General features: G+C 48.0%; 92 protein-coding genes, 1 pseudogene and 2 riboswitches. Of the genes and pseudogenes, 69 read left to right on the top strand and 24 right to left on the bottom strand.

Going from position 1 to position 90,712, the window contains the following annotated elements; genetic code table 11:
- From PMI05_RS11050 to PMI05_RS11030, 5 genes and pseudogenes are all read left to right on the top strand, one after another.
- Positions 1-328, top strand: a pseudogene (locus PMI05_RS11050) (NADPH dehydrogenase); the annotation flags it as partial.
- A 148-nt stretch (positions 329-476) separates the two neighbouring features.
- Positions 477-1,067 carry a TetR/AcrR family transcriptional regulator gene (locus PMI05_RS11045; RefSeq protein WP_007721207.1) on the top strand — a complete coding sequence of 197 codons (591 nt, stop codon included), beginning with the start codon at positions 477-479 and terminating at the stop codon, positions 1,065-1,067.
- Positions 1,068-1,141: 74 nt separating this feature from the next.
- Complete coding sequence (locus tag PMI05_RS11040) at positions 1,142-2,521, top strand: MFS transporter (RefSeq protein WP_007721205.1); 1,380 nt, start codon at positions 1,142-1,144, stop codon at positions 2,519-2,521.
- 70 nt (positions 2,522-2,591) lie between these two features.
- Positions 2,592-3,977, top strand: coding sequence for a PLP-dependent aminotransferase family protein (locus tag PMI05_RS11035; RefSeq protein WP_007721203.1), 1,386 nt, complete (start codon positions 2,592-2,594; stop codon positions 3,975-3,977).
- 103 nt (positions 3,978-4,080) lie between these two features.
- The gene (locus PMI05_RS11030) at positions 4,081-4,854 is read left to right on the top strand and encodes an HAD-IIB family hydrolase (RefSeq protein ID WP_007721200.1); all 774 of its coding nucleotides are present in this window, start codon (positions 4,081-4,083) and stop codon (positions 4,852-4,854) included.
- Between the two features lie 572 nt (positions 4,855-5,426).
- On the opposite strand, the gene PMI05_RS11025 is transcribed toward PMI05_RS11030, so the two are convergent.
- The 10 genes from PMI05_RS11025 to PMI05_RS10980 all read right to left on the bottom strand — a co-directional run bounded on the left by PMI05_RS11025 (position 5,427) and on the right by PMI05_RS10980 (position 16,547).
- Positions 5,427-6,242 carry an ABC transporter permease gene (locus PMI05_RS11025; protein WP_007721198.1) on the bottom strand — a complete coding sequence of 272 codons (816 nt, stop codon included), beginning with the start codon at positions 6,240-6,242 and terminating at the stop codon, positions 5,427-5,429.
- Entirely contained in the window at positions 6,239-7,225 is a 987-nt protein-coding gene (locus PMI05_RS11020) for an ABC transporter ATP-binding protein (protein ID WP_007721197.1), read from the bottom strand. Before PMI05_RS11020 ends, PMI05_RS11025 begins: the two co-directional genes overlap by 4 nt.
- Before the next feature lie 17 nt (positions 7,226-7,242).
- Positions 7,243-8,052, bottom strand: coding sequence for an ABC transporter permease (locus tag PMI05_RS11015; protein ID WP_007721195.1), 810 nt, complete (start codon positions 8,050-8,052; stop codon positions 7,243-7,245).
- A gap of 1 nt (position 8,053) precedes the next feature.
- A complete protein-coding gene (locus PMI05_RS11010) occupies positions 8,054-9,151 on the bottom strand; it encodes a helix-turn-helix transcriptional regulator (protein ID WP_007721193.1) in 1,098 nt (365 codons plus the stop codon).
- 152 nt (positions 9,152-9,303) lie between these two features.
- Entirely contained in the window at positions 9,304-10,632 is a 1,329-nt protein-coding gene (locus tag PMI05_RS11005; protein ID WP_007721191.1) for a DUF4129 domain-containing protein, read from the bottom strand.
- Positions 10,629-11,819, bottom strand: a complete 1,191-nt coding sequence (locus PMI05_RS11000; protein ID WP_039960602.1) for a DUF58 domain-containing protein — start codon at positions 11,817-11,819, stop codon at positions 10,629-10,631. Before PMI05_RS11000 ends, PMI05_RS11005 begins: the two co-directional genes overlap by 4 nt.
- Positions 11,820-11,823: 4 nt before the next feature.
- Positions 11,824-12,762 (bottom strand): MoxR family ATPase, encoded by a 939-nt coding sequence (locus PMI05_RS10995; protein ID WP_007721181.1) that lies wholly within the window; start codon positions 12,760-12,762, stop codon positions 11,824-11,826.
- Between the two features lie 48 nt (positions 12,763-12,810).
- Positions 12,811-14,037 carry an MFS transporter gene (locus tag PMI05_RS10990; protein ID WP_007721179.1) on the bottom strand — a complete coding sequence of 409 codons (1,227 nt, stop codon included), beginning with the start codon at positions 14,035-14,037 and terminating at the stop codon, positions 12,811-12,813.
- Entirely contained in the window at positions 14,034-15,083 is a 1,050-nt protein-coding gene (locus tag PMI05_RS10985) for a helix-turn-helix transcriptional regulator (RefSeq protein ID WP_007721177.1), read from the bottom strand. Before PMI05_RS10985 ends, PMI05_RS10990 begins: the two co-directional genes overlap by 4 nt.
- A 159-nt stretch (positions 15,084-15,242) precedes the next feature.
- Positions 15,243-16,547 carry a homocysteine synthase gene (locus PMI05_RS10980; protein WP_007721175.1) on the bottom strand — a complete coding sequence of 435 codons (1,305 nt, stop codon included), beginning with the start codon at positions 16,545-16,547 and terminating at the stop codon, positions 15,243-15,245.
- A gap of 90 nt (positions 16,548-16,637) precedes the next feature.
- Positions 16,638-16,744, bottom strand: a riboswitch (SAM riboswitch).
- A gap of 311 nt (positions 16,745-17,055) precedes the next feature.
- Between PMI05_RS10980 and PMI05_RS10975 the strand changes: the two genes are divergently transcribed.
- Positions 17,056-17,367 (top strand): rhodanese-like domain-containing protein, encoded by a 312-nt coding sequence (locus PMI05_RS10975; protein ID WP_007721173.1) that lies wholly within the window; start codon positions 17,056-17,058, stop codon positions 17,365-17,367.
- Positions 17,368-17,448: 81 nt separating this feature from the next.
- Positions 17,449-18,075 carry an SCO family protein gene (locus PMI05_RS10970; RefSeq protein ID WP_238543282.1) on the top strand — a complete coding sequence of 209 codons (627 nt, stop codon included), beginning with the start codon at positions 17,449-17,451 and terminating at the stop codon, positions 18,073-18,075.
- Here PMI05_RS10970 and PMI05_RS10965 read toward each other — a convergent pair.
- Complete coding sequence (locus PMI05_RS10965) at positions 18,072-18,410, bottom strand: YqzG/YhdC family protein (RefSeq protein WP_007721170.1); 339 nt, start codon at positions 18,408-18,410, stop codon at positions 18,072-18,074. The two genes, PMI05_RS10970 and PMI05_RS10965, sit on opposite strands and share 4 nt — an antisense overlap.
- 103 nt (positions 18,411-18,513) lie before the next feature.
- On the opposite strand from PMI05_RS10965, the gene PMI05_RS10960 reads away from it, so the two are divergent.
- The 4 genes from PMI05_RS10960 (at position 18,514) to PMI05_RS10940 (ending at position 22,847) form a co-directional block, all read left to right on the top strand.
- Positions 18,514-19,284: a hypothetical protein gene (locus PMI05_RS10960; RefSeq protein ID WP_007721167.1), complete on the top strand. Its 771-nt coding sequence runs from the start codon at positions 18,514-18,516 to the stop codon at positions 19,282-19,284.
- A gap of 98 nt (positions 19,285-19,382) precedes the next feature.
- Positions 19,383-21,053: a ribonuclease J1 gene (rnjA, locus tag PMI05_RS10955; RefSeq protein WP_039960600.1), complete on the top strand. Its 1,671-nt coding sequence runs from the start codon at positions 19,383-19,385 to the stop codon at positions 21,051-21,053.
- 79 nt (positions 21,054-21,132) lie between these two features.
- Positions 21,133-21,561, top strand: coding sequence for a BrxA/BrxB family bacilliredoxin (locus tag PMI05_RS10950; RefSeq protein WP_007721164.1), 429 nt, complete (start codon positions 21,133-21,135; stop codon positions 21,559-21,561).
- 584 nt (positions 21,562-22,145) lie between these two features.
- A complete protein-coding gene (locus PMI05_RS10940; protein WP_007721163.1) occupies positions 22,146-22,847 on the top strand; it encodes an SDR family oxidoreductase in 702 nt (233 codons plus the stop codon).
- An 89-nt stretch (positions 22,848-22,936) separates the two neighbouring features.
- Here PMI05_RS10940 and PMI05_RS10935 read toward each other — a convergent pair whose 3' ends face one another.
- Positions 22,937-24,187, bottom strand: a complete 1,251-nt coding sequence (locus PMI05_RS10935; protein WP_039960598.1) for an MFS transporter — start codon at positions 24,185-24,187, stop codon at positions 22,937-22,939.
- Positions 24,188-24,447: 260 nt separating this feature from the next.
- On the bottom strand, positions 24,448-25,677 hold the full coding sequence (locus PMI05_RS10930) for an MFS transporter (protein WP_039960596.1): 1,230 nt from the start codon (positions 25,675-25,677) through the stop codon (positions 24,448-24,450).
- Positions 25,678-25,863: 186 nt separating this feature from the next.
- Between PMI05_RS10930 and PMI05_RS10925 the strand changes: the two genes are divergently transcribed.
- From PMI05_RS10925 to PMI05_RS10890, 8 genes are all read left to right on the top strand, one after another.
- Positions 25,864-26,850, top strand: coding sequence for an LCP family protein (locus tag PMI05_RS10925; RefSeq protein ID WP_007721160.1), 987 nt, complete (start codon positions 25,864-25,866; stop codon positions 26,848-26,850).
- Positions 26,851-26,921: 71 nt separating this feature from the next.
- The gene (locus PMI05_RS10920; protein WP_039960595.1) at positions 26,922-28,373 is read left to right on the top strand and encodes a spore germination protein; all 1,452 of its coding nucleotides are present in this window, start codon (positions 26,922-26,924) and stop codon (positions 28,371-28,373) included.
- An 11-nt stretch (positions 28,374-28,384) separates the two neighbouring features.
- Positions 28,385-29,509 (top strand): GerAB/ArcD/ProY family transporter, encoded by a 1,125-nt coding sequence (locus tag PMI05_RS10915; RefSeq protein ID WP_007721157.1) that lies wholly within the window; start codon positions 28,385-28,387, stop codon positions 29,507-29,509.
- Entirely contained in the window at positions 29,509-30,669 is a 1,161-nt protein-coding gene (locus PMI05_RS10910) for a Ger(x)C family spore germination protein (protein ID WP_007721155.1), read from the top strand. The genes PMI05_RS10915 and PMI05_RS10910 overlap by 1 nt, the downstream gene beginning before the upstream one ends.
- Positions 30,670-30,775: 106 nt before the next feature.
- A riboswitch (SAM riboswitch) is annotated at positions 30,776-30,892 on the top strand.
- Positions 30,893-30,992: 100 nt separating this feature from the next.
- On the top strand, positions 30,993-32,006 hold the full coding sequence (locus PMI05_RS10905; protein ID WP_007721154.1) for a methionine ABC transporter ATP-binding protein: 1,014 nt from the start codon (positions 30,993-30,995) through the stop codon (positions 32,004-32,006).
- Positions 32,007-32,672 (top strand): methionine ABC transporter permease, encoded by a 666-nt coding sequence (locus PMI05_RS10900; protein ID WP_007721152.1) that lies wholly within the window; start codon positions 32,007-32,009, stop codon positions 32,670-32,672.
- 59 nt (positions 32,673-32,731) lie between these two features.
- The gene (locus tag PMI05_RS10895) at positions 32,732-33,571 is read left to right on the top strand and encodes a MetQ/NlpA family ABC transporter substrate-binding protein (RefSeq protein ID WP_007721150.1); all 840 of its coding nucleotides are present in this window, start codon (positions 32,732-32,734) and stop codon (positions 33,569-33,571) included.
- A 188-nt stretch (positions 33,572-33,759) separates the two neighbouring features.
- Positions 33,760-35,406, top strand: coding sequence for a peptide ABC transporter substrate-binding protein (locus PMI05_RS10890; RefSeq protein ID WP_007721149.1), 1,647 nt, complete (start codon positions 33,760-33,762; stop codon positions 35,404-35,406).
- Positions 35,407-35,463: 57 nt separating this feature from the next.
- Here PMI05_RS10890 and PMI05_RS10885 read toward each other — a convergent pair whose 3' ends face one another.
- Complete coding sequence (locus tag PMI05_RS10885) at positions 35,464-35,913, bottom strand: SRPBCC family protein (RefSeq protein WP_007721146.1); 450 nt, start codon at positions 35,911-35,913, stop codon at positions 35,464-35,466.
- Between the two features lie 115 nt (positions 35,914-36,028).
- On the opposite strand from PMI05_RS10885, the gene PMI05_RS10880 reads away from it, so the two are divergent.
- The 8 genes from PMI05_RS10880 to PMI05_RS10845 all read left to right on the top strand — a co-directional run bounded on the left by PMI05_RS10880 (position 36,029) and on the right by PMI05_RS10845 (position 45,800).
- On the top strand, positions 36,029-36,832 hold the full coding sequence (locus PMI05_RS10880; protein WP_007721143.1) for a helix-turn-helix domain-containing protein: 804 nt from the start codon (positions 36,029-36,031) through the stop codon (positions 36,830-36,832).
- A gap of 242 nt (positions 36,833-37,074) precedes the next feature.
- A complete protein-coding gene (locus PMI05_RS10875) occupies positions 37,075-38,697 on the top strand; it encodes a peptide ABC transporter substrate-binding protein (RefSeq protein WP_007721142.1) in 1,623 nt (540 codons plus the stop codon).
- 423 nt (positions 38,698-39,120) lie between these two features.
- Positions 39,121-40,773 carry a peptide ABC transporter substrate-binding protein gene (locus PMI05_RS10870; protein WP_007721139.1) on the top strand — a complete coding sequence of 551 codons (1,653 nt, stop codon included), beginning with the start codon at positions 39,121-39,123 and terminating at the stop codon, positions 40,771-40,773.
- 134 nt (positions 40,774-40,907) lie between these two features.
- Positions 40,908-42,503, top strand: coding sequence for a peptide ABC transporter substrate-binding protein (locus PMI05_RS10865; protein ID WP_039960608.1), 1,596 nt, complete (start codon positions 40,908-40,910; stop codon positions 42,501-42,503).
- Positions 42,504-42,632: 129 nt separating this feature from the next.
- Positions 42,633-42,890 (top strand): hypothetical protein, encoded by a 258-nt coding sequence (locus tag PMI05_RS10860; protein WP_007721136.1) that lies wholly within the window; start codon positions 42,633-42,635, stop codon positions 42,888-42,890.
- A gap of 41 nt (positions 42,891-42,931) precedes the next feature.
- On the top strand, positions 42,932-43,411 hold the full coding sequence (locus PMI05_RS10855; RefSeq protein ID WP_007721135.1) for a hypothetical protein: 480 nt from the start codon (positions 42,932-42,934) through the stop codon (positions 43,409-43,411).
- Between the two features lie 170 nt (positions 43,412-43,581).
- A complete protein-coding gene (locus PMI05_RS10850; RefSeq protein ID WP_007721134.1) occupies positions 43,582-45,237 on the top strand; it encodes an N-acetylmuramoyl-L-alanine amidase family protein in 1,656 nt (551 codons plus the stop codon).
- Positions 45,238-45,251: 14 nt separating this feature from the next.
- Complete coding sequence (locus PMI05_RS10845; protein WP_007721133.1) at positions 45,252-45,800, top strand: GerMN domain-containing protein; 549 nt, start codon at positions 45,252-45,254, stop codon at positions 45,798-45,800.
- 544 nt (positions 45,801-46,344) lie between these two features.
- On the opposite strand, the gene PMI05_RS10835 is transcribed toward PMI05_RS10845, so the two are convergent.
- Positions 46,345-46,545: a DUF378 domain-containing protein gene (locus tag PMI05_RS10835; protein WP_007721132.1), complete on the bottom strand. Its 201-nt coding sequence runs from the start codon at positions 46,543-46,545 to the stop codon at positions 46,345-46,347.
- A gap of 182 nt (positions 46,546-46,727) precedes the next feature.
- On the opposite strand from PMI05_RS10835, the gene PMI05_RS10830 reads away from it, so the two are divergent.
- The 4 genes from PMI05_RS10830 to pstB (PMI05_RS10815) all read left to right on the top strand — a co-directional run bounded on the left by PMI05_RS10830 (position 46,728) and on the right by pstB (PMI05_RS10815) (position 50,378).
- Positions 46,728-47,657, top strand: a complete 930-nt coding sequence (locus PMI05_RS10830) for a phosphate ABC transporter substrate-binding protein PstS family protein (RefSeq protein ID WP_007721131.1) — start codon at positions 46,728-46,730, stop codon at positions 47,655-47,657.
- A gap of 89 nt (positions 47,658-47,746) precedes the next feature.
- Positions 47,747-48,694 (top strand): phosphate ABC transporter permease subunit PstC, encoded by a 948-nt coding sequence (gene pstC / locus PMI05_RS10825; protein ID WP_007721130.1) that lies wholly within the window; start codon positions 47,747-47,749, stop codon positions 48,692-48,694.
- The gene (pstA, locus tag PMI05_RS10820; protein ID WP_007721129.1) at positions 48,695-49,585 is read left to right on the top strand and encodes a phosphate ABC transporter permease PstA; all 891 of its coding nucleotides are present in this window, start codon (positions 48,695-48,697) and stop codon (positions 49,583-49,585) included.
- 19 nt (positions 49,586-49,604) lie between these two features.
- Entirely contained in the window at positions 49,605-50,378 is a 774-nt protein-coding gene (gene pstB, locus PMI05_RS10815; RefSeq protein WP_007721128.1) for a phosphate ABC transporter ATP-binding protein PstB, read from the top strand.
- Between the two features lie 56 nt (positions 50,379-50,434).
- Here the strand turns inward: pstB (PMI05_RS10815) and PMI05_RS10810 are convergent, their stop codons facing one another.
- Positions 50,435-52,384, bottom strand: a complete 1,950-nt coding sequence (locus tag PMI05_RS10810; RefSeq protein WP_238543281.1) for a methyl-accepting chemotaxis protein — start codon at positions 52,382-52,384, stop codon at positions 50,435-50,437.
- Between the two features lie 330 nt (positions 52,385-52,714).
- On the opposite strand from PMI05_RS10810, the gene pstB (PMI05_RS10805) reads away from it, so the two are divergent.
- Entirely contained in the window at positions 52,715-53,467 is a 753-nt protein-coding gene (gene pstB / locus PMI05_RS10805) for a phosphate ABC transporter ATP-binding protein PstB (RefSeq protein WP_007721123.1), read from the top strand.
- 63 nt (positions 53,468-53,530) lie between these two features.
- Here pstB (PMI05_RS10805) and PMI05_RS10800 read toward each other — a convergent pair whose 3' ends face one another.
- Complete coding sequence (locus PMI05_RS10800; RefSeq protein ID WP_007721121.1) at positions 53,531-53,869, bottom strand: helix-turn-helix domain-containing protein; 339 nt, start codon at positions 53,867-53,869, stop codon at positions 53,531-53,533.
- A 172-nt stretch (positions 53,870-54,041) separates the two neighbouring features.
- Between PMI05_RS10800 and PMI05_RS10795 the strand changes: the two genes are divergently transcribed.
- From PMI05_RS10795 to PMI05_RS10760, 8 genes are all read left to right on the top strand, one after another.
- Positions 54,042-54,665 carry an ester cyclase gene (locus PMI05_RS10795; RefSeq protein ID WP_007721119.1) on the top strand — a complete coding sequence of 208 codons (624 nt, stop codon included), beginning with the start codon at positions 54,042-54,044 and terminating at the stop codon, positions 54,663-54,665.
- Between the two features lie 28 nt (positions 54,666-54,693).
- The gene (locus PMI05_RS10790; protein ID WP_007721117.1) at positions 54,694-55,245 is read left to right on the top strand and encodes an NAD(P)H-dependent oxidoreductase; all 552 of its coding nucleotides are present in this window, start codon (positions 54,694-54,696) and stop codon (positions 55,243-55,245) included.
- Positions 55,246-55,280: 35 nt separating this feature from the next.
- Positions 55,281-55,994: an SDR family oxidoreductase gene (locus PMI05_RS10785; protein ID WP_007721114.1), complete on the top strand. Its 714-nt coding sequence runs from the start codon at positions 55,281-55,283 to the stop codon at positions 55,992-55,994.
- Between the two features lie 106 nt (positions 55,995-56,100).
- Positions 56,101-57,393, top strand: coding sequence for an arsenic transporter (locus PMI05_RS10780; RefSeq protein WP_007721112.1), 1,293 nt, complete (start codon positions 56,101-56,103; stop codon positions 57,391-57,393).
- 134 nt (positions 57,394-57,527) lie between these two features.
- On the top strand, positions 57,528-57,917 hold the full coding sequence (locus PMI05_RS10775) for a hypothetical protein (protein ID WP_007721110.1): 390 nt from the start codon (positions 57,528-57,530) through the stop codon (positions 57,915-57,917).
- Between the two features lie 27 nt (positions 57,918-57,944).
- Positions 57,945-58,547: a gluconate 2-dehydrogenase subunit 3 family protein gene (locus PMI05_RS10770; protein WP_007721107.1), complete on the top strand. Its 603-nt coding sequence runs from the start codon at positions 57,945-57,947 to the stop codon at positions 58,545-58,547.
- Entirely contained in the window at positions 58,534-60,153 is a 1,620-nt protein-coding gene (locus PMI05_RS10765) for a GMC family oxidoreductase (protein ID WP_007721105.1), read from the top strand. Before PMI05_RS10770 ends, PMI05_RS10765 begins: the two co-directional genes overlap by 14 nt.
- Before the next feature lie 96 nt (positions 60,154-60,249).
- A complete protein-coding gene (locus PMI05_RS10760) occupies positions 60,250-60,585 on the top strand; it encodes a metalloregulator ArsR/SmtB family transcription factor (RefSeq protein ID WP_007721103.1) in 336 nt (111 codons plus the stop codon).
- 21 nt (positions 60,586-60,606) lie between these two features.
- Here the strand turns inward: PMI05_RS10760 and PMI05_RS10755 are convergent, their stop codons facing one another.
- A complete protein-coding gene (locus tag PMI05_RS10755; RefSeq protein WP_007721101.1) occupies positions 60,607-60,858 on the bottom strand; it encodes a glutaredoxin family protein in 252 nt (83 codons plus the stop codon).
- A 170-nt stretch (positions 60,859-61,028) separates the two neighbouring features.
- Here PMI05_RS10755 and PMI05_RS10750 point away from each other — a divergent pair, with 170 nt between their 5' ends.
- The 14 genes from PMI05_RS10750 (at position 61,029) to PMI05_RS10685 (ending at position 73,146) form a co-directional block, all read left to right on the top strand.
- Positions 61,029-61,271, top strand: a complete 243-nt coding sequence (locus tag PMI05_RS10750; RefSeq protein WP_007721099.1) for a gamma-type small acid-soluble spore protein — start codon at positions 61,029-61,031, stop codon at positions 61,269-61,271.
- A gap of 154 nt (positions 61,272-61,425) precedes the next feature.
- Positions 61,426-61,812 (top strand): holo-ACP synthase, encoded by a 387-nt coding sequence (gene acpS, locus PMI05_RS10745; RefSeq protein WP_007721097.1) that lies wholly within the window; start codon positions 61,426-61,428, stop codon positions 61,810-61,812.
- Between the two features lie 265 nt (positions 61,813-62,077).
- Positions 62,078-63,115 carry an outer membrane lipoprotein-sorting protein gene (locus PMI05_RS10740; protein ID WP_007721096.1) on the top strand — a complete coding sequence of 346 codons (1,038 nt, stop codon included), beginning with the start codon at positions 62,078-62,080 and terminating at the stop codon, positions 63,113-63,115.
- A gap of 729 nt (positions 63,116-63,844) precedes the next feature.
- Positions 63,845-64,927: a hypothetical protein gene (locus PMI05_RS10735; protein ID WP_007721094.1), complete on the top strand. Its 1,083-nt coding sequence runs from the start codon at positions 63,845-63,847 to the stop codon at positions 64,925-64,927.
- A 184-nt stretch (positions 64,928-65,111) separates the two neighbouring features.
- On the top strand, positions 65,112-65,552 hold the full coding sequence (locus PMI05_RS10730; protein ID WP_007721092.1) for a hypothetical protein: 441 nt from the start codon (positions 65,112-65,114) through the stop codon (positions 65,550-65,552).
- A gap of 2 nt (positions 65,553-65,554) precedes the next feature.
- Entirely contained in the window at positions 65,555-66,757 is a 1,203-nt protein-coding gene (gene alr / locus PMI05_RS10725; RefSeq protein ID WP_007721090.1) for an alanine racemase, read from the top strand.
- 229 nt (positions 66,758-66,986) lie between these two features.
- Positions 66,987-67,286, top strand: coding sequence for a CopG family ribbon-helix-helix protein (locus tag PMI05_RS10720; RefSeq protein WP_007721089.1), 300 nt, complete (start codon positions 66,987-66,989; stop codon positions 67,284-67,286).
- A gap of 3 nt (positions 67,287-67,289) precedes the next feature.
- Positions 67,290-67,640: a type II toxin-antitoxin system PemK/MazF family toxin gene (locus tag PMI05_RS10715; RefSeq protein WP_005830205.1), complete on the top strand. Its 351-nt coding sequence runs from the start codon at positions 67,290-67,292 to the stop codon at positions 67,638-67,640.
- A gap of 292 nt (positions 67,641-67,932) precedes the next feature.
- Positions 67,933-68,277, top strand: coding sequence for an anti-sigma regulatory factor (locus PMI05_RS10710; RefSeq protein WP_228088576.1), 345 nt, complete (start codon positions 67,933-67,935; stop codon positions 68,275-68,277).
- 5 nt (positions 68,278-68,282) lie between these two features.
- Positions 68,283-69,284 carry a PP2C family protein-serine/threonine phosphatase gene (locus PMI05_RS10705; RefSeq protein WP_007721069.1) on the top strand — a complete coding sequence of 334 codons (1,002 nt, stop codon included), beginning with the start codon at positions 68,283-68,285 and terminating at the stop codon, positions 69,282-69,284.
- A gap of 24 nt (positions 69,285-69,308) precedes the next feature.
- Positions 69,309-69,635, top strand: a complete 327-nt coding sequence (locus tag PMI05_RS10700; protein ID WP_007721068.1) for an anti-sigma factor antagonist — start codon at positions 69,309-69,311, stop codon at positions 69,633-69,635.
- Entirely contained in the window at positions 69,635-70,129 is a 495-nt protein-coding gene (gene rsbW, locus PMI05_RS10695) for an anti-sigma B factor RsbW (protein WP_007721067.1), read from the top strand. Before PMI05_RS10700 ends, rsbW begins: the two co-directional genes overlap by 1 nt.
- On the top strand, positions 70,098-70,886 hold the full coding sequence (gene sigB, locus PMI05_RS10690) for an RNA polymerase sigma factor SigB (protein ID WP_007721066.1): 789 nt from the start codon (positions 70,098-70,100) through the stop codon (positions 70,884-70,886). Before rsbW ends, sigB begins: the two co-directional genes overlap by 32 nt.
- A gap of 97 nt (positions 70,887-70,983) precedes the next feature.
- Complete coding sequence (locus tag PMI05_RS10685; RefSeq protein ID WP_007721064.1) at positions 70,984-73,146, top strand: Tex family protein; 2,163 nt, start codon at positions 70,984-70,986, stop codon at positions 73,144-73,146.
- 84 nt (positions 73,147-73,230) lie between these two features.
- On the opposite strand, the gene cmpA is transcribed toward PMI05_RS10685, so the two are convergent.
- Together cmpA and PMI05_RS10680 are read right to left on the bottom strand one after the other, a co-directional pair.
- Positions 73,231-73,353 (bottom strand): cortex morphogenetic protein CmpA, encoded by a 123-nt coding sequence (cmpA, locus tag PMI05_RS30540; protein WP_012684250.1) that lies wholly within the window; start codon positions 73,351-73,353, stop codon positions 73,231-73,233.
- A gap of 76 nt (positions 73,354-73,429) precedes the next feature.
- Positions 73,430-73,768, bottom strand: coding sequence for a hypothetical protein (locus PMI05_RS10680; protein WP_007721062.1), 339 nt, complete (start codon positions 73,766-73,768; stop codon positions 73,430-73,432).
- A gap of 156 nt (positions 73,769-73,924) precedes the next feature.
- Here PMI05_RS10680 and PMI05_RS10675 point away from each other — a divergent pair, with 156 nt between their 5' ends.
- The 6 genes from PMI05_RS10675 to tsaD all read left to right on the top strand — a co-directional run bounded on the left by PMI05_RS10675 (position 73,925) and on the right by tsaD (position 78,222).
- Complete coding sequence (locus PMI05_RS10675) at positions 73,925-74,386, top strand: SprT family protein (RefSeq protein ID WP_007721059.1); 462 nt, start codon at positions 73,925-73,927, stop codon at positions 74,384-74,386.
- A 98-nt stretch (positions 74,387-74,484) separates the two neighbouring features.
- Positions 74,485-75,501, top strand: a complete 1,017-nt coding sequence (thiL, locus tag PMI05_RS10670) for a thiamine-phosphate kinase (protein WP_007721057.1) — start codon at positions 74,485-74,487, stop codon at positions 75,499-75,501.
- Positions 75,502-75,506: 5 nt separating this feature from the next.
- Entirely contained in the window at positions 75,507-75,977 is a 471-nt protein-coding gene (gene tsaE, locus PMI05_RS10665; protein WP_007721055.1) for a tRNA (adenosine(37)-N6)-threonylcarbamoyltransferase complex ATPase subunit type 1 TsaE, read from the top strand.
- Positions 75,958-76,680 carry a tRNA (adenosine(37)-N6)-threonylcarbamoyltransferase complex dimerization subunit type 1 TsaB gene (gene tsaB, locus PMI05_RS10660; RefSeq protein ID WP_007721050.1) on the top strand — a complete coding sequence of 241 codons (723 nt, stop codon included), beginning with the start codon at positions 75,958-75,960 and terminating at the stop codon, positions 76,678-76,680. Before tsaE ends, tsaB begins: the two co-directional genes overlap by 20 nt.
- A gap of 4 nt (positions 76,681-76,684) precedes the next feature.
- Entirely contained in the window at positions 76,685-77,140 is a 456-nt protein-coding gene (gene rimI / locus PMI05_RS10655; protein WP_007721048.1) for a ribosomal protein S18-alanine N-acetyltransferase, read from the top strand.
- Positions 77,140-78,222 carry a tRNA (adenosine(37)-N6)-threonylcarbamoyltransferase complex transferase subunit TsaD gene (gene tsaD, locus PMI05_RS10650; protein ID WP_039960588.1) on the top strand — a complete coding sequence of 361 codons (1,083 nt, stop codon included), beginning with the start codon at positions 77,140-77,142 and terminating at the stop codon, positions 78,220-78,222. The genes rimI and tsaD overlap by 1 nt, the downstream gene beginning before the upstream one ends.
- 49 nt (positions 78,223-78,271) lie before the next feature.
- On the opposite strand, the gene PMI05_RS10645 is transcribed toward tsaD, so the two are convergent.
- Positions 78,272-78,772 carry a DUF3600 domain-containing protein gene (locus PMI05_RS10645; RefSeq protein WP_007721044.1) on the bottom strand — a complete coding sequence of 167 codons (501 nt, stop codon included), beginning with the start codon at positions 78,770-78,772 and terminating at the stop codon, positions 78,272-78,274.
- Complete coding sequence (locus tag PMI05_RS10640) at positions 78,744-79,325, bottom strand: sigma-70 family RNA polymerase sigma factor (protein ID WP_007721042.1); 582 nt, start codon at positions 79,323-79,325, stop codon at positions 78,744-78,746. Before PMI05_RS10640 ends, PMI05_RS10645 begins: the two co-directional genes overlap by 29 nt.
- 243 nt (positions 79,326-79,568) lie before the next feature.
- Here PMI05_RS10640 and PMI05_RS10635 point away from each other — a divergent pair, with 243 nt between their 5' ends.
- On the top strand, positions 79,569-81,806 hold the full coding sequence (locus PMI05_RS10635) for a hypothetical protein (RefSeq protein ID WP_007721040.1): 2,238 nt from the start codon (positions 79,569-79,571) through the stop codon (positions 81,804-81,806).
- An 8-nt stretch (positions 81,807-81,814) separates the two neighbouring features.
- Here PMI05_RS10635 and PMI05_RS10630 read toward each other — a convergent pair whose 3' ends face one another.
- A complete protein-coding gene (locus PMI05_RS10630) occupies positions 81,815-83,749 on the bottom strand; it encodes an ABC-F family ATP-binding cassette domain-containing protein (protein ID WP_007721038.1) in 1,935 nt (644 codons plus the stop codon).
- 108 nt (positions 83,750-83,857) lie between these two features.
- On the opposite strand from PMI05_RS10630, the gene PMI05_RS10625 reads away from it, so the two are divergent.
- The 6 genes from PMI05_RS10625 to PMI05_RS10600 all read left to right on the top strand — a co-directional run bounded on the left by PMI05_RS10625 (position 83,858) and on the right by PMI05_RS10600 (position 87,828).
- Positions 83,858-84,436 carry a 5-formyltetrahydrofolate cyclo-ligase gene (locus PMI05_RS10625; RefSeq protein WP_007721036.1) on the top strand — a complete coding sequence of 193 codons (579 nt, stop codon included), beginning with the start codon at positions 83,858-83,860 and terminating at the stop codon, positions 84,434-84,436.
- A gap of 131 nt (positions 84,437-84,567) precedes the next feature.
- Complete coding sequence (locus tag PMI05_RS10620) at positions 84,568-85,083, top strand: molybdenum cofactor biosynthesis protein B (protein WP_007721035.1); 516 nt, start codon at positions 84,568-84,570, stop codon at positions 85,081-85,083.
- On the top strand, positions 85,077-86,078 hold the full coding sequence (locus PMI05_RS10615) for a molybdopterin-binding protein (RefSeq protein WP_007721033.1): 1,002 nt from the start codon (positions 85,077-85,079) through the stop codon (positions 86,076-86,078). The genes PMI05_RS10620 and PMI05_RS10615 overlap by 7 nt, the downstream gene beginning before the upstream one ends.
- A 61-nt stretch (positions 86,079-86,139) precedes the next feature.
- A complete protein-coding gene (tatA, locus tag PMI05_RS10610; protein WP_007721032.1) occupies positions 86,140-86,505 on the top strand; it encodes a twin-arginine translocase TatA/TatE family subunit in 366 nt (121 codons plus the stop codon).
- Positions 86,506-86,526: 21 nt separating this feature from the next.
- Positions 86,527-87,303 (top strand): twin-arginine translocase subunit TatC, encoded by a 777-nt coding sequence (gene tatC / locus PMI05_RS10605; protein WP_007721030.1) that lies wholly within the window; start codon positions 86,527-86,529, stop codon positions 87,301-87,303.
- Between the two features lie 105 nt (positions 87,304-87,408).
- On the top strand, positions 87,409-87,828 hold the full coding sequence (locus PMI05_RS10600) for a hypothetical protein (RefSeq protein ID WP_007721027.1): 420 nt from the start codon (positions 87,409-87,411) through the stop codon (positions 87,826-87,828).
- A gap of 67 nt (positions 87,829-87,895) precedes the next feature.
- On the opposite strand, the gene PMI05_RS10595 is transcribed toward PMI05_RS10600, so the two are convergent.
- Positions 87,896-89,215 carry a CAP-associated domain-containing protein gene (locus PMI05_RS10595; RefSeq protein WP_007721025.1) on the bottom strand — a complete coding sequence of 440 codons (1,320 nt, stop codon included), beginning with the start codon at positions 89,213-89,215 and terminating at the stop codon, positions 87,896-87,898.
- 265 nt (positions 89,216-89,480) lie between these two features.
- On the opposite strand from PMI05_RS10595, the gene groES reads away from it, so the two are divergent.
- A complete protein-coding gene (gene groES, locus PMI05_RS10590) occupies positions 89,481-89,765 on the top strand; it encodes a co-chaperone GroES (protein WP_007721023.1) in 285 nt (94 codons plus the stop codon).
- A gap of 55 nt (positions 89,766-89,820) precedes the next feature.
- A partial coding sequence (gene groEL / locus PMI05_RS10585) for a chaperonin GroEL (RefSeq protein WP_007721021.1) occupies positions 89,821-90,712 on the top strand: 892 nt, incomplete at its 3' end.

Raw genomic sequence — 90,712 nt, 5'->3', positions numbered from 1 at the left:
CCGCCGTTACAAGGAAGCAGGCGTGGATATTTTCCATATATCCAGCGGCGGGGAAGGACCGATTGGTTCAGCAGGCCGTCCAGGTGTTCATCCTGGTTATCAAGTACCATTGGCACGCGCAATTAAGCAGGCACTGGATGTACCAGTCATTGCAGTCGGCAACCTCGATGATCCAAAAGTGGCGGAAGCATCGATTGGCAATGGCGATACGGATTTGGTAGCAGTCGGCCGCGGCATGCTGCGTGATGCTTATTGGGCACTGCATGCGATTCATGAGCTGTCGGCGGATGAGTTGCAGCCACCGAAGCAATATTCAAGAGCGTTTTAATCGGGTAAAAGAGCGATGGGCTTTCCTTTCGACTGCATGAGTCGGAGGAGAGCCCTTTTTTACGGGGAGTCCCTTGACACTTTTTTACAGTCGGTTTAAGATAAATGTCAGTCAGTACTGACAATCAATTTCGGGAATGAGGATAGCAATGAGCAGCAGCAAAAGTCTTACAAGCAGCGAAAAACTGATGATAGCCGCAATCGATCTCATCGCGGAAAGAGGCTACAACGGCGTAACCACGCAAGAAATTGCCACTGCGGCAGGATTGAGCGAGAAGACGTTGTTTCGTCACTTCGGCAGCAAGCGGAATTTGCTCGAAAGCGCCTTTGACCGTTATCATTACACGGAAGGACTGACAAAGCTTTTCACGGAGAAGCTTGTGTGGGATTTGCGCGAGGATTTGTTTTTAATCAGCCGAACGTATCACGAAATGATGAACCGCAATCGGAAAATGATTTTGATTAGCATTAAGGATGAGGCCCATTTGCCCGGTTTCCGCGAGCGGACCCAAAAGCACCCGCGACAGTTGATGGTACTGTTTACAGATTACTTCAAAGAGATGGGCAAAAAGGGCAAGATGATCCAAACGAATCCGGAAGCACAGGCGACTGCCTTCATGGTCATGAATTTCGGGGCGTTTTTGAACGATCTGGATGGCACTAGCAATTTTTCAGGGGTATCCCTAGATGCATTTATCGAAGAGAGTGTAGAGGTTTTCGCTAGGGGTTTGACTCCCTAGTTTTTTTACCACTCGAATGTCAGTCAGTACTGACAGTCAATCTATGAATAACAAAGTGAAGGGGAAGATGCGGCATGGAAGCGACAAAAACGCAGCAAAACAGGGACATATTAATCCGGATATTGATGTTTACCTTGGTCATTTCCTCCATGAGTGCTTTGGTGTTTAACATTGCACTCCCCGAAATTAGCAAGGAGTTTGGTTTGAGCATAGCGCAGGTGAGCTGGCTATCGACCGCATATGGATTGTTATACGCGATCGGAACCGTGACGTATGGTAAACTGGCGGATCGATACAAGCTCAAGAATTTGTTGACGTTTGGACTCTTGGTGTTTACGGCGGGTTCGTTTTTCGGTTTGATCTCCGATTCCTTTGCGATGGCCCTCTTCGGAAGATGCTTGCAGGCAGTAGGCGCGGCTGTCATACCGGCTACTGCGATGCTTATTCCTTTGCGATACTTCCCGCCTGAGCGCAGGGGTTCTGTTTTAGGAAGAACGGCAGTAGGATTGGCTCTTGGCGGTGCACTCGGTCCTGTGATCGCGGCGTTAATCGTCAGCTTTGCCCATTGGCGCTGGCTGTTTTCCATACCGCTCCTGATCTTGCTTACGCTGCCGTTCTACCGCAAATATTTGGAGGATGAGGAGATCGCGTCTAGTGGGAAGTTTGATTGGGTGGGTGGCTCCTTACTTGCGATCAGCGTGACGTCATTGCTCTTGGGAGTAACAAATGGATCGTGGTGGTTTACATTGGCGAGTTTGGTTACTTTGCTCCTGTTCGTTGTACGAATTCGTTCGGTAGCTGATCCGTTTGTACAGCCGAAGGTTTTTGCCAACAAGCAGTATACAATCGGGATTCTAATGGCATTTCTTATAAGTGGAATGGGGATATCGCTTTATTATCTCAGTCCGCTGCTCTTGGCTCAGGTGCAGCAGCTATCGACGAGCTGGATCGGCTTTGTGATGGTTCCAGCGGCTATCGCTTCGGCATTGCTTGGTCGCGTGGGAGGAAAGCTCGCGGACAGGCGGGGGAATGCTTTTCTGTATTTCGTTGCGTCTAGTTTACTGATTGGCTGCTTTGGCTTGCTGTCTACTTTCACAAGCGCCTCGGTTACAGGCATTGCGCTCTTCTTGATCCTAGGCAATGTGGGGCAGTCTTTTATGCAAATCTCGATGGCGAACTCTATCTCGAGGACGTTGACGAAGGAGCAGGCGGGAGTAGGCATGGGAATCTTTTCGATGCTGAGCTTCATTTCTATGGGGATCGCGTCTGCGGTATACAGCAAGGTTATCGATCTTGGCGCGACAACCAATTGGAACCCGGTGAATCCTTATACGAGCGGCTTCATTTACAGCAATATTTATTTGATGATGGCCCTGATGCACGTGTGTCTTATCGTCTTCTACTACTTTCAGTTCGATAGGGCCAAGAGACAAAGCCTTCTGGCGGATAGCTGACCTGTTGTTCACTCAGGCTTAATGCAATATGTGGTAGACTAAAACAAAAAAGGAAGGCGGTTCCTGTCCGTTGCGAGAGCTATCTGCCATTCGTTTTATAGAGGGAGAGCCACTGTTCATCCAAATCTATCACTTTATGAAAGACGAAATATTGCGTAACCAAATCACGTATGAAGAGTTTCTACCCTCGATCAGAAGCTGTGCGCAATCGCTTGCTGTCAGCAAAAACACGGTGGAAGTCGCCTATCAGCTACTGGTATCGGAAGGGTACATCAGCAGCATTCCGAAAAAAGGGTATCAGGTGACGTACAAAGCAGGACCTCTTTCCGGGCAGCACGCAGCGGAACGAGAAGATTCTCGTATACCGTCGATTCGCTATGACTTTCGCTACGGCAATATCGAGCTGGGGGCATTCCCTTTTCATCCGTGGAATAAGCTACGAAACAAGCTCATTTCCAACCATCAGTGCACGTATATGGTGGAGGGGCTGGCTCAAGGCGAATACGTCTTGCGAAAGGAACTCTCAAAATTGCTGCATGAAACGAGAGGAGTCCTCGCCACGCCGGAGCAGATCATTATTGGAGCCACCCCGCAACAGTTGGTGTCGATTGTCGTCCAGCTTTTGGACAGAGAGAAGCATGTGATTGGCGTAGAAAATCCGGGCTATGATGGTGCGAGAAATACGTTTCTCAACGGTGGCTACCGCGTACACGGCATTTCCTTGGAGGCAGACGGTGTATCCATAGAAGAGCTGAAGAGAAGCGGGGCTAGCATCATGTACGTGAGTCCTTCGCAGCAATTCATCAACAAAATGACGATGCCTTTGGAGAAAAGAAACCAATTGACCCTGTGGGCGCAATCCTTATCGCATTCTTATTTGGTGGAGGATGACTACGAATGGGAGTTCAAATATCAAGAGAGCTACATCCCTTCTATCCAGAGTCTGTCTCCCCAAAAGGTTGTTTACATTGGGCGACTCTCCAAAGCATTGCTGCCGCTCGTAAACGTCAGCTACGTCGCCCTTCCTTACGAGCTGTTATCGCGTTTTCACCAGCGCATGCCTGAATACGATCAGCCTGTTTCCCGCTTGGACCAGTTGACGCTAGCGGCGTATTTGTCCGATGGTTATTGGCATAGACACTTGCAGCACATGCGAAAAGACTACGTGGAAAAGCGAGAGGTGTTTCTTCAGGCGGTTGCTCGTTACATGGACGGACGTGTGGAAATAGAAGGGAAGGATACGGGGCTGCATGTATTTTTGACCGTAAAAAGTCAGCGTACGGAAGCAGAACTCATGGAGCGTGCCTATCAAAAGGGCGTAAAAGTCTACGGAACTGCCCGATACTGGCTGCATGATACAAGGGAGCATCCGACGGTATTGCTAGGGTACGGAGCATTGACCCCCGACGATATTCAAGAGGGAATTCGCTTGTTGGCTAGTGCCTGGTTCGAGTAACAGATCAGCTTTCTGTCCCACTCATCTTGAACGATCTGTCCCTTTGGCCTCAGACGGCTATCCATTACGATGGACAGGACAGCGATTAGAAAGGGTGGGAAAAATGAAGTTCATTTTTGATCTGGACGGGACGATCTGCTTCAAAGGTCAACCGATCTCAACAAACATTTTGGATAGCCTGCTTGCACTCGAACAAGCGGGACATACCGTAGGCTTCGCCTCCGCAAGACCGTGTCGTGACATGCTGCCTGTCCTCGATGAGCGGTTTGCCAACCATCTCCTCATTGGTGCGAATGGAGCGATGACTCATCACCAAGGGAGCTTGCAGGGCTGCGTACCGATCCCGGATCGTTTGGCACATGAAATCATCAGCATTCTCGATGATTATCACGCGCAGTATTTCATCGATGACTCGTGGAATTACGCACATAATTGTGTGTCGACACATCCTTTTTTGAGCTATATCGATCCCAATCGGACAGCTAGCCGCGTGGATGTGGATCAACTGAATGCCGTGCTGAAAATCCTGATTTTATCGTGTGACCGTTATGAAGAATTGATGACGAGAATCAAGGAACTCGATGTTACGCTGCATTATCATTCGGCAGAAGGCATTCTCGACCTTACTTATCGGGGAGTGAATAAATGGGCTGCCCTGAATCGGTTCGATGTGGCAGGGGAGCCGTTCATTTGCTTTGGCAATGACATGAATGATTTGCCACTGTTTGAAAAAGCGCATCATTCCGTATTGATTGGCGAGTATGAACCGTTGCTAGCATTGGCAAAGGAAAAAATCGCCGTGGATGATCAAGTGGAGCAATCTATTATCGCAAAATTGCGAGAGCTGGGCGCGGCGTACGAGCTCGCTCATCCCTAGAAAAGGGATATCTCTGATTGGCAACTTATCCATGCAAAAGCGTCCGAATAGGGGAGATCCGGACGCTTGTTTCCATCAACTTTTATTGGATCATCTCAGCGCAACACCAGCCGCATACACTTTGCAGCCGATCTGGATCTTCCCAGCAACAGGCTCTACATCTCATGCTTCTTTCTCGAGGAGGATTGTTTCTAGAATAAGGATCCCGATCAGGAGTAGCAGAATATTGCACCAAACGACCATTTACTTTCTTGTATCCTTTATTGCGGGATTTTTTCCTTTTCAATGATGATCACTCCTTTTGATAATATGCGATAGGGTATGCTCAAAAATTTTCAGTGAATAGACTTGCACCTGCAATTGCAAAAATTGGATAATGACGAGAAGTCCCTACTTATCAGACTTAGAAAGCTTGTATTCACCCTGACAATCACAAGGCAATGAGTGAGCCGGATCATAACGGACACCCTGGGGGATTTGTAGAGAATCTGTTGACGGTGGAGTAAGAGGAATAAGAAAACGCCTTTTCCAATCAGGAAAGGGCGTTCTTTATGTAACGATTCTTTGTCAAACTAATACATCACCATGTTCCCGGTCTTTTTCATATGCTTCTCCGCTTGCTTCAACAGCACGACGGTTGCTGTCACGAGCACCAACAGAACAGCGGCTAGAAGTCCCATACTCGGCAGCATTGTTTGCAACGACGCTCCCTCCATCAGCAGCTCGCGAATTAACTGAAGCGCGTAGGTCAGGGGAAAGCAAAAGGAAATGACCTTGGCCCAAACCGGAAAGGCCATCGGGGGCAGACGGACACCGGAAAAGATCAGCATCGGCTCATCCAGGATGGTGTAGAGAAAGCTCGAATCGCGTGAAAACAGAAAGAGCACACAGAGAAAGCCGCCCCAGACGATGGCCGATACCAGCAAAATGAGGAAGGCAAGTGGAGGCGCCCACCAGCCGCTCAGCTGAATGCCATCAACAAAAAACAAGGCTAACAGGACAAAGCAAAAGAACAGCCAGACCCCCTCGATCAGCGAGGAAAGCGAACGCCCATACAGAAAAGCGAGCCGGTTGACCGGGCTGATGAAGACCATTTCCATGGTTCCTGCTTGCCGTTCAAAGCTCATTTGCCATGACGACTGCACCAGGCACCAATAAAAGATATAGCCTAAATAGCCAGTCAACAGGAACAGCGGCAACTGCTCGTAACTAATGAACCGGGCAAGAGGGGAATCAGCTCCCATCCGAAACGGGGCAAACGAATAATACGCGGTCACGAAATTGATAACAGGCCAGACCAAGAGCGAAAAGTAGATCATTTTGCTGTGAAACGAATGGCGATGCTCCTTAATGATTTCGGCCAAAAGTAGGCTGCCTAGCTGTTTCATGCCCCCCTCCGATCTGCCATGTGCAAGATGACGTCCTCCAGTGATGGCTGTTGGGTGGAGAGACGCAAGACAGGGGATTGGTGAGCAGCCAAGAGGGAAAGCAGCGGAGTCGTCATATCCGTTTTTCCCCGTAACGTCACTTCCCAGGTCTGCTCGTCTGTTTCTGCGATTTCACGCGAGCCGCCGTAATCCAGTACCAGCTGGCGCAGATCGTAATCGAGCGAGTCGGAAAGAGAGGGGATCACTACCTGCAAGGCGGTATCCAGGTCGAGCGATTTGGTCAGGTGCTCCGGTGTATCATGCGCCACGAGCCTTCCTTTATTGATGATGTATACCTCATCGCAAAGCTCTTCTACCTCATGAATGTAGTGGCTGGTCAACAGAATGGCTTTTCCATGCTGAGAAGCGAGTTCACTCACATGCTTGCGAAGCTGCCGGGCGATGGGGGCGTCCAAGCCGAGAGTCGGTTCGTCAAGGAACAGGTAGCGCGGATCATTGATCAGGCCGCGGGCGATTTGCAGTCGTTGCTTCATGCCTTTGGAATAACGCTCGACCGGGGTGTTGGCGGCCTCATACAGGCCAACCTGCAAGAGCAATGAATCGATCCGATTGCGCAGTTCCTGCCCTTGCAAACCGTACAGACTGCCGAAATATTGCAGATTTTCCCGCCCTGTCAGCCGCCAATACAGCATGCGCTCGCCCCCTGCGATCATGTTGACCTTGGCTTTGACGAACCGATCGTCCTTTACCGCGTCATACCCGTCTACCGTGATTGTGCCGCTAGTCGGGGTGAGTAGTGTGGAGCACATCTTGATTGTTGTTGTTTTCCCTGCGCCATTAATGCCTAACAATCCAATGATTTTGCCGGGTACCATGCGAAAAGACAGATCAGCAACTGCCTCGACCTCTGCCCATTGCTGGCGAAACCAGCCTTTTTTCTCTTTCACTCGGTATACCTTCCGTACATTTTCTGCAATCAACATGATTGTTGTCCTCCTCGTTATCCAAAAATCGATTCCATGACGCGTTTTTCCATCCTACGAATGCCCCACATCCCGATGACGAGATAGACGAGGGACAGGGCTGCCATATGTAACAGCTGTGGGGAAACAGCATGCAGCGGCGCTCCTTGAATCACGCATTGCCGAAAAGCATCCAGCGCAGGCGCGAGCGGCATGATGAGACCGAGCGGTTGCAGCCATTCAGGCAAATACGGAATCGGAAACGTCACCCCACTGACAAAGGCCATCACGGCAAACAGCGTGTTTTGTGTGATGTACGTATCGCGGAACCAAAGCATGAGACTGCCCAATACGAGCGCCTGGCAAAAGAAAGCCCCTGTAGACAATATCCAGACAAGGACGGCGCTCCATACGTTCGTATGAGAGAGCGTGAGTCCAAACAAAGCCCCTACAAGCACAATCACCGAAAATTCGAACAAAGTACGCATGAGTTGTTGGGTGACATTCCCCAAAAAGTACCCCCTGCGCAAGGAAGGAGTGAGCAAAACCGCCTCCAAGGTCCCTTCCCGTAGCTCCGTAATGAGTGAGCGGCTGACATTCATCAAGGTCGAGACGGCAAACGCATAAAAAGCTCCGCCGAGGATGGCGTACGACAAGTAATCGGACGAGCCGGTGAGATGTGCAAAATTCTCGTCCAACTGCCCGGCAAATACATAGTGATAGGCGAAGAAGGCGAACAGCACCGTATATACCCCGGAAAAAATGTGGCCGATGACAAACGACCACGGATAGGCACGAATCATTACGCGGGTATTGCGAATAAAGGTAGCTTTGGCGACATGAAACACGTTATTTCCTCCGTTCTGGGGGATGTGATGAAGCAGGTGGAGAGACAAGTCCGGGAACAGGCATGTCGATGAACTCATGCAGATCGACGGCGAGTTGTTCCAGCCGTGATGCAATCGCGCGGTAAAACACATACCGTCCCCGTCGTTCACTCCAGATAAAGCCTGTGTCTACCAACAGATTCAAGTGCTTGTTGACGGCAGGCTCACTGATGTTATGCAGGTCAGCCAACTGCTGCGTGCAGTAAGGATGAGCCAATAACGATTTGAGAATCGCCGTTCGCATCGGATCACTGAACACCTTCATTTTGTTGATGAAGTCAGCGGGAATCACCGAGGTGGATCTGGTGCCGGGAACGTCAACAGATAAGCCCACCGAGATGTGGTCATCGTAAATGCCGAGCAACAAATGCGGCGAGACAAAAGTAGAGACACGCAAATGGATACGAGCCAGCTCCGAATAGCCAAATGTGTACGTTTTTGCTTTATGAAATTGCAAGAAGTCTTCATGCACCTTCAAGCGCGGGTGTACCTGCGACAAAAATGGAATCGGATCAAGCTTGATCTGCTCTTGTGCTTCATGTACAGCGCGGACGAGCCACGGTTCAATCCGCCGTTCTTCTGTTTGAAAAAATGGCAGGTAGTCGTAGCAAAACTCCAGAAAACTGCGCTTGGTCGAGAGTGGATGGCGCAAAAGCTCCCGATGCTCCGGTTTCAGCTCATCAAAAATCTCGTCTGTACGTCCTTGCATCCAAGCTTGAAGTTGTCTGGGATGATAGACAGGACCGATCATGAGCTGGGCAAACTCGCCAGCATCCATGGCCTGTACACGCTCCAATGCAGTCTCAACAGAATGCTCAAAGCACTCCTCCCAAGGCGCCAGAAAGTCCATGGCATCGAGAAACTGATTGGACATGGAACTAAAATAGTGAAGCTTTTTCAAGAGCGGGGCAGGTAAAGCAGTGAGCAACTCCTCCGCCCAATGCAAGCGGGAGGTATGATGCTCCGGCATGGCAAGCACGTGGAGACTCAAGAAAAACTCATAGCCGGGTATGTATGCGACATGAAGGTGCTTACGCAGCCAGTCAGGTAAATCTTGCACCGAGCATCCTCCTTTCTTGTTCAATTAACCATTTGGTGAATTTAATTTGGGAGTGGGCAAAATTGAAGAAATTATGCCGGAGGGGCATCTCGATGTCAAGAGAAAAAGAAAACAACCACGGCTAACGGGTAGCACGTGGTTGTGGAACGGTATTACGTCTCAGGGAAACGAGAGCCGAGTGTCTGCACGGATTGCTGCATCGCTGTCAAATCCGCTTCGGGAAGCGACTGCTCCTGATAACGATATTGCTGATAGTAACGGGTGATGCGAGCGACTGCATCTAGCTGGCCTGCATCTAGCAAGGACATTTCACGCAGGCGATTGAAAAACTCTTGGGGTGTCTCATGCAACTCGATTGGCATCCCTTGCTTCTCCATGAGGACGAGGAATTGATAGTAGGCGTACCTGGTGGGATCATCCTCTGGGCCAACGGGCTGTTTGAACCATGTAGCAGAGTCTTCCTCAGCACTTTCTTTACTGGAAGAGGGGGGAACAGTGGTTAACACAGTGTTTTGTGCAGCCGCCACTTCTTTTTCCCGCGTAATCGTCCCCTTGAAGCGCTTTTTCCACATGTATCGGCCGAGCAGGATCACACAGGTGAGGATGAAGGCAATGATTAAGTATGGCTGCAGAACAGAAAAGAGTGATTCTCCGAGCTGTATCTGTTCCGCGGGATTATCTGCTTTTTGCCCTGTACTTTCCATGAGTACCTTCATACCTGCCTGTTTTTGGTTCGCCCTCTCGTACAAACGTTCAAACAATTCCACAATGAAAATAAGCACAGGCTCAAAGAGCGTATACAGTCCAGCGCTGACAGGTCCTTTTATCCAACTCCAGATCCAATAGATGAGGCCAAGTACGATAGAACCGATAGCCAAATAACCTGCGATCAAAAGAAAACGAGTGCCTAGCACTTGACTGCCTAGTAGCAAGCTAATGCGAGCAGGCAGCCTCGTAGAAAGTGATCCTTCCCGCAGCACGAACGACACAATCGCCACTAAAATATAGCTGAGAGTAATGAGGACGAGTATGGAAAAAGAGGCTGCGAGCGAATAGGAACCCGGGTCAACGATGGAGGTGTAAAGTACTGCTATCACGAGCTGTATCAGACCCGCCATCAGCGCCAGAACAAATCTGCGTTGCAGACTGTCATGTCGATAGCCTTCCGATGCAGCACTTTGTACTCTCCAAAAATAAACAGCAGCCAATACTAGCGCGATGAGCCAGGAATCGTAGAGATAGAAGCTGCCCATTCCTATGACAAACACAAAGGGATACAGCAACAGATGGAGCATAAAGCGACCGCCACCACTATGGTACAGCCAGCTCCCTGCCATGAGCAGGATCGCTGCGACTAGGCAAAACGAGAGCAGCTGACCAAATCCTGCTGTCATATACCCAAACAAGATCAGGAAAACGCCCGTCAACATGGCCTCCAGCCAAAATGCGAGAGTCCAGCGGCCCATCAAGGAGAGTGTCATCCCATCATCACGCTCCTTTTTTTCAAGCGAGCATGCTCAAAACGCTGGATGGTGACAGGGTCAGAAGAAACATCCAGCACCGCAACCTGATGACCGCGTTGAACAAGGCGCTCCGCCGAGGCTTGTACAGATGGGTCCATTCGTGGTGTCACAATGAGAATGGCTTCCTTCCCATGAGCTCCCTCTAACCGGCGAAGAATAGTCGTCAGTGGCGTTGTCACAAAATGATGGATTTGCGCCAGTTGAGTCATGACGTGCAGGTGGTGCGCCTTGCCACTTCCCGCAGGCAAATGAAAATGTTCACGTCCTCGTTGCTTCACGGTAAGGTACAGCTCGTATCCGACCGATTTTCTCCTGCACAGGCCAGCCAAAGCCGCAAGACAGGAAATCGTCCGTTCATTGGTGGTATCGTTATACTTTTGCATCATCGGTTCATAGGAGGGCAGGATATGCCCGACGATTCGCCAGTTCGGATGGGCTGTATACTCGAAAAGACGCGTCTCCAGTGAACCTGTTTTGGCGGTTGCCTTCCAATGGATGTGCTTGAAACGGTCGCCTGGCATGTACGACCGAACGCCACGCTGAAAAGTGACATCGTCCTGTTGGCGCTGACGAGAAAGCCGATTCCCGTCCGGTTCCGTTTCAGCGAGCACGACGGGAGAAAGAGCAAGAGGCAGCGGATAGACCAGCAAGGAAAAGGAAATCGACAATGTCATAGCGGTAGGCTCCTCGCCCAATAACGGCAATGTCTCGGATTGAACATCCGTCAACCAGACCGTGCCTCGCTTGTTTGGGATGAGAATCAAGGTGCGTGTGGCACTTTGTCGCATCGGCAGATCAAACCGCAGGCGAACGCTCGTCCGATGATTGAGGATTCGCACCTCGTCTGCGCCTTCCACCGAAACATGCTCCGGCAGTGTGAAGCGAAGCCAGGTAGCAGGCAAAGGCAGCCACGAACGATTGTGCAAGCGAACTGTAATGTGCACGGGTGTCCCTGACAGGACGCGCGTTTGATCACTAGACCATTCGAGCGACACCCATTTGGACATGGACTTAACCCACCAGTCTTGTGCAGCTGGGAGAAAGAAGAAAAAGCCCCCAAACATAAAGAAAAACCAGTGGCCGGAAAAAACGGCGAAGAGCAGTAAGACAAAACCGATTACGTGAAAGGTTTGCTTGGTGATCATAGCGTTACACGCTTTCTTCGACGGGAGCGGGAACGCTAGTCAAGATTTGCTCCACGACTTCCTGCTCCGTCACATGCAGCTCTGCTTCCATGGAGAGGCGAATGCGGTGAGCTGCCAGACTTGGAAACACCACTTTTACATCATCTGGCAAGACATAAGTACGACCAGAAACGAACGCGTAAGCCTGGGCGGATCGCAACAGGGCGAGCATGGCGCGCGGACTAATGCCCACCTCAACAGAACGATGCTGGCGAGTCGCTTCCGTCAGATCGATGACATAGTCTTCCACCGGTTGGCTGACGTGAACGGTCGTGACCTCGCGTTGCAGTGCCGCAATTTGCTCGACAGTGATGACCGGCTCGACGGCCTCTAATGGGGAGGCACTGCGGAATCTCCGCAAAATTTCTTTGGCATCCTCACGCGTACCGTAGCCAAGAGACAGCTTGAAAAGGAAGCGGTCCAATTGTGCTTCTGGTAGCGGATAGGTTCCTTCCGATTCAATCGGGTTTTGGGTAGCAATGACCAGCATAGTCGATGGAAGTGGCAGGGTCACGCCTTCGATCGTGACCTGGCGTTCCTCCATGCATTCCAGCAAGCCGGATTGAGTCCTGGGAGTGGCCCGGTTTATTTCATCTGCGAGCAAGACATCCGCAAAAACAGGTCCCTTGCGCAGTTCGAATTCACTTGTTCGTTGATTGAATACGTGTAGACCGACGACATCAGATGGCAGTAGATCCGCAGTAAATTGCAGGCGGTTGTAAGAGCCGCCAATCGCTTGCGCCAAGGTTTTGGCAAGCACGGTTTTTCCCATTCCGGGCAAATCCTCCAGTAATACGTGACCACGGGCGAGCAAGGCCGTTACCAATAGGCGGATCTGGCTTTCCTTGCCCACGATGACGCTGCTGATAGCATGCTGAAGGCTATCCAATGTCGGATGTGTCATGAAAATTCTCCTTTTTACATTCAAAATTTAGCAGTCATACGGTTTTTATTATATATGGAATATCCTGTTAGTTACAAATTTTCGAAATAGTATTCCCGTAAGCGCTGCGAGCACGATGACGGCACCTACAGAGATGTAAAGCGGGCGAATCCCAACCTGATCGCTCAGCTGTCCGCCAAGCCAAATACCGACGGGCATCGTCGCACGCACGATGAGTAGGCGGACAGACAGTACACGCCCCATTAGCTCGGAAGGAACGTGTAGCTGATACAGGCTTGTGCTATGTACTTGGAAAAAGGGAGCAAACAGACCAGCCAGTAGTTCGATGGTGATGGCGAGCCAGAGGTCATGGGTAAAGCCTATTGCAACAAAGCTTAAGCCACCTAATACCAGTGATCCCAACATGATCAGGGGCTGTCCAAGGCTGCTGCGGAAGCGAGGCATGAGCAAGGAGCCGAAGAAATATCCCAAAGGATAACCAGCTAAAAACAAGCCTACATGAAACGAGGTGCCTTGCAGCTCGCCAGCTACAAAAGGCAGGTTTAGTACGAGTGTGACGCCGACAGCAAATTGGACGAGAGCCGAGTACAGGCCAAGCCAGAGCAGAAGGGGTTTCTCCCAAAAAATCACAAGACCAGCTTTAAACATGACAAACCACGATTGCTTCTTGTTGGCGGTATCCACTGGGGCGAATGGACAAAGAACCAGAAAGAATCCGCTGAGTGCATAGCTGATCGCGACTAATGCGAGTACGGACTCACCGCCGATACTCGCCACGAGAATCCCGCCCAAAGGAGGTCCTGTAATCAAGGCAATTCGCAGGACACTATCCAAATAGGCATTGGCTTGGAGGAGCTGCTCTCTTTTGACCAGAGCAGGGAGGAGCGATTGGCTTGCTGGTACATACAGCGGTTGAACGAGACCGTTGATCAAGGCAGTGAAATACAACGGCCAGAGCGATTCTGTCCCGGAAGTAATGACCGCAAAGGACAAACAAAACGCAGCAGCTCGCATCCATTGAGAAAAAATCATGACACGCTTCTTGTCGAACCGGTCGATGTACGGTCCGGCTACCAACTGAATAGCGAGCGACGGCAAGAAATACAGCAGCCACATCTGTCCGACCGCACCTTGTGAGCCTGTTGCCTGATAGATTAGCCAGCTATTGGCCAGGGTACCAAGTGAGGAGCCGAGTTCTGAAATGAGCTGACCGAAAAGAATCCAACGATAAGAGCGCTGCTGCCAGACAGAGGCTTGTACCGCGGTTTGGTTCATGGGGTGCTCCTGTCCAGGAATTCATCCCACATCAGGGGGAGCTTGTCCAGCGTATGGCGGCGGAGTCTGTAACGGGAGCCTGCTGTTTCAACGAGATGGGCAGACCGCAGCATGGACAGATGATGGTGCACTGTCGATTTCGCCATGGAGAGTTGATCTGTTATCTCTTGCAGGCTCAGATCCTTTTCCGCCAGCATTTTGACCATGCGCAGCCTGTGCTCATCACCGAGTGCTTTTAAGGCTTGTACCAGTGAAGGAGGTGGTTGATTAGGATCTACAGCATCGTGCAAATTTTCGTCGGCAACAGGGTAATAAAAAATTTTCGTCCCGACAGCATCGGCCTGTACGGTCCACGGGCGATAGATCGCTTGTGGAATCAGCAGTACGCGTGTCACGGCAGGCTCTGGGAGGTAGCTCGATCCCGTTGCATACTCCACCAAGGCTTCCGGGTTGAGCTTTCCTAGCTTGCTTTGCTTTTGCGACCAATCCCGTTCTAGCATGCGAACGATTTCTTCCTCATGCGGCTTGATATGAGTGGTGTACCAGCCTTCCATCAATCGGAGAATATGACTCCGCAGCTCTTCTGCATCAACGGAAGTAATATGTTCGATATACGATTCAAAAAAGAGGTGCGCGCGGCACGCTTCCTGCAAAGAAGAGCAATCATCCTTGTTTCCTTGTGCAGCCTTCCGCCGTGCTTCCTGCATATTTTCACCTAGATAAGGGAGGGCCTCGTATCGGAGCTGTTCTGTTGAGAGTTCTCTGACATACGAGAGAAAGGAATCCAGATCAGCGAAAGGGCAAAGATCGAGCAGTTGCAAAAGCGTCTTCCACGTGTTGTGCTCCTTCGCATAGTCGACCTCTTGCCGTACAGAGGGTGACAGCTCGTCCAACAGTTGACGCCAGTAGGCAGGAGGGTGTTCCATCGTGTGATGCAATTGATCGTAGGTAGCGGCAGCGATTCCCAAGGCAGCTTCGAATAAAGGAGAATACGAGATCTCCACGCGATACGTTGTCCGTTCACTTCCGATGTTCAAAACTTTCACGTATATCCACTCTCCTAAAATTTTCTTGAATGATAATATTATAAAAATATCGAATTTGAAATTCAATGTTTTTCGAACAAAAATAAAAAAGTAAAAAGAAGAATCACAAACCTCTATCCAAAGAGATCACGTGATTCTTCTTTCCTTGTATAGGTATGGTTAACCGACCGTGGATAATTGCAACGCACGCTGCAGGGCTTGCTCCAGATCAGAGAGGATATCGTCGATCGATTCTGTGCCGACGGAGAGGCGAATAAGTCCCGGAGTCACTCCGGCTGCTGCCTGCTCTTCTTCTGTCATCTGCTGATGTGTTGTGCTAGCTGGATGAATGATGAGTGACTTGGAGTCCCCGACATTTGCGAGATGGGAGAACAGCTTCACTGACTCGATCAATGTTTTTCCTGCCTCAACGCCACCGCGAATTCCAAAGGTCAGGATCGCGCCAGTACCTTTTGGCAAATATTTTTGTGCCAATTCATGCTGGGAGTCTGACTCCAGCCCCGGATAACTCACCCACTCTACGGCAGAGTGGTTGGCGAGGAATTTGGCTACTGCCAAGGCGTTTTGGCTATGCCGCTCGATGCGCAGATGCAGTGTTTCTAATCCTTGTAGGAACAAGAAGGAGTTGATTGGGGCAACAGCCGCTCCGATATCGCGCTGGAGCTGGACGCGCGCTTTGATAATATAAGCGAGTGGACCGACTGCCTCTGTATAGACGACGCCATGGTAGCTTGGATCTGGTGTAGTCAGACCTGGGAATTTTCCGTTACTCCAGTCGAATTTTCCAGAGTCTACGATGATACCGCCAATTGCTGTTCCGTGGCCGCCGATGAATTTGGTGGTGGAGTGCACGACAATATCGGCCCCGTGCTCAAAAGGACGGCACAAAATCGGGGTCGCGAAGGTGTTGTCCACGATCAAAGGCACGCCATTTTCGTGGGCAATATTGGCGATCGCCTCGATATCAGCGATATCAATGCGCGGATTGCCGATCGTCTCGCAGAACACGGCTTTTGTCTTTTCATTGATATAGGTACGGAAATTTTCCGGATTGGATTGATCAGCAAAATGAACCTTGATACCGAGGCGGGGAAGAGTGTGGGCGAACAGGTTGTAGGTACCGCCGTAGAGGCTGCTGGAAGCGACGATCTCGTCTCCTGCATGCGCAATATTTAAGATGGCGAATGTAATGGCAGCTTGCCCGGATGCGGTCGCGAGTGCACCAACACCACCTTCGAGCAGGGCAACACGCTTTTCAAATACATCCTGCGTCGGATTCATGATGCGCGTATAGATGTTCCCAAACTCTTTTAAGCCAAACAGGTTGGCTGCATGCTCCGTATCACGGAAAACGTAGGAGGTCGTCTGATAGATCGGAACAGCACGTGAGCCTGTTACAGGGTCAACCTCCTGTCCACCGTGTACCGCAAGTGTTTCTGGCTTCCATTGTTGTTGATCGGACATGTCCATCTCTCCTTTTACTATGGGAAATCGGCTAATAAAAAACGGAGCATTCTCCTGAGAAGAAGAAGGCTCCGATCATGCACGGGCTTGTGTTCATCTCTCAGAATCACTGGATTCTGCAGGAATTGGCACCATGCAGCTAGTCTGCTGGTTGCCGGGTTTCGTAGGGCCTGTCCCTCCACCGCTCTTGATGAGAAAAGTTGTTGTCGTAATTGTATGAAAATATCCCCTCGCTGTCAACGCATAATAGTAAGTTATCAGGGAGGTTTTTATGTATATATAGATGGAAGGTGTTCACTCATGCCATTAATTTGTAACGCTTTTGCCTCAAGCTGTTCACATCCCGTGTGGCTACTGTCGCAGCGAAATAGGAGATAATGGTAGAAAATAGGGAGCATGGATGTATGGTGAAGCCAAGTGCTCTTCGCGTTAGAAAAGTAAAAAAGCGTATGATATCATGGAGGTGGTTACAACTGATCTGATCGTACATATAGGAGGATAAATAGCGATGAGCCATGGAGTAAAGGAAATGACACCACAAGAGCTGTTGGAAAAGCTGGAAGCCAAAGAGGAGCTGCAAGTCATTGATGTTCGTGAAGTCGATGAGTGGAATGCAGGTCATATCAAAGAGGCAAAGCTGATCCCACTCGGCTTTTTGCCGCACCGTATCGATGAACTGGATAAGAACATTCCGATTGTGATGGTTTGCCGTAGTGGTGCCAGAAGCAATACAGCTACAGAGTATTTGAGTGCACAAGGGTATGACGTGGCGAATATGGTTGGCGGCATGCTCGCATGGCCAGGTGAAGTGGAACAGTAAGAAGTGATAGAAACAGTGTGAATGCCTCCCGTGTGTAATCAGGAGGCATCTCGCATGGGACAAGCAGGGAGGAAGCAACCCGTGAGTGAAGGAACACAATTGCAGCATGAATCTGCGATGAAAAAACATTGGTTTCCTGTGTTAGCTGGCATTATCCTTTTGGCTATCGTCGGAGTATTTGGTTATAAGTATATGACAGAAGAGAAGATCGAAGTGTTGAAGCCCATCGCGGATTTCACCTTGGACAACAGTGCCGGAACAACCTATACATTTAATGAAAGTGCTGGCAAAGTACGACTGGTGGAGTTTATGTTTACCAAGTGTCCGGATATTTGTCCAGCGACTACGTACAACATGGCCAAGCTGCAAGATCAGTTGAAGGAAAAGGGACTGTTCGGAGACAAAGTAGAGTTTATCTCCATTTCCTTTGACCCTGATAACGATACGCCGGAAGTCTTGCAGGAGTACGCAGCCAAGTTCAAGGCAGATCAGAGCGGCTGGAAGTTCCTGCGCGGGGACGCTCAGGCTGTAGAGAAAGTGACGAAGGATTTTGGTCTGATGGTCATGAAGCAGCCAGATGGTTCTTATGCCCATACGGCTCGCATGTTCCTTGTGGATGGAGATGGAAACATGCGCCGCGCGTACGGGATGGCAGCTGACATGGACATGGAAATCATGATGAAAGAGATGGAACAGCTCGCTGACTAGTGAGTCTCCTCATAGGAGATGTTTACGACTTCTTCTGTCTGATTCACGAATTCAATATAAACGAGTAACGCCCACCTGCGATTGCCTTCTTGAAGCAAGAGCTTAAACGTCTCTTCCGACGTGGTGGGCGTTTTTTGTTTTCGTCCGACATGTAGGTAGTCCACAATTTGAGCGTTTGGATATCGCTTCATCGTTTCCTGCATCGCGAGCCTGCCCCATTTTGCATAGGGAGGCTGGGCATAGGTAGGGAACGGCTGAAAGAGGAACAGGAAAAGTACAGTGGAGAGAAGGGGCATCATATTCCGATAACGAAATAGGCGACGAGCGGCTTGCACTTACTTATCCCTCTCCTTTTCGAAATGGTTTGCCATGTATTTTGAAGACTTTTCGGCATATCATTCGTAGAAAATAATGACAATGAAGTGCGGGAGGTTTTCGATGCATTACTTGCTCATTCCCTTATTTGGCCTTCCTATTTTGGTGGGGGTTCTTGCGGCCATTTTTCAAAAGCCTCCTTTCTGGAAAAAATGGGGGCTCACGATTGCTTCTGCCGTATTGATTTACGGAGGCTGCTTCGCTGCGAATGTACATTGGCAAATGAAGTATGGCATTCCGGTGTTACCCACGGAGTCAGACTTGGAGGTATTTTTATACTTTTGTATCCTGTTGGTGTTTGTTTGTATCCTCATGTATATTGTCTTTTTGATCATGATGAGAAAACAGTTTTGGAAAATGAACCTCGTTTTTCTATGCACAGCCTTTGGCTTGTTTAGCTTTTTTGCTGCTGCCTTTTTAGGCATGGGGCCTTTTTTGAAAAAAGCGGAGTACGTCACCGTCGTACAAAAAGCAAAAGACCAATGGAAAGCGGCGAAGATGGATAATGAGAAGCCTATTGATCTCGCCATCGTATACAGCAAACAAGACTGTACCAAAAATTGTGCCGGGTATCCGTATTCAAGTCTGATCCTGATACGGAATCAATCGGATCAGCCGTTGGAGATTGATTTGAAACTGCGATTGCAAAACAAAAGTGGCGCCGTATTAAAAGAAGTCGAAGCCGTACCACTAAAGCTCTCTTCAGGAGAAATTACGGAGGTATGGACGGGCGATTCCTATGCAAAGCACGACTTTTGGGCGAGAGCCAGTGTCGTTACCGATGAAAGAGTTACTGATTTGAAGTATCAGTATTCGATTATTGACCGAAGATGAATGTGTGGAATAGACAAGACTGTGTGAAACGAACGTCTTACGTTGTGATATAATAAGAATGGCATGCTTGGTTCGGATTCCCATAATCATGCACGACGATGTTAGGAGGAAAGAGATTGAGCGACGTTAAGATTTTCGCGATGGGCGGCCTCGGCGAGATCGGAAAAAATATGTACTGCGTCGAGTATGAGGACGAAATCATCATTATTGACTGCGGGGTAAAGTTCCCCGAGAATGAAATGTTTGGTATTGATCTGGTTATCCCAGATATTTCTTATCTGAAGGACAACCAGCATAAGATAAAAGCACTTTTGTTGACGCACGGACATGAGGATCACATCGGAGCGATTCCTTATATTTTACGGCAAATCAAGGTGCCGATTTACGGTGGTCGTCTGACCCTGGGCTTGGTCAAGGCGAAGCTGGAAGAGCACCGTTTGCAAAACGAAGTGAAGCTGATTCCAATTTCGGAAGATACGGAAATTCCTTTTGCCAAGCTGAAGGCGACATTCTTCCGTACGAACCACAGTATTCCGGATTCCCTGGGAGTTGTGCTCTATACACCTGAGGGAATGGTCATTCACACGGGTGACTTCAAGTTTGACATGACACCAGTCGGACAAACAACGGAGTACGGAAAAATTGCACGCATTGGTGCGAGTGGAGACGTCTTGGCGCTTTTGTCCGACAGTACGAACAGTGAGCGTCCTGGATTTACGATGTCGGAGAGAACGGTAGGGGAAGGGATTCTCGATGTGGTACGCAAAGCGCGTGGACGCATCATCCTGGCTACCTTTGCTTCCAACGTGCATCGCCTGCAACAGGTGGTAGACGCTGCCGAGCAATGCAATCGCAAAGTGGCGGTTATTGGTCGCAGTATGGAAAAGGTTTTCTTGATTGGACAAGAGCTGGGTTACATCCAAATGCCAGAGGGCATGTTGATTGATATTAAGCACATCGACAACTACGCGGACAACCAAGTGCTTATTATTTGCACGGGTAGTCAAGGTGAGCCGATGGCAGCGTTGACCCGGATTGCTTCCGGATCGCACCGTACTGTTTCCATTTATCCAGAAGATACGGTTATCATTTCCGCATCCCCGATTCCTGGGAACACAATCAACGTCAGTCGCACGATAGACAAGCTGTACCGTGCAGGTGCCAACGTGGTATTGAGTCATGCATTTGACATCCACGCATCTGGACATGGCAGCAGTGAAGAATTAAAGCTCATGCTCAACTTCATTCGTCCAAAATATTTCATCCCGATTCACGGGGAATACCGGATGCTCAAGACTCACTCCAAGCTGGCCCAACAGGTTGGGATCGAGGAGAGCAACATCTTTATTATGGACAACGGCGAAGTACTGAATTGCAACCGCGAAAAAGCGTGGCTCAGCAAAGTACAAGCAGGGATTGTCCTCATTGATGGCAGTGGTATTGGCGACGTCGGCAATATCGTTCTGCGCGATCGCAAGCATTTGGCAGAGGATGGCTTGATGGTTGTAGTTGTCAGCCTGGATATGAAGAACTTCAAAATTTTGACGGGCCCAGATATCGTGAGCCGCGGGTTCGTATACGTACGCGGTTCGGAATCCTTGATTCAGGAAGCGACACAGCTCGTTCGTGGGCGTTTGCAGGAAGCATTGGATAAGAAAATCAAGGAATGGTCTGAGCTGAAGTCACAGATTAATGAAGTGATCAAGCCGTTCATTTACGAAAAGACAGGCCGTAATCCAATGATTCTTACCATTTTGATGGAAGTGTAGCTCCTGCTTTCTCGGGTAGGCGTAGTCGGGGTATAATAATAAGTAAGTTGAACACGTGATATAAAGGAGAGGTTGCCCAATGATGTCTTATGAAGCATATATGAGCCAAGTAATTCAACCGATGCGCGATGAGTTGACTCGCAACGGTTTTCAAGAGCTTCGCACTGCTGAAGAAGTAGAGCAAGCACTGCCAAATGCAAAAGGCCTGACACTTGTTGTTGTGAACTCGGTTTGTGGCTGCGCAGCAGGACTCGCTCGTCCAGCAGTTGTACATTCCTTGAATCACGCTACAAAGCCGGATAACATCTTCACTGTATTCGCAGGTCAAGACAAGGAAGCGACTGCAAAAGCACGTGAGTATTTCGAAGGCTATGCACCGTCTTCCCCATCCTTCGCGATCATGAAAGATGGCAAAATCATGACTATGGTCGAGCGTCATCAGATCGAGAACAACGAACTGGCGACAATCGCTGGCCTGTTGACCAACGCTTACGACACTTACAAATAAGAAGTATGCAACATCACGAGGCGCTCGGTAACCGGGCGTCTTTTTTTACAGACTTGGTGTTAGTAATCGTTTGAAATGGGGCTGTAGTGAAGAGAAGAATATTTCCAGTCTAGGCTCCAGGCTCCGTCCATCTGAGGGTTAAGACTGTCCGCTCCGAAGGGATTCGCGGGGAAACGCAAAAGTGGTAGCCGCTACGCCGGGAAATATTCTTCTCTGTCGTTACTGAGGACATTTCTTCATTCTTTTAAATCTTTAAAAGCCGGTTTAAACAGGGAAAGCTCGTAGAGGAAACAGGAGAAAACAGCGAAGATCTTAGGGACACCGACCGAGACTCCATACAAAAAGCGAAACACGCCCTTAAGCGTCCACCTCTGAAACACATCCTGAAAGGACCACTTTGGACGCGGTTTCGCTTTTTGCATGGAGTCGTGCAGTCAATCCCCCAGGGGGTGGCCCTAGAAGCTGAGCGTTTTCTCCTGTTTCCTCCCCAACACTACAGCCCAAACTCAAATTTATTGGGATTGATTCCTTTTTGTTATTATACTAAAATGTTTAATAAGTATAATAATAGAGGAGGAGAGAAAATGAACAAGCTGGTAGTGATTACAGGTGTGACACGTGGTTTGGGTAGGGCGATGGTCGAGCGTTTTCACGAAGCAGGCTGGACGGTTGCAGGCTGCGGTCGTTCGGAAAAAGAGGTGCAAGGACTGCGTCAGCAATTCGGAGATCAGCATCATTTTTCTGTCGTCGACGTTTCGGTAATGGAGCAGGTGGAAAAGTGGGCAGAGGAAATCAAAGCCAAGGTGGGCGTTCCCGATTTGTTGATTAACAATGCCTCCATTATAAACCGGAACAGCCCAGTCATTGGGCTTGCGGCAAGCGAGTTTTCGAGAGTGATGGACATCAATGTGAATGGTGTTTTCTATGTAATTCGCGCCTTTTTACCGTTTATGGTTCAGCACGCAAATGGCGGAGTCGTCGTAAATATCAGCTCATACTGGGGAAGATACGGGGAAGCATTTTTATCGCCGTACTGCGCATCGAAGTTCGCCATCGAAGGATTGACGCAATCATTGGCAGCCGAACTACCTGAGGGAATGGCAGCAGTGGCGCTTGATCCAGGAGGCAGTATCGATACTTCCATGCTCCAATCATGCTCACCAGAAGATGTGGACACGGCACCGAATCCGGTAGAGTGGAGCCGTGTGGCGGTACCGTACATCATGGGACTTGGTCCGCAAGACAACGGGAAGTCGCTTACCTGCCCACCAGTGAGAAATAACTGAATATCGTTGCCATTGTTTTACCACGCTGCCGAGAATCCCTCGGCAGCTTTTTTGGTATGAAAAAATCCCCCGTCGATGGGAGACTTTATTCATGGAGACTCATTCAATGTAGGCTTTCCAGCTTGTATTAATACCTTATTTTTCCCTAACAACATAGCCAGTATTAAAATGAATAGCCCCGTTGCAACCAGAAGCCACTCAATTTTAACAACGTCTGCAATCGGTCCAAAAATAAGCATACCCATTGGCATCATCGAAGTGGAAATCATACCGAACACACCAAATATTCTTCCCAAATAGTTTTCATCCACTTTCTCTTGAACCAAGACCATTGTCGGGGTATTGAAAATGGGCATAGCTACGCCAAATAGCGCCATGAAGACTAGATAAATCCAAAAGTTCGGAATGATACCGAGGGCTAATGTGCAGGCACCCATGATTAAGCTCGCGAATGTCATGGTGTGCACTCTGTTTGTAAAGCCTCCCCAAGAGGCGATAATTCCTCCGCCAGCCATCATTCCGACTGAAAAAGCAATTTCGATTGCCGTTAACCGCCAAACCTCGTCGCCGAAGCTGCGAGTTACCTGTAGTGGGGTCAAAAATGCAGCAGGCGCCATCAAGATAAAGAAGAAGGCGAAGAATAAAAAGAATTTCTTCAGAAAATCATTATTTTTAATGTAAACTAATCCTTCTTTAAAATCACTGAAGTAGCTCGTTTTTTGTATTTCCGATGCCTTCTCGTGTAAAGGAATCTTTAGGAAAATGAGCAACGTACCAATGGCAAGCATTGCGGTAATGACATCGATAAAGAAAATCATTTCAATGGTAGACATAGTAAGTAATGCAGCGCTCACCATAGGGGATACAAACATAATAACAGCCTGCAAGCTTCCGTTTATGCCATTAATTCTCGTCAGTTGGTCGCTTGGTACGATTTGCGGCAAAATAGCTCCGACAGCCGGGGTTTGAATACCGGCTCCGACTGCACGAATAGCAGCCATGAGAAAGAGAAGCCAGGTCGCATTGTATCCCATTAGAAAGACGACTGCGAGTATAAGCGTTGCAAAGGCAATCATAGCATCCGCATAGATGATCAACAGTTTGCGATTGTAGCGGTCTGCCCAAACTCCAGCAATGGGGGATAAAAGAAAAGTGGGGATGAAGCCGCAAATGATATATAACGTCATCATGATACCGGATTGCGTATTCAGCGTGATATACCACATCATCGCATATTGAACTAAAGATGATCCAAAAAGCGAAATCGCCTGACTGCTTAGAAAGAGAATAATGTTCTTTTTCCAATGTGGATTTGGCGCTACATGATCATTTGCTTCCATCAATTATGTTTACCCTCTCTTTCTCTCATTCTCTCCTTTATTTCCCAGTTGTGATAGTTACGAAAGACATACCTATGATAGCATATGACCGTCTACAGTGATTTCTTCTGGATTGCTATTTAGGCTACCCGGCTGCCGCAAATAACTCTCAGGTAATACAAACCTCCACTGTTTCGCTCGACTTTTAAACTTACATAAAATTTTTTAACCAAAAAGCCGCTCGTCCTGTAAAAAGGCGGGCGGCTTCTTTGTAGTTGATATCAGTATTTAGCTTCAACCTCAGTTCGTTTTTCCCGATGAAAATAGGCATGTAACAGACAGAGCAGAACTGAACCCGCAGAGACAAGCGTTGCCAAGAACAGGGTTGGATGAATGCCACCATTGTCGTACATGAACCCCATAGCCAAAGGCCCAAGCAGTCTCCCACCAGTTGTAATCGCCCCTACGACCCCCAAATAAAACGGTGCATTTTCTCCGGTTTTTTCCGATATAAAAGTAGGAATAGTGGGCGAGATTAGCATTTCTCCAAATGTAGTGATAACCATTCCGACAACAAATGCGTAATAACTACCGTGGTAGGCCAGCATACACCCAAAACCGACAGCATACGCGATGGCACTGACGACGAGTTGAGCAGACAAGCTCTGATTCAATAGCCGCTTGATCCAGGATGTGATGGGTTGGCCGGCAAAAATGATAATCCCGTTGATGGTCCACAGCCAGCTATACGAAGACAGAGGCATACCTTGTTCGGTAATGTAAGGTGCAACGCCTGTGTTCCACACCGTATTGGAAAAGAAAATAAGTGCTGCGCCTAATGCCATAAACAAGTACAATTGGTAGCGCAATAGCAGGGTAAAGTTTTTCTCGCGGTCTTTTTGCTGTTCCTCCTGTTGCTCTCCGACCAGCTCCTGATGGGATATGTTCTTCATAAAAAGGAAGAAGAACAAGGCAAACAATAAGGTGCTCGTGCTGTTGAACCAAAAAGTAAGCTGGAAGGATAAAGTGGCAATGACGCCTGCCAATGCAGTTCCGATTGCCATCCCCAAATTATTACCGACGTAGACGATGTTAAATAATTCGCGACGCTGTTCCTTCCAGCGGAAACCAATAAATGCTTGAATAGCTGGGAACGACAGGTTGAACGTAAAGCCAAGTCCCATCATGAGAAGCAGGTAGACAGGCCAGCTCTGAACGAAAGGAATGGAGAATTGAATAAGTCCTTGAAAAATCAATGCACCGACAATGAGACGCTTGGCACCTAGTCGATGAAACAACGATCCGCCGATGAATTGGCCGAAGATTCCAGCCAGAGATTGGATCATCAGGACGAATCCAGCTTCTGTCATCGAGCGTTGCAAAATGGTATGTACGTATAAGGTAGTAAGTGGCCACATAAAAGCGCTCCCGGAGGAGTTAATAAAGCTGGCGATGAGGAAGAAAATGGCCTCACGTGGATAGCGATTGAGGAAAGATGACGGTGAAATCACGCGAATGCACCCCTTATCATTAAGGATAAGAATAGTATAACGAATATTCTAAACTTTGTAAATTAAAATGTATATAATGTCACAGGTACCCAAATAAAGGCTGCTCCACTTTCCGCAAATTCGAGTATACTAATCAAAGTGGAGAGATGACATCAACTGAGGATAGAGAGAATAAAGGTGGACTTTATGAAAATATGGAAACGAGTGTTGCTTCTTTTGCTTGTCGTGATGGCTGCGACAGCTGGATATTACGGATACTCTTTTTATCAATTTGCTCAAAATATTCAAGAGCCTAACATCGCACCGCCTAGTGGTGGGAATGCCACCAAAGCAGCAGAAATACCAGAGTGGGATGGCAAGGAACGTGTCAATATCCTGCTGATGGGAGTAGACCGCAGAGGAATGAAAAATAATGGGCTTCCTCGTTCTGACTCCATGATGCTGGTCAGCATCGATCCTACGGGGAAACGTTATGACATGTTTTCAATCCTGCGTGATACGTATGTAGATATTCCCGGTAGAGGTAGCTCGCGGATCAACTCTGCGATTGTAGAAGGTGGACCTGAGCTGGCAATGGAAACGGTTAGTCAGTTCACTGGACTTCCAGTAGATCGTTACGTGATTACTGACTTTGAAGGCTTCAAGGCTCTGATCGATGCAGTGGGCGGAGTCGAGATCGATGTCGAAAAAAACATGTATTATCATGACCCGACTGACAAAGGCGCTTACGATATTAATTTGAAAAAAGGACTGCAAAAGCTGGATGGAGACAAAGCCTTGCAATATGTTCGTTTCCGCCATGATGCGACCTCTGATTATACGCGGACGGAGCGTCAGCGGAAATTAATGACGGCAGTCGTGGATCAGATGAAGAATGGTACGACGCTGATGCAGCTTCCTACGATTTTGAAGGAAGTAACACCGTATGTTCAAACCAATATTAGTTCGGTGGACATGCTGAAGCTGTCTGCACTCGGATTAAAATTGAATACCTTAGAGCCAGGTAACTATCAATTGCCGCCAATGGGGATGTTCCGTGAATCGCACCGCGCAGGCTCCGTTCTGGTTCCAGATGTCGATCAGGTTCAGTCTTTTATCCAAGAAAAAATCGCACCTCCTACAGAAGCAGCAGATCAACCCGTGGGAGAAAAGAAAAGCAGCACGCAAAACTAAGCGTGCTGTTTTTTTTGTGTTTTTTAGGAAAGACTAACCATGATTTTCTAAGTGCTGAGGTGACAATGTCGATGAATCGGGAGAGTGCACGCAATTGGTTTACACATACAAGCGACTTGGTCACTGAACACATAGATGAGCCTGAAGGCCGCGTGCGACTTTTCTATTTATCGACCATGGCGGATGCCAAGGTTGTTTACAGTGAGCTCATCCCGAAGCTGCGCGAGATTTGTTTGGAAGAAAGCGGGATTGAAGTGATAGCTCAGCACGTAGGGGCGTCAAGCAGCAACCGAGTTTTCGATGAAGGGGAAGCCATTGAACGTTTACTCAGCGGTCATATTGTCATTCAAGTGGAGGACTCGTCCTACGGCTTGGCGTTCCCTAGTGATGGCACAGTTGGCAGAAGCATTCAAGCGCCCGAAATCGAAACAGTTGTACTCGGCCCACAGATCGCTTTTGTAGAAGAACTGAATGTGAACATCTGCATCGTCCGCAAATATATGTCTACCCCAAGATTGTTCCATGAACGATTGAACGTGGGGAAAACGATACCGATGAATGTATCGATGCTGTATTTGAGTGGGACGGCCGATGAGGAAAATGTGAATACGGTACGTCAACGGATTAATGATCTGGAATTGGACACCAGTCTGGATTCTACCATACTTGCTCAGCATATCGCGGACAATGAGAAATCATTATTTCCTACTCTTCAGCAAACGGAGCGTCCAGACCGTGCTATACACGGTTTGCGCCAAGGACAGATTGCCATACTCGTGGAGGGGAGCCCATTCGCTCTGCTCGGGCCTACCACCCTGTTGCAATTTTTTCAGTCGCCAGATGACTATTACTTGCGTTGGAGTCTTGCTACCTTCAACAGGCTCATGCGCATCTTTGCCATGATTTTGTCCCTGATCCTGACGCCGATCTATGTGGCAGCCCTGACCTATCATTATGAGATGATTCCAGCTGACCTCTTGCTTTCGCTCGCGCAATCACGCTCTCGGGTACCGTTCCCGCCGTTGTGGGAGGCCCTCTTGATGGAGCTGATCATTGAGCTTTTGCGGGAAGCGGGAGCGAGGCTGCCGACCAAGGTCGGTCAGACGATTGGTATCGTGGGCGGTATTGTTATCGGACAAGCTATCGTTCAGGCTGGATTTACCAGCAATATTTTAATTATTATCGTTGCCCTCGGGGCTTTGTCATCCTTTATCGCGCCTAGCTATATGATCGGTTCTACGATCCGGGTGGTTCGTTTTCCAATGATTTTTCTGGCGGGTGTGCTGGGTGCATTAGGCATTGTGGTCGGATTTAGTTATTTAGCCAGTCACTTGCTTCGCCAGACCAGCTTAGGGCGTCCGTATATGTACCCGATTTACCCCGTGCGATTTTCAGATTGGAAGGACGGATTTATACGCGCTCCCTTATCCTCCCTTTCGGAACGCCTCAAGTTTTTTAACCCAAAACGAATATCGCGCTTTGACAGGGATAGAGCCAAAGAGAAGAAAGACATTGATGAGTAAGCGAGGCGGCTATGAAGATCAACATCGATGTAAGTAAGGGCAATACCATATCGGCATATCTTGCAGGGGTTCTTGTACATGGCACGCAGGTTGGGATGGGCATTCTGGGCTTCCAACGAATCATTGCCAAGGAAGCGGGGCACGATGCTTGGATATCTGTCATACTCGCAGCCTTGTTTACTCATCTTACGGTGATGACCATTAACAAGACCTTGCAAAGATACCCCTCAGCCGATATTTACGGAATTCAGGAAGATGTGTTCGGAAAGTGGCTGGGAACAGGCATTAGCATCATTTATTTGACCTATTTTTTTGTGTCGGCTGGAGTCATTTTACGTACCTACATCGAAGTTGTCCAAACATGGGTCTTTCCGAATTTGCCTACGTGGATTCTGTCTGGCATCATCCTTTTTCTAGCGTTTTACACAGTCGTAGGGGGGATAAGAGTCATAGCAGGCTATTCGTTTTTTTCTATTATGGTCACGATATGGCTGATACTTGATTTATATTTTCCCTTGCAATTTGCGCGTTGGGAATATTTGCTTCCCATCATGGACACTAGCCTAGAGGACCTTTTCAATGGAATGATCGCCATGTCTCTGACCAGTGCCGGCTTTGAGATTCTCTACGTTGTCTATCCTTATGTACAAAATAAAGATAGAGTACATAAAAGTGTGCAGTTGGGAGTGCTAGTGACGTATCTGATTTATTTGTTTGTCATGATTGTGGCGCTGGTCTTTTTTAGTCAGGGTCAGCTCATGAGAACGATCTGGGCGACACTCAATATGCAAAAGATGGTGTACCTCCCTATTTTGGAAAGGTTTGAGCTGGTTGTCATTTCGTTGTGGCTTCTCGTGATCTTACCGAATATCATGTTGTATTTGTGGTCTTCTGCCCGGGGGCTCAAGCGCTTGTTCGGATTCAACCTGCGTCATTCGTTGTATTGGATTATGCCCGTGATTTATGTAGCTTCCTTGTCGCTGCTATCCAGGCAGGAGATGAGCAGGATGACGAATATATTCTCGCAAATAACCGTGTACATGATTTACGTGTACCCCTATTTTTTGTACTTCATGGTCTTGCTGAAACAGCGAAAGCAACGGGCGAAACCAACCAGCAAAGGAGAGAGTGCCTGATGCTGTCTGATCGAAAACATTGGATGCGATTATCCAATCGGCTTCTTGCGGTGTGGTGTTCAGGTTTCCTCATCTTAGCAGGCTGTACAGATCGGCAAATTTTTGATGAGACAGGACTTGCCACGGCTGTCGGCTATGATCTGTTAAAGGATGGAAATATTCGTGGGACAGCGATCATGCCCTCCATTAATCCAGAGGCGAAAGAAAAGATACAGCTTTTCTCAGCTACCGGTGAAACCAGCAAAGGTATTCGGGATCGGATTAATTTACAATCAGATAAAAAAGTATTGGGTGGGCAAATTCGTGTCACACTCTACAGTGAAAACTTGGCAAAACGTGGACTTGGCAGTATCGTTGACACGTTGTATCGGGATTCCTCTATTTCCAGCAGGGTTTATCTTTGCCTATTTGAAGGCGAAACATATGATATGTTAACGTATCCCTACTCGGAAGAAGGAAATATCGGAATCTATTTATACCGTATGATTGAGCAAAATATTGAAGGGGAAAAAATTCCTTCTTCCACCATGCATGAGTTTTTTCGAGCTTATTATGACAAAGGAATCGACCCGATCATGCCGTACATTGCAAGAAAGGGAAATGAGCTGCAAATCAAGGGTATCGCATTATTTCGAGGGGATCGTTATGTAGGGTGGATCACACCAAAGGAAGCCTTTTTAATCAAGCTCATGCATGGGAAATTCAGCATTGGCAGCTACGATACTTCTGTTCCTGCTCATATTTTTGGTGAGGAGCCAAAGAGCCACGGAAGTAAAAAAGACCGCGTGCAGCTTGTCTTTGACACCATTTCCAGCACATCTAAAATTGACCTGACCCAAGTGTCCCCCCCGGTATTTGATATTCATATCCGATTCCATGCGCGGATTTTGGAATTAACCCTTCCGCTGAAGCTAGAGAATGCAAAGCTGATGAAAATCATGGAGAATGCACTGGAAAAAGAGATCGAAAAAGAATTGCAGAAAGTTGTCAGTAAATTGCAGGGCTTCGATGTCGATCCCGCTGGATTCGGGATGGTGTATCGTGCAAATAGAAGAGGAATGGTAAACATGACGCAGGCCGAGTTGAGAAAAGTCTTCAAGGAAGCAAGGTTTCGCTTTCATGTAAAATCAACCATCATCCGCAACGGCGTCATGGATTAAAAAACTTTTCCTGCTATTACTATTGACGTTATATTTTCAAAAAGGATATAATCCGTTTTGTATCATCAAGAAATAGAAAAAACGAACATAATATACGTAGATATCTTTCTTATCAAGAGAGGCGGAGGGACAGGCCCTATGAAGCCCGGCAGCCGGTTCATTTTCGAATGAACGTCGCGGTGCCAATTCCTACAAGGTTGTATTGATCTTGTATAGATGAGAAGGGTGGATGCGAACGTATACATTGCGTTGCAGCCCCTTTTTCGTTTATTGAAAAAGGGGTTTTCTGATTTTATTTAGATTGTGGTCGGGAGGTGGATGCGTTGATCCAACTGCGTCATTTGCATAAAAGCTATCAAGTACAAGGTAAAACCATCCCAGCATTAACGGGGATCGACCTTTCCATAGAGCAAGGAGAAATATACGGGATTATCGGACACTCTGGTGCAGGGAAAAGTACGTTGATCCGGTGCATCAATTTGCTGGAGCGCCCAACTTCAGGGGAAGTTATTGTGGACGGTGTCGATTTGACAAAGCTGGCTGAAGGGAAGCTGCAAGAAAAGCGCCGCTCAATCGGCATGATTTTTCAGCACTTCAACTTGCTGTCTTCTTCGACAGTCGGCGAAAATGTCGCTTTTCCACTCAAGCTGGCCAAGCGTCCGAAGGCAGAGATTGATAAGAAAGTAAACGAGCTGCTGAAGCTGGTTGGCTTGGAGGCACATAAGGACAAATATCCGTCTCAGCTGTCTGGCGGACAGAAGCAGCGTGTCGGAATCGCCCGGGCGCTCGCGAATGATCCAAAAGTGCTGCTCTGTGACGAAGCTACATCGGCTCTCGATCCGCAGACGACGAACTCCATTCTGGCACTGCTTTTGGATATCAACCGCAAGCTGGGCTTGACCATTGTGCTGATTACCCACGAGATGCACGTCATTCGCTCCATTTGTGATCGTGTCGGCGTGATTGATGGAGGAAAGATCGTCGAGTCGGGTAACGTACTGGACGTATTCCTTCGTCCGAAGCATCCAACGACACAAGAATTCGTGGAACAAGTGGCGGATTCTACAGAACTGCGCGAAGCAGTTGAGCACGAAAAGGCTTCGGGGATCCGTACCATTGCTCGTGTCACCTTCCTCGGAGAAAAAACGTACCAGCCGATCCTGTTCCAAACGATGCAAGAGACCGGCACGGTGTTCAGCATTTTACAGGGAACGATCTCTCGCATGAAGGATACGCCGTATGGTCAGTTGGTGATTGAGCTGGAAGGCGATGTTGCACAGAATCAAAAGACCATTGAGACGCTGCGCCAACGTGGCTTGGAAGTAGAGGTGATATAAATGGACTGGACATTCGAGAATGTGGATTGGGCTGAAATCGGCGTAGGTACGATGGACACGCTCACGATGCTCGGCTTTTCCACCCTGTTTACCGTCCTGATTGGTTTGCCGTTGGGAATCATTCTGTTTTTGACTTCACGCGGACAGCTTCTGCAAAACCGCACTTTTTATACGATCGCATCATTCGTTGTCAACGTATTACGTTCGGTACCGTTTATCATTTTGATGATCTTGCTGATTCCTGTGACGAAAATGATCGTAGGAACTTCACTCGGCGTACTTGGTGCCATTCCGCCGCTCGTATTTGGTGCCGCTCCGTTTTTCGCGCGTTTGGTGGAAACCTCTCTGCGTGAGATTGATAAAGGCGTGATTGAGGCTGCACAATCTATGGGGGCTTCCAATTGGCAGATCGTCTGGAATGTCCTTTTGCCAGAGTCTAGATCTGGCCTGATCGCGGGTATTACGATCACGACGGTTACGCTGGTCTCCTACACCGCAATGTCTGGGGTAATTGGCGGTGGTGGTTTGGGTGACTTGGCGATCCGATACGGATACCAACGCTTCCAAACCGATGTCATGATTGTGACTGTTGTTATTTTGCTGGTGATGGTACAGATCTTACAATCGCTGGGGGACCGTCTGGTTCTTAAGTTCAGCCGTAAGTAGGATTTTTCCATATAAGTTATCAAAGAATAAGACAAATACATGCAAGGGGGAAATCATTCATGAAAAAGCTAGTCGTATCTGTACTTTCTACTGTATTGGCATTTTCTTTGGCAGCTTGCGGAGGCAAAACCGAAACAGCACCTGCTCCAGCTGAAGGCGGCGCACAAGGCGGACAACAGGAAGTAACATTGAAGGTAGGCGCTTCTCCCGTTCCACACGCAGCAATCTTGAAATTCGTTCAACCAAAACTGAAAGAACAAGGCGTGAACCTGGAAATTAAAGAGTTCACCGATTATGTACAACCTAACGTTCAAGTGAACGAGAAACAACTCGACGCAAACTTCTTCCAGCACAAGCCTTACCTGGAAGACTTCAATAAAGGACAAAACATGAACCTGGAGCCAGTAGTGGCTGTTCATATCGAGCCATTCGGCGCTTACAGCAAAAAAGTAAAATCTGTAGATGAATTAGCTGATGGCGCAACAGTCGCACTGCCAAACGATCCAACAAACAGCGGTCGTGCACTCGCACTCTTGGAGAAAAATGGCGTGATCAAGCTGAAAGAAGGCGCTGGCATCAGCGGTACAGTGAAAGACGTTGTTGAGAACAAGAAAAACCTGAAATTCAAAGAAGTAGAAGCAGCAATGCTGCCACGCGTTCTGGAAGAAGTAGATTTGGCATTGATCAACACCAACTATGCGCTGGAAGCAAAGCTTGTTCCAACCAAAGACGCCCTGTTTATTGAAGATAAAGATACTCCATACGCAAACTTCTTGGTAGCTCGTCCTGACAACAAGGATTCCGAAGCGATTCAAAAGCTGGCAAAAGCACTGAACTCACCTGAAGTGAAAAAGTTCATTGAAGATGAATACAAAGGCGCGATTATTCCAGCGTTCTAAAGTAGAAATAATTGATCGATCAACAAAAGCCCAACTGGCCGAAAAGCTGGTTGGGCTTTACTTTTGTTTATAATATAATGAATTTTCATAAAATTTAATTAAATCTATAACAACTCCGTTTTCAACCCAATTCCGGTTGAGTATATTGTGTTTGAAATGTGAAAATATAAATAAGGGGGAATTTTCAGATGAAAAGAAATCTCAAGTTGTTTCTTGGCGCGATGCTGGTCGCCGGAAGCGTGTTAGCTGGATGCTCCACGAGTCAGCCATCAACGACAGCCCCTCCAGCTGAGGGAACCGCAGCACCCGCTGAAAAGCCTGCAAATGCAAAGCCGCAGCTATTTCGGGCGAACATTACGAGCGAGCCATCGACAGCGGACCCTGGTCTTGCGAAGGATGCCACTTCGGGAGCGGTTGTTCGTGCTACTTTTGATGGCTTGACTCGCTTCGATGCTAACGCAAAGCCAGTGAATTCAGTAGCATCCGATATAAAGCTCTCAGATGACAAACTGGTGTATACGTTCACGCTCCGCGACTCGAAATGGAGCAATGGCGATCCAGTAACTGCCCATGACTTCGTGTATGCATGGAAGCGTGCACTCGGCAAGACTTTTGGGGCTGAGTATGCATATCAGTTGTACTATATTAAAAATGCGAAGCTGATTCACGAAGGCAAGGTAAAGCCCGACGAACTCGGTGCAAAGGCTCTCGATGACAAAACACTGGAAGTCACGCTGGAGAATCCTACGCCTTACTTCCTGGAGCTGACGTCTTTCTACACATACTACCCGGTTAATCAAAAAGTAGTGGAAGCCAATCCGAAATGGGCAAACGAAGCGGCAACGCACGTAAGCAACGGTCCATTTAAGATGAAAGCGTGGGAGCACAAGAGCAAGATCGTGCTTGAAAAGAACGACCACTACTGGGATAAAGACGTAGTGAAGCTCGATCACATTGAGTTTACGATGATCGAGGACGATAATACAGCCCTGTCCATGTTCGAGAACGGAGAGCTGGATTGGGCAGGTCAGCCACTCGGTGGGCTTCCGACCGATGCTATTCCGACATTGAAAGAAACAGGCAAGCTCGTGGTGCATCCAAAAGCGACGATGTACTGGTACAAGTTGAACACGACAAAAGGGCCGCTCAGCAATGTGAAAATTCGTAAAGCCTTGGCATACTCGCTAGATCGTCAAACCATCGTAGATAACATCACACAAGTCGGCCAGGTGCCAACGATGGGGATGCTGCCGCAATCCATGATTATCAATAAAGATGGTTACTTCAAGGATAATGATGTAGAAACAGCCAAAAAGCTGTTGGAAGAAGGCATGAAGGAGCTTAACGTAACAAAGCTGCCACCGATCACTTTGTCTTACAATCCAAGCGACAGACATAAGAAAATTGCTGAAGCAATTCAGGACCAATGGAAACAAAAGCTTGGCATTGAAGTAAAACTCATGGTTAAGGAGGCCACTGTTCACTTGCAGGATATGCATGAACTCAATTACGAAATAGGCCGTATCGGCTGGAATGCAGACTTTAATGATCCAATGAACTACCTGGAAATGTTCCGAGATGGTAAAACAGGCAACAACGACACGGGCTGGGAAGATCCGCGCTATCAGGAGCTGCTGAAGCAGGCATCGGTAGAAACTGACCCAGAGAAGCGCAAGCAGCTGTTTGGCGAGGCTGAGCAAATCTTCATGGATGCCATGCCTTTGATCCCAATGTTCACGGATGTGGATGTCTGGGTGCAAAGTGACAAAGTGAAAGGTGTTCAAGTGGATGGACTCGGATTTATCGATCTGAAGTGGGCAGAAATGACGGAGTAACGAATATAACAAAAATCCCGAGGCCAACGAAATTGCTGGTCTCGGGATTCTTTTGTATTAGTAGCCAAAATCAAGTGTCTTGCCTGTCTCCGCATACGTCTTGATCGACGAGAGCATCATCGGCCAATTGTTGCTGGCACTTACGTGGGAGGGGTGGTCTTCTGTCCATTGATCATGGATCAGTGTCAGCTTGGTGCAGCCGCCAACCGGTTCTAAGGTAATGGTGACGCGAGTCTGCAATTCCGCATGATTTTCGTAATAGGCAGGACCAGGATGTTCAGTGAAACTGAAAATGTGATGAGGTTCGAACTGCAAGATTTTCCCGTATACATGCACCGTGTCGTCACCAGCTTTTCCCGGACCAACGTAAGCCATCTCATCGCCTACTTGAAAAGTCGAGCGGATCGTACAGCCAAAGAAAGTACTCTTTACGCCTTCATCGGAAGTAAGGACATGCCAGACCTGCTCTGGCGTAGCATTAATGTAGAAATCGAAGCGAAGATCCATCGTTTTACCCCCTGATTTTTTCATTTGGGAATTGTAATCAAGTCTCCCAACTACTACTCTTACTATAAGAAGAATTCGGTAGTGTGTATTGTAAAAACACGACAGGAGGCGCACCTTGGAAAATCAGACTGCCAAGCTCCCAAAGGGTGTACTGCATGCCATGATTGGACAGAAGAAATTTTCACTGGAGAGATACGAGCCATCTGCCGAAATTAGCTACTTCGTGCAGCACTACTGGGTCGTCAGGTGGGATTTGCGTACAGAACTTCCTCACTCGCAAACCGTATTGGCTCATCCTAATGTGAATCTGGTGTTTGAAAAAGGAGCAACGGGCATTTTTGGTGTAGCACGTACGACTTCCTCGCATCTATTAGAGGGACAAGGTCACGTTTTCGGTGTAAAATTCAGGCCCGGAGGTTTTTATCCGTTTCTGAATGCCCCGGTATCAAAGCTGAGTGGCAGTTCTACGAGTCTGGAAGCCGTATTTGGAGTTGCAACCGAGCAGCTTGAAAAAGAAGTGCTGAGCCTGCCAGATGATCAGCAAATGGTGAAAACGGTAGAAGCCTTTCTAGTCGAACATTTGCCGAAGCCTGACCCGAATGTAACGCGCATCAGTGAAATCGTCAGGATGATCCAAGCAGATCGAGCCGTACTCAAGGTCGAGGATGCTGTACAGTTGACCGGAATGAACTTGCGGACGATGCAGCGTTTATTTGATCGGTACGTAGGCGTTAGCCCAAAGTCGGTCATCCAACGATACAGACTGCATGAGGCGGCAGAGCAGATTGACCAGGGAACGGTCCAAGATTGGCTGGACCTGTCTACTTCTCTAGGCTACTACGATCACTCTCACTTCATTCGAGATTTTCGAGCAATCGTCGGTGTAGCACCGAACGAGTATCGACGAGCCCATATTTAATCATAGTGAACCCCTTCGCCTTCTGGCTGGAGGGGTTGTTTATTTGCCGCATAATTTTTTATGTACGAGGCATACTTCATCATGATTAAGTATGCTGAATTTATTTCCTTTAATAGAATTTGATGTTTGAATAAAACATAATTAATTTTACTTAAAATGTCTTCAATATTACTAAAAATGCAGTATATTTGTGGAGTAGCTTTCAATGAAGTTTTACCGATAGAAAAAAGGGGGTCAACACCGTGAAAAAAAGCGTTTTTGCAGCAATGAGTTCTATCCTAGTTTTGAGTGCGGCGCTGGCAGGCTGTGGCGGCGGCGAGAAAGCAGAGCAAGGTAGCAAACCTGCTGGTGAGCAAACAAGTGGACCTAAAGAATTGAGAATGAACATGATGTCCGAACCACCAACTGCTGACCCTGCATTGGCTGAGGATTCTACTTCCAGTGCGGTTCTGCGTGCAACATTTGATGGTCTCACTCGTATTGGCGAAGATGGCAAACCACAACCATCTGTAGCAGAAAAAATTGACGTATCCCAAGATGGTCTTACTTATACATTCACCCTGCGTGACAGCAAATGGAGCAATGGAGAGCCAGTTACTGCAAAAGATTTCGAATTCGCTTGGAAGCGAGCGCTCAATCCGAAGACAGCATCTAACTACTCCTACCAATTGTATTACCTGAAAAACGCAGAAGAATACAACAAGGGTAAAGCAAAAGCTGATGATGTTGGCGTAAAAGCGACAGACGATAAAACACTCGTCGTGACTTTGAAAAACCCAACACCATTCTTCTTGGAGCTGACTGCGTTCTATACGTACTACCCAGTTAACCAAAAAGTAGTGGAAGGCAGCGATAAATGGGCGGGCGAAGCAGCTACACACGTAGGTAACGGTCCATTCAAAATGGAAACATGGGAACATAAGAGCAAATTGGTTCTCGTGAAGAGCGATACCTACTGGGATAAAGATGTTGTAAAACTCGACAAGCTCAACTTCTCCATGGTTGAAGATGCAAATACAGAGCTGTCCATGTTCGACAATGACGATCTGGATTGGTCCGGAGCTCCTTTGAGCGCACTTCCTACTGATGCAATTCCTGCATTGAAAGAATCCGGTCAAATGCAAACACGCCCGATCGCGGGTACGTACATGTACAAGTTCAATACGGAAGTTCCGCCGTTCAACAACGCGAAAATCCGTAAGGCGTTTGCTTATGCAATCGATCGTAAATCTATCATCGACAACATCACGCAAGCAAACCAAGAACCAGCTATGGGTCTGATCCCGCCAACAATGGCAGTGGCAACAAGCCCGTACTTCAAAGACGGCGATGTAGAAGCAGCGAAAAAAATGCTGGAAGAAGGTATGAAGGAAGAAGGTATTACCAAAATGCCGACCCTGACACTTTCCTTCAACACGTCTGAAGGTCACAAGAAAATTGCCGAAGCGATCCAAGACCAATGGAAGAAAGCACTCGGCGTAGACATTAAGCTGGAGAACAAAGAATGGAAAGTATTCTTGGAAGATGTGAACCAAGGTAAATTCCAAATCGCACGTTCCAGCTGGACTGGTGACTACAACGATCCATACACGTTCTTGGACCTGTTCAAGGACAAAGATGGCGGCAACAACGACACGAAATGGGAAAATCCGAAGTACAAAGAGCTGCTGAACCAGTCTGCTTTGGAACAAGACCCAGAAAAACGCAAACAAATCCTGGCACAAGCAGAAGCCGTTTTCATGGACGAAATGCCAGCAATGCCAATCTACTACTACACTCATTCTTATGTGAAAAAAGACAAAGTAAAAGGTGTAGTACTCGACGGTCTGGGCTTCGTAGACTGGAAATGGGCAGACATTCAATAAGAAAAACCGCATAACACGTTGTAATAAAGGAAGGGTGCTACGGCACTCTTCTTTTTTTATAAACCATTTATAAGAGAGAACAATCGAGCAGAGGATTGACGGTAATAGTAGAAATTATAAAATTACTAATTAAATTACTATTGCCACTTTACTGAATGTAGGTAAAATTAGCTGAATGAAAAAATAGAACGATAAATGAGGTGTGAATCCTCAACCCTGAAAAAGCTTGATATTATGCAGTTTTCCTTGAAGATATCGAGGTAGGGATGTTATGGAAAAATTATTTATCGATCAACATATTTTATAATTTATTAATTCTCTTTATAAATAAATAAAAATTTATTAAATCATTGTAAAACATATTTAAAAAATATATAAAACCATGTATATTGATAAAAGATTTAGAAAAGGGGGATTACTTGTATGAAAAAGAATGTGTTCGTGGCAATGAGTTCTATCCTCGTTCTTGGTGCGGCACTCGCAGGATGCGGTGGCGGAAACCAGGCGGCACCAGCAGATAGCAATGCATCGGCAGGAAAGACAGAAAATTCTGCACCAGCAACTGGCTCTAAATTACTGAAACTGAACCTGCACTCCGAGCCACCAACAGCTGACCCAGGTATCGCGGAAGATACAACTTCCAGCACAATCATCACAGCTACCTTCGAAGGTCTGACTCGCGTTGGTAAAGACGGTAAATATGCTCCAGCAGCAGCAGAGAGCTATACTGTTTCTGAGGACGGTAAAAAATATACATTCAAAATCCGTGATAACAAATGGAGCAATGGCGATCCTGTATCCGCAAAAGATTTCGAATATGCGTGGAAACGCGCTCTTAATCCAAAAACAGCTTCCAACTATGCATACCAACTGTACTATGTGAAGGGCGCAGAAGCCTACAACAAAGGCAAGGGTAAAGTAGAAGAAGTTGGCGTAAAAGCAGTTGACGATAAAACACTCGAAGTAGAATTGGCGAACCCAACTCCATTCTTCCTGGAGCTGGTTGCATTCAAAACATACTTCCCAGTTAATCCAAAAGTAGTAGATGGCAATGAGAAATGGGCTACCGATGCGAAAACAGTTATTGGTAACGGTCCATTCAAAATGGATTCTTGGGAGCACAAGAGCAAGCTCGTAGTTTCCAAAAACGACAACTACTGGGATAAAGACAATGTAAAATTGGACAAAATCGAATTCTCCATGGTAGAGGATGAGAATACTGAGCTGTCCATGTACGAAAACGGTGAACTGCACTGGGCAGGTGCTCCAACATCTGCGTTGCCAACAGACGCGATCCCGGCTTTGAAAGAATCCGGCAAAATGACAACTCAGCCAATCGCGGGTACTTACTTCTACCGTTTCAACACAGAAAAACCACCGTTCAACAACGTAAAAATCCGTAAAGCGTTTGCCTATGCGATCGATCGTCAAAGCCTGATCGACAACATCCTGCAAGCTGGTCAATTGCCTGCAACAGGTTATGTACCACCAAGCATGGCACTGAACAAAGACGGTTTCTACAAGGATAATGACATCGAGACAGCGAAGAAATTGCTCGAAGAAGGATTGAAAGAAGAGGGTCTCACCAAATTCCCGGCACTTACTCTTTCCTTCAACACTTCCGAAGGTCACAAAAAGATTGCTGAGGCAATCCAAGACCAATGGAAGAAAAATCTGGGCGTAGACGTGAAGCTCGAGAACAAAGAGTGGAAGGTATACCTGGATGACGTACACCAAGGTAAATACCAAGTGGCTCGTGCAGGCTGGTTGGGTGACTTCAACGATCCAATCAACTTCCTGGAAATGTTCAAGGAAAAAGACGGCGGAAACAACGATACTCGTTGGGAAAATCCGAAGTACAAAGAACTCCTGAACCAATCCGCTCTGGAGCTAGACCCAGAAAAACGTAAAGCAATCCTGGCGCAAGCGGAGCAAATCCTGATGGATGAAATGCCAATTATGCCAATCTACTACTACACACAATCTTGGGTGAAAGACGACAAGGTTCAAGACGTAATCATCGATGGTCTGGGTGCTGTAGATTACAAATACGCAGATATCGCAGAAAAGAAATAATAGCTGTGCCTGTAAAAGAAGAGCGGTGTTATACTCACCTCTCTTCTTTTTTTTGTCTATTTAATATCCAAAATTTTACTTTTTATTGTATACTATTTTTGGAAGATTTTATCAGGAGGTAATGAGGGTATATGATGAAGAAGAGTGTTTTTATGGTGTTGAGTTCAGTCCTTGTTTTCGGTGGAATGATGACAGGGTACGAAGGCGCTATCCAAGCAGCTGAGCCTAAAGTATTAAGAATAAATCTGCAATCGGAGCCGCCTACAGCAGACCCAGGAATTGCGGAGGATACTACCTCTAACACGATCATCACAGCTACATTCGAAGGTCTGACACGTCTCGGAACAGATGGAAAGCTACACCCAGCCGCTGCCGAGAGCTTTACTGTTTCTGAGGATGGGAAGACTTATACATTCAAGATTCGTGAAGCAAAATGGAGCAACGGGGATCCAGTAACGGCACATGACTTCGAATATGCTTGGAAACGTGCACTCGATCCAAAGACAGCATCCAACTACGCCTACCAGTTGTATTATGTGAAAGGTGCAGAAGACTTCAACAAAGGGACCGGCAAAGCAGAAGACGTTGGCGTAAAGGCGATTGACGATAAGACGCTAAAAGTGGAACTGACAAACCCGACACCATTTTTCCTGGAGCTGGTTGCTTTTAAAACATATTTTCCGGTGAACAAGAAGGTAGTCGAAGGTAACAGAAAATGGGCTGACGAGGCAAAGACGGTTGTTGGCAACGGACCATTCAAAATGGAAACATGGGAACACAATAGCAATCTGACTGTCGTAAAGAACGAGAAGTACTGGGATAAAGCCAATGTAAAATTGGATAAAATCAAATTCACCATGATAGAGGATGGGAATACGGAATTGGCCATGTTTGATAACGACGAGCTGGATTGGGCGGGTGCTCCAACGTCCGCCCTGCCAATCGATGCACTTCCGATTTTGAGGGAAGCTGGCATATTGAAGACACAGCCAATCGCCGGCACCTATTTTTATCGTTTCAATACAGAGCAAGCACCGTTTACCAACGCAAAAATTCGTAAGGCGTTCGCGTATGCAATTAATCGTGAAAGCATCACCGCCGATATCCTACAAGCGGGTCAAGTACCGGCCATAGGCTTTATACCACCGAGCGTGGCGTTGAATAAAGACGGTTACTTTACAGACAATGACCTGGAAGTTGCAAAGAAATTACTGGTAGAAGGTATGAAGGAAGAGGGTATCTCCAAACTCCCTCCAATTACACTCATCTATAACACATCCGAAGGTCATAAAAAGATCGCAAAAGAAATACAGGATCAATGGAAGAAAAACCTCGGTGTAGATATCAAGCTCGAAAATAAAGCGTGGAAGGTATACTTAGACGACGTACACCAAGGTAATTATCAAATCGCTCGTGGAGGATGGCTGGGTGATTTCAATGATCCCATCAACTTCTTGGAAATGTTCCAGGAAAAAGACGGAGGAAACAATGATACGCGTTGGGAAAATCCAAAGTACAAGGAGCTCCTGAACCAATCCGCTCTGGAGCAAGACCCGGAAAAACGCAAAGCAATTCTCATGCAGGCTGAGCAAATCCTGATGGATGAAATGCCAATCATGCCAATCTACTTCTATACTCAATCTTGGGTGCAGAACGAGAATCTGAAAGATGTCGTAATCGATGGTCTAGGTGCTATCGATTTCAAATATGCGGATATCACCAAAAAATAAGAATGCAGGTGAAGAGGGCTATTTTCGAGTCCCTCTTCTTTTTTTCTGTCTCATGGACAAATGACCAATCCATTACGCCCTTGGCTACATAGAGTAAAAAGGAACTAACTGCAACTAGGGGGGATATTGATGGATATTGGTTCTTTGCTCAACATTGTAAAATCAATTCCTAAGGAAAAGTTGAGGACAGATGCGGGAATCAAGGAAGTCATTCGTGAAATGGCCAGAAAGTCAGGGAAAAAATTGACCGAGCAAGAGGTTAACAGTTATGCTGCGCAGTTTCGTCAGATGCAGAAAACAGAAAATGTCGGAAGTCTGTTGAATAAGCTTTCGAAAAAAGGTGTCACTGCAAAGGATTTGGAAAATATAAAAAAACGTTTTAGATAAGGGGGTAGAGTGAGGAGGGAGGTGGGATTATCGTTGAGAAAATGAAAGCGAAAAAGAAGCAGGCTGTGCCCAAGAACCATTTGCTAGAATCGATCAATAAACTTGCGGATGCACAGCATTCAAACAATGCCCAAATGATGAAAGAAATGAGTCAGGTGCGACAGGAGCTACAGGATATGAAGAATACACTGGGGCGTCTTAAACAGGCACCTCCAAGAAGTACAGGAGAACGGCGAGGTCTGCTGTTTGGAGGACGACGGAATACCGCTCAAGTGGAAGCTGTAACCCAACCACCACAAAAGCCTGCTATTTCTATCGAAGATTTACTGCCGCTTTTACCGTATCTAGGCGACGCTATTCCCCAATTGAAAAACCCAAAGGTAGCTGACTCCATTAAGGTGCTGTCAAATCCAGCTGTGATTTCGCTGATACAGCAATTTCTTGCCAACGGGGGCTTGAACATGATAAAAAAACCGGTTCAAGAAGTAAGTAGGCAAGAGAGAAGGGGATTTTTTCGATAACAAATATCAGTTACAAAGACTGTCTCGCGGGCTTGCGGAGGCGGTCTTTTCATTTTGGTACCAAAAGACTATAAACTTTACAGATCATCTAGCGTCTAATAGAATGGTGAACGTTGCACATTGGCTGACGCCACATAACGAAGAAAACAGACATCACGGAGGAGGTCAGGATGAAGAGACGATTTTACCCTCTGCTTTTTGCGCTGCTGGTCCTGCTGCTAATCCCCGGTTGGGCGGTTGCAGCAAGCAGTGCCTCAGAGGAGGCTGTCAATCTCATGATTGGTGGACAAGCAGTGAATGCTGAAGTGCCGCCAGTCATCAAGAATGGACGCACGTTGGTTCCCGTCCGTGTCATCGCCGAAGGGCTAGGTGCAAAAGTGGATTGGAATGACGCTACTCGAACAGCTGTCATTACCAGAGGCACACAGCACCTCTCCCTTACACTTGACTCCCGTACAGCAGTGTTGAACGGCAAACAAGTGAAGCTCGATACGCCGCCTGTTATTTCACAAAAGCGTATGCTGCTGCCACTGCGTTTTGTCGGGGAGTCACTTGGCGTTACAGTCGGGTGGGACAACAGCACACGAACTGTCATTGCGAACGAAACACCACAGGTCAAGCTGAATGGCAAGGCACCAACCCAGCCGATCAAGCTGTATCAAGTGGAAGACACGATGTACGCGTCCGCACAGGCTGTAGCTGAGCAAGTGGGACAAAAAGGCTTTGCGTGGAAAAGACCTGAGCGCGGGATGACGATTGATGATCAGTTGGTCCTCCCATTACGTCAATTGGAGGACGAGCTTGGAGGGTCATTTGCGTGGGACAAGAAAAATAATCAGGTTGAGATCGATCGCCTCAATATTTTGAAAGATGTATCTGAGGACGGCGACCGTATTCGTATTGAAACGACCATACCTGTCATTCCTCAGTCCTTTGTGATGACAGGTCCTCACCGGATCGTCTTGGATCTCCCACAAACAGCATTGGATGATGATTTAATTGAAGATCTAAAACGTCAAGACGAGAAAAACGATAGCGTAGGCGAATCCGAGGAAGTAGCCTCTGCTGATGATGAAGACCAAGGCACAGATTCAGATTCTGACGAACTGAATCAGGCAGAACAAGCGAAAGAAGAACCTCTCATCGCTGACCTGCGTTACAGCCAATACAGTGCATCTCCTGACACGGTTCGTGTCGTCATTGAGCTGAACCAAAAGAGCACGTATGAGCTGGCTTACACGAAAGACGGTATCGAAGTAAAATTGACGCCAAAACCGAAGAAAACAGGCTACCTGATCGTCGTTGACGCCGGTCATGGAGGCAAAGACCCAGGCACGAAGGGCTCTGCTGGCAACAATGAAAAAGATTACAACTTGGCTGTCTCCAATAAGATTGTGGCTTTGCTGAAGCAATATCCAGAGTTTCAAGTCGTTCCCGTCCGCACGACGGATGTGTTTTATGAACTGTCAGAGCGTGTCGCTTTTGCCAATGAGTTAGAAGCCGACTTGTTCTTGTCTATGCATGCCAACGCATTCCCGAAACCGACGGCTGCAGGAACAGAAACTTTCTATTATAATGAAAACAGCAAAGACTTTGCCCAAGTGGTACATAAACATTTGCGTGGGGCAACGCAGTTCCCGGATCGAGGCGTCAAGCAGAGTGGCTTTTATGTGATCAAAAACACGAAAATGCCTGCTGTATTGACCGAAACTGGCTTCCTCTCCAATCCACAGGAGAACGCACAGCTGACGAATCCGGCATTCCAAGATAAAATCGCGAAAGCCATTGTTGCGGCTATTCGTGAATACTACGAGTCTTATCAGTAAGGGGGCTTTTCACGATGAAAAAAAGTCGAGTGATCTGGATGGCAGCGTTATTGATGCTGCTTTTGGCCGGATGTGGGCAAAACGCGACAGAAACACCACAGCCAACCACTCCAGTAGAACAGCCATCTGGTTCAAACACTGATCCATCGACAACAGAGCCGACTCTGAAAAAGCAAATGGTCACCGTTTACTATTCGGATAATAATGTGATGGAGCTGCAAAAAGAAGAGCAAGAGATCACGTTTGCAGAAGATATCGAGAAGTACAAAAAGACACTTGCCCTGCTGGAGACGCCTGTAAAGCCAGACGTGCACATTCCGCTGTGGAAAGACTTCAAGTACCATTCGATCACACTTGATAAAGGAACCCTGAAAATTGACGCAGATAGCAAGAATCAGTTCAATATGGGTTCAAGTGGCGAGACGATGGCTATGGATGCGTTGAAGAATACATTCTTTCAGTTCTCGGAAGTAAAGGAGATTGTCTTCTTGGAGGATGGCAAGAAAGTAGAAACGCTGATGGGGCACGTAGATCTCTCCGAGCCACTGAAACGAGACAATTAATCATCGCCATAAAAGCGGCACACCCTGTTAATCGGGATGTGCCGCTTTTTTTCGTGGAGAGAAGAATATTTCCAGTCTAGGCTCCAGGCTCCGTCCTGCTGGGGGTTGAGACTGTCCGCTCCGAAGCGATTAGCGGGGAAACGCAAAAGTGGTAGCCGCTTCGTCGAATGGGCACGTTGCGTTTCTTTTGCCCGCTAATCGCTTCTCCGCTCGGTAGGACTCCACAAGTCGCTACGTCTGGAAATATTCTTCTCTGTCGTGACTGAATACGTTCTTCATTCTTTTAAAGCCCGAATAGCACGATAGCTCGTAGAGGAAACAGGAGAAATAAGCGAAGATCTTTGGTACACCGACCGAGGCGTAATGAAAAAAAGCGAAACAAGCTTTTAGCGTCCACCTCTGAGACGCCTCTTGAATGGACCACTTTGGACGCGGGTTTCGCTTTTTTTCATGGAGACGGGCAGTGAATCCCTCAGCGGGTGGGACAAGAAGCTGAGCGTTTTCTCCTGTTTCCTCCCCGCCACTACAGCCGTACATCGTTTATTTATGTTGGTGTTTCTTCCCGATCCGTAAAAAGAAACTTGATAGCATACACCCCAAATAGGCCTACCAACGTATACACGATTCGACTTACGATAGACTCCGAACCACCAAACAAGCTTGCGACTAAATCAAATTGAAATAACCCGATTAATCCCCAGTTCAGGGCACCGATGATAACAAACAGCAAGGCCAGTCGATCCATATGGACACCCCCAGAAAAGAATAGGGACATTATTCCCATGTTTTCGGTTTTACAACAGGAATTTCTCCATCTTTAAGAAAGCTTTACATTCACAACATAATACGACAACATTCCCGCTGTATAGTTTGTACTTGTAAGAGAGAAAAAAACAAACCGAACCTTTTAAGGAGGATTTTCATCAAATGAAAAAACTCAGCAAAATGTTTATTGCGCTGACATGTGTAGGAGCATTACTCGCGGGGTGTGGAAGTGGCAACACTGCACAGACACCAGCACCGGCGCAAAAACCAGCCCAGGAGCAAAGCAACTCTGGTTCGACAACAAAAACTTCCGGTGAACCTGTAACAGCAGTGGGTTCAACCGCTTTACAGCCTCTGGTCGAGCAAGCGGCCAAAGACTTTATGGCAAAAAATGCAGGCGCACAAATCCAAGTACAAGGCGGAGGAAGCGGTACGGGCTTGAGCCAAGTAGCAAGCGGTGCAGCAACGATTGGTAACTCCGATATTTTTGCAGAAGAGAAAAAAGGCATTCCAGCAAACGAACTGGTAGACCATAAAGTAGCGGTTGTCGGTATGGCAGCAGCGGTAAGCCCACAAGTAAAAGTAGACAACTTGACCAAGCAACAATTGATCGACATCTTCACTGGTAAAATCACCAACTGGAAAGACGTTGGCGGTGAAGACATGAAGATCACGCTGGTTAACCGTCCGAAATCTTCCGGAACTCGCGCGACATTCAGCAAATTCGCGTTGGATGGTAAAGAAGAAGCAGAAGGTATCACAGAGGATTCCTCCGGTACTGTTCGCAAAATCATTGCAGAAACACCAGGTGCAATTGGCTACTTGGCACTGTCCTACTTCAATGACTCTGTAAAAGCTCTGAAATTGGATGGCGTGGAAGCAAACGCAGAAAACATTACATCGAACAAATATCCAGTATGGGCGTACGAGCATATGTACACCAAAGGTGAAGCAACTGGCGATGCAAAAGCGTTCCTCGACTTCATCCTGACTGACGAAGTACAAAAGAAAACTGTAACAGAATTGGGCTTCTTGCCAATCACAGATATGAAAGTGGAACGTGATGCAGAAGGCAAAGTAACACAAAAATAAGCGTTATCGTCAACAGCAAAATAGAGGGGTAGGGGGGCCTTCCCCTCATTTTGCTTGCGTACAGTCGTTTTCTTTCCAGGAGGGAGAACATGAGCCATCGTACTGAAGGGGTAAATACAGAGCGTCAATCGATGATTGCGCAAAAAATGCTGACAACGAACAAGCGTCAAAAGACAGAGAATATTACTGGCAAAACCATCGCGATGATTTGTGCGGGTTTGCTCGTTATTGTTGTTTTATCGATCACCTATTTCATTGCTTCAAAAGGGCTGTCGACGTTCTTCGTCGATGGAGTAAGCTTCAAAGAATTTTTAACCCATGACAAATGGGATCCAGAAGGTGAACCATCCGCGTATGGTGTCCTGCCTTTTATTCTTGGTTCGTTTTTCGTAACGGCACTGGCTGCTTTGATTGCCGCACCACTCGGAATCGGCGCCGCTATTTTTATGACAGAGATCTTTCCGGGCTTCGGGAAAAAAGTATTGAAGCCGGTTATCGAGCTGTTGGTTGGTATCCCATCGGTCGTTTACGGTTATGTTGGACTAACTTTGCTTGTTCCATTTATTCGGGAACAATTTGATGTTCTTGGCTTCAGCTTATTGGCAGGGGGACTTGTTCTTGCCCTGATGATTTTGCCTACCATTACAAGTGTGGCAGCAGATGCAATTGAGGCTGTTCCGCAAGATTTGCGCAACGCTTCGCTCGCGCTGGGTGCTACTCGCTGGCAAACCATTTGGAATGTCGTGTTGCATTCCGCGCTTCCTGGCTGTTTGACGGCCATTGTTTTGGGAATGTCTCGCGCTTTTGGAGAAGCTTTGGCTGTGCAAATGGTTATCGGTAACACAACGAAGCTGCCAGGCGGTTTGCTCGAACCGATCAGTACGCTCACTAGCGGTATTACATTGAACATGGGGAATACGATTCAGGGAACTCCGTATAACAACGCTCTCTGGTCAATGGCTTTGCTGCTCTTAGCGATGTCTTTCATCTTTATCGTGATTTTGCGCCTGTTGGGCAGAAAGAGGTTGGCGAAATAGATGAAAGCGAGACTGATGGACCGCGTTGCTACTGTTGTTTTGACACTGATAGCCGTACTGATTATCGGTACCTTGGTGGGACTATTGGGCTTCATTCTCTCACAAGGCTGGCATAAGCTGAATCTCGACTTTTTGACCTCTCCACCGGATATTGTCAATGCGGGGGGCGGGATTGGACCACAGCTTTTCAACTCGTTGTACTTGCTGGTCCTGACCATGCTGATCGCGTTGCCGCTCGGGATCGGAGCAGGCATTTATATGGCTGAATATGCGCCGGATAACAAGATTACACAGTTTATCCGCATGAGTATAGAAGTATTGTCTTCCCTTCCGTCTATCGTAGTTGGTTTGTTTGGATTGCTCGTGTTCGTAAATATGACTGGCTGGGGCTATACCCTGTTTGGTGGAGCACTTGCGCTGACGGTATTTAACCTGCCACTCTTGGTTCGTGTAACAGAGGATGCACTGCGCAACGTACCACGCAGTCAAAAGGAAGCGAGTCTCGCGCTTGGTATTACCAAATGGCGTACCATCGTGTCTGTCATCCTTCCAGCAGCACTCCCAGGTATCCTTACAGGTGCCATTCTGGCATCTGGCCGTGTATTTGGGGAAGCGGCTGCCTTGCTGTTTACAGCGGGGATGTCTTCACCGAATCTGGATTTCACCGACTTCTCATTGAATAGTACGACCTCACCGTTGAACCCGTTCCGTCCTGCCGAGACATTGGCCGTGCATATTTGGAAGGTAAACAGTGAGGGGCTGACACCGGATGCGCGTGATGTCGCAGATGGCGCATCTGCTGTTCTGATTATTGCCGTCTTGCTCTTTAACCTTTCCGCTCGTTGGTTCGGGAATTGGGTTTACAAAAAGATGACGTCAGGATCAAACTAAGAAGAGGTAGGTGGCAGCCATGTCCGTACTAACCATGCAAGAAACGATCATTCAGACGAATAACGTGAATGTATACTACGGAGAGAAGCACGCCGTAAAAAATATATCAATGGATATTGAACGCAACTCCGTGACGGCCTTTATCGGTCCGTCCGGATGCGGGAAATCGACGCTTCTACGGAGCTTGAACCGGATGAATGATCTGGTTCCTTCTTGTCGTGTAGAGGGTTCCATTATTGTAGATGGTATCGACATTAACAGTTCGCAGGTAAACATCGAGAGTCTGCGCCAAGTGGTAGGAATGGTGTTCCAACGTGCGAATCCATTTTTTAAATCGATCTATGAAAATATCGCATTTGCACCGCGTTTCCACGGGATGACCAGTAGACGTGATTTGGATGAATTGGTTGAGTCGAGCTTGCGAAAAGCAGCGCTTTGGGATGAGGTAAAAGATCGTCTTCGCGACTCTGCGCTCTCCCTTTCCGGTGGACAGCAGCAAAGGCTTTGTATCGCGCGTGCAATCGCGATGCAGCCGACCATTTTGCTGTTGGACGAACCGGCTTCCGCTCTCGATCCGATCTCTACCATGAAAATCGAAGAGCTGGTCATGCAGCTAAAAGATGAGTATACGATCGTGATCGTTACCCATAACCTTCATCAGGCAGCGCGAATTTCTGAGAAAACCGCCTTCTTCCTAATGGGTGAGCTGATCGAGATGGATGAGACAGGGAAAATCTTCACATCACCTGAGAACGAAAAAACCGAAGCGTATATTAGCGGACGATTTGGTTAATAGAAAAGAAAAGCCCTCCCGAGCACATGTGCTTGCGGGAGGGCTTTTTCTTATCATTATGAATGTCTTTGGAGAGAGGGATTGTCTTCCGCTCTGAAAAATTTGATCGCTTGCTCCAGATCCTCAACGATATCTGCCAAACGCAGGGAGTCATCGAGAAATTGCTCCGATAAGGATAGACTTTCTTGATTGGCGGCTACGGCTTGCTGCGTGCCTGATACTACTTGCTGTGCAGAGGCAGACAGATTGTCTACCCGCTGTGAAATGGCTTGGCTCTGTGTCGAGATTGTTCCTGTGAGCATTCTGATCGATTCAAATTGCGCAGTCAACGCTTCACTGAGCTCGATTGTATTGTGAAAGATAGAAGCGGCCTGGTGTAAGGTTTGAATGCCATTTACAGTAGCATGATCGGTCGTTTGCAAGCAGGTGGCTACGTGCTCCATTCGTTCTTCCCCTGATTCAATTACCTTTTGAATACGGGCCGATGCGTCTTCGGTCTGATCGGACAGCAAGCGAATTTCGTCTGCTACGACGCTGAAGCCGACTCCGGCTTGTCCTGCCCTGGAAGCCTCGATTCGGGCATTGAAGGACAAAAGCTTGGTTCGCTTGGAGATGGCGGAAATCAAACCGAGCATTTCGTTGATGTCGCTCATGCTTTCTCTCATGGAGGACATGGCATGCATAGAAGCCTTCATATCTTCTGAGATACTGTGCATATTTTCTTTTAGCAAGTCAATGGAGGTTGCTGCTTTGGCATTTTGCTGACGTGATTCCTGGCTCTGTACGATTGCTTTTTCCATGGAGTCTGTGATCCGAGACATTTCTTGTGTGATACCGGCCATCGTGGCGTGGATATCATCGATCTGCTCCTGCTGGTTGTCCATTTCTTGGGCAAGCCGCTCTGTTACGGATACGACTTCTGACTGCATGGCGTGAGAATGGCGGGAGCCTTTTCCCACATGATCGGCTACTTGTTTGACGTCTGAGATGACATACTGGATTTTACCGATGATCGTCCGGATTTGTTCACTCATTCGATTGAAGCTGTCAGCCAGCTGGCGAATTTCATCATTACTTTGTACATGCATGGTTTGCAGGAGATCGCCCTCGCTAAAGGCGGACATTTTTTGTTGTGCTTCCTTAATTGGCTTGATGATTCGACGTACGTACACATACAGCATTAGTGCGAGTGCAGCGAGTCCGACGAGTGAGACGGCCAAAATGGTTACCTGAAGGCGACGGACCTCTTTTTTTACCTCGGATACCGACTGTGCGACGATCACTCCCCATTTTAGGGAGGGGTCAAATTGATAGGCGGCAAAAGAGTCCACCCCATTGATCCTGCTCGGTTCGTAGCCAGATTGACCAGCGATGACGTTTTGCACGATCGCAAGCTCAGAGAGAAGGGGACGCTGCAACGCGTAGGATTGATCGGGATGAGCGACCAGTTTGCCTTGTTGATCAACGATCATGGCATATCCGGTTTCCCCCAGTTTAATCTGCCCGATGGATTCGCTCAACTTCGGGACAGAGACAAATGCCACGACGACGCCTACGGGCTCCTCGTCTTCATTGCGCAAAGGGAGTGAGACGGCGATCTTGGGAAATTCCGTCTCGGAAAACTGGAAGACATCTGAGACAAAAGGCCCCTGCTGTGATTGATTCAATGCGCCCTCATACCAGTCCATTTTTCGCGGATCGTAGGAACTGTCGAGGGGTGATCCCGGAAAGGTCAAATACCGTCCGTCTGTGGTGACGATCTGTAATTCGGAAATCGTAGGATTGCTGGCCGACATATCTGTAAAAATGCCAAAGATCTGACTGTTGGTGACCTTGCTGTTTTTATAAGTGGAAGCAAATGATTGCAAGGCGGTTACGATGTCATAGACCCTGCTATGTACTTTCTGTAGAGCTGCACCTGATGCCTCGTGTAATTGCTGCTTTGTTTTTTCATTAAGTGTGGCTTCGGATTGATAGCTGATGAAGAAAGCGGCGATTGCCATCATGCAGACTACCATCCCCATAATGCCTGCAAAAAGCCTGGTGAAAATTGAACGATAATGAAACGACGAGCGACCCCATAGTTTTCTTATGTCTGGCATTCATTGTTCTCCCCTTATTCGTCAAAACGTTCAGTTTTATTGTAGGGGGTACCTAGAGGGGCGTATATGCTTTACCGGCAAGATTTACCATAACTTAATGTAAGATGACCTATGTAAAAAGTCCTAAGACGAAATCTTTATCGAAACTTAATAAACTTCATACGTAAACCTAACATTGGTGCGCTATAGTGGGGAAGTAAAAGGACGTAACAACCACGAAGGAGCGAAGACCGTATGAGCGTTATTTCGGTGAGAGAGTTGAATCTCTTCTACGGTAATAAGCAAGCCCTCTATAATATAAATTTGGATGTAGATTCTGACTCCATTACAGCCTTAATCGGTCCGTCAGGCTGCGGTAAGTCTACATTTTTACGGACGTTGAATCGAATGAACGATTCTGTACCGAACACCAAAATTACGGGAACGGTAAAAGTGTTTGATGAGGATATTTATAGTAATCGCGTAGAAGTTGAACGACTTCGCAAAAATATCGGCATGGTGTTTCAGCATCCGAATCCTTTTCCGAAGAGCATCTATGACAACATCACGTACGGGCCGAGACTCCATGGCATGAACGATCGTAACAAGCTGGACGAGTTGGTAGAGACAAGCCTCAAGGCAGCGGCGCTTTGGGATGAAGTGAAGGATGTATTGAAAAAGCCTGCAACAGGGCTTTCCGGTGGACAGCAGCAACGCCTCTGTATCGCACGGGCACTCGCTGTTCAGCCACAGATCATTTTGATGGATGAGCCAACCTCAGCCTTAGACCCGATTTCTACAGCCAAAATCGAAGAGCTGTTGGAAGAGCTGAAGAACCGTTATACGATTGTAATCGTGACGCACAACATGCAGCAGGCAGCACGTATTTCCGATAAGACTGCGTTTTTCTTGAATGGAGAGCTAGTCGAGTTTGACAGTACTCCGTCGATCTTCCAAAATCCTCGTGACAAAAGAACAGAGGATTACATTACAGGACGTTTCGGATAATTCAATAGGCATGATGGTAGAAGAGCGGACTTTCGAGGTCCGCTCTTTTTGATTTTAAAACGTTTATAAATGTAACCCGAATCTCTTTAACTCAATAAAAATACCTTCCAATCGTTTCCCTTTCTCCGTTAACGTATATTCCACGCGCGGAGGGACTTCCGGAAACACCTTCCTTTCCAATATGCCGTGCTCCTCCAATTCCTTCAGTCTGAGCGACAGTGTTTTTGGACTAATCCCATCCATGGATTTCAGCAGGTCGCTGAAACGCAGCGTTCCTTCGATAAGCAGGTCCCGAATGATTAAAAAGGTCCATTTTGTCCCTATTACGTCAAGCGTTTTGGCAATGGGGCAAGGTTGGCCTGGGGTTCCTTTGTTCAGTTCGATTGGCTCAAGAACGTTCATCGGAATATCCTCCAAAAAAATTTTTTAGGGTTTTTGGCTATTATAGCGCAATAGTATCTTTTCGGAAACTATATGAATTAAATATCACTACTTCCATAAATGAAGTTAGTGTCATTACAATATCAATGTAAACCGATCCTTCCACTCTAGATAAGGAGCTGAATAGAACAACATGATTCCACGTACCAAAACAATTAGTTCGATAGCTGGTATTGCTGTCATCTTCGGGACGATGCTGTTCGCAACAGCATGCGCTACTGATTCGAAAACGTCTGCTTATGATCATCAAACTGCTGAGTTGTCCTCTAAGGCAGACATTCAACTATTAAAGGATCTTCCTCAACCCGTTTCAATGACGATTGACTCCTCATTGAACGGAACGAAAGCTATCGAAATGGTACAAGCTGCTCAACGTTTCTACGGATTCTGGAACACTGGGAATGAGGATCTTATTGCACAAACCGTTTCTCCAAGTTTCATAGATAACACGTTGCCGAAAGGAAGACCTCAAGGCCCCGATGGCTTGTTATTCGCTTCTCGCAACTTCCGTAAAGCAGTTCCCGACTTGCAATGCAAAATTGAGGATTTATTGGTAGTGGGGGATAAGGTGACAGCTCGTCTTTCCTTTACGGGTACGAGCAAAGGCGAGTTTATGGGAAAACCTTTGGCCGGGAAGCCTATTCAATTTATGGCGATCGATGTTTTACGCATCAAGGATGGGAAGCTTGTTGAAGACTGGCACCTGGAAGACAATTTAACTTTTATGCAACAAATTGGCGTCGTAGCGGAAAATTGAAAGTCCTAACGTAAAGGGGATGTAAAAGATGAAAAAAATCCTTATCATCAATGGTCACCAAAAATATGGCTCATCAGAGGGGAAACTGAACCAAACGTTGATGGATCATATGGTGAGTCTGCTCGAGAAAGAGAACCATGTAAGATCTACCATTATTCAAAATGGATACAAAGTGGAAGAAGAGCACCAGAAATTTCTCTGGGCAGATATGATCATTTATCAAACTCCCATCTACTGGTTCAGTGTTCCTGGGTTAATGAAAACATATATGGATGAAGTATATGCGTATGGCTTGTTTTTCAAGGGGGCTAATCAATACGGAAGAGGCGGTTTATTCACCGACAAAAAATATATGTTCTCGACGACTTGGAATGCTCCAGAAAAAGCATTTAACGATCCAACCCAATTTTTTAAAGGAGAAAGCCTAGAGGATGCAATCAGTCATTTGCACCGCGTACAGGAATTTTTAGGGATGCAACCTGTAAAGAGCTTTGCTTGCTATGATGTCATCAAAAATCCGAAGATCGATCAATTTGTATCCGAACTCGAGGCGCATCTCAAACAAGTATTGAGTTTCTAAATCAAAATCTCAAAGTAAAGGGGAGAGATCCTATCATGTTGCACAATCAAAAGATAATAATCATCGGCGGAAGCTCTGGAATTGGTTTGGAGACAGCCAAACAGGCAATAATGCTTGGAGCAGAAGTAATCATTGCAAGCCGCTCCGAAGATAAATTGCAGAAGGCAAAAGAGAGTCTAGGCTCCAAAGCTTCGGCGTATACGCTGGATACCACCGATGAGCAGCAAGTTCAGGCCTTTTTTGAAAAAGTAGGCACGTTTGATCATCTGGTTGTCAGTGCTGCGGAAACATCTGGCGGTTCATTCCTTCAAACGGATACAGCCCAAGCGCGGAAGTTGTTCGAAAACAAATTTTGGGGTCAATACTACGCGGCGAAGTACGCAGCTCCGAAGATTTCAACAAACGGTTCCATCACCTTATTCTCCGGGGTCGTCGCCTACAAATCGATGATTGGTTCGTCTGCGCTTGGCGCAGTCAATGCGGCGGTTTCGAATCTGGGGCAAACCCTCGCCATGGAACTGGCACCAATCCGAGTGAATATCGTTTCACCTGGCATAATTGATACGCCATCACGCAGCAAAATGCCTGAAGACGTGCGCGAAAATTTCTATGCAACATTGGCAGACAAGCTCCCTGTGAAGCGAGTTGGACAAGCGAAAGATGTTGCACAAAGCGTACTATACCTGCTCCAAAATAGTTTTGTAACCGGAACTGTACTTCATGTAGAAGGTGGCCACATCTTACTTTAAAGGATTCCATTACCGGACGTTTCGGATCATTTCAATTTGTAGTATGGTAGGAGAGCGGACTTTTCGAGGTCCGTTCTTTTTGGTTTTTGGAAAGGAGATACTTGCAGTGGTTTGGATTTCATTCTTCCTTTTTCTGATCACGTTGACATTGGTCATCTGGCAACCGCGGGGGCTGTCGATTGGTTATCCGGCTGTCGGTGGAGCACTGTTGGCCTTGGCGATCGGGGTCGTCACGATCGGTGATGTCGCAGAGGTAACCTCTATTGTTTGGAATGCGACGCTAGCGTTAATCGGGATTATTATCATCTCGCTCGTATTGGACGAAATCGGTTTTTTTGAATGGGCTGCGCTCCATATGGCTCGATTTGCCAAAGGAAATGGGCGGCTTATGTTCGTTTATGTCATCCTGCTTGGTTCACTTGTATCCGCCTTGTTTACGAATGATGGGGCAGCCTTGATCTTGACACCGATTGTGTTGGCACAGATGCGGGCATTAAAGCTGGATGCGAAAACGGTTTTGGCATTTGTCATGGCGAGCGGGTTCATTGCAGATACGAGTTCTTTGCCCTTTGTGATTAGCAATCTGGTGAATATTGTTACCGCTGACTATTTTGATATTGGCTTTGCTGCGTATGCGGCCAAAATGATCATTCCGACTTTGTTTTCGATTGGTGGAAGTCTGCTGGTTTTGTACCTATATTTTCGCAAAAGCATCCCGGTGCAGGTTGACCTTTCCCATCTGAAAAGTCCGAAGGAAGCGATTCGCGACCATAGAATGTTTCGTCTGGCATGGCCGATTCTTGCGGTCTTGTTGATTGGTTTTTTTATTAGCGAGTCCATCCATACGCCCGTTTCTATCATCATTGCGGGGGCAGCCATCATTTTTTGCCTGGCTGCAAGAAAAAGTGAAGCGATCGCCATGCGGCGGATTATGAAAGAAGCGCCGTGGGTAGTCGTTGTTTTTTCGATTGGCATGTATGTCGTGGTGTGGGGGCTACACAACGCGAGATTGACTGACTTGGTCAAGGACACCTTGGATTGGTTCATGGCGCATGGTTTATTGGCAACGACCTTGGGAACAGGCTTTCTCGCTGCTGTTCTTTCCTCTGTGATGAACAACCTTCCGACAGTCATGTTCAACGCGTTGGCAATTGCAGGGACACAGGCAGACGGAGTGTTGCGGGAAGCAATGATCTACGCGAATGTGATTGGGAGCGATTTGGGGCCGAAAATGACCCCGATTGGATCACTGGCGACTTTGCTCTGGTTGCATGTTTTGGGACGCAAAGACGTGACAATTACGTGGGGACAGTACTTTCGGACGGGGGTTATTTTGACCGTACCGACATTGATGGTAACCTTGTTTGGATTGTATTTGACGTTGGTTTATTTTTCATAGGGAATGAAAAGCCTGCTGGTAATAGTCAGCAGGCTTTTTCTATTCATCATGCTGCTTGCAGTGAAATAGGTAGAATAGGACCTGACAAGGACGGAAAAAATAGGCGCAACCTACGTAAAAAGGAGGATGTTTCCATGTGGCATGGCTGGCCGATCGAACGCGTACTCATTCTTTTTGCTGGATTGGCGTTTGCCCTGATTGCGGTTCAGGTAACACTTTTTCACTCCAGACAAAACTTCCGACATTGGGCAATGTGGATTCCTGTGCTTGAGCTCCCTGTATTTGCGGTTACTGCTATTGTTTTATCGTTTGTGAATGCGGGTTGGCTGCGTTGGGTGTTTGCCTTGATGATGGTGGTTGGCATGGTTGGTGGTTTGTACGGAGCTTATTTGCATACGGTCGGGGTTGGGCAGCGTGTGGGAGGTTATTCACAAGGTCAAAATTTTCTCGTCGGTCCTCCTGTGATTCTTCCTTTACTGATCACGGCAATGTCAGCATTAGGGCTTCTTGCGCTGTTTTGGTAAAAAGCGTTTTCGAAGGGGTGAGAGGATATGGAGAAGCCTGGACGTTACCCATCCTATGATGTTTGGGACCAGCATACAGAGTGGGATGCTCACACCAGGAAAGTAGTAGGGGCCAGAAAAATGCCCGCGATCGCCAATCAATTTTTTACGAAGCCTGAATCCTTGCTCTTGCAGACAGTCGTAGGCGTATTGGTCCATGATCACCGTTTGGAGGTGCTGACCTTTGTGGTTGAGCATCTGGATAATACAACGGCTAGCAATATCGGTGAGTCGCAACGAAAGGTCGGAGTTCCACCCAAAAAAGAGCTCTACCGCTCGGGCTTGAAAGGGATTGATGCGGAGAGTCATGCGGCTTATGGAACTGACTTCGTTGCGTTGAAGCTAGACCAGCAGGAAGCGGTTCTTCAGCAGGTGGCGAATGGGGGCATCAAAAACCAAGATGTGTGGACAGACTTGGTTCCCGCAGATTTTTTCAAGCGGCTACTGCATGATACTGTCAGTGCGTACTATTCACATCCGTTGGTCTGGTCGGATATCGGCTACGGTGGACCAGCTTATCCGCGTGGCTATGTTCGGGTGGAAAAAGGATTGACGGACCCATGGGAGGCGAAAGCAAATGACGAGTCATGACCATCATACGATTACTCATCGCCCCACTCCTGTGGATCAAAGAAAATACGCCGATGACGCAGATGTATGTATCGTAGGCGCTGGAGCGGCAGGGGGCGTGCTGGCTTATGAGCTGGCAAAGGCTGGGTTGCGCGTAGTCGTACTGGAAGCAGGGCCGTTTTGGGACCCGCAACACGATTTTGCCAGTGATGAGCTGTCGATGCGGAGATTGGCCTGGCAGGAAACGAGGCTGGTAGCAGGCAATGACCCGCTGCGTTTGGGACATAACAACTCAGGACGGGGAATTGGGGGAGGCACCGTGCATTTTACGGGGGTGTTCCTGCGTTTCCACGAAAGTGATTTTAGGACAAAGACCGTAGACGGCGTAGGGGAAGACTGGCCAATTACGTATCAGGATCTTGCCCCGTATTACGACAAGATTGAACGTGAGATTGCGGTCTCAGGTCCGAATCATTTTCCGTGGGGTTCCTTTCAAGGCCCGTATCCGTACCCGGTTCGGGAGCCAATCAGTGCCAATGCCCAACTGTTCCGGGAAGGATGCGAGAAGCTGGGGATCGAGAGTGTGGTTGCCCCTCTGGCGATTTTATCGGGTCCTTTTGATGGACGTCCCCCCTGTATCAATCGTGGCTTTTGTAATCAAGGGTGCATGCCGAATGCCAAGTACAGCGGGTTGATTCATCATATCCCCAAAGCGATAGCGGAGGGGGCAGAGGTGCTGTCCGACTGCATGGTGACGGAAATTTTGATAGCTGGTGACCGGGTCAGCGGTGTGTTGTTCAACCATAATGGTTTGACCCACAGGCAAATGGCTCGTGTGGTTATTTTGGCCGGGTTTGTGGTGGAGACTCCCAGATTGCTACTCAGTTCGGCGAATGCACAGTTTCCGCAAGGGCTGGCAAATTCGAGTGGATGGGTAGGAAAAGCAATTATGCCCCACTCCAGTCATGATGTATATGGACGACTACCGGATGAAGTGCGATTGTATAAAGGAACACCTGTCCTTGCTTTGACCCAGCATTTTTATGAGACGGACCGGGAACGAGGATTTGCCCGCGGATATACGCTGAGTGCACACGGGTCACGTCCGGTCGGGATGGCGGCTGCTATTGCTGCCGAGAGGGAAGACGGCTCGTATTTATGGGGAAAACAGCTTCGAGAGACCATGCTGGATTACAATATGTACGCGCGGATCACCTTGGTCGGGGAAGTACTGCCTCATCCTGATAACAGAGTGACGCTCTCTGGGGAAAAAGATGAATACGGAATGCCGATCCCTACGGTAACGTTCAGTTATCAGGAGAACGACAAACAGCTTTACAAGCATGCCATTGGGCAAATGAACCGGATTGTAGAAGCGATGGGGGGGCAGCCGGAGCATGTGGTGTCTGATACCGCTCATCTCATGGGGGGATGCCGAATGGGGAATGACAGGGAAAGCTCTGTTGTGAATGAATATGGGCAGTCACATGACATACCCAATCTTTTCATAGCGGGTGCTTCTACGTTCGTTACCTCGAGTGGCAGCAACCCGACAAATACAGTCATGGCGCTGGCTGCGCGCACTGCGGACAAGATCATTGAGGCGATGAAAAAGCAAGATGTATAAGCAGGATTCACATAACTTTTGCGTTCTATCTTCCCCATCATATAAGCCATATAGTATACTGATAAACAGATATGTAAGGCAAAGGTGGGTATCCTTATGGAAATGGATTTGATGCAGGTTCTGTTTTTGTCAGAGACTTATAAGCTACTTGGTGACAAGACGCGCTTGACGATCATGGCTCTCCTGCAAGTACAGTCCTTATGTGTCCGTGATCTCGTGGAAATTTTGCAAACTTCCCAGCCTTCTGTTTCTCAGCACTTGGCTAAGCTAAAAACTCATGGTTTGGTCAAAGAGCGCCGGAAGGGACCATGGGTTTATTACTCCGTCAATGCGGAATGCAGTCCTGAAGTGAAGCAAATTTTGTCTAACTTGCCGGACATGTCGCCAGTCGTCAAACAAAAATCAGTTACAAGTGAACCTTCATTTGGCTGATCAGTCGTAAAAAGCGTTGGATCAATTGAGATCCAACGCTTTTTTTAGTTCTTCCTTGTCAAATCCATGGATGACAATTTGCTCGCCGTTTTCCTTTTCAATGTAGGTTACAGGTGTCATGCTGGCGCCTAATTGAATGGCTTCCTGAAAATAAGCCTCGTTTTGACGGATGTCTCTGTCTTCGAAAGCAATGTTGTTTGAAGTCAGCCACATTTTTTCTTCCTGACAAGGACCGCAAGTGACTTGGGTATAGATAATAACCTTGTGAGCCATACAGAATCGCTCCTTTCAAAAGCAGAGTAGAAGCCTTACTCTTTCCAATATGAATGATCGGTCGCGACAAAGCAAGTAAGCAACAGCATGATTTGGAAAAATGAGGATGGATACATACATAGGGGGCTGTACAAATTATATTCAGTGACGTCGAGGAGGTGAATGTAACGATGCCTAAACAAAACAGAGGTATGGGCCAAGCGAACCAAGCTAGCCAAGCAGCAAACACTGCGACTGAATTCGCAAGTGAAACAAACGCAGCAGAGGTTCGTAGTCAGAACCAACAATCCGCACAACGCGCTGCTTCCCAAGGCGCTGCGACTGAGTTCGCGAGTGAGACAAATGTTGCGGAAGTTCGCCGTCAAAACCAACAATCGGCTGCACAACAATCTTCTGGCCAAGCTACTGAGTAGGAGCCAGCGGACAAAAGCCCTCGCAATTTGCGGGGGTTTTCTTATTTTTACGTAAAGTCTATGTGTGGAATGTGTTTCTATCCTCGCACTTGCAAAAGCGTGGAAGTGGATGATACTGTGATTCGTAAATCAGCCCACTAGGAGGCAATTGCTCATGATCATTGGAACAGGCGTAGACATTGTGGAAATAGAGCGAATCGCTACTTTGATAAAAAGACAAGAACGTGCGATCAAACACTTTTTGACCACAGATGAACAACAGCTCCTGCATGGAAAGGCAGAGACGAGACAGGCGGAAATGGTTGCAGGCAGATTTGCTGCCAAGGAAGCGGGAGCAAAGGCTCTTGGTACAGGAATTGGTGCTGTACTCAGCTTTTTGGATATGGAAATCCTCCCGAATGATTCGGGCAAGCCGATCATGACTATAAAGCACGAGGTGTACAGCAAACTCAATCTGGACCCTGCTCGCGTTCATATTCATGTGAGTATTTCGCATAGCCAGACACACGCGATTGCACAAGTAATTGTAGAAGAACGATAGAGGTTTGAACAACCTCGATAAACTTGTCTGCATATTGGGACGAGGATGGACATACATTTATATCGCGTAGATCAGGAGGGACTACCTGCTCTTACACAGGAAGGCTAAGTCTGTAGCCGATCCAAGCGATATATCGCCAACTTCGTATCCATTCGCAACCATTGACACGATATGCGCTGCATGGGCGAGAGACTGACAGATTTCCCAGGAAATAGACAGGGATGCCCTTCTTTGTCGAAAATATTGACAAGGAGGAGTTCATTGAATGAAACGGGTAGCTTTACCACTGGTGTTATTGTTGGTTTTCACCCTGTTCCTCGGCGGTTGTTTCGGTCAGAAAACACCAGAAGATGTGGTGAGCGACCTGAACGGTACGCTGGGAAAAATGACTGGGTACAAGTCTCAGGCTGTTTTGACCATGCAGACAGGCTCTACCCCCATGGAGTACGATGTTCAGGTCTGGTATGAAAAGCCAACCAACTATCGGGTAGCTCTCACCTCGAAGCAGCGTGGCATTACACAAATCATCTTGCGAAACAATGAAGGAGTCTTTGTACTGACCCCGCATCTGAACAAGAGCTTCCGCTTCCAAAGTGGCTGGCCTGAGAACAACGGACCGTTGTATCTATACGAAACGCTGGCCAAGAGCATTATCGATGACACTGAGCGCCAAATGAAGATGGATGAAAAACAGTATGTATTCGAAGTGAAAGCGAACTACAGCGGCAATCGTTCTTTGACCAAGCAAAAAATTTGGCTGACAGAAGATTTCAAACCGACGCACGCTGAAATTATGGACGCTAGCATGAATCCGCTTGTACGGATTGATTTCACTGATTTTTCGTTCAACCCTATGTTTGACAAAGACGCCTTTGACAAAGAGCGCAACATGACAACAAGCTCGTTGACAACGATCCCAACAATGGCGCCAGCAAATGGACAGGTCGTAAAACAGCCGAACAGCCAATTCGGTGTCATCGTCCCTACGTATATGCCAGAAGGGGTTAAGCAAGGTGATATTGAGCCAGTTACCCGTGATGGGGAGAGAAAAGTCATCTTGACCTACAAAGGAGCCTACAACTACAAGGTAATCGAAGGACGCCCGACAGCAGCATCTGTGTCGTATGAGCAAGGTATGCCTGTGAACCTCGGCTTTACGGTTGGTGTGCTTGCGCAGACAGGTGAAAATCAGCGACTTCTGACATGGGAGCTCGACGGCATTGAATATACAATCGCGGGGGATCTTCCTGAGGAAGAAATGGTGAATGTCGCGCAGTCGACATATGGCCTTAGCGCGAAATAAAAACGTGGGAGAGGGGACGGTGAATGCCGTCCTCTTTTGCTGTCTTCTGAGAAAGTGGCTGCGGTGGAGGGGAAGAAGCGCATTTCCAGTCTACGCTTCGGCCTACGCCCCGCAAGGGGTTAGACTGTCCGCTCCGGATTGAATGTCGGGAGCGCTTCAAACGTAGAAGTTTCGATGAAGTAGTTCATAAGTGAAGCTGAAATTCCCCGACATTCAATCCTTCGCTGAGGTGGGCTCCAGAGGCGCTTGGACTGGAAATGCACTTCTTCCCAAGCAGCTTTGTCCCACTATATAAGAAAAATACCCCCCTGTTGATACTCAAAGAATGAACTTCCTAAGTTTTTAAAGAAGCGATGAATCAAAAAAGCTGGCGAAAAGAAAAAGCACAGGGCTCGTAGACCTTGACAACGCCTACCCAGTCGGAACTCCAAAAAGGGGACCACGCTTGTCGAACACTTCTTCCCTGAGAAACGTCCGCCCGTAGGGTGGCTTTGGATCGACGGTCCCCTTTTTGGAGTGGAGACGGCCAGTGGATTCCCCCGCTGGCGTGTCAGAGTCGAAGAGAACTGTGCTTTTTCTTTTCCTCCACTATGTTGACATAGTTTTCTACGATTTTCCCTCAAGTTTTCCTTTTTTCTCAAACGGGAATCTAAAAATACCCATGTACACTTGGTCTTGTACCAAAGAGCAAGCACACTACACGAGCAAAGACGAAAGGGTTGAGTGTATATGTTTAGCAAAGCGAAAATGGGAATGCTGATGGGAACGATGGCAGTAGTTCTGAGTCTGGGTAGCATAGGCGGAGCAATGGCAGCCGATTCAGCAAAGCCAACTTCATTGAATAAACCGACAGAAGTAAAATTCAAAACAGGCAAGATGGGCCACCACGGTGGAGTGGGCTTCAAAGAAAATACAGAGCTGCTCTCGCTGTTGAAGCTCGATGCTGACAAGCTGAAAGAAGAGCTTGCGGCAGGGAAAACACTTGCAGCGATTGCACAAGCCCAAGGAGTTGACACGGCTGATGTCGTGGCACTTCTGGTTGAACAGCAAGAGGCCAAACTGAAGGAAGCAGTAACAGCAGGCAAACTGACGCAGGAGCGGGCAGATAAGCTGTCTGAAAATCTGAGCGATCGCGTAAAAGAACAGGTAGAAAACACGAAACCGGATAAAGGCTTCGGCAAAGGAGGCTTCATCGGTGGCTTCGAGAAAAACGAAGAACTGCTGTCCCTCTTGAAGCTGGACGCCGATAAACTCCAAGAAGAGCTGAAAGCGGACAAATCGCTGGCTGCAATTGCAGAAGCTCAAGGCGTATCTGTGGATGATCTGGTGGCTCTTTTGGTAAAACAACAGGAAACCAAGCTGAAAGAAGCGGTAGCGGCAGGCAAGCTCACTCAGGAGCAAGCCGACAAGATGAATGAAAAAGCGAGTGAACGAGTAAAAGAAATGGTGCAAAACACGCATCACGGACGTGGACCGGGTAAAGGAATGGGCATCGAGAAAAATGAAGAACTGCTGTCCCTCCTCAAGCTGGATGCAGACAAGCTGAAGGAAGAGCAAAAAGCAGGGAAATCGTTGGCGACCATCGCCAAGGAGCAAGGCGTAGAAGTGGATGACGTCATCGAGCTGTTGGTAGGTCAGCATGAAGCCAAGCTGAAAGAAGCAGTAGAGGCAGGCAAGCTCACACAGGAGCAAGCAGACAAGCGCAGCGAGGAATTGGCAGCAATGGTGCAAAAGATGGTGGATGGCAGCTTTGAAAAAGTCGTTTTCCCAAGACATGAAAAAGGGGAAAAAGACCAGGAGGAAACCATGTAGAAAAGTCAGCAGGTGGGAGCTAATCCCATCTGCTTTTCTATTTTCTCGGGATTGGTCGATGAGGGCCGATTTGTACATAAAAACCAACGTGCGAATGAGATGAAAGGACAATCCGCGAATTGACACACAGCGGGAAAACACGATACATTCAGAGTAACTTATTGAATGAGGTGGCATGCTTTACATGAAGAAACCGTCTAACGAAGTTTTGTACGAGGAAGCATCGACCTACAAAGACATGCTCCTGCGAAAAAGCTGGAAAATGCGCATTAACGAGACTGTCATGTTTGTGCTGGGGATGATGATTCTCGCTCAATTTTTCCCGACCAATGACACGAGATTCAAAGTGCTTGTTTTCGCCATTGCCATTGCTGTTGTTGGATTGTCTCCGTTTATGTACAAATCGGTATTACGTCCGGTGTACAAGCTGACCAAGACCCACCTGATTATATCCATGTCAGGGCAGGAAAAGAGCTACCCGCTGTCTGAAGTCGAGCAAATTTATGAAGGCCGTCATTTTTATCGTGTAGGCGGCAAAAAGGAATCACTGATGGTTTCCAGGCAATTTCTCAGTCATTTAAATGAACGCTTGTTTTACTATAAAAAAGGGAACAAGAGGAGATAGGAATGAAATCGTTTTGTCGTGACACTTGGGTAGAGGTTGATTTGGATGCCATCCGGGCGAACCTCGAGACATTCAAACACCATTTGCCAGAAAAAACGGGTATTATGGCTGTTGTGAAAGCAGACGGGTATGGTCATGGTGCTGTCCATGTCGGAAAAGAAGCGTTGGCGAGCGGTGCAGATTCACTTGCAGTCGCTTTGCTCGATGAAGCGCTTATTTTGCGGAGGGCAGGGATCACTGCGCCGATTTTAGTGTTGGGATACACACCTGTCGAATCCATTGTCACTGCAAGCGAGCTGGAAGTGGAGTTAACCGCTTACAGCGTCGAATGGATCACGGAAGCGAACGACATTCTTCAGAAAAACGATCACAAGCCTGTCGGGATTCATGTGAAGACCGATACAGGAATGGGACGTTTGGGCGTTCGGACAACGGAAGATTTGCTTGCGGTTGTAGCTGCCCTTGAAGAATGCTCTAAGCTTAAGTGGACAGGCATTTTTACGCATTTTGCCTGCGCGGATGAACCAGATACAACCCATGTGCGACGACAACACGACTTGTTTCAATCCTTTTTGCAAGCACTGCGTGAAGCAAATAAAACATTGCCGACTGTTCATTGCTGCAATACGGCTGCGGCTATCGCATTTCCCGATTGGGGGTATGATACGATTCGTTTAGGCATAGGTTTATACGGATTGTATCCTTCTGTGTACATGAAAGAACGTGCGGATGTCATTCTTGCCCCCGCCCTGGCGCTCAAGACCAGAATTGCCCACGTAAAGAAGGCAGATGAGCCATTCACGGTCAGCTATGGTGCTACGTATGCAGCAAAGCCTGACGAGTGGATTGCAACGCTGCCGATCGGATACGCAGATGGCTATTCTCGCCTTTTGTCCAATCGTGGTGAGGTGTTGTACAATGGATCGCGCTACCTGATTGCAGGCAGAGTTTGCATGGACCAAATCATGGTCAGCCTGAATTCGACAGAAGCAGCGGTCAATGATGAGGTCGTCTTATATGGCAAGCAGGGGGACGAGGAAATCTCCTTGGATGAAATTGCCGAATTGCTGGGAACAATCAATTATGAGGTTCCTTGTATGCTGAATTACCGAATTCCGCGCCTCTATTTGCGCGACCAGAAAGTAACTGACGTATTCCACCCATTGACGATGAAGCACTCGTCCCGTGAAAATGTAAATAACTAGCAAGGAAAATCAGCAGGAATTTTCCCGTGGAACACGAATACTAGTTAAGCGAAAAAGCTGGCTTTTTTGGGTAAACGAAGTCTTCACCTGCACCTTTGGATTGTTTACACTCACGTTTTCTCACCGGAAAAGCGACAGTAGGTATATTTTTGCAATGGATTCGACATAATGGTATTGTTCATACTGGCTGTTCTTTCTAGAACCAGCATAGCGGATGGAAGTTACGGTCATGGTTGGAGGTGGATTTGTCTTGTCGAAGTCAAACACGAAACGCATCATGATCAGCTTGCCACAACACTTGCTTCAGGAAGTGGATGGCGTTATTCAAAAGGAAAAATCCAATCGCAGCGAGTTTATTCGTCAAGCGATGCATTTGTATTTGAAAGAGCGAAAAAAACGCACAATCCGTGAGACCATGCAAAAAGGGTACATGGAGATGGCGAAGATCAATCTGAATATGGCATCGGAGGCTTTTGGCGCTGAAGAAGAGGCTGACCATACTCTTGTCCGCTTAGTTAGCGGGGTGTGACTGGTGATTGTCAAACGTGGCGATGTGTTTTTCGCGGACCTGTCCCCGGTCGTTGGCTCTGAGCAAGGAGGCGTACGGCCTGTTTTAGTCATTCAAAACGACATTGGAAATCGATTTAGTCCGACGGTCATCGTCGCAGCCATTACGGCGCAGATTCAAAAGGCGAAGCTGCCTACGCATGTGGAAATTGACGCAAAAACTTATGGATTTGATCGTGACTCCGTTATTCTATTGGAACAAATACGAACCATTGACAAACAACGTCTAACTGATAAAATTACGCATCTCGATGACGAGATGATGGATCGGGTTAATGAATCCTTGCAAATCAGTTTAGGACTCATTGATTTTTAACGTGTGAAAAAAGATCAGACTAATTGATAGGAAAAGCCACTTGAGTGAAGCAAGTGGTTTTTTGCTGTCAAATTTGCAGGGATTTTATAGGTGCACAGCGAACTGTTCGAAAAGAGAATATAAGACAAAATGTGACACAATATGATTTATTTTTCGAGGTAGAGAAAAAACTCATTTCTACCTACCAAGCGAGGCGGAAGGGGTTTTTTTGGTTGTGGCAGACTATTCTCCTGAGACAATCAATATAGAACAAGAATCAGACATCGTGACGGCGCGGCAAGTGGGGCGAAATATGTCGAAGTTATTTGGCTTTGGCACGATCACGCAGTCCCGCATCGCCACGTCAATCTCTGAATTGGCTCGCAATATTTATTTGTATGCGGGTACGGGGACGATCACCATTTCGCCGATTGAGCGCGAAGGAGTGATCGGCTTGCAAATAACAGCGAATGACAGCGGTCCAGGGATTCCTGATATTCGCCAGGCGTTAGATGATGGCTATTCGACTTCGGGTGCCCTCGGGGCCGGATTGCCGGGTGTCAGGCGCATGATGGATGAATTTGAGATCCATAGTACCCTGGGAGAAGGGACGCGTGTCGTTGTTGTGAAGTGGAGCGATCAAGCAAAGGAGGAATGAGATAAATGGTAACCCGGAGCTTCCAGGAAGAGTATGTAAAAATTCTTCGGGATTACCTGAGTGCTCAAGGGGAGGACCAGCTTTACGGAGCCCAGCAGTTGGGCAAATGGATGCTTTCTCAAGATATTTCGCCAGAAGAAATAACTGATTTGCATGCGCAAGCGCTTGAGCAGCTCGGGGAAGTGCCAGAGTTTGTGCGCTCCTCCTTTTCCATTTTGACAGAGGTCATGATTGAATATGGGAACGAGCACCGATCCGTAAACAGCTGGCGCAATAGGCATCAGCAGATGGAATCGGAAATAGCCGTGGCGAAAGCGATGCAGCAATCACTTTTGCCACGTGAGGTTCCAGTCTATCCAGAACTGGAGATTGGCGTAGTGAGTATTGCCGCGAAACAAATCTCAGGCGACTATTATGACTTCATTGAACAAACCGAAGGTCGTTTCGGCGTCGCCATAGCAGACATTACCGGCAAAGGAATGCCTGCTGCGATGTGTATGTCGATGGTGAAATATGCGATAGACAGCCTTGGACAAATGGAGCTGGGTCCCGATGAAATGCTGCACCATTTAAACCGGATCGTGGGAAGAAATATTGATCCGAGCATGTTTGTGACGATGATGTTTGGCAGTTACGACTTGAAGGAACACTGTTTCCGTTATGCCATGGCAGGACACGAGCCAGGATTTTTGTACAGGTCGGCGGAAGGAAAGTTTTACGATCTCGAAGGGCGAGGGAATGCACTCGGTTTATGTCCGAACAGTGAATACGAGGTTCAGGAGATTCGTTTAGAAATAAATGATGTTCTGATTCTTCTGACGGATGGTGTAACAGAATGCAAAAATAACCGATATTATTTGCAAAGGGAAGAGCTTGTACACCATTTGCAAAAAGAGGTTGGCGAATCTGCCCAAAAGATGGCAAACGGCCTGTACAATAGACTGCTTCTGCTCTCCCAGTTTAACCTGCTGGATGATTACACCATGATTGTACTTCGAAGAACCTAAGCAACGTACGGGGGGTAGACGCAGATGGACCTGCTAATTAAGACAACGAGCCTTGAAACTGAGCACCGAGTGGTTCTTGGTGGAGATATTGATGCTTTTACAGCACCGAAAGTTAAGGAAACACTCATGTCACTCGTCAACAAACCTGATATCAATCACATAACGGTTGATTTGGAAGCAGTAGAATACATGGACAGTACCGGAATTGGAATTTTCATCGGGATTATGAAAGAGTGCATCCAGCGAAATCGTACATTTGGGGTGCACAAATTGTCTCCGCGTGTGGAAAGGCTATTTCGCATTACTGGCTTATACGATCATATTGCCATCCGCAAAGGAGAGAGCGAGTAATGGGTCCAAATCGACCTCAGGCAGACGTGATTCAATTGACTTTGCCAAGCAAGGCGGAGTATTTGGGAGTAGCGCGTCTGACTGTATCCGGTATAGCCAACCGTATGGGCTTTTCTTATGAAGATATTGAGGATATCAAGCTTGCCGTCGGAGAAGCATGCACGAATGTAGTAAGACACGCATACAAGGAAACAGAGAATCCTGGCTCCATTCATATCCAATGCCACGTTTATGAAGATCGATTGGTGATCGAGGTAAGCGATCAGGGCGTTGGATTTTCAAATGAGCTCATTGCTGAGCAACTGACGCCGATTTATGCAGGGAAAAGCATAGAGGATTTGGATGAGGGCGGGCTCGGGCTCTATCTCATTCACACGCTTATGGATGAGGTGGAGACTCGCTCTGAATCAGGGGTAGTAGTCTCCATGACCAAGTATGTTCGGCAGGATGGGGTGGCTGGCAATGACTGGACAATCTCGGAAGCAGAAATATAGTCCAGAGGAGTTGAAGGAGCTCATCCACCTGTATGGTGAAACAAAAGATCCTGCGATACAGGAACAATTGGTGAGGGCCTATACTCCTCTTGTGGAATCGTTAGCGAAGAAGTTTGTTCGCGGACAAGTCATGTATGAAGACCTCGTGCAAGTCGGATTAATCGGCCTGCTTGCTTCCTTTCGTCGGTTCGACCCTAGCTTTGAGCGGACATTTGAGAGCTTTGCGATCCCGACCATTGTTGGGGAGATTAAGCGCTATATTCGGGACAAGACATGGAGTGTCTATGTTCCGCGAAGAGTAAAGGAACTGAGCCCGAAGATCAAACGGGTGGTCGACGAGCTCACGATCAAGCTGCAGCGATCTCCCCAAATTGCGGACATTGCCAACAGCCTCGGCGTTACAGAAGAAGCGATTCTGGAAACCTTGGAGATGGGGCGTAGCTATCATTCTCTCTCTATGGACAGCGAGCTGGAAGCGGATTTGGATGGCAACACGATTTCTTTACTCGACCTAGTGGGGACGACGGAAGAAGGGTACGGAGCAGTTGAGCAGAATCTGATGCTGGAGCGGGCCCTGCAAATTTTGGATCACCGTGAAAAAGAAATCATACAATTAACTTTTTATCAAAATTTGAGTCAGAAGCAAGCTGGGGACATCATGGGGATGTCGCAGATGCATATATCCCGCCTTCAGCGCAGGGCGTTGGGCAAGCTGAGAGAAGCATTGAAAGTGGAACAGCTGGAAACCGCGACGTAGAGGGGCCAAGTGGCTCCTCTTTTTTCTTTCCTTTTTCCAGTCCTTGTTAGCAAATGTGGTACAATAAACGACGAAGAATGAGCGCAGGAGGACAGGTATGGAGCTTACGTTGATGATCCAGACAATCGCCCAAGATACGGGTGTCAAACCTCACCAGGTGGAGCGCACGGTTGCCCTCCTGGATGAAGGAAACACGGTTCCTTTTATTGCCCGCTACCGCAAAGAAATGACGGGGCAGCTAGATGAAACACAAATTCGAGCGATTGAGGAACGCGTTCGCTATTTACGCAACCTGTCAGTGCGGAAGGAAGAAGTCGTTCGGCTCATCGATGAGCAAGGCAAGCTGACGGACGAGCTGCGCGCAGCTATTGAGCGTGCGACAAAGCTGCAAGAGGTAGAGGACCTGTACCGCCCTTACCGCCAAAAACGCCGCACGCGTGCAACCATGGCCAAGGAGAAGGGACTAGAGCCACTTGCCAACTACCTCATGAGCTTACCGAAAACCGGGAATCCGGAAGAAGAAGCAAAACCATACATCAACCCGGAAAAAGGCGTAGAGACGACTGAGCAAGCTCTGCAAGGAGCAATGGACATCGTGGCGGAACTTCTGTCTGATGACCCAGAAATTCGCCAGTGGGTTCGCCAGCGCTCCGTGCAAAAAGGATTGCTTCTCACTGAGCAGAAAGCCGAAGAAGCAGACGAGAAAAATGTATATCAAATGTATTACGCATATAGTGAGCCTCTGAAAAAGGTCGTTCCACATCGGGTACTGGCCATCAATCGGGGAGAGAACGAAGGCATTTTGAAGGTTTCCATTGAAGCGCCTGTCGCAGAGATTTTGGCTTGGGTGCAAAAACGCACCATTCCTCGTGATACAGTAGCCCGCGATCTGCTGACTTTGACAGTCGAGGACGCGTATAAGCGTCTGATTGCCCCTTCTATTGAACGAGAGGTGCGCGCCGAGCTGACAGAGGCAGCCGAGGAACGTGCAATTCACATCTTTGCAGAAAACCTGCGCAATTTGCTGCTTCAACCGCCTGTAAAAGGAAAAGTCGTCCTTGGGGTCGATCCGGCGTTTCGGACAGGCTGTAAGCTCGCTGTTGTAGACGAAACCGGCAAACTGCTGGAGGTTGCTGTCGTTTATCCAACCCCCCCGGCCAATAAAGTGGCTGAAGCTACAGTGAAAGTGAAGCAGATGATCGAAACTTATGGGGTTACGGTTGTCGCGATTGGCAACGGTACTGCGTCGCGCGAGACAGAACAGTTCATTGCCACGCTACTGAAAGAGCTGAAGCGAGAGGTAATGTACATCATCGTGAACGAGGCAGGCGCATCCGTGTATTCCGCATCCACCATAGCCAAGGAAGAATTCCCGGACTTGGATGTAGCAGAGCGAAGTGCAGCTTCGATCGCGCGTCGCTTGCAGGACCCGCTCGCTGAGTTGGTCAAAATCGATCCGAAGTCCGTCGGGGTTGGTCAGTACCAGCACGATGTTTCCCAATCGAGGCTGGCAGACAGTCTGCAGTTTGTGGTTGAGTCTGCCGTAAACCATGTCGGAGTAGATGTGAATACCGCTTCTCCTTCTCTATTGCAGTATGTATCAGGAATCAGCCGTCAAGTGGCGGGGAATATCGTGAAAAAACGGGACGAGGTCGGGAAGTTCACGGAGCGTTCCCAGCTGAAGGCGGTTCCGCGCTTAGGTGCCAAAACGTACGAGCAGTGTATCGGGTTTCTCCGCGTGATGGATGGAGCGAATCCACTGGACAAAACACCGATTCACCCGGAATCGTACGATGCGACCCACCAGCTATTGTTGATGCTGGGCATTAGCGCTCAGGAGATCGGCAGTGAGAACTGCAAGGAACGCGTGCAGTCTTTGGATGTAAAAGAGACCGCTGCGAAGCTCGGGATTGGCGAGCCTACGCTGCAAGACATTGTGGACAGCCTCTTGCGTCCTGGTCGCGACCCGCGTGACGAGTTACCAAAACCACTCTTGCGAAGTGATGTCCTCCAGCTGTCTGATCTGAGTGTGGGCATGAAGCTTCAAGGTACTGTGCGCAACGTGGTCGACTTCGGAGCGTTTGTGGATATCGGTCTGAAAAACGACGGACTCGTGCACATTTCCCGTTTGAAGAAGGGCTTTGTGAAACATCCACTTGAAGTGGTGACCGTTGGCGATATCGTAGATGTATGGGTAGTAGAAATTGACGAGAAACGTCAGCGTGTAGGGATGACCATGATCGCGCCAATGGAAGGATAACCGATCCTCCTTTTTCAGGTTCTCGCCACTTTCTCGGTGCTGAAAAGACGACTTTTTGAACATGAACTAAAAGGCGGCCTCCTGTCAGTCAGGGCGGCCGCCATTTTTTTCTAAATATAAGAACCAGCAACTGTTGAGCACACGAATTTGGCGAACGTCCTTCCCATTAAAGGCACGTTGCAACTGCCTGCGCATCCATTGTGGCATGAAAGTACCTCCTGGAGAGATTCGTCTATAGGCAATGTATGCGCAGAGACGAGCAGGAGGTGCCTACAATTTTCATTTACTCTTCTTCTTCGTGCAAATACTCCAATTGAGCTTGTAGGGCACGGATCTCTGTCAATAAAGAGATGAGCGGATACTCGGTCTCTTGTAGGGCAGCGAAGCGGCGCTCCAGACCACTGACGTACTCCAAACCATCCACGATCGAAAGCCCGCTCTCTAACCGATCCACATCCGCACAGTCGGCCAGAAGCGTAGGCAATTCTGGGCGCTCTGTGATCGTCAATTTGTCAATTTCCTTGTAAAGTCGTTTCAATAGAGCGATTAATTGGTACATATGCGTTTCTGGCAACGAGACAAACTGTAGTCCGTCACTGGACTGCAACAACAAATAGCGCATGAGCTCCTCCACCATTCTGTCTACCATTTAGATATGACCGCATGCGGTCGGCAAATAAACGGTAATAACCGCTTATTTGCACTCAGTGTAGCCTATCTATCTGGCACTTTTCAACTGGAACTGCTATGGTGAAAAGAAGGAAGCGGAGGAGATGAGATGACCGATACGGAACTGCAAATGCTGGTAGAGCAGATATCCAGCGAATTTTTTGCCAAGCCCTTTCGCCATCAGGCCCGCTTTAACAGCAGATTGCGCACGACTGGCGGCAGGTACTTGCTGCGCTCGCATGACATTGAATTGAATCCGAAGCATTTGCAGGAGCATGGTGTGGAGGAATTGATTGCGATCATTAAGCATGAGCTTTGCCATTATCATTTACACATAGAAAAGCGCGGGTATCGCCACGCTGACCGGGATTTTCAACTACTTCTACGTCAGGTGGGGGGAAGCCGATACTGCCAACAGGTAGGGAACGGTCGGACGACCCTGCCTTACCGCTACGAGCTGGTATGCAAGGCATGTGGCATGAGCTACAAACGCAAACGAAAGATGAACCCGAGCCGCTATCGTTGCGGACGCTGCAAAGGAAAGCTGCTGTTGCGCGAGCTAACGACGTAAAGAGTCAGAGGCGGCTGGCTTTCTTGCGCGTCTTTTGACAGCAGGGGTATAATGAACAGACGAAAAATGTTTTCCGCGAAGGAAAAGGAGCGTTTGAAGTGGCACACGACGAATTTTCCCTGATCCGGCAATGGACGAGTCGTTCTGCGGGGCAGGAAGGGAACGGTTTGACCGTCGGGATAGGGGATGATGCCGCTGTCTTCTCCCCAGCGCCAGAAATGGAAGTCGTGGCTTGTTGCGATGCGATGGTGGAGACGGTTCATTTTTTGAAGAAAACGATGAATCCTAGTGATATCGGATATAAGGCTGTTATCAGCAATGTGAGCGATGTTGCAGCGATGGGCGGGGTTGCCCGGTATGCGCTTGTCAGTATCGCGGTAAGTCCGCAATGGACGCCTGACGAATGCCAGCAAATCTATGAAGGTATTTACGAGGCTTGTCAGGTATATGGAGTTCGTGTCATTGGTGGTGATACCGTTTCTGCGCCTGATGCCTTACACCTGAGTGTTACCGTATTGGGCGAGGTAGAAAAAGGGTGTGCGATTCGTCGTTCACAGGCAAAGCCTGGGCAGCTTGTTTTTGTTACAGGGCATGTCGGAACTTCTGCAGCAGGACTACATTTACTCCTGCAAGGCGAGACTGCTGAAAGAAGCGTCTCTTTACCTTGGAAGACATTGTTGGATGCTCATCAGCGTCCCGTTGCCCAAATAAAAGCGGGCAGACTGCTCCTAGAATCAGGGGCATGCAGTGCGCTGAATGATGTCAGTGATGGGCTGGCGTCAGAGCTGTGGGAGATTGCCGAGGCCAGCGGCGTATCGATTTTGGTCGATGCTGCAACGGTACCGATCCATGACGAGGTTCGGGAGTATGCACGGCACGTAGAGAAAGATCCGCTGGAATGGGCTTTTTATGGCGGTGAAGATTATCAGTTGGTCGGAACGCTTGCGAAAAGTCACTACGAAGCCGTAAGCAAGCAATTTGCCGCTAGTGGTGTACCGTTTACTGTCATCGGTGAGGTGGTAGGGAAAAGGCATGAACCAGAATTGATGCTTCAGCGCGATGATCAACAGCTCCCGTTGCCCAAAGCGGGATTCAACCATTTTAGGAGTGGATGAAAGAGATGAGCTATACATGGAGGCTCACGGGAGCGCAGGAGACGCAGCGCTTTGCCGAGCAACTGGCAAGTCTGCTTGAACCAGGTGACTTCCTCGCGATGGAGGGAGATCTGGGAGCGGGCAAGACGACTTTTACCCAGGGGTTAGCCAAAGGACTAGGAGTCCGACAAGTAGTGAACAGTCCGACCTTTACTATCATAAAAGAATATCAGGGGCGCTTGCCGCTTTATCATATGGATGTCTACCGGGTAGGCGATGATCCAGACTCTCTTGGACTGGACGATTACTTTTTTGGCGAAGGTGTCTGTGTCGTAGAGTGGGCCTCTTTGATCGAGGATGTCCTGCCGACAGATAGGATGACCGTCTTCCTGCGTAGAGAAGGGGAGGAACAGCGGATGATCGAGCTGGTTCCCCAAGGGAATCGTTATGTGAAATTGTGTGAGGAGTTTGATTTTGATGCGCGTACTGGCGATTGATACATCGAATCTGGTGCTAAGTGTAGCTGTGGTAGAGGAAGAGCGGGTCTTGGCCGAAATGACGACGAACCAACAAAAAAACCATTCGGTGCGCCTGATGGACTGCGTCAGTGAACTGCTCGATGCAACAGGAACAGCGCCAGAGGAACTCAGCGGTTTCGGGGTGGCAAACGGACCGGGCTCCTATACAGGCGTGAGAATCGGCGTTGCCTCTGCGAAAAGCATGGCTTGGTCACTGAATGTGCCAGTCATCGGTGTATCCAGTCTGGAGGTAATCGCAATGAATGCCACAGGCTTCTCTGGATTGATTGTACCGCTGTTCGATGCGCGCAGAGGTCAAGTGTATTCTGGCTGTTATCGTTCCGATGGCATGGAGGCGGTGCGTGCGCAGTCCACAGAACAAATCATCCTGTTGCGAGAATGGCTGCCACTGTTACGAGACCTGGCGCAAGGAGAGCCGATCTTGTTCTTGGGTGAAGATGTAAGGCTGCATCGGGAGACGATTGTGCAAGAGCTCGGGAATCAGGCGCAATTTGCTTCTCCAGCGTTCAATCACCCGCGTGCTGCCCATATCGGCTACGTGGCACTGCGCAAGCTTCAAGACGGCGGAAATGCGCATGAACTGGTTCCGGAGTATTTGCAACTGGCAGAAGCAGAAGCGAAGTGGCTTGCCCAAAAGCAGGCGGGGGCCGTAAAGGAGTAAAAGCATGAGTCAACCAATCGATTTGGAATATCGTTATATGACGATGCAGGACGTTGGGGCTGTGGCAGAGCTGGAGCGCTTGGCTTTTACAACTCCATGGCCGCATGATGCATTTGTCAACGAGCTGACGAGAAATCCAAATGCACGCTATGTAGTCGTCGTTCACCAAAATCGGGTTATCGCTTACTGTGGCATGTGGATCGTGATCGATGAGGCACATATTACAAATATCGCCGTCCATCCACTATATCGAGGAAAAAAGGTTGGATTGGCGCTGATGATCAAAATGATGGGTGTTGCCAAGCTGCAGGGTGCCCATAGCATGACGCTGGAAGTTCGACCTTCGAACACAGTTGCGCGGAACATGTATATCAAACTCGGCTTTAAAGAGCATGGGCGGCGCAAGAGATATTATTCGGATAATAATGAGGACGCAATCATTATGTGGGTGACATTGTAATGAACAAGACGTATACGTCGCGCTACGAGAAGCGCATACAGCAAAAATACGAAGCACATAGGGAATCAGGTGCTTCTACTTATATTTTAGGAATTGAAACAAGCTGCGACGAGACATCGGCTGCTGTCATTCGTGATGGCCGAGAGGTGCTGTCGAACGTCATCGCTTCCCAAGCCGATATCCATAAAAGGTTTGGTGGAGTCGTGCCGGAGGTGGCTTCTCGCAGACATGTAGAGAATATTACGCTCACCATCGAAGAGGCACTGACCGAGGCTGGGAAAACGCTGGATGACATCCAGGCAATTGCGGTGACGTACGGGCCTGGGCTTGTCGGAGCCCTGTTAGTTGGCGTGGCAGCAGCAAAAGCCATTTCCATGGCCAGAGGCATCCCGCTAATTGGAGTGCATCATATCGCAGGTCATATTTACGCGAATCGACTGGTGCAAGAAATGGAGTTTCCGCTGATCGCACTCGTCGTATCGGGCGGGCATACAGAGCTTGTCTGGATGAAGGAGCACGGTCAGTTCGAGATTTTAGGGGAAACGCGAGATGACGCTGCAGGGGAAGCATATGACAAAGTAGCACGAGCACTGAATATGCCGTATCCAGGCGGACCTCATATTGATCGCCTCGCACATGAAGGGGAGGCAAATGTACCGCTCCCTCGTTCATGGCTGGAGCCAGACTCCTACGATTTCAGCTTCAGTGGCTTGAAGTCAGCGGTGCTCAATACTTTGCACAATGCAGCTCAGCGAGGAGAGACGATCGAACCGGCGAATCTGGCTGCGAGCTTCCAAGACTCTGTAACAGAGGTGCTCGTAGAAAAGACGATTCGGGCAGCTCGTTCTCATGGAGCGAAGCAGGTACTGCTGGCCGGGGGCGTCGCGGCGAATCGGGGATTGCGTGAGCGACTGCAAGCAAGGTGCGAGGCAGAAGGAATTCCGTTGGTGATTCCACCGTTCTTACTATGTACGGACAACGCTGCGATGATTGCGGCAGCAGGCTTTATCAAGTATGAAAAAGGACAGTTTGAGGGGCTTGATTTGAACGGAGTCCCAAGCTTGTCGCTTTCTGAGCAATAGATGTAAATGCAAGAAGGGACTATCCAAGCCGGATAGTCCCTGTCTTTTTTTACTTGTCGCCACGCACCTTTTCGAAAAAGGGTGCGGCTTTTTGGGGGAGTACCTCTTGAAACTGCTTCCGTTCCTCAGCAGTCAGCCGATCCTCGTGCATGACCCCGTTTTCATCCGTGATCTTTATTTTCAGATCCATGAGTTGCTTCATGATCGTCGAAAACTCTGCGTACTCTTCTTCAGTCAGCTTACTTTTCGCTTCCTGGAAGAATTTCTCGATTTCCTGATAATCCTCCTGTGTGCCACCACGTTCGATGATGGTTTGCGATGACCCGAAGATTTGATCAGCCAAATAAGGAGTAGCCAGAGCTGCCGTTGGGATCAGGATAGCCACTGCTATGATTCCACTTACCAAACGTTTTCTCATCGATAATCTCCCTTTCTTTTGCAAGAAGTCATTTTGGTAGGAGAGGTATACACGACTCTCGATCTCAGGTGGGGTTTTCAACGATTCGGCATGTTGAAGAAGCTCATCGCGTAGTTGTTTGTCTATGGACATAAGAGTCTCCTCCTGTTGATTCGCAATGCTTGCGTAGTGCCTTCAGTGCCAGATGATGCCTAGATTTCACGGTACCCAGCGGGATTTGCAGCAACTCGGCGATTTCATCCAGAGCATAATCATGAAAATAGCGCAGAATGACCACTACTCGTAACTTGTAGGAAAGTGTAAGAACCACTCCGAGCAATTCGAGCTGTGTCTCTGATTTGATTACTTCGGAATCTGTCCAATCGAATTGCTCATCGTGCAAGAGGCGGTTTCGTTCAAAGAGCCGTATTCTTCGCCAAGCCTTCCTTTTCCAGTCCTGTACCTGACGAATGGTGATCCCGTGAAGCCAAAATCGAAACGGCCGACTCTGATCATAAGTGTGAAAAGAACGCCACATACGAATGTAGGTCTCGTTCGTGATGTCTTCGATGTCTTGCTTGTTGTAGACAAGAAAAGCGATCGTACGATGAACATCGGTGTGCGTGGCTTGATAAACGACGCGAAAAGCTGCGTCGTCTCCCGTCAGCATTTTTTCCAGCCAAGGGAGTAACTCTTTATCATTCATGGGGGCCCCTCCAGAACGTATTACACCCCTATATTCGCTAATAGAGGTAAAAAGGTTCAGTTGTTTCCGTCCTTGTACCTTGATTTATCCACATCATAGGATAACTTTCTGGATTGTTCACATATACTCCTGTGAATACTGGTGATAACACGAGAAAATGACCGGGAAAACCGCATGTACTCTGTGGATTGTTCTGTGGAAAATGTGGATAAAAAAGTCGAGTTATCAACAGGAGGGAGACTCGTGAGAAAGAAACTCGCGCTAATTTGCTTGTTGTTCCTGATATTGTTTCTAGCTACAAATATAGGAAAACCATTGGTAGCAAAGGAAAAACAACAGGTCATCATGCTGTTTGTGGAGGGGATGTCGTTTCATGATCTGGAGCAGCTCAAAAAGTTATCTACTGTGGATAAATGGTTGGATGCTGCAGGAGCTGGGGCTCTGTCCATAAGAACACCCGGATCGCGCACAGCCGCAAACGGCTACCTGCTTATGGGGAGCGGTGGTCAAGCGCTTTACTCTGAAAAGAGCGGGACAGGCTATCATCCGTATGAAACGCTATCGTCCAGGGAAACAGCCGGTGAACGGGCACAAGAGCTAGGCAGTGATCAGGCGCAGGAGGTGGCGCGCTCCTCGATCATTTTCCCGGGTATTTTCCGGCTCTTGGCAGATAATCAGGAGAAACCGTATTCTGCGCAAATCGGGCTTCTTGGGACCGTGCTTGCTGCAAACAACATTCAGGTCGCTTTATACGGAAACGGTGACTATGAGGAAATCCGACAGAGACATGCCGTTCTGTTTGCGATGGATCAGCAAGGAAGGGTTCCGACAGGTGACATTTCTACAAAAAGTATGGGGCTCTTTCGTGGCTATCCGTACGGGATCAAGACAAACTACACCTACCTGCTTGAGAAAATCCACAGCGAGCGTCAAGCGGGCTTGATCATTGCTCAACTCTCAGATTTATCCCGGTTATACCAGTTGAGTGCGGATATGGACCCAGGTCAGTTTATCCGGCATTATCAGCGCGTTTTACGTGACTTTTCCCTTTTCCTTGACCAACTTCTCGAGAAACGTAAACCACACCAACGCATTGTATTGGCGTCACCAGCCGTCAATCATGTGGCGACAAAAGAAAAGGCTCTCTTAACTCCAGTGTTGATTTGGGGAGAGAAAGCGAGTGGAGTTTTGACATCAGCTACCACGAGGCAGTCGGGATTAGTCAGTGGACTCGATATGGTACCAACTATACTGTCTTGGTTGGACGTACCCGTACCAAAAGGGTTGGCTGGTCATGTCATACGTATCGAAAAAGGGAATGGTCTCACTGCCCTTCAGAATCAGGTAGGCGAGATACATCATACGTATGCGACACGTCCAGCAGTACTCTATACCTACGTCATGCTGCAGATTGTCATTGTAGGGTGTGCGGTCGTCCTCTGGTGGTTTGGGCGGAAGCGAGAAGGGGCAGGTCTTTTGCGGCTTCGTAGAGGAATACGTCTCGCGCTGCTGGCTTTATTATGGTTTCCCGCATTGCTTTTGGCAGAGAGCCTGCTCGACTGGCAGGTTTCTGGCACGGTAGTCTTGGGAGGGCTCATCATGACTGCCCTGTTCGCGGCTTTTTGGCAGGAAGCCCACGCTCTCCCGCGAATCGTGATGACGGTTAGCACAGTGACGACAGCCATTTTGCTGGTGGACGGATGGACGGGCGCTCATTTGATGAGGCAATCGTACCTCGGGTATGATCCAGTAATCGGAGCGAGGTTTTACGGGCTAGGAAATGAATACGAAGGGGTCCTGATCGGCAGCACGATCATGCTTGTGGCTTCGCTGTACGAGAGAATGCGTGGGGGAAAAAAGGGTCTAAGTCGGGAAAATAAATGGTTGCCTGCTGTTTCCGCAACCATATACAGTGTCGTGCTTTTTTACATGGTGGCACCGAACCTAGGAACGGACGCAGGCGGTTTTCTTGCGGGGATGATCGGATTTTCCGTGGCATTGTCACGGCTTGAGAGCTGGCGAATCGGCAAAAAAGGCCTCCTGCTGTTGGCAGGCGGCCTAGTAATGGGTGTATGCAGTTTGATGGCGATCAGTCTCATGTCAGATCAGCCCTTGACCCATGTCGGACGGCTTTCTCAGCAGATTGTACATGGTGAATGGTCCGAGGTAGGGCAGATGATTGAACGCAAGCTGGCGATGAATCTCCGTTTGATTCGCGTTTCCATTTGGAGCAAAGCATTTGTCGTCTCCCTAATTGCACTAAGCGTTCTCACCTTGAAAAACGACCGTTTTTTGCACCATCTGGCGAAGGACACGCCTTACTTGGTCAAAGGCTTTGCTGGTGTCATTGTCGGTGCACTGGCTGGGCTGATCCTCAATGACTCAGGCATCGTCACAGCAGCCACCTGCATTACCTTTCTAGTGGTTCCTGCTCTCTATGCCGCCTTGGAGGAGCCTGCGCAGGAGCGCTGTTCTACGTAAAGACGGGATTACTCTTCTGTTAGCGCGCTCCACTCGTCATACAACTGCTCCAGTTCTTCTTTGGCAGCATGGATTTGATCGTTGCGTTCTTTTGCCTGCACATGATCGCTATAAATTTCCGGGAGACAGAGCTCTTCTTCCCATTTGACAATGTCAGCCTCTCGTTTTTGGATCGTGACCTCAATCTCTTCCAAACGGCGCTGACGTTGACGTTCGCGACGTTTCGCTTCCTTATCTAGCTCATAAGAGGATTTCTCAGGCTGTGCCGCTACGGTACCGCCTTGTTTTTTTGCGGGCTGCGCTGCTTGTTCGGCTGCGAGCTCTTCCAGTTCCTGCTTTTTCTCTACAAAGTAATCGTAGTTACCCAAATAGCTGGTCACGCCATCACCTGTCAGCTCTAGTACACGGGAGGCAATCTTGTTTAAAAAGTAACGGTCATGGGAGACAAACAGGATCGTACCCGGATAATCGTAGAGGGCATTCTCGAGCACTTCTTTACTGAAAATATCCAAGTGGTTCGTGGGCTCGTCGAAGATCAGGAAGTTTGCTTGCTTCAGCATGAGCTTTGCCAGAGAGACGCGTGCACGCTCTCCTCCAGAAAGGTCGCTGATCTTCTTTTGTACATCATCACCGCTAAACAAGAAGTTGCCGAGCAAGGTGCGGACGTCCTTTTCCAGCATGTTCGGGTACTCATCCCAAATTTCGCCCAGCACCGTATTCCGTTCGTTCAGGTTACGATGCTCCTGGTCGTAGTACCCGATCGTTACATTGCTTCCGAAATGAATATCGCCGCGCAGCTTAGGCAACTGTTCCACAATCGTTTTTAACAGTGTCGATTTCCCGATACCATTGGGACCGACCAAGGCCACACGCTCCTCGCGCTCGATGTCAAACGTAAGTCCCTGAGAAAGGACAGCATCCGGGTAGCCAATCGCGACGCTGTTTGCTTTCATCACAATGGTGCCGCTCATTTTCGCCACATCAAAGGAGAAGTGGACGGATTTGTTGTTCATGATTGGCTTGTCCAAGCGGTCGATCTTTTCCAACGTCTTGCGTCGGCTCTGCGCTCGTTTGGTCGTCGTAGCCCTAGCGATGTTTCGCGCGATGAAATCCTCCAGCTTGGCGATCTCTTCCTGCTGCTTTTCGAATCGCTTCAAATCCTGTTCGAGCCGGGCCGCCTTTTCATCGAGGAAGCGGCTGTAGTTACCGACATAGCGGGTAGCACGTGTCCGTTCGATTTCATAGACAACGGTTACGAGCTTGTCCAGGAAGTAACGGTCATGGGAAACTACGAGAATGGCACCCTGGTAGTTTTGCAAATACGTCTCCAGCCAAGTCAGTGTCTCGATGTCCAGGTAGTTCGTCGGCTCATCAAGCAGAAGAATGGTGGGAGATTGGAGCAGCAGCTTGGCTAGTGCCAGACGAGTCTTTTGTCCGCCGCTCAATGTGCGAATCGGAGTCGTGTAATCGAAATCCGCAAAGCGCAGGCCGTGCAGAACCCCACGAATCGCACCCTCGTAGCTGTAGCCGCCCTTTTCTTTAAAGGCTTCCGAGCGATGAGAGTAATTTTCCAACAGTTGCTGGTAACGCTTCTCATCAGCGAGAATAGCTGGATCACCCATTTTGGCCTCGAGCTCACGAAGCTCCAGCTCTTCTTTTTGCAGATGGGAAAAAACGCTCAACAACTCATCCCAAATCGATCGTTCCGATTCAAGGCCACTGTTTTGTGCCAAATACCCAAGTGTAACATCCTTTGGAATGCGGATAATTCCTTTATCGTAGCTTAGTTCGCCGGCGAGGATCTTCATCAGAGTCGATTTGCCTGCACCGTTTACGCCAACCAGACCAACCCGTTCCCCAGTTTGAATTTGCAGGGAGATGTCTTGTAGAATGGTTTCGATACCGTACGTTTTTTCTATATGTTCAGCTTGTAGCAAAATCATCGGATTCACCTCTTTATATACTAATGTCAGTGTAGCCTAGAGAGAGCGCATGGGACAAGCCTCATGGGAATGTCCCATGGCACGTTACGAAAGAGGAAAGAGGTTGTCATGGACCAAAAAACGAATAAAAAACAGCTGCGAAGCCATATTTTGGAGAGACGCAAGTCCATGTCTGCAAAGGAACGGGAGCAGCTTTCCAGAGAGGTATGCGATTATTTGCTGTCTCATGAAAGGCTGGCTGATGCCAAAGCAATCATGGCTTTCCATCCTTTTGGCGATGAACTGGATATTCTGCCCTTTCTACATGAGGCAAAAAAGCGAGGCCAAGACATATGGCTGCCGCTCACAAACGTTGCCGAGAGACGTCTCATTCCCTATCGGTATACAGGACCGCACATGCTAAAGCAAGGAGTCTACGGGATTTGGGAGCCGGACCCTGCCCTGGCAGAGGAAGCGGACGTATCACACTTGGATGCGATCATTGTTCCCGGCGTTGCTTTTGACAGCAAGGGCGGACGTATGGGGTATGGCGGTGGTTATTATGACCGCTTTCTGGCAACGCTGAAAAAGCTCCCGTTCTTGGTTGGAGTCGGCTTCTCTATTCAGGTTGTGGAGCATGTGCCACTAGAGCCTCATGATGTTTTGCTAGATGCAGTTGTCACCGAAAAAGGTCTTCTGCATTTTTGAATGTTTTGTGTCAGTAGCTTTTTCATGCCTTCTACTGTCGCGAATGGTACTATCCGCCAAGGAAAAACGACGAGACGTTTTTGACAGAAAAGTGTACAATACTATCGAATGAGAAACCGGAGGAATGTATCGTGAGCAAATGGAAGGTAGGCGTTATTTCTGCAAGTGATTCGATTGCCAGAGGAGATCGTGTGGACGATCGTATGCCAATCGTTCGTCATCTGACAAGGGAATGGCTTCACGTAGATGTCGCTGTATACCGTGCCGTTAGTGATGATATGGAAGATTTGCAAGAACATATGATTGAGCTCGTAGACCGCGAAAAATGCGATCTGTTGATTGTTACGGGGGGCACGGGGCTTAGCCCGCGTGACGTTACGCCAGAAGTGACAGCGTGGGTCATTGACAGACCAGTCCCAGGCTTGGCCGAAGAAATGCGCCGTGCTGGTTTGAAGCAATCCCGACGGGCGATGTTGACCCGAGCAGTTGCGGGAACGAGGGGTAATTCGTTGATTATCAACCTCCCAGGTAATCCGAAAGGCGTAGAAATCTGTTTCAATGCGATTGGCGATATGCTGTCCGACGCTTTGCACATTTTGCAAGGAACGGGAGAAGCAAACGAAGATTGGGGAGGATTGCATTGGTAGAAAAACCTCAAATGCGGGAAGTGCCAGTGCGTGAAGCGATCGGAATGATGCTTCCTCACGATATGACGCAAATTTTGCCCGGAGAATTCAAAGGACGCTTGTTCAAAAAAGGGCATGTTGTCACCGAGGCGGATATTGAGCCGCTGTTGTCCATTGGCAAAGAGCATATTTACGTGCTGGAGATGCCAGAAGGCTACATCCATGAGGAAGAAGCGGGCATTCGTATCGCGAAGGCTGTATCCGGACCAGGCTTGACCTTGACGCCTCCTTATGAGGGCAAGGTGTCGATGAAGGCTGCGAGAACAGGTTTAGCCAAAATCAACGAGGAAGCTGTTCATGCGTTGAACAAACTCGAAGGCATTGCGTTCTCCACGATTTACGGCGATCAGGTCGTGCATCCGGGACATACACTGGCTGCTACGAGAATCATCCCGTTAATTATGGAAGAGTCTCGAATCATCGAGCTGGAGCAACTGGCCCAACAGTTTGACGAACCCATTGTACAAGTAAAAACGTTTCAGGATAAAAGAGTGGGACTTGTTACGACGGGGGGAGAAGTTTTCTCTGGCAGGATTGCAGACAAGTTCGGTCCTGTGATTCGAAACAAGGTAGAAGCTCTCGGCTCTACTTTAGTAGACCAGCGTTTTGCGCCAGATGACAAGGAAGCGATCGAACAACAGATTCATTCGTTCCTCGATGAAGGAGTCGATCTGATCTTGGTTACGGGTGGCATGTCTGTCGATCCAGATGACCGCACGCCGGGAGCGATTGCAGGAGTAGGAGCGGAAGTAGTGCGCTACGGTACGCCGATGCTGCCGGGCTCCATGCTAATGGTTGCTTACAAAGGCGATGTGCCGATTCTCGGTTTGCCGGGAGCGGTCATGCATGAAACGTTTACTTCCTTTGATGTATTTTTGCCGCGCATTTTGGTTGGGGAGCGAATAGTCGCTTCCGATATGACAAGACTCGGATATGGTGGTTTACGAAAGTGCTAGCTGGTTAGACTGGCAAATAACGAAAAGTAAACGACTTCACAAGAAAAAGGAGTGAACAAGTATGAGCTCAATCGGGATTCCTGGATTAATCTTAATTTTAGTTTTAGCCTTGGTGCTTTTCGGTCCGAAAAAGCTTCCAGAATTGGGGCGTGCGGTAGGTCATACTTTAAAAGAATTCAAAAATGCTACGCGTAGTCTGACAAGCGACGATGAAGACGACGATGAGGAGAAAAAGCGCAAGGAGCTAGCCTCCAAAGAAGCGTCTGCCAAAACAACGCCTGTTGTCACTGAGAAGGAAGCAGCGGAGCGGGAGCGAATTGAACGCGAAGTTCGTGAAAAAATGGAACGCGAGCGCTTGGAAAAAGAAATCCGCGAAAAGCTGGAGATAGAGCGTCTGCAAATGGAAAAAGAGCAGAAGAACGCGTAACAGGTAAGGTTGGTGGTTACCATGAAGGATCAGGAAATGACAGTGGTAGAACACCTGACGGAACTGCGCAAGCGCATCATATGGGTGCTGGCCGTGTTTATTGTCGCACTGGTCGTCGGTTTTTTCCTCGCCGGTCCACTCGTGGATTATTTAAAGCAAGAACCGATTGCGGATGGCGTGCCCATTGTCTCGTTGCATCCGTCAGACGCACTTCGTGTTTACATGCAGGTTGCCTTCATAGTGGGCGCTGTCATCACACTGCCTGTAGCACTTTATCACGTTTGGCGTTTTGTTTCGCCAGGGATGGAAGTACAGGAAAAGCGCGGGACGCTTTATTTCATCCCGGCGGCTTGTTTTCTGTTTATCGTTGGTATCCTGTTTGGCTACTACGTCGTTTTCCCGATGGTCATGCAGTTTATGACCAGTATTACAGCGTCGATGGGTGCAGACCCGAACTACGGAATTGCGCAATACTTTGGCTTCATGTTTAATATGGTCATTCCGTTCGGGATACTGTTCCAGCTGCCGATTATCGTCATGTTCCTGACGAGACTGCGCATCCTCAATCCAATGAGGCTGGCAAAGGCACGACGCTACGCTTACTTTGCACTAGCTGTAGTCGGGATTACCTTAACACCTCCTGAGATTGTCAGCGATATTCTCGTGATCATACCTTTGCTGCTGCTGTACGAGCTGAGCATTTGGCTATCCCGTGTTGTATATCGCAAGCAGTTGAAAGAACAAGATGCGTGGGAACAAGAATACGGCAGTCTGGAAACAAACGAACCCGTTCAATAATGAGCGTTGAAAAAAGTCTTCTGTCCCGAGTGGCAGAGGACTTTTTTTGTATTTCAGCAGAAATTGGGAAATACTACGGAAGTTATGATCCGGGAGGTGCTGAATATGTGGCTGATCGTATGCTTGGCGTTGCTCTTTTCTGGGAGTACTGCTAATGCCGCCGGGCTGGGGGAGCCTATCGAACTGTTTGATACGGACAAGCAGCGCGTTGTGGCTAGCTTTGAAAATACATCTGGCTTTCAGGAGGAGGCCCAGCAGATTTTGCAGAGTGTGAGTGGGCGGGTCCTGGAGTTTAATCCATCGTTGGATTCGGCCATGATCGTAAAAATTCCACTTGTCCCCCCAAAGCCGATAAAGCTAAAATCCGCTAATCTCGATGCGATGATTGCAGAGATGTTTGTCATCATGCCCAAAAAAGGGGAGCGTCGTCCGTGGCTGATTCTGCACACGAAAGAATATGAGACGGTCGTTGTGGAGTTTACCGAAAAAGTTGATCACCTGAGGAAACAGGTGAAATTGCCGTAAAGTGGCGCTTCTTCTTGCAAAAACAAGCCCGGTCGTCCATAAAAAGCGACGAAACCGGGCTTTTCGATTATTTCATGGGAGTGAGGAAGGTTTGGGTGAAGTAGTCTGTATATACGCCCACTCCTAACTGGGTGAAGCCTTTTTCGAGTACGTTTTTGCGATGACCTGGACTGTTCATCCAGCCTTCATGGGCTTCGATGGCATCTGTGTAGCCTGCTGCAATATTCTCTCCGGCCATGTTGTAAGCAAGAGAGGCGCTTTTCATGCGGTCAAATGGATTACTTCCGGTAGTCGCAGAGATGTGATCAAAGAAATTGTTGCCCTCCATGTCTATGCTGTGTTTTCGAGCCACATCGGCAGCTTTTTCGTTCCATTGAAGAGGCGGAAGCTTGTATCGGTAGCGGGAGACATTGACCAGATCGAGGATTTGCCGCTCAGATGCAGCATTGACCCGCTCTCGTTCACCGACACGAAGCGGCGGGGGATCAAAATTGGGTGCCTGACCTTGATAGGTCCATTTCGTTTCGTAAAAACTGCCACGCAAAAGCATTTGCGTATCCATCATACGTACGGCGGTGACTTTGTTGCCATTCTGCTTGTCCAAGTAATAAATGAAGGGGGTGCCGTCTTTCATGACGAGAGGGCGTTGCTGCTTTTGATTGGTAATCTGGATCTGTGCCCCCTGAAAAGAGAAAGAAACAATGTTTTGTACATTCAACTGACGCTCGAGTGATTGCTGGCTGGTGCCAACTCCGATGTTTCCGAGCTTTGCTGTCGGAGCAAGAGAGTACACATCGACGACTTTGTCATTTGCGATGCCGACTTGAATGTATCGGGCAGGCTCACGATTGTACACCCACCATTGATAGCCGAGACTGCTTGGCTCTTTGCGGGCAGGCTCACCTAACAGTTTGTGTACTTCCTCAGAAGAAATGCCGAGAGCTATATCAAAAATCGTGTTAGGCTTCTCCTCTCGGATGGGTGCTGCAGGTGGATTGGTTGTTGAAGGCTTTTGGGGAAGCGGCAGGGAGGCAGGGACTGCATCGGGTGTAGTCTGTTTTTCAGGCTGTCCGATTGAGAATACAGGAGGTTGACCGACCCAGGCAGTTTGGGAAGTTTCATCCCAACCGATAGGTTTATTCAGGTGGCGACTGATCATGGACAGAGGTACATATAGCGTTCCTTTGTATTCTAAGGAAGCTGGTATTTCCTTGCCATCCTCCGTGTAGTACCCGGACTTTTCGCTTGCGATGATTTCACGGCCATCCCAATAGATGGAGGCTGGGTTAAGATTGGCCCGTATAAAGGAAGTAGTATCTGAAGTGAAGAGACGGCTGATTCCCAAGACTCCCAGGGCTATTAAGCCAATCCAGAGCCATTTGTGCATGGAACTATTCCCTCCTTGGCGAGCTTGCCTGATTCTATGTTTCATTTATATGAGCGTGTCCGAATACTAGAACCTTTTTGCTAGAGGATGCAATTTGATAGGGGGAAGAGTAGTCAAGCAGTTGCAAATGGAAAAAAGTGAGGGAAACTACTTGCAAAGTACATAGTGATTCATTATTATAGGAATTGGGTGTTAGCACTCATAACAGTCGAGTGCTAACAACAGAAATATTGTTTACCTACATTTTTTGAGGAGGGTGTTTTTAGTGCTTAAGCCATTGGGTGACCGTGTGGTAATCGAAGCTATCTCCAAAGACGAAACGACTGCAAGCGGTATCGTTTTGCCTGATTCTGCAAAGGAAAAACCGCAAGAAGGCCGCGTAATCGCAGTAGGTTCTGGCCGTGTTGCTGACAACGGCGAGCGCATCGCTTTGGAAGTAAAAGAAGGCGATAAAGTAATCTTCTCCAAATACGCTGGTACTGAAGTAAAGGTAGACAACAAAGAATACCTCGTGCTGCGCGAATCCGATATCCTCGCGATCATCGGTTAAGGCTCTTAACATAGGAAGTCGAACGAATAAACACATAACAGGAGGTTGAGTTTAGATGGCTAAACAAGTCAAATTCTCTGAAGACGCTCGCCGCTCCATGCTCCGCGGTGTTGAAACTTTGGCAAATGCGGTTAAAGTAACCCTCGGTCCAAAAGGCCGTAACGTGGTTCTTGAGAAAAAATTCGGTTCTCCGTTGATCACTAACGACGGTGTTACTATCGCGAAAGAAATCGAGCTGGAAGACGCTTACGAAAACATGGGTGCGCAACTGGTTAAAGAAGTTGCTACCAAAACCAACGACATCGCTGGTGACGGTACAACAACTGCAACTGTACTTGCTGCAGCTATGATCCGTGAAGGTCTGAAAAACGTAACTGCTGGCGCTAACCCAATGGTTATCCGTCGTGGTATGGAAAAAGCAGTTCGTGCAGCTGTAGAAGAAATCAAATCCATCGCGAAGCCGGTTGAGAACAAATCCTCTATCGCGCAAGTAGCTGCTATTTCCGCTGACGATCCAGAAGTAGGTAACCTGATCGCTGAAGCAATGGAAAAAGTGGGCAAAGATGGCGTAATCACTGTTGAAGAATCCAAAGGATTCGTAACAGAGCTGGAAGTAGTAGAAGGTATGCAATTTGACCGTGGCTACGCTTCCCCTTATATGATCACTGACACTGACAAGATGGAAGCGGTTCTGAACAACCCTTACATCCTGATCACTGACAAAAAAATCTCCAACATCCAGGAAGTTCTGCCTGTACTCGAGCAAGTCGTACAAAGCGGCAAACCACTCCTGATCATCGCTGAAGATGTTGAAGGCGAAGCGCTCGCTACTCTCGTAGTGAACAAACTGCGTGGTACCTTCACAGCTGTAGCGGTTAAAGCTCCTGGCTTCGGCGACCGCCGCAAAGCTATGCTGCAAGACATCGCTGCTCTGACTGGCGGGGGAG

This window comes from Brevibacillus sp. BC25 (genome assembly GCF_000282075.1).
Taxonomy (GTDB): Bacteria; Bacillota; Bacilli; order Brevibacillales; family Brevibacillaceae; genus Brevibacillus.
Note: the sequence above shows the minus strand (reverse complement) of the source record. Positions and strands in the feature narration are given on the sequence as shown.

What these genes read in the sequence shown, in the direction of transcription:
- PMI05_RS11045 (WP_007721207.1), top strand. Translation starts at nt 477, where the DNA reads ATGAGCAGCAGCAAAAGTCTTACAAGCAGCGAAAAACTGATGATAGCC.
- PMI05_RS11040 (WP_007721205.1), top strand. Translation starts at nt 1,142, where the DNA reads ATGGAAGCGACAAAAACGCAGCAAAACAGGGACATATTAATCCGGATA.
- PMI05_RS11030 (WP_007721200.1), top strand. Translation starts at nt 4,081, where the DNA reads ATGAAGTTCATTTTTGATCTGGACGGGACGATCTGCTTCAAAGGTCAA.
- PMI05_RS11025 (WP_007721198.1), bottom strand. Translation starts at nt 6,242, where the DNA reads ATGAAACAGCTAGGCAGCCTACTTTTGGCCGAAATCATTAAGGAGCAT.
- PMI05_RS11020 (WP_007721197.1), bottom strand. Translation starts at nt 7,225, where the DNA reads ATGTTGATTGCAGAAAATGTACGGAAGGTATACCGAGTGAAAGAGAAA.
- PMI05_RS11005 (WP_007721191.1), bottom strand. Translation starts at nt 10,632, where the DNA reads ATGACACTCTCCTTGATGGGCCGCTGGACTCTCGCATTTTGGCTGGAG.
- PMI05_RS11000 (WP_039960602.1), bottom strand. Translation starts at nt 11,819, where the DNA reads ATGATCACCAAGCAAACCTTTCACGTAATCGGTTTTGTCTTACTGCTC.
- PMI05_RS10995 (WP_007721181.1), bottom strand. Translation starts at nt 12,762, where the DNA reads ATGACACATCCGACATTGGATAGCCTTCAGCATGCTATCAGCAGCGTC.
- PMI05_RS10990 (WP_007721179.1), bottom strand. Translation starts at nt 14,037, where the DNA reads ATGAACCAAACCGCGGTACAAGCCTCTGTCTGGCAGCAGCGCTCTTAT.
- PMI05_RS10980 (WP_007721175.1), bottom strand. Translation starts at nt 16,547, where the DNA reads ATGTCCGATCAACAACAATGGAAGCCAGAAACACTTGCGGTACACGGT.
- PMI05_RS10975 (WP_007721173.1), top strand. Translation starts at nt 17,056, where the DNA reads ATGAGCCATGGAGTAAAGGAAATGACACCACAAGAGCTGTTGGAAAAG.
- PMI05_RS10960 (WP_007721167.1), top strand. Translation starts at nt 18,514, where the DNA reads ATGCATTACTTGCTCATTCCCTTATTTGGCCTTCCTATTTTGGTGGGG.
- rnjA (WP_039960600.1), top strand. Translation starts at nt 19,383, where the DNA reads ATGTTAGGAGGAAAGAGATTGAGCGACGTTAAGATTTTCGCGATGGGC.
- PMI05_RS10950 (WP_007721164.1), top strand. Translation starts at nt 21,133, where the DNA reads ATGATGTCTTATGAAGCATATATGAGCCAAGTAATTCAACCGATGCGC.
- PMI05_RS10940 (WP_007721163.1), top strand. Translation starts at nt 22,146, where the DNA reads ATGAACAAGCTGGTAGTGATTACAGGTGTGACACGTGGTTTGGGTAGG.
- PMI05_RS10935 (WP_039960598.1), bottom strand. Translation starts at nt 24,187, where the DNA reads ATGGAAGCAAATGATCATGTAGCGCCAAATCCACATTGGAAAAAGAAC.
- PMI05_RS10925 (WP_007721160.1), top strand. Translation starts at nt 25,864, where the DNA reads ATGAAAATATGGAAACGAGTGTTGCTTCTTTTGCTTGTCGTGATGGCT.
- PMI05_RS10920 (WP_039960595.1), top strand. Translation starts at nt 26,922, where the DNA reads ATGAATCGGGAGAGTGCACGCAATTGGTTTACACATACAAGCGACTTG.
- PMI05_RS10915 (WP_007721157.1), top strand. Translation starts at nt 28,385, where the DNA reads ATGAAGATCAACATCGATGTAAGTAAGGGCAATACCATATCGGCATAT.
- PMI05_RS10910 (WP_007721155.1), top strand. Translation starts at nt 29,509, where the DNA reads ATGCTGTCTGATCGAAAACATTGGATGCGATTATCCAATCGGCTTCTT.
- PMI05_RS10900 (WP_007721152.1), top strand. Translation starts at nt 32,007, where the DNA reads ATGGACTGGACATTCGAGAATGTGGATTGGGCTGAAATCGGCGTAGGT.
- PMI05_RS10895 (WP_007721150.1), top strand. Translation starts at nt 32,732, where the DNA reads ATGAAAAAGCTAGTCGTATCTGTACTTTCTACTGTATTGGCATTTTCT.
- PMI05_RS10890 (WP_007721149.1), top strand. Translation starts at nt 33,760, where the DNA reads ATGAAAAGAAATCTCAAGTTGTTTCTTGGCGCGATGCTGGTCGCCGGA.
- PMI05_RS10885 (WP_007721146.1), bottom strand. Translation starts at nt 35,913, where the DNA reads ATGGATCTTCGCTTCGATTTCTACATTAATGCTACGCCAGAGCAGGTC.
- PMI05_RS10870 (WP_007721139.1), top strand. Translation starts at nt 39,121, where the DNA reads ATGAAAAAGAATGTGTTCGTGGCAATGAGTTCTATCCTCGTTCTTGGT.
- PMI05_RS10865 (WP_039960608.1), top strand. Translation starts at nt 40,908, where the DNA reads ATGAAGAAGAGTGTTTTTATGGTGTTGAGTTCAGTCCTTGTTTTCGGT.
- PMI05_RS10860 (WP_007721136.1), top strand. Translation starts at nt 42,633, where the DNA reads ATGGATATTGGTTCTTTGCTCAACATTGTAAAATCAATTCCTAAGGAA.
- PMI05_RS10855 (WP_007721135.1), top strand. Translation starts at nt 42,932, where the DNA reads ATGAAAGCGAAAAAGAAGCAGGCTGTGCCCAAGAACCATTTGCTAGAA.
- PMI05_RS10850 (WP_007721134.1), top strand. Translation starts at nt 43,582, where the DNA reads ATGAAGAGACGATTTTACCCTCTGCTTTTTGCGCTGCTGGTCCTGCTG.
- PMI05_RS10845 (WP_007721133.1), top strand. Translation starts at nt 45,252, where the DNA reads ATGAAAAAAAGTCGAGTGATCTGGATGGCAGCGTTATTGATGCTGCTT.
- PMI05_RS10835 (WP_007721132.1), bottom strand. Translation starts at nt 46,545, where the DNA reads ATGGATCGACTGGCCTTGCTGTTTGTTATCATCGGTGCCCTGAACTGG.
- PMI05_RS10830 (WP_007721131.1), top strand. Translation starts at nt 46,728, where the DNA reads ATGAAAAAACTCAGCAAAATGTTTATTGCGCTGACATGTGTAGGAGCA.
- pstC (WP_007721130.1), top strand. Translation starts at nt 47,747, where the DNA reads ATGAGCCATCGTACTGAAGGGGTAAATACAGAGCGTCAATCGATGATT.
- pstA (WP_007721129.1), top strand. Translation starts at nt 48,695, where the DNA reads ATGAAAGCGAGACTGATGGACCGCGTTGCTACTGTTGTTTTGACACTG.
- pstB (WP_007721128.1), top strand. Translation starts at nt 49,605, where the DNA reads ATGTCCGTACTAACCATGCAAGAAACGATCATTCAGACGAATAACGTG.
- PMI05_RS10810 (WP_238543281.1), bottom strand. Translation starts at nt 52,384, where the DNA reads ATGATGGCAATCGCCGCTTTCTTCATCAGCTATCAATCCGAAGCCACA.
- pstB (WP_007721123.1), top strand. Translation starts at nt 52,715, where the DNA reads ATGAGCGTTATTTCGGTGAGAGAGTTGAATCTCTTCTACGGTAATAAG.
- PMI05_RS10800 (WP_007721121.1), bottom strand. Translation starts at nt 53,869, where the DNA reads ATGAACGTTCTTGAGCCAATCGAACTGAACAAAGGAACCCCAGGCCAA.
- PMI05_RS10795 (WP_007721119.1), top strand. Translation starts at nt 54,042, where the DNA reads ATGATTCCACGTACCAAAACAATTAGTTCGATAGCTGGTATTGCTGTC.
- PMI05_RS10790 (WP_007721117.1), top strand. Translation starts at nt 54,694, where the DNA reads ATGAAAAAAATCCTTATCATCAATGGTCACCAAAAATATGGCTCATCA.
- PMI05_RS10785 (WP_007721114.1), top strand. Translation starts at nt 55,281, where the DNA reads ATGTTGCACAATCAAAAGATAATAATCATCGGCGGAAGCTCTGGAATT.
- PMI05_RS10775 (WP_007721110.1), top strand. Translation starts at nt 57,528, where the DNA reads ATGTGGCATGGCTGGCCGATCGAACGCGTACTCATTCTTTTTGCTGGA.
- PMI05_RS10770 (WP_007721107.1), top strand. Translation starts at nt 57,945, where the DNA reads ATGGAGAAGCCTGGACGTTACCCATCCTATGATGTTTGGGACCAGCAT.
- PMI05_RS10765 (WP_007721105.1), top strand. Translation starts at nt 58,534, where the DNA reads ATGACGAGTCATGACCATCATACGATTACTCATCGCCCCACTCCTGTG.
- PMI05_RS10760 (WP_007721103.1), top strand. Translation starts at nt 60,250, where the DNA reads ATGGAAATGGATTTGATGCAGGTTCTGTTTTTGTCAGAGACTTATAAG.
- PMI05_RS10755 (WP_007721101.1), bottom strand. Translation starts at nt 60,858, where the DNA reads ATGGCTCACAAGGTTATTATCTATACCCAAGTCACTTGCGGTCCTTGT.
- PMI05_RS10750 (WP_007721099.1), top strand. Translation starts at nt 61,029, where the DNA reads ATGCCTAAACAAAACAGAGGTATGGGCCAAGCGAACCAAGCTAGCCAA.
- acpS (WP_007721097.1), top strand. Translation starts at nt 61,426, where the DNA reads ATGATCATTGGAACAGGCGTAGACATTGTGGAAATAGAGCGAATCGCT.
- PMI05_RS10740 (WP_007721096.1), top strand. Translation starts at nt 62,078, where the DNA reads ATGAAACGGGTAGCTTTACCACTGGTGTTATTGTTGGTTTTCACCCTG.
- PMI05_RS10735 (WP_007721094.1), top strand. Translation starts at nt 63,845, where the DNA reads ATGTTTAGCAAAGCGAAAATGGGAATGCTGATGGGAACGATGGCAGTA.
- PMI05_RS10730 (WP_007721092.1), top strand. Translation starts at nt 65,112, where the DNA reads ATGAAGAAACCGTCTAACGAAGTTTTGTACGAGGAAGCATCGACCTAC.
- alr (WP_007721090.1), top strand. Translation starts at nt 65,555, where the DNA reads ATGAAATCGTTTTGTCGTGACACTTGGGTAGAGGTTGATTTGGATGCC.
- PMI05_RS10720 (WP_007721089.1), top strand. Translation starts at nt 66,987, where the DNA reads ATGGTTGGAGGTGGATTTGTCTTGTCGAAGTCAAACACGAAACGCATC.
- PMI05_RS10710 (WP_228088576.1), top strand. Translation starts at nt 67,933, where the DNA reads ATGTCGAAGTTATTTGGCTTTGGCACGATCACGCAGTCCCGCATCGCC.
- PMI05_RS10705 (WP_007721069.1), top strand. Translation starts at nt 68,283, where the DNA reads ATGGTAACCCGGAGCTTCCAGGAAGAGTATGTAAAAATTCTTCGGGAT.
- PMI05_RS10700 (WP_007721068.1), top strand. Translation starts at nt 69,309, where the DNA reads ATGGACCTGCTAATTAAGACAACGAGCCTTGAAACTGAGCACCGAGTG.
- rsbW (WP_007721067.1), top strand. Translation starts at nt 69,635, where the DNA reads ATGGGTCCAAATCGACCTCAGGCAGACGTGATTCAATTGACTTTGCCA.
- sigB (WP_007721066.1), top strand. Translation starts at nt 70,098, where the DNA reads ATGACTGGACAATCTCGGAAGCAGAAATATAGTCCAGAGGAGTTGAAG.
- PMI05_RS10685 (WP_007721064.1), top strand. Translation starts at nt 70,984, where the DNA reads ATGGAGCTTACGTTGATGATCCAGACAATCGCCCAAGATACGGGTGTC.
- cmpA (WP_012684250.1), bottom strand. Translation starts at nt 73,353, where the DNA reads ATGCCACAATGGATGCGCAGGCAGTTGCAACGTGCCTTTAATGGGAAG.
- PMI05_RS10680 (WP_007721062.1), bottom strand. Translation starts at nt 73,768, where the DNA reads ATGCGCTATTTGTTGTTGCAGTCCAGTGACGGACTACAGTTTGTCTCG.
- PMI05_RS10675 (WP_007721059.1), top strand. Translation starts at nt 73,925, where the DNA reads ATGACCGATACGGAACTGCAAATGCTGGTAGAGCAGATATCCAGCGAA.
- tsaE (WP_007721055.1), top strand. Translation starts at nt 75,507, where the DNA reads ATGAGCTATACATGGAGGCTCACGGGAGCGCAGGAGACGCAGCGCTTT.
- tsaB (WP_007721050.1), top strand. Translation starts at nt 75,958, where the DNA reads ATGCGCGTACTGGCGATTGATACATCGAATCTGGTGCTAAGTGTAGCT.
- rimI (WP_007721048.1), top strand. Translation starts at nt 76,685, where the DNA reads ATGAGTCAACCAATCGATTTGGAATATCGTTATATGACGATGCAGGAC.
- tsaD (WP_039960588.1), top strand. Translation starts at nt 77,140, where the DNA reads ATGAACAAGACGTATACGTCGCGCTACGAGAAGCGCATACAGCAAAAA.
- PMI05_RS10645 (WP_007721044.1), bottom strand. Translation starts at nt 78,772, where the DNA reads ATGTCCATAGACAAACAACTACGCGATGAGCTTCTTCAACATGCCGAA.
- PMI05_RS10640 (WP_007721042.1), bottom strand. Translation starts at nt 79,325, where the DNA reads ATGAATGATAAAGAGTTACTCCCTTGGCTGGAAAAAATGCTGACGGGA.
- PMI05_RS10630 (WP_007721038.1), bottom strand. Translation starts at nt 83,749, where the DNA reads ATGATTTTGCTACAAGCTGAACATATAGAAAAAACGTACGGTATCGAA.
- PMI05_RS10625 (WP_007721036.1), top strand. Translation starts at nt 83,858, where the DNA reads ATGGACCAAAAAACGAATAAAAAACAGCTGCGAAGCCATATTTTGGAG.
- tatA (WP_007721032.1), top strand. Translation starts at nt 86,140, where the DNA reads ATGAGCTCAATCGGGATTCCTGGATTAATCTTAATTTTAGTTTTAGCC.
- tatC (WP_007721030.1), top strand. Translation starts at nt 86,527, where the DNA reads ATGAAGGATCAGGAAATGACAGTGGTAGAACACCTGACGGAACTGCGC.
- PMI05_RS10600 (WP_007721027.1), top strand. Translation starts at nt 87,409, where the DNA reads ATGTGGCTGATCGTATGCTTGGCGTTGCTCTTTTCTGGGAGTACTGCT.
- PMI05_RS10595 (WP_007721025.1), bottom strand. Translation starts at nt 89,215, where the DNA reads ATGCACAAATGGCTCTGGATTGGCTTAATAGCCCTGGGAGTCTTGGGA.